This is a genomic window from Burkholderia sp. AU33545, from assembly GCF_020419685.1.
Lineage (GTDB): Bacteria > Pseudomonadota > Gammaproteobacteria > Burkholderiales > Burkholderiaceae > Burkholderia > Burkholderia diffusa.
Genome location: NZ_JAIZRQ010000005.1, coordinates 1 through 113,392 on the forward strand (window position 1 = coordinate 1; position 113,392 = coordinate 113,392).

Consider the following 113,392-nt stretch of genomic DNA (forward strand, 5'->3'; position numbering starts at 1 on the left):
TTGCCTGATGACCATAGCGAGTCGGTCCCACCCCTTCCCATCCCGAACAGGACCGTGAAACGACTCTACGCCGATGATAGTGCGGATTCCCGTGTGAAAGTAGGTAATCGTCAGGCTCCCTAAGCCAAAAACCCCCGCCCAAAAGGCGGGGGTTTTTGCATTTGGGCGGCGGAAATACGCGAGATGGCAGAGAGCCGTCTCCGTCTTGCAAGCTGCATGCTGTCTCGGACCGGCAGATCCCGCGGCAACCCACCCCAATAAACTTATCCGGATTGCAGTCGATTCCGTTGTCACGCTCGCGCCGGAACGAAATCTCGCGATTTGATACGATCGAAGTGTCGTCGACGGCTGCTTGCCTCGACGTTCATGTTCGAACCAGTGCTTGATGGAGAGAGGGCAGGGAATGAATATCGGCGACGCGTCGCGCGAATCCGGCGTCAGCGCAAAAATGATCCGGTACTACGAACAGGTCGGTCTTCTTGCGCCCAGCAAGCGGAGCGACGCCGGATACCGGATCTACGGTTCGGACGAAGTCCATATCCTGCGCTTCATCCGTCAGGCACGGCGGCTCGGTTTTCTCGTCGAGGATATCCGCAAGTTGCTGATGCTCTGGCAGGACCGCGCCCGCGCCAGCGTCGAAGTGAAGTCGATCGCCCTCGAACACGTGGCCGAACTCGACAAACGCATCGCTGAATTGAGCGACATGCGCAATACGCTAGCCGATCTCGCCGCGCACTGCCATGGTGACGAACGACCTGAATGCCCGATCTTGGCGCGCCTGGCCGAACCGGCTGGTGAACCAGATTAGTGCATGCCCTCGAGGTCGAAAAGAGTCCTCGATTCAATATTCATAAAAATCAGCGAGTTAAAGCGGATTCTTCACAAGCCATTCCAAAATGGAATGGCTTCCATGCAAGCATTTCACTGGCATCTTGGTGCGGCATCGCTATAATTCGGGATAACCCTATACGGGAAATCCCTGAATCTCGATTCGCCAGGGGTCCCCCTTCCTTGGAGAAGATCATGATCGCCTACATCGTTGAAAAGCTGAGCAACTGGTTCGAATCCGCAGAACGTGAGCGCCGTGAGGCATACCTCGCCACGTCGTCGGACATCGTCCAGCTCGAGAGCCGCATCCGCTCGCTCGAAACCAACGGCTACTCGCTGTAATCGAGTTACCGCCAGGTGCCGTGTGGCACCGAACGAAAAGCAAGCCCCGTGTTGACGGGGCTTTGTTTTTTGTGCGCTTGATCTGGCGAAATCGTCGGCGCGGCGCTATGGTATGGGCCTGTTTTTAACCGGAAGAGTACAACCATGCGCTTGCGTCTCGATATGCATCACGTTTCCCGCGCACGTCTCGTTCTGGGGGCTGTCGTGTTCGCTCACGGCGTGGCGGCCGGTGCGGCGACGTCGTCCAAGCCGCTGATTCTCGATACGCAACATGGGATCCAGGATGGCAAGGGCGGCCTAGTGTTGCAAACGGCTCCGTTATCGTCAGAGCCAATCGTCGAGCCCGCAGGCATGCGCGCGCCGGCCGGGCAGGGATCGACTTCCTCGATCCCGCTGTTTGTCGCGCCGTATATCAATGTGCCTGGCTGGGGCATGTCGCCGGCCAATCAGCCGAGACCCACGCCAAGACCGCAGCCATAACGGCAAGACGTCCGCTCAGTTCCCGCGGTGCTCGATCTGGCATCGGGCGCCGCTGTCCTGTCCCAGGCGTTCGACGAGATAGGGCAGCGCTTCGTTCATGCTCTGCGCGAGTGTGTACGGCGGATTCAGGATGAACATTCCGCTGCCGTAAAGGCCCAGGCCGCCTGTCGGCGGATTCGATACCGTCAGCGTCAGGTGCAGCCAGTTGTTCGGCTGCAGGCGCTTGAGCTGTTCCGGAAAACGCTGCGATTCCACCCGCGCAACCTGCGGATACCAGATCGCGTAACAGCCGGTCGCGAAACGCTTCAGGCATTCCGTTACGCAAGTCACCGTGCGCGCGTAGTCCTTCTTGTCCTCATAGGACGGATCGATCAGCACGAGCGCGCGTCGCGGCGGCGGCGGCAGCAGCGCCTTGATGCCCTCGAAGCCGTCACCGGCGTAAATCATCGCGCGGCGCCCCGCATCGCGGAAGTTGTGACGCAGCACGTCGATTTCCGTCGTGTGCATTTCGAACAGACGCATCCGGTCCTGCTCGCGCATCGACCGCCATGCGAGATACGGGGAGCCCGGATAGTAGCGCAGCTCGCCGTCGTCGTTCAGCGCGCGCACCTCGTCGACGTAATCACCGAGCACCTCGGGCAGGTTCTTTTCGTTCCATAGCGCCCCAATCCCGGTGTCGAATTCCCCCGTCTTGGCGGCATAACCGTCGCGCAGCGAATACACGCCGGCGCCGGCGTGCGTGTCGATGTACCAGTACGACTTGTCTTTCTTGTTCAGGTGGCGCAGCAGCTGGACGACGACGGCGTGCTTGAGCACGTCCGCGTGGTTGCCTGCATGAAAACCGTGACGATAACTGAGCATGGCTGGCTGCCTGAAACGAAGGATGAATCGATGAAAACGGACGATTGCGTGTGGCCGCTGGGCCTCGCACCAATGCGGCCGCGTATTGTACGCGAGTGAGCGTGAGCCGCCTTACTCGAATGCGTCGCCGGCCGCCTCTTCGATACGTTGCTTGACCTCCGGCGTCAGCTTCTCGACAACGTCGAGTGCGCGCATGTTGTCGCCGATCTGCTCGACTCGCGAGGCGCCCGTAATGACAGAACTCACGCGCGGATTCGCGAGTATCCATGCGATCGCGAGTTGGGCGGTGCTGCAGTCGAGTTCGGCCGCGATCGTGCCGAGTCGTTCGACCACGTCGTTGCTGGCCGGATCCGTCAGCCGCGCACGGAGCCAGTCGTAGCCCGGCAATTGCGCGCGGCTACCCGGCGGTACGCCGTTCCGGTACTTGCCGGTGAGCAGCCCCGATGCCAGCGGGCTCCAGGTCGTCAGGCCGAGGCCGTAGTCGTCATAAAGCCGCGCGTATTCCTGCTCGACCCGGGTACGGTGGAACAGGTTGTACTGCGGCTGCTCGACGACCGGCTTGTGCAGATGGTGCCGCTCGGCAATTTCGTACGCGGCGCGGATCTCGTCGGCGCTCCATTCGGACGTGCCCCAGTAGAGCGCCTTGCCGCGCACGATCATGTCGCTCATCGCCCAGACGGTCTCCTCGATCGGCGTGTTCGGATCGGGGCGATGGCAGTACACGAGGTCGACATAGTCGAGCTGCAGCCGGCGCAGCGAGTGGTCGATCGCGTTCAGCAGATATTTCCGGTTCAGCGTGTGATACTGGTTCGGCGCTTCCGCGAGTCCCCAGAAGAACTTGGTGGACACGAGGTAGCTGATGCGCGGCCAGCCGAGCGACTTGATCGCCTGGCCCATGATTTCCTCGGATTTGCCACCCGCATAAACCTCGGCGTTGTCGAAGAAATTGACGCCCGCATCGCGGGCCGCCGCAAGGCATTCGCGGGCAACCCGCTGATCGACCTGGTTGCCGTAGGTGACCCACGAGCCGAGCGAAAGCGCGCTGATCTGAAGGCCGGAGCGGCCTAGCCGTCGATAGTGCATGGGAGTCTCCCGCGACTCGAAACCGACCTTAAGCTTAGACGTTTTGCGCGCGAACGGCGGGGCCGATCGTGCACAATAGCGGCTGGCCCATCTGCAGGACCGCGCGACGAAAGCGGCTGCAGCGGGGCGCGCTTTTTCGATCCGATAACGGAAGGAGACGGACATGGCAGCAGATCTGACCGGCAAGACCGCAGTCGTCACGGGCGCCGCAAGCGGCATCGGCAAGGAAATCGCACTCGAGCTCGCGAAGGCGGGCGCAGCGGTCGCGATCGCCGACCTGAACCAGGACGGCGCAAATGCGGTCGCCGACGAGATCAACAAGGCAGGCGGCAAGGCGATCGGCGTCGCGATGGATGTGACCAGCGAGGAAGCGGTCAACAGCGGTATCGACAAGGTGGCCGAAACGTTCGGCTCGGTCGACATCCTCGTGTCGAACGCGGGCATCCAGATCGTCAACCCGATCGAAAACTATTCGTTCGCCGACTGGAAGAAGATGCAGGCGATCCACGTCGACGGCGCGTTCCTGACGACCAAGGCCGCGCTCAAGCACATGTACAAGGACGATCGCGGCGGCGTCGTGATCTACATGGGCTCGGTGCACTCGCACGAAGCGTCGCCGCTGAAGTCGGCGTACGTGACGGCCAAGCACGGGCTGCTCGGTCTCGCGCGCGTGCTGGCGAAGGAAGGCGCGAAGCACAACGTGCGCTCGCACGTCGTGTGTCCGGGCTTCGTGCGCACACCGCTGGTCGACAAGCAGATTCCGGAGCAGGCGAAGGAGCTCGGGATCAGCGAAGAGGAAGTGGTGAAGAAGGTGATGCTCGGCAACACGGTCGACGGCGTGTTCACGACGGTGCAGGACGTCGCGCAGACGGTGCTGTTCCTGTCGGCGTTCCCGAGCGCCGCGCTCACGGGCCAGTCGTTCGTCGTCAGCCACGGCTGGTTCATGCAGTAACGGGCTCCGGCACGGGCGGCCGCGCTGCGCGCCGCTTGTGCTGCAGGCAGCATTCGCCGGTAGTGGAACGGCAAGAAAAAACGCGCTCCGGGGAGCGCGTTTGTTGTGTCGGCAGGGCGGGCTGCTGCCCGCTGACACCGGCTTACTTCAGGACCGCTGCGACCGCATTGGCGACCGCATCGAGGTTGCGCGTGTTCAGCGCCGCAACGCAGATCCGGCCGGTGCCGACTGCGTAGATGCCGAACTCTTCGCGCAGGCGATCGACTTGCGCCGAGGTCAGGCCCGAATACGAGAACATCCCGCGCTGCGCGTTGATGAAGCTGAAGTCGCGATCGACACCGCTCGCCTTCAGTCGTTCGACGAGGCCGTTGCGCATCGCGCGGATGCGATCGCGCATTTCGCCGAGTTCCTGCACCCACGAAGCGTGCAGTTCAGGCGACGCGAGCACGGCCGCGACGACGGCGCCGCCATGGGTCGGCGGGTTCGAGTAGTTCGTGCGGATCACGCGCTTCAGTTGCGACAGCACGCGCGTCGCTTCTTCCTTGCTCGACGTGATGATCGACAGCGCGCCGACGCGCTCGCCGTACAGTGAGAAGGACTTCGAGAACGACGACGACACGAACGCATTCAGGTCGGCAGCGGCAAAGAGACGCACCGCGGCGGCATCGGCCTCGATGTTCTCGCCGAAGCCCTGGTAGGCCATGTCGAGGAACGGCACGAGGTTGCGCGCCTTGACGACGTCGACGACCTGCTGCCATTGCGCTTCGGTCAGGTCGACGCCGGTCGGGTTGTGGCAGCACGCGTGCAGCACGACGATCGTGCCCGCCGCATAGCCGTTCAACGCCGACAGCATGCCTTCGAAGTTCACGCCGTTGGTGGCGGCGTCGTAGTACGGGTATGCGACGACTTCGAAGCCGGCAGCTTCGAACAGTGCGCGGTGGTTTTCCCAGCTCGGATCACTGATCGCGACCTTCGCGTTCGGGTTCACGGTGCGAAGGAAATCGGCACCGATCTTCAGTGCGCCCGTGCCGCCCAGTGCCTGCGCCGTGACCACGCGGCCCGCAGCGATCAGCGGCGAATCGTTGCCGAGCAGCAGCTTCTGCACCGCTGCGTCGTACGCGGCAATCCCGTCGATCGGCAGGTAGCCGCGCGGCAGGCCGGCGTCGACACGCGCCTTTTCCGCTTCGCGAACGGCGCGCAGCAGCGGAATCTTGCCTTCTTCGTTCGTGTACACACCGACGCCGAGGTTGACCTTGGTCGGGCGCGTATCGGCGTTGAAGGCTTCGTTCAGGCCCAGGATCGGGTCGCGGGGAGCAAGCTGGACAGCGGAGAAGAGCGACATGATGATTCGGCAGTAGTGAAAAGAGGGTCAGGCTTTCAGCCGGCGGGGCAGGCGCAGCGGACCGCGCGCCAACAGGCACGGCGCCGGAAAGCGCAGCAGCCTGACATTGTAGCGAATTCACGCTGCCGGAGGCGGCGATCGCGCGGCGAATTGCGATTTCGGGCGGTTGCCGCGCGTCAGGAGCCGTCAGCGGTTCGCAACGCCGCGAAGCGCTAGAATAGTTTTTTTGCCCTCGCTCCGGCCGCACTCCATGTCCGAACATCACGCCGCAGTCGGCGACGCGCTCGACGAATCGAAATTCGTGACCTTCGAAGGGTCGCCGTTCCAGTTGTACCAACCGTATCCGCCCGCAGGCGACCAGCCGACCGCGATCGAAACGCTCGTCGAAGGTGTCGGCGACGGCCTCGCATTCCAGACGCTGCTCGGCGTGACCGGTTCGGGCAAGACCTTCACGATGGCCAACACGATCGCGCGGCTCGGCCGCCCGGCAATCGTGTTCGCGCCGAACAAGACGCTCGCGGCGCAGCTCTACGCGGAATTTCGCGAGTTCTTCCCGCGCAACGCGGTCGAGTACTTCGTGTCGTACTACGACTATTACCAGCCGGAAGCGTACGTGCCGCAGCGCGACCTGTTCATCGAGAAGGATTCGTCGATCAACGAGCACATCGAGCAGATGCGGCTGTCGGCGACGAAGAGCCTGATGGAGCGCCGCGACGTGGTGATCGTCGCGACGGTGTCGGCGATCTACGGTATCGGCAACCCGTCCGAATACCACCAGATGATCCTGACGCTGCGCACCGGCGACAAGCTCGGCCAGCGCGACGTGATCGCGCGGCTGATCGCGATGCAGTACTCGCGCAACGAACAGGACTTCCAGCGCGGTACGTTCCGCGTGCGCGGCGACACGATCGACATCTTCCCGGCCGAGCACGCGGAATTGGCCGTGCGCGTCGAGCTGTTCGACGACGAGGTCGAGACGCTGCAGCTGTTCGACCCGCTGACCGGGCGCGTGCGGCAGAAGATCCCGCGCTTCACCGTGTATCCGTCGTCGCACTACGTGACGCCGCGCGACACCGTGATGCGGGCGGTCGAGACGATCAAGGACGAATTGCGCGAGCGCCTCGAGTTCTTCCACAGCAACGGCAAGCTCGTCGAGGCGCAGCGCCTCGAGCAGCGCACGCGCTTCGACCTCGAGATGCTGCAGGAGCTCGGCTTCTGCAAGGGCATCGAGAACTACTCGCGGCACTTTTCGGGTGCCGCGCCCGGCGAGCCGCCGCCGACGCTCGTCGACTACCTGCCGCCCGACGCGCTGATGCTGCTCGACGAATCGCACGTGCTGATTGGCCAGCTGAACGGCATGTACAACGGCGACCGCGCGCGCAAGGAAAACCTCGTCAACTATGGCTTCCGGCTGCCGTCGGCGCTGGACAACCGGCCCCTCAAGTTCCCGGAGTTCGAACGCAAGATGCGCCAGGTGGTGTTCGTGTCGGCGACGCCGGCCGACTACGAGCAGCGCGTGACGGGGCAGGTCGCCGAGCAGGTGGTGCGGCCGACCGGGCTCGTCGACCCGGAAATCGAAGTGCGCCCGGCGAGTTCGCAGGTCGACGACGTGCTGACGGAGATCAATGCGCGCGTGAAGGCCGGCGAGCGGGTGTTGATCACCGTGCTGACGAAGCGAATGGCCGAGCAGCTCACCGAGTTCTTGGCCGACCACGGCGTCAAGGTGCGCTACCTGCATAGCGACATCGACACGGTGGAGCGGGTCGAGATCATCCGCGATCTGCGGCTCGGCACGTTCGACGTGCTGGTCGGGATCAACCTGCTGCGCGAGGGCCTCGACATTCCGGAGGTGTCGCTCGTCGCGATTCTCGATGCGGACAAGGAAGGCTTCCTGCGCGCCGAGCGCTCGCTGATCCAGACGATCGGCCGCGCGGCGCGCAACGTGAACGGCAAGGCGATCCTCTACGCCGACAGGATGACCGAATCGATGAAGCGCGCGATCGGCGAGACCGAGCGGCGCCGCGCGAAGCAGATCGCGCACAACGAGAAAATGGGCATTACGCCGCGCGGTGTCGTGAAGCGCATCAAGGACATCATCGACGGCGTGTACAACGCCGACGAGGCGCGCGCGGAGCTGAAGGAAGCGCAGCAGCGCGCGAAATTCGAGGACATGTCGGAGAAGCAGCTCGCGAAGGAAATCAAGCGTCTCGAGAAGCAGATGGCCGACTACGCGAAGAACCTCGAGTTCGAGAAGGCCGCCGCGACGCGCGACCAGCTTGCGCTGTTGCGCGAGCGCGTGTTCGGCGCGAACGTCGGCGACCACATCAACGGCGGCCGGTAAATCTTTCCAAGCGTCACCAAAATCTGTCAGTAACGGGTCTGTAAGCCTTGTCGGATCAGGGGTTTACACGGTGTCTCGTTTGTTCCGAAGCTGGTTCGGTGCTAAACTTCGCAAGTATTGAGAATAGTTCGCATTAACGTTCTTCATTGCGTTAGTGTTTTCAGCGTGCCGCCCGGGAGGCGGCGCGCATGTCGTCAAGATAGTCAGACAAATAACAAGGAGTGTCCATGTTGGGTTCTTCGTTCATCCGCACGTCGGTTGCGGTAGCGGCGGCGCTTGCCGCGATGTCGGCCTCGGCGGCCGAATATCCGATCGGCAAGCAGCAGATCCAGGGCGGCATGGAGATCGGCGCGGTGTACCTGCAGCCGATCACGATGGATCCGGAAGGGATGATGCGCAAGGCGTCGGATTCCGACATCCACCTCGAGGCGGACATCCACGCGGTCAAGAACAACCCGACGGGTTTCGCGGAAGGCGACTGGATGCCGTACCTGCAGGTCACGTACAAGCTGACGAAGCAGGGCGACACGAAGTGGAAGGCCGAAGGCGACCTGATGGGCATGGTCGCGAGCGACGGACCGCACTATGGCGACAACGTGAAGCTCGCCGGCCCGGGCAAGTATCACCTGACGATGACCGTCAAGCCGCCGATGCAGTCAGGCCACATGGCGTTCGGCCGTCACGTCGACAAGGAAACGGGCGTGGGCGCATGGTTCAAGCCCATCACCCTCGAATATGACTTCCCGTTCGCCGGCATCGGCAAGAAGGGCGGGTACTGATCGGTGGCATCACGGACGGCGTGCTTCGGCGCGCCGTCGGCGCAGAGAACCCAGAATGAAATTTCCCCAGAAAATCGTTGCCGCAGCCGCCGCGCTGTGGCTCGCCGGCGCGGCGCATGCCGCCGATCTGCCGACGTTCAAGCTCGAGATGACGGACGGCAAGCTGAATCCCGCCCGCATCGAAGTGCCGGCCGGCCAGCGCTTCAAGATCGAGATCAGGAATACCGGCAAGGGCGCCGCCGAATTCGAGAGCGTGCAGTTGCGCAAGGAGAAGGTGCTTGCGCCGGGCGCGGATTCGTTCGTGGTCGTCGCCCCGCTGTCGCCGGGCGAATACAAGTTTTTCGACGATTTCCACCAGCAGGCACAGGGCGTGATCGTCGCGAAGTAATGCGTTTTATCTGCGTGCGGGCGTACGAGTGTCTTGCGCCGCGCGTCAGGAGGATTCAATGGGTCAGATCTTGTTCATCGTCTGGCGGGAGAGCGTCGAAGCGCTGCTCGTCGTCGGCATCCTCTATGCATGGCTGAAGAACGGCGACGACGACGCGCGCCGCGGCCTGCCGTTTCTGTGGACGGGCGTGGCAGTCGGCCTGCTGATGGCGGTCGGTCTCGGCGCCGCGCTCGTCGGCTTTACCGAAGTGCTGTCCGGCGACGCGCAGGACTATTTCCAGACCGCGATGGTGCTCATCGCGTGCGTGCTGATCGTGCAGATGGTGCTGTGGATGCGCCGGCACGGCCGCACGCTGAAGCGTGACATGGAGCAGTCGCTGCAGCAGAGCACGCGCGATTCGAACTGGTGGGGCGTCGCCGTGCTGGTCGCGCTCGCGATCGCTCGCGAAGGCAGCGAGACGGTGATCTTCCTGTACGGCCTCGGTTTTGGTCAGTCGGGGCACGTGGACGGCAGCCAGATGCTCGCAGTCGTGATCGGCCTGGGCCTCGCGTTCCTCACGTTCTATCTGCTGCAGCTTGGCGGCAAGTACTTCTCGTGGCGCCATTTCTTCCGCGTCACCGAAGTGATGCTGCTGTTCCTCGGTGCGGGCCTGTTCCAGACCGGCGTCGACAAGCTGATCGACAAGGAAATCCTGCCGCTCGGCATTTCGCAGGTGTGGGATACGTCGTCGATTCTCGACGACTCCGGCACGTTCGGTTCGCTCGTCGCGACGCTGACGGGCTACCGGGCGCACCCGGCGCTGACCAACCTGATCGCCTATGCGGTGTACTGGGCGGTGGTCTGGCTGCTGATGAAGCGCGCGAGCCGTCGTCCGGTCGTCCCTGCGGGTCGCGCGGCATGAGTGTTGTTGCCGCAGCCAAGCCGGGCTGGCTCGCGCAGGCCGGTCAGTGGATGCAGCGCCACGGCGCGGTGATCCGCGGCATCCAGTGGGTCGTCGTCGCCGTCTACGCGTTCCTGATCATCGTGCCCGCAGTATTGCCGCTGCCCGACGATTCCGCGCATCTGTGGAGCAATCTCACGCTGATCGCGCAGTTCGTGTTCTGGGGCATCTGGTGGCCGTTCGTGCTGCTGTCGATGGTGATGCTCGGCCGCGTCTGGTGCGGCGTGCTGTGCCCGGAAGGCGCGCTGACCGAATATGCGAGCAAGTTCGGCCGCGGCGGCGCGATTCCGCGCTGGATGCGGTGGGGCGGTTGGCCGTTCGTCGCATTCGGGCTCACGACGATCTACGGGCAGATGGTGAGCGTGTACCAGTATCCGCTCGCGGTGCTGTTCGTGCTCGGCGGCTCGACCGTCGGCGCGATCGTGATAGGCGTGCTGTACGGCCGCGAGAAGCGCGTGTGGTGCAAGTACCTGTGCCCGGTCAACGGTGTGTTCGGGCTGCTCGCGCGGCTCGCGCCGATGCGCTACAAGGTCGATGAGGATGCTTGGCGTCGCTCGTACAAGAACGGCGAGCACGGGCATCGCGTGATTCCGATCAATTGCGCGCCGCTCGTGCCGTTGCGCAACATGAAGGGCGCGGCCTCGTGCCATATGTGCGGCCGATGCAGCGGGCACCGCGATGCAATCGCGCTGTCGTGGCGCTCGCCGTCCGACGAGGTCGTGAACCTTGGCGCGCAGCAGGCGAATCCGTGGGACACGGCGCTGATCCTGTACGGCCTGCTCGGCGTCGCGATCGGTGCGTTTCACTGGACCGTCAGCCCGTGGTTCGTGCAGATCAAGCAATGGCTCGCGGGCTGGCTCATTGATCGCGACATCACGTGGCCACTCGAGACGAATGCCCCGTGGTTCCTGCTCACGCACTATCCGGATCGAAACGATGTGTTCTCGTGGCTCGACGGCGGGCTGGTCGTCAGCTACATCGTCGGCACGGGGCTCGTGTATGGCACCGCGCTGCTCGTGCTGCTGGCCGGCGCGACGCTGATGCTCGGCCGTTTCGACCGCGTGCGTCTCCATCATCTCGCGCAGGCGTTGATCCCGATCGCGGGAGCCGGTGTGTTCCTCGGGCTGTCGGCGACGACGCTGTCGCTGCTGCGGGCCGAGCACGTGCCGCTCGGCTGGGCGACCGACGTTCGCATCGCGATTCTGGTCGGCGCCAACGCATGGAGCGCCTGGCTCGCATGGAAGGTGACGGGGCGCTATGCTGCCTGGTCGCGTCGACTGGCGGCATTCGCGTGGTTCGCGGCAGGCCTGGCCGTGGTCGACAGCGCATGGTGGTTGATGTTCTGGGGTTTCTGACGCGGTCTTGACGGCCGTGTGGCCGGGCTCCGGAGCAGCAGGCGAGCGTATTTCGCCGTCGGGCTCCGGAACGCGCTGAAGCTGAAGTGCCGACAGCCGCGATGCCTTTCTCTTTGCATCCGGACGCACCGACAAAAAAAAGCGACACGTCGAAGGACGTGTCGCTTTTTTTCTTCCTTGTGCGAGAACCAAAAAAGTGGCTTGGCTTGCTGCAACGGCTGCTTGAGTGTGTTTGCACGAAGGGGTCTAGATCTCGCGTGCAAGCCGTTACGCTGGCTACTGCCCAACACCTCTCAGGGAGGTGGTCCCCACAATACTCTGTCGTTACTTCGTCAGGATCAGCTTGCCGAGCCGCGTGGCACGCAACTGATACGTCTCTCCGTTGTGCGCGATGCTGATGTGGCTGCGGCCTTGCAGCAGCGCATCGCTGCTGAGGGTCCGGGTGCCGGCATCGTGACTACCGGCAGGTTTCGCCGGCGTCGTGACCGCTGCCGTCTTTTGACGGTTGGCGCTTGCGGTGCCGGTCGTGCGGCGCAACGTCAGCGTGGTCGGGCGCGTGGTGTCGGTCATTCGGTTGATCGGTGACTGTCGATACGATGGAATGAATTCTAAATGATAACTATTCCCATTTACAAAACTCTTTATCGATCGATATGACGAATTCGATAGCTTGAATCAAAGGGCGGCTCGCAGGCCGCCGCCGACGTCAGTGGAGCGGGTCAGGGTCCTTGCGTCCCTGTGCGTATTCGCGGATCAGGCGCACCGTGTCGATGTCCGACGTGCGATACGCTTCCTTGACGATGCCGTGCGTCTGGCGCGCTTCCTCGCTGTCGTCCGTGACGGTCAGCGTCGTGTGGTATTCGAAGCGCAGGAACAACTCGTGGTCGTCGCGTTCCTCGATCGTCATCGTCAACGAGCCGCCGATTTCGCCGCCGGCCGCATGGATGTCGTAGCGCACTTGCTGGTTCGGGGTGAACGTCACGCGGTCGCGCACGGTCGCATGGCCGTAGTGCAGCTCGCGTTCGAGCGTGGTATCCGTCCGTTCAAGGACGACACAGCTGTCGAGGCCGATCACGAACAGCTGCGGCTGTTCGGCGCGCAGCACGAGGCCTTCCCAGAGCTGGTCGCGGGTAAGGGACGGCACGGCCGGATCGTCGGAGTTGATCTGGATCAGATGTTCGAAGTTCAAGGGGACGGGTTCCTTCTGGTGGCGGGCGGCCACATGGATCAAAAAAACATTGTGACGCAAAACGCGCAGCTTCGCGGCACCTGTGGCCCCGATCGGACGTCATGCCTCGATGGAGCCCATGCGGCCGGTCTGGTAGTCGATGACGGCCTGCCGGATCTCTTCCTCGGTATTCATCACGAACGGGCCGTAGCGGACGATCGGCTCGTTGAGCGGCACGCCGCCGATCAGCAGCAGGTCGAGCGGCATATCGCCGGCCTCGAACGTCACCGCGTCGCCATCGTCACCGTAGACGACCATCTGTCGCGCGTCGATTTGCTGCCTGTCGGGCCCGTAGCGGCCGGCTCCCTCGAGCGGGTAGGCGAACACGCGATAACCTGCCGGCACCGGCTGCGTGACCGTTGCACCCGGTTGCAGCGTGAAATGCTGGTAGAGGATCGGCGTGCGCGTCTCGATCGCCGCGCGCACACCGAAGGCTTCGCCGGCGATCACGCGGACCCGCGCGCGGCCGTCGGGCGACGTCGCGGTCGGGATGCGGCCGACCGGGATCTCCTGGTAGCGCGGTGCGATCAGCTTGTCGCGCCGCGGCAGGTTGACCCACAGCTGAAAGCCGTGCGAGCGTCCGCCGGCCTGCGCGAACTCGGGATCCGGCATTTCGCTGTGCACGACGCCCGCGCCGGCCGTCATCCACTGCACGTCACCAGGCCCGAGCGTGCCGGCATGGCCGGCCGAGTCGCGATGACGAAAACGCCCGTCGAGCACGTAGGTGACCGTCTCGAAGCCGCGATGCGGATGGTCGGGCGCGCCCTTGGCTTCGCCAGGGGCATAGTCGACGGGGCCCATTTCGTCGAGCAGCAGGAACGGATCGAAATCCATCAGCAGGCGGGTCGGGAACGGGCGGTGAACCACGAAGCCGCCGCCTTCGGTCGTGCGAAGCGCGGGGTACGTGCGGTCAAGCGAGCGAGCGGTCGTCATGCAGAAGCCCTCGATATCATCGGAATAGCGTCATTTTTGAAACATAGCGCTATTATATTGGGCGTTTTACGGTCCGATTTGCGGCGGTTCGCAATGGATTGTTCTGAAATTGGAACGATGACATGAACATCGATGCACACAACCTGAACGACCTCATGTACTTTTCGCAGGTCGTCGAACACGGCGGTTTCTCGGCTGCGGAACGCGTGCTGGGTATCTCGAAATCGCGCCTGTCGCGGCGCCTGACCGAACTCGAGGCGGCGCTCGGCGTGCGCCTGCTGCAGCGCTCGACACGCAAGCTCGCGTTGACCGAGGCGGGGGAACTGTTCTACCAGCATTGCCAGGCGATGCTCGCCGAAGCCCAGGCCGCGATGAACGCCGTGCAGCAGTTGCGCGCGTCGCCGCGCGGCTCGGTGCGAGTGAGCGTCCCCGTGACGTTGTCGCAGACGATGCTGTCGCGCATCCTCCCCGAATTTCTGCACCGCTATCCCGAGGTGAAGGTGCACATCCGTGTGACGAATCGTGTGATCGACCTGTTCGAGGATTCGATCGACGTTGCGTTGCGCGTGCGCTCGGAGCCGCCGCAGAACGCGAACATCGTCGTGCGGCCGCTGTGGCGGACCGAGCAGATGCTGGTCGGCGCGCCGAGCCTGCTGAACCAGAATGCGCCGCCGCTCGTGCCGGACGATCTGGCGCGCTTCGAGACGCTCGATACGCCGAGCGTCGACGGGCGGCACGTGTTCAGCCTGATCGCGCCGGACGGCACGCGTCACTTGCACGAGCACGACCCGCGGCTCGTGACGGCCGACCTGATGACGATCCGCGAGGCCGTGCTCGACGGCCTCGGCATCGCGGCGCTGCCCGAGATGATGTACGGCAATGCGTTGCGTGCGGGGCAGTTGTCGCCGGTGATGCCGGGCTGGACGCTGCCGGTGCCGCAACTCTATGCAGTGTTCGTGTCGCGGCAGGGCATGCCGCCCGCCGTGCGCGCGTTCGTCGACTATCTGGTCGAGAAGCTCGACCATGGCGAATACAAGCAGCCGGGGTGCCCCGAGCGCGCGAAACAGGACGCGGCGGCGGCCGATGCTTCGGCCACCTGAATGCAAGATGCGCGTCGTGGCAAATTTGTTTTGTCATTGAAGCGCCGCCGGCAATCGCAAGTTTCAATCGCCGGGACCTTGAATGCATACGCGGGCAGGCCTATATTGAAATCCCATTTCGCGAAGGAAGTTCTGAGCGGAATCAGGTGGCCGCATATATTGCGAGCCAGATAGGGCAGAACGCGCAGTCCGTGCAGACCACGGTAGTCGCATTTGCGTTGCTCGAGGCGCAACCGATACCGCCGAAGAGCCCGCCGCCCGAAGGCGCCCGCGTGCGCATGAAAAAAGGCCTTCATCTGGCGATGAAGGCCTTTTACTTTGTGGGCGGCCGGCGAGGTGCGGCCGGCGAGGTCCTGCCACCCAGGCCACCGTCGCGTAGCGAATGCGCGTGCGCTACTTCGCCTTCGCAGTCGGCTCCGTCACGAAGCCGAGCTTCGTCAGGCCGCCGGCCTGCGCATCGGACATCACTTCGGCCACACGCTCATACGCAACCTTGCGGTCGGCGCGCAGGTGCAACTCCGGTTGCGGCTGATGCTGTGCCGCTTCCGCGATGTGCGCCTGCAACTGCTCGCGCGTGACCGTCTGGTCGTTCCACAGGATCGTGCCATTGCCCTGGATCGCGACGTCGACGGTCTGCGGCTTTTCGTCGACGGGCTGGCTGCTCGCGTGCGGGAGGTCGATCTTCACCGCGTGCTGCATCGCCGGAATCGTCACGAGGAAAATGATCAGGAGTACGAGCATGACGTCGACGAGCGGCGTCATGTTGATCTCGCTCATCACGCCATCGTCGTCGTCATCGCTGAAGCCTGTGTTCATTGCCATGGTTCACCTCGTCTCAGCTGGCGCGCGAAGCAAGGCGCAGGCCGTCGCGGGGCGACGACGACGCGAGGCGCGCACCCGTCACGAAGTATGCGTGCAGGCCGTGCGCGAAGCGGCGCAGCTTGCTGACGACGCCCTTGTTCGCACGGGTCAGTGCGTTGTAGCCGAGCACTGCGGGAATCGCGACGAACAGGCCGAAGGCCGTCATGATCAGCGACTCGCCCACCGGGCCCGCGACCTGGTCGATCGACGTCTGGCCGGTTGCACCGATTGCGAGCAGTGCGTGGTAGATGCCCCAGACCGTGCCGAACAGGCCGACGAACGGCGCCGTGCTGCCGATCGACGCGAGAATCGCGAGACCGGCCTGCATGCGCGAAATGCCCTCGTCCATCGTGTCCTTCAGGCAGCGCGTGACCCAGTCCGACACGTCCATGCGGTCGTGCAGATGCGGTTGCGTCTGATGGTGGTGATCGGCGGCTTCCTTGCCCGACAGCGCGAGCGCGAGGAACGGGTTGTCGCTCGGCGTCGATGCGGCGAGGCCGAGCTTCTTGATGCCGTCGTTGAAATCGTCCGAATGCCAGAATGCCTGCTCGGCATTCTTCGTGAGACGATTCAGGCGAACCACGTTCCAGCCCTTGACGATGATCACGATCCACGACAGGACCGACATCACGAGCAGCGTGATCGCGATGGCGCGCGTGACGAAATCACCTTGCGCCCAGACGTGCGCGATACCGTAGCTTTGCATTTTTGTTTCCTTTGAATCTTTCGAATGAGGCGGGTTAATCGTCGAGCGTGAAGTTGAAGGGCAGCGTATGGGCGGCGCGGATCGCTTGCCCGTTCTCGAGGTATGGAGGACAGGTGCTGGCGCGTGTCGCATCCAGCGCAGCCTCGTCGAGGCGCGGGTAGCCGCTGCTCTTTTGCAACTCGACACTTTCGATCTTGCCCGTCAAGCCGATGACGAAGTGAACATAGGCCGTGCCCGTTTCGCCGCGGCGACGCGACATCGACGGATAGGTGGGCTTCACGAAACTGCACTTGAGCGCCGATACGTTCTTCGGCGCGCTGACTTGCATCGTCTCACGGGCCGGACCGGGCGTGACCGCCGGCGCAGCGGGGGCGGCGGCGGGTGCGGTGGGCGCGGGTGTCGGATCGGCTGCCGGGGCGGGTGTCGGAGACGGTGATTGTGCGACCGGCTGGGGCGTTGGCTTGACGGCTTTCTGCGCCGGTTTCGGTTCGGCCTTCGGCTTGACGCGCGGCGTGGGCTTCGGTGGCGCGGGTTGCGCAACCGATTCGACCGCGACCGGCTGAGCGGCCGGCGCAGGCGGGATGAGCTGCGCCGTGATCGACTGGACTTCGACCGTCTTCGGCGGCGGCGCGTTGCGATGGAGCCACGCGGCCGTCAGCATGATCGCATGTGCGGCAAGCACACCGACCGCGACGGTGATGACCCGGGGATTCATACGTGAGGCAGCCGGCAAGACGCCGGCAGGAGCGGATTGCGAAGCCTGCATGTTAGCTTGAAAGAACGACGTCGCACCCGGGGCGCGGCGGGTGAATCGGTATTACTTGCGGAAGATCAGCAGCGAGATGCACACGGTGGTCACAAATCCGATCAGCAATTCCATGACAGGCTCCTTGGCAGGTAAGCCGCTGGCTCGCGCGAAAGATGGCTTGCTGACGGAAGGACATCAAATGCGGCTTCAGCCGCACGGGTACGCTCGGCGCCGCTCAGGCGGCCTTGCGGTCGTAGAACGTGACCGGGATCGGATGAGCATGATGCTCGACACCGCACCGGCTCGCGCAAACACCTTGCTCGGCCATGAGGTCGCGTACGGACTCCTCGCACTTGCCGCAGCACGTGGCCACGCCGAGCTCGAACTGGAGTTCATCGAAAGAGTTCACGCCCTCGGCGAGGGACGCGCGAATCTTGCGATCGGAAACAGACTTGCACACGCAGACGATCATGATGAGTTGCGATAGCTAACGGTAATGCGAATTATTATCATTAAATTTGCGGACGTTGACAAGCCTGGGTTCGGCTTTTTTTAAGGCCATCGGACCCTTGAAACGGGAGGCGGAGCGGGAAAGGGCGAACCGGCGGCGTGCCGGCCCGCGTCAGACGGTCGCGCAGGCGCGCGCGTTCGGCGAGGAAATGGTGACGGATTCAACCGGCACGTCGAGGCCGAGCAGCGACGATGCGAGTGCGCGCAGTTGCAGGCCGTCGCTCGTCGAGCAGAAGCGTGGCGGCGCGGCACGCGTGCCGGCCGGCGCGCGCAGGCCGCGTTCGTCGAGCACCCGCGTGAGCTGCCGGGCGATGGCATCGCTCGTATCGACGATCGCCAGCCGGTCGCCGACAAGATCACGGATCGTTTCCGTGAAGAACGGGTAGTGCGTGCAGCCGAGCACCAGCGTATCGGCGCCGTCGTCGAGCATCGGCTGCAGGTAACGCTCGAGCAACGCGCGCAATGCGGGCGAGTTCGTGTCGCCGCGTTCGATCGCTTCGACGAGCCCGTGGCCGGGCTGGCAGATGAAGCGACGGCCGGCGCCGTAGCGGTCGAGCAGCGCCTGGAAGCGCGGGCTGTTCAGCGTCGATTGCGTGGCGAGCACACCCGCGACACCGGTCGCGGACAGCGCGGCGGCCGGCTTGATGCCCGGCTCGACACCCACGAGCGGTATCGACAGGCGCTCGCGGATGGCTGCGATCGCTCGCGCCGTCGCGGTGTTGCACGCGATCACGAGCGCTTTCGCGCCTTCGCGGGCTAGCCACTCGCCGATGGCAAGCGTGCGCTCCGTAATGAATGCCTCGTCGCGCGGACCATACGGTGCGTGGTGCGAATCGGCGACATAGACGAACGACTCGCCGGGCAGGTGCGCGCGCGCGGCGCGCAGCACCGACAGGCCGCCGAGCCCCGAATCGAAGATGCCGACGGGGGCGGCGGGGCGGACCCCGGAAGCGGCTGGCTGGTTCGTCGTCGTCATGCGGAAGGCGAGGTGGCGATCGTGGCGGGTGTGGCGATTACTCGGGCGAACCCATCATCGTCTGCTGGTAGTTCTGCAGGCCGACCTTGCCGATCAGGTCGATCTGCGTTTCCAGCCAGTCGATGTGCTCTTCGGTGTCGTCGAGGATCTTTTCGAAGATCTCGCGCGACACGTAGTCACGCACCGATTCACAGTAAGCGATCGCTTCCTTGCACGTGGACTGCGAGACCTGCTCGAGCTTCAGGTCGCACTTCAGGATCTCTTCGGTTTCCTCGCCGACCAGCAGCTTGTGCAGGTCCTGCAGGTTCGGCAGGCCGTCAAGCATGAACACGCGCTCGATCAGCCAGTCGGCATGCTTCATTTCGCCGATCGATTCGTCGTATTCGTGCTTGCCGAGCTTGTCGAGGCCCCAGTGCTTGTACATGCGCGCATGCAGGAAGTACTGGTTGATCGCCGTGAGTTCGTTCTTCAGTTGGGCGTTCAGGTATTCAATGACTTTCTTGTCGCCTTGCATGGCTGTTCCTTGTTCAGTGGGGCTTCAGAAACCGAACGATAATCGCTCGAACGAGAAAAGCCAAGCCTCGAAGCCTTGTCGGGCCTGCCTTTTGCGGGTAATGAGAATCGGCCCGGGATAACGGTCCGCGCGCAATAACGAGAATGAGAAGTAAAAAGGCCGGACATCCGTCCGGCCTTTCGTGCGAGCGCGCTTAAGCGGTTGCGACCGGGATCTTGCCGATCTTCGCCTGCCACTCCTTCGGGCCGGTCTGGTGCACCGACGTGCCCGATGAATCGACGGCGACCGTCACCGGCATGTCCTGCACGTCGAACTCGTAGATCGCTTCCATGCCGAGGTCTTCGAATGCGAGCACCTTCGCGCCGCGGATCGCCTTCGACACGAGGTAAGCCGCACCGCCGACCGCCATCAGGTACGCCGCCTTGTGCTTCTTGATCGCGTCGATCGCGACCGGGCCGCGCTCGGCCTTGCCGATCATCGAGATCAGACCCGTCTGGGCCAGCATCGTTTCGGTGAACTTGTCCATCCGCGTGGCCGTCGTCGGGCCTGCCGGGCCGACCACTTCGTCACGCACCGGATCGACCGGGCCGACGTAGTAGATCACGCGGTTCGTGAAGTCGACCGGCAGCTTCTCGCCCTTCGCGAGCATGTCGGCGATGCGCTTGTGCGCGGCGTCGCGGCCCGTGAGCATCTTGCCCGACAGCAGCAGCGTCTGGCCCGGCGTCCAGCTCGCGACTTCTTCCGGGGTCAGCGTGTTCAGGTCGACTCGCTTGCTGGTTTCCGTGTTGGGTTCCCACTGGACCTTCGGCCAGGCGTCGAGCGACGGCGCCTCGAGCTTCGCGGGGCCCGAGCCGTCGAGCACGAAGTGCGCGTGGCGCGTGGCCGCGCAGTTCGGGATCAGTGCGACCGGCTTCGACGCCGCGTGCGTCGGCGCGGCCATGATCTTCACGTCGAGCACGGTCGCGAGGCCGCCGAGGCCCTGCGCGCCGATGCCGAGCGCGTTGACCTTCTCGTGCAGTTCGACGCGCAGTTCCTCGACCCAGTCCTTCGGGCCGCGCGCGATGATTTCCTGGATGTCGATCGGCTCCATCAGCGATTCCTTCGCCATCAGCATCGCCTTTTCGGCAGTGCCGCCGATGCCGATCCCGAGCATGCCCGGCGGGCACCAGCCCGCGCCCATCGTCGGGACCGTCTTCAGTACCCAGTCGACGATCGAGTCGGACGGGTTCAGCATCACGAACTTCGACTTGTTCTCCGAGCCGCCGCCCTTTGCAGCGACCTGCACGTCGACCTTGTCGCCCGGCACGATCTCGTAGTGGATCACGGCCGGCGTGTTGTCCTTCGTGTTCTTGCGGGCGCCTTCCGGCGGATTGACGATCGATGCGCGCAGCACGTTGTCCGGGTGCGTGTAACCGCGGCGCACGCCTTCGTTGATCATGTCGGTGAGACCCATCGTCGCGCCGTCCCAGCGCACGTCCATGCCGACCTTCACGAAGATCGTGACGATGCCGGTGTCCTGGCAGATCGGGCGACGGCCTTCCGCGCACATACGGCTGTTCGTGAGGATCTGCGCGATCGCATCCTTCGCGGCCGGGCTCTCTTCCAGCTCGTACGCGCGGCCGAGGGCCTGGATGTAGTCGAGCGGATGGTAGTAGCTGATGTACTGCAGCGAATCCGCGATGCTCTGGATCAGGTCTTCCTGTTTGATGACGGTCATGGCTGAGACTCTGTGAGGACTGAGGGGAATACGTTTATGCGTTGGCGGCGGCTTCGACCGATTTGCGGGGCTCGTTCGCTGCAGGCGCGTGCGCGTCGCGGGCGTGCGGCTCGTGGAAATGGGCCGGGTGCGTGTGGGTCGTCAGGCGGTCGACCCACGCCATCACGAGCGCCGACACGAGGAACGACACGTGGATGATCACCTGCCACATGATCGCGTGCGTCGTGTGCTGGTCGGGGTTGATGAAGGTCTTCAGCAGGTGGATCGACGAAATGCTGATCAGCGCCATCGACAGCTTGACCTTCAGCACGCCCGCGTTCACATGGTCGAGCCACTCGGGCTCGTCGGGGTGGCCCTCGATGCCGAGGCGCGACACGAACGTCTCGTAGCCGCCGACGATCACCATGATCAGCAGATTCGAGATCATCACGACGTCGATCAGGCCGAGCACCGCGAGCATCACGCTGATCTCGTCAAGGCTCGTCGCATGCGACAGCAGGTGCCAGACTTCCTTCAGGAACAGGAACACATAGACGGCCTGCGCGACGATCAGGCCCAGATAAAGCGGAACCTGGAGCCAGCGGCTCATGAAGATCAGCGCGGGCAGCGGGCGCAGGGGACGACGGATGGAGCCGGGCGAATGCGGGGCAGACATGGTGGAGGGTCGGGCGCTGGGCGCAGGTATCGGGGGTAATCTTGAAAAGGCGCGCTATTGTAACGCGTCGGCCGGTGCGACTGCAGCGTCGCGCCGGGGCTGCAGGGGACGGATCAGGACGCGGCGGCCGGCACGCGCTTCACGCGCAGGCTCGCGAGCACGATCCCGCTGACGACGCACGCGAGCGCGATGCCGTGCGCGAGCGTCGGACGTTCGCCAAGGAAAGCGATGCCGTATGCGGCGGCCGCGACCGGCAGCACCGCGCTGAATACGCCGGCGAGGCTGCCCGGCACGTGCCGGATCCCTTTCATCCACAGCCAGAACGAGAAGATGCTGGCCGACAGCCCGTACCAGACCACGAGCGCCCACGTACCGGCCGGCACGCTCGCGTAATCGAAATGCCACAACGCCGACGCGCCGAGCGGCAGCATCAGGCACAGGCCGAACAGGTGCGTATACGCGCAGATGTCGATCGGCGCGAGCGTCTGCGTGAGCCGGCGCGACAGGATCACGTAGATCGATTCGCAGCACACAGCGCCAAGGATGAGCAGGTTGCCGGTCAGCGAGCCGGCCGAGGCGCCCCCGGCGCCGTGCGCGGACGCGCTGCCTGCGCTGCCGTTGGCGAGGTTGATCGTCACGACGCCGGCGATCGCGAGCGCGATCGACACGAGCGCACGGCCGTTCGGTTTTTCACGCAGGATCAGCCACGCGAACAGCGCGACGATGGCCGGGATGGTGCTCGTGATCACGCCGGCCGCGACCGCACTCGTGCGCTGCACGCCGTTGAGCATCAGCAGCGTAAACATGAAGGTGCCGAAGAATGCCTGCAGGAACAGGTTCAGCCATTCCGCGCGCCGGACCGCACGCATCTTCACCGGGCTGAACAGCGGCCACAGCACGGCGATCGCGATCACGAAGCGCAGCGTGGCGAGGATGGCGACCGGGACGAAGACGACGATGGATTTGCCGATACCGACGTTGCTGCCGACAAACAGCATCGACAGGATGAGGAAGAGGGCGTAGCGATTCAAGCTGGAATCCGGGAGGCGAGTTCAGTTAGGATTGTAGGGTCGCGGTCGTAACAGCGTAAAGCAGACTGCAAGGCGCCGCTGCGCGGCGTGCGAAACGGCGATGTCGCGTAAGTGACGGGTAAGTTCGAGCGCTTATCGTGGATAGGGCCGGGCCGTACGTCCATCGTCTTGTGACGTGGTGCGGCGCAGCATCGCGCGCAGCCTTCGGGCGCGCGCGGGTGAGTGGGAGACAGCGGCGCGCAAGCGCCGGCCAAGACGCGGCGCGCACGATCGCGCCGCCATGCAGAGGATTCATGTTCACCAAGGGGTAGTCGATGTCTGCGATTGAATCGGTTCTTCACGAAACCCGTCAGTTTGCGCCGCCCGAGGCGCTCGAGAAGGCGGCGACCATTTCCGGCATGCCGGCCTACCAGGCGCTTGCCGCCGAGGCCGAGCAGGATTACGAGGGCTTCTGGGCGCGTCTCGCACGCGAGGGCCTCAGCTGGCACAAGCCGTTCACCAAGGTGCTCGACGAGAGCAATGCGCCGTTCTACAAGTGGTTCGACGACGGTGAGCTGAACGCGTCGTACAACTGCCTCGACCGTCACGTCGAAGCCGGCAACGGCGAGCGCGTCGCGGTGATCTTCGAGGCCGACGACGGCACCGTCACGCGCGTCACCTACGCCGATCTGCTGGCACGTGTATCGCGCTTCGCGAACGCGCTGAAGAAACGCGGAATCGGCAAGGGCGATCGCGTCGTCATCTATATTCCGATGTCGATCGAGGGCATCGTCGCGATGCAGGCCTGCGCGCGCATCGGGGCCACGCACTCGGTCGTGTTCGGCGGCTTCTCCGCGAAATCGCTGAACGAGCGGCTCGTCGACGTCGGCGCGGTCGCGCTCATCACCGCCGACGAGCAGGCGCGCGGCGGCAAGACGCTGCCGCTCAAGAGCATCGCCGACGAGGCGCTCGCGATGGGCGGCTGCGAAGCAGTCAAGAGCGTGATCGTCTATCGCCGCACCGGCGGCAAGATCGACTGGCACGCCGGGCGCGACCTGTGGATGCACGAGATCGCCGACGGCGAGCCCGACACGTGCGCACCGGAATGGGTCGGCGCCGAGCATCCGCTGTTCATCCTCTATACGTCGGGCTCGACCGGCAAGCCGAAGGGCGTGCAGCACAGCACCGGCGGCTATCTGCTGTGGGCCGCGCAGACGATGAAGTGGACCTTCGACTGGAAACCGACCGACGTGTTCTGGTGCACGGCCGACATCGGCTGGGTCACGGGCCACACGTACATCACCTACGGCCCGCTCGCGTGCGGCGGCACGCAGGTCGTGTTCGAAGGCGTGCCGACCTGGCCGGACGCCGGCCGCTTCTGGAAGATGATCAACGATCACAAGGTCACGGTGTTCTACACCGCGCCGACCGCGATCCGCTCGCTGATCAAGGCCGCCGAGGCCGACGACAAGGTTCATCCGAAGAGTTACGACCTGTCGAGCCTGCGCATCATCGGCACGGTCGGCGAACCGATCAATCCGGAAGCGTGGATGTGGTACCACAAGCACGTCGGCCAGGAGCGCTGCCCGATCGTCGACACGTGGTGGCAGACCGAAACCGGCGGCCACATGATCACGCCGCTGCCGGGCGCAACGCCGACGGTGCCGGGGTCTTGCACGCTGCCGCTGCCGGGCATCATGGCCGCGGTGGTCGACGAGACCGGCCAGGACGTGCCGAATGGGCAAGGCGGCATTCTCGTCGTTAAGCGTCCGTGGCCCTCGATGATCCGCACGATCTGGGGCGACCCGGAGCGCTTCAAGAAGAGCTATTACCCCGAGGAACTCGGCGGCACGCTCTATCTGGCCGGCGACGGCACGGTGCGCGACAAGGACACCGGCTACTTCACGATCATGGGCCGCATCGACGACGTGCTGAACGTGTCGGGCCACCGGCTCGGCACGATGGAGATCGAGTCGGCGCTGGTTTCGCACGAGCTGGTTGCGGAAGCGGCGGTGGTCGGCCGCCCGGACGACACGACGGGCGAGGCGGTAGTCGCGTTCGTGGTGCTGAAGCGTTCGCGTCCGGAAGGCGAGGAAGCGGCGGCGCTCGCGAAGACGCTGCGCGACTGGGTCGGCAAGCAGATCGGGCCGATCGCGAAGCCGAAGGACATCCGCTTCGGCGACAACCTGCCGAAGACGCGCTCGGGCAAGATCATGCGGCGCCTGCTGCGCTCGCTCGCGAAGGGCGAGGCGATCACGCAGGACACGTCCACCCTCGAGAACCCCGCGATCCTCGAGCAGCTCGCCGAAGTGCGCTGATCGCGCCTGTTGTGCACGTTGCGCACACGAGCCCCTGCGCGGCAATCCCGATTGCCCGCGCAGGGGCTTTTTGCTAAATAACGGCATGACCGATTCGTCCCGTCCGGCGCCTGCCGCGCCGCCACCCGTTCCCGAGCCGCTCGCGCGTGCCCATGCGCGCTATTGGCGTTTCAACGTCGTGTTGATCGTGGCACTGATGGCGATCGGCTTCACCGTTTCGTTCGTCGTGCCGTTCTTCGCGCCCGCGCTCGCAGGCATCCGCTTTGCCGGTTTCAGCCTGCCGTTCTATGTCGGCGCGCAGGGCGCGATTCTCGTGTATCTCGTGCTGATCGTCGTCTACATCGGCCTGATGCAGCGCGCGGACCGCCTGCTGCGGCGCGCGTACGACGAACATGCGGCGCACGCGGGCAATGCGCACCATGCCCGCTGATCCATGCTGACGCATCGACTGATTCGCGCGTACGCGCTTTACACCCTCGGCTTTCTCGGGTTCGTGCTGCTGCTGTGGCGGATCGAGCGCGCGACCGGTTCCGGCGTGTGGATCGGCTACGTGTTCCTGTTCGTGCCGATTGCCGTGTATGCGGTGATCGGGCTGCTGTCGCGCACGTCCGATCTCGTCGAATACTACGTGGCCGGGCGGCGCGTGCCGTCCGCGTTCAACGGGATGGCGACGGCGGCCGACTGGCTGTCGGCGGCGTCGTTCATCGGTCTGGCCGGCTCGCTCTACGCAACCGGCTACGATGCGCTCGCGTACGTGATGGGGTGGACCGGCGGGTTCTGCCTCGTCGCGTTCCTGCTCGCGCCATACGTGCGCAAGCTGGCGCGCTACACGATTCCCGATTTTCTCGGCACGCGCTTTTCCAGCACCGCCGTGCGCGCGCTCGCGGCCGGCGCCGCGATCCTGTGCTCGTTCGTCTATCTGGTCGCGCAGATCCAGGGGATCGGGCTGATCGCGACGCGCTTCATCGGCGTCGACTTCGCGATCGGGATCTTCTGCGGGCTCGCGGGCATTCTCGTGTGCTCGTTTCTCGGCGGGATGCGCGCGGTCACGTGGACGCAGGTCGCGCAGTACATCATCCTGATCAGCGCGATCCTGATTCCCGTGTCGCTGATCGCGATGAAGAACGGGCTCGGGCCGGTGCCGCAGTTCAATTACGGCAAGTTGATGGAACGCGTGGCGGCGCGCGAGGCGCAGGTGCGCGATGCCGCCCCGGAGCAGCAGGTGCGCGATGCGTATCGCCGGCAGGCCGCGGTCGTGCAGGCGCAGCTCGACCGCTTGCCTGCATCGTATGCGGACGCTCGCCAGCAACTCGTCGACCAGCTTGCGGATCTGCGGCGCCACAACGGGCCGCTGCGCGAGATCAACCAGCGCGAGCGCGAGCTGGCGGACTTTCCGCGCGACCCGACGGCGGCGCGCGTGACCTGGACCCAGACGCGCGACGATCTGCTGGCACGCGCCGAGCCACCCGTGCCGATGCACGAGCCGTTTCCCGCGGCGAACGACGACGACCGCAAGCCGCGCAAGCGGAATTTCCTCGCGTTGCTGTTGTGCCTGTCGCTCGGCACCGCGAGCCTGCCGCACATCCTCACGCGCTACAACACGACGACGTCGGTCGCATCGGCCCGGCGTTCGGTCGGCTGGACGTTGTTCTTCATCGCGCTGTTCTACCTGAGCGTGCCGGTGCTCGCGGTGATGATCAAGTACGAGATTCTCACCAGCCTCGTCGGGCGGCCGATCGCCGAACTGCCCGCGTGGGTCACGCAGTGGCATCACTTCGAACCGGACCTGATCAGCGTCGTCGAGGTGATTCGCGACGGCATCGTGCACTGGTCGGAGATCCAGATGCAGCCCGACATGGTCGTCCTGGCCGCGCCGGAGATCGCGGGGTTGCCGTATGTCGTGTCGGGGCTGATCGCGGCCGGTGCGCTGGCCGCGGCGCTGTCGACCGCGGACGGGTTGCTGCTGACGATCGCGAATGCGCTGTCGCACGACGTCTATTACTGCATGGTCGCGCCGGACGCGTCGAGGCAGCGGCGTGTGACGATCTCGAAGGTCTTGCTGCTTGGCGTCGCGTTGTTCGCGTCGTACGTCGCGTCGCTCAGTACGGGGAAGATTCTGTTTCTGGTCGGGGCGGCGTTTTCGCTCGCGGCGTCCAGTTTCTTTCCGGTGCTCGTGCTCGGAGTGTTCTGGAAACGCACGACGACGCGCGGCGCGATCGCCGGGATGCTGACGGGGCTCGCGGTGTGCGTGTACTACATCGTGTCGACGTATCCGTACTTCACGCAGCTGACGGGGTTCGCCGGGCGGACGTGGTTCGGGATCGAGCCGATCAGTTCGGGTGTGTTCGGCGTGCCGGCGGGGTTCGCGGTGGCGATCGTGATGAGTCTGCTCGATCGGCAGCCGGATGAATACACGAGGGCGCTGGTGGATTACATTCGGCATCCGTGATGCTGAGGCGCTGGACGCGGGACATCGCGGGGGGAAAAAGAAAAACCCGTTGATTCCTCGGGGGAATCAAGGGGCCTCATGTGCTTTTGCGGAGAGGGGACGTGTCAGGAATTTTGTGTGCTGAGGTCGGTTAAAGGATCTTAGCTGATGGCACTGTTTACTGGGGGCCGCTCAGACCAACGCTAGCACCAACGAAAAGAATTTGCTATCTGCGCATGTACGCACAGATAGTGAAATGTAGGCGGATAGCGAGGGGGCGACCGCACCGGACCAGTCCGATAGCCTGGCGAGCATGCAGAGTGGCGGTCGAACAATCCATGGTCGGGGAAGCGATGATGCTCAAACTGATGGCGGCAGGGATTACAACATGCGCAGCTGTGGCTGTGCTGGTAGCGAGTTCTTCTCAGGCTACACATGCCCAGCAAGGAACGTCAGACCCAATGCAAATGACTGGCAACCAGTTCGAGGCGCTATTCGCTGAGGCCCCATCGATGCGTGAGATAGCGCTTGCCACTATTGCGAAGCGCATCGGGGAAGAGGATCTGAAGAATCCCCGTCACTTCATTTGCTGGCCGCCAGGATCGACATATTTGCAGGCCGGGAAGGTGATCGGTTCCACCCTCACACAGTACCCGCAGGTTCTTAATATGCCTATTCACGACATCGCAGTCGCCGCTTTGCTGCACGCATTCGGCTGCCCGAGTTAGTAGAAGCGCGGGAGAGTGCTCGCGTAGCGCGTTGTTCACTGACAACACGCGCAGGACCTGATTTTAAACCGGGCGTTCCTGCCGTCTAACAGCGTGAAGATACCAGTTGGATAGAAACGAAAAACGGGCCGAGAGGCCCGTTTTTGCTAGTGTCCTGGCGGAGAGAGGGGGATTCGAACCCCCGATAGGCGATTAACCTATACACGCTTTCCAGGCGTGCGACTTAAACCACTCATCCATCTCTCCGGAAGACCGAGAGTATAGCAAACTCTGGCGGATGGTCGCCACCCCCTTGGGCGATCCGCCGAAATCGGCCGGAAAGCCGCCTTCCGCGGGTCGCGCGGCGGCCTGCTTCGTATCGAATCCGGCCGCGCAGAAGGGCCATGCTCCCAGTTACGCCCGTGCCCGGCCGCATGGCCGCGCGAGTCTGCTATCTTCCCGGGCATCTCATCGCTTTCCCGCCTCTCCATGACCGACCGCATCGTCGCCGCATTCGATTTCGACGGCACCATCACGACCACCGACAGCTTCCGTCATTTCGTCCGCTACGCGGTCGGCACGCCGCGATTCGCATGGGCCGGGCTGCGCGCGCTGCCGTGGATCGTCGCGATGAAGGCGGGACTGTTGTCGCGCGGCGATGCGAAGGCGAAGTTCGCGTGGTTTGCGCTCGGGCCGATCCGCGAGGACGCGCTCGACGTATTGGCGCGCAGCTTCGTCGACGGCTACCTGCCGAACCTCGTGCGTCCGGACATGCTGGAGCGGGTGCGCGAGCATCAGGCGCGCGGGCATGAAGTCGTGCTGGTGAGCGCATCGCCGTCGCTGTATCTGGAGAAGTGGGCGAAGACGGCCGGCATCGACACGGTGCTCGCGACGCGCCTCGCGTTCGAGCGCGGCACGTTCACCGGGCGGCTGAACGGAGAGAACTGCTGGGGCCCGCAGAAGGTCGTGCGCTTGCGCGGCTGGTGGGGCAATCGGCTGCCCGCGAAACTGTTCGCCTACGGCGACAGCCGCGGCGACAAGGAAATGGCCGAACTCGCGAACTGGGCGTGGATCCGCGGGCGGGGGCCGATGCCGCCGATCGGCGACTGACGGACTAACGGGACCAGCGCGGCGAGCAACGCCGCGAACTGCCCGCTGCCGTCAAGCGTCGGCCCGCCGCGTGCCGCGCACACCGCGAACCGGACGATACGCACCCCAGCGATTCGAGCGCTTGAACGTGCCGACGTCGTTGAACCGCACGCCGACTTCACGCAGTGCTTTGTGCGCGGTGCGTGCGGTCAGCTGCCGGATGTAGAACGGATCGCGCACCACGAAGTGATGGATCGCATGCGTGCTGCCGAAGTTGAAGCAGAACAGCTGGAACGGCAGCATCCACCACGGGTTGAGCACCTGAGTCTGCTGGATCACGTTGCGCGAATCGATGTCGCCGAAGTAATGCATGTTCGAGCTGACGAAGTTGATGCAGAAGCTGCGCACGAAGTTCGGCCCGAGCCACACGACCGCGAGGAAATCGACGACGTGCATCACGCGCTCGACGACGGTCGGCACGGTCACCGCATAGCCGAACGCATGCAGCGCGAACAGGCCGGCGTGATAGACGATGAACGCGTGCCACAGCGCGTAGTACGCGTGACCGATCGGCATGTAGGACGACACCTGCTCGATGCGCAATTGCGCGCGTTCGGCCGCATCCTGCACCGGTTGCGCGGCCACGTACTGCCTGACCTTGCGGCGCATCGCCGCCGGCCGCAGCACGACGGCGAGCATCCCGTCCGCGATCATCAGCAGCCGCTTCACGCCCCAGTGTTCGCCGTTGGTGATGCCGAATTCCTCGAGATCCGATTCGCCGCCCGACACCTTGTGGTGATGCAGGTGCATGCGCCGGCGCGTCCACGGGTTGATCGTGCCCGGCCGCGTGAGCCAGCACAGCGCCATCATCAGGTGATAGGCCCACGGTGTCTTCTTGAAGTACATCAGGTGGATCAGGTCGTGCTCGAGTTCGTGGATCAGCGATGTGACGAACGCGACGAGCGGCAGCGCGACGTACCACGCGATCGCGCCGCGCGCATACAGCCAGGCGATCGCGAGCATCGCGCTCACCGACACGGCCATCACGGTCGCGCCGACGAGGTTCTGGTTGTCGAGCAGCGGAAAGCGCGCGCGGATCGCGTCGCTCGCGGCGTTGACCTCGCGGCGGACGTACGCGACCTTGTCGGCGTCGTGACGAAAGACGGTTCGTGCAGATTGGCTCATCGACCGGAATCCGAGCAGAGAGAGTGGGGCGCAATGCCGATGTGACAAGCATAGGTGCGCCTCGTGGCGCACGCGAGGGCCGCCGGTGCCAATGATGGTGTCATTTCGGGCCACGTTGATCCGCGCGCCGGCCTGCGATGCAGCGTCATGCGGCTAGAGTGCCGACGTGGTGTCATTGCGGGCCAGCGACGCTACAATCCGCCGAAAACCGCTCCGGAGTCCGCCGTATGGCCCTGTCCGTCCCGGATGCCGCGCGCCAGCTGAACAAGGCGACGGTATCGTCCGCGTATGCGCTGTTCATGCTGATGCTCGCCGAGGAGCGCGGCATCGATGGCGGCCGAATTCTCGCCGGGTCGGGTGTCGAGCGCGACCGGCTCGCCCAGCCCGACGCGCGCATCACGCCGCTGCAGCAGGCGGCGATCGTGTTCAACCTGCTCGAGGCGACGGACGATCCGTCGATCGCGATCGAGATCGGCCTGCGCAGCAGTCTCACGAAATCCGGCCTGATCGGCTTCGGGCTGATGAGTTGCGCGACGCTCGGCGAGGCGATCGCGCTCGGTATCCGCTACCTGCCGACGCGCGTGCCGTTCTTTTCGGTGCGGCTCGCGCAGCTCGACGGGATTGTCGACATCGACGTGCTCGAGGCATTTCCGCTTGGCCGGCTGCGCCAGTTCGCGGTGGAGAACTTCCTGGTCGAGACGGCGATCCTGTTCAACTCGCTGCTCGATCCCGCGCCCGGCCGCACGCTGCGGTCGCGCGCGGAGCTGCATTTCGAATGGCCCGAACCGCCGTGGTTCGAGCGCTATCGCGAGCGGCTGCCGCGCTGTCATTTCGACGCGAGCGCGAACCGCATCCGCTGCGACGCGGCGCTGCTCGACGAGCCGATCGGCACCGCGAACGCGCAGACCGCGCAGATGATCGTCCAGCAATGCGAGGCCGAGCTCGCGCGGCTCGGCTATGCGGAAAGCATCGTCGAGCGCGTGCGCAACCTGCTGATCTGCGGCGACGGCGGTTATCCGTCGGTGGACGACGTCGCGCGCGAGCTGCACGTGTCGGCGCGCACGCTGAAACGCAAGCTCGCGGAATTCGGCGCGACCTACTCCGCGCTACTCGACGAGATCCGGCTGCGCGATGCGCTCAGGTTGCTCGAGGGCACACGCCTGCCGGTCGACGAGATCGCGGCGCGGGTTGGCTATACCGACCGCGCCAATTTCACGCGTGCATTCAAGCGCTGGACCGGCGTCGCGCCGAGCGAGCGGCGCTGACGGCGCGGCGGGCGGCGCGGCCGGTGTCGGTGGCGCGCCCTGGATCGATCAATCGACCATGCGATCCAGCGATCAATCGGCCCGTCAGACGATCGCAACCCAGTTCGCCCCGCGACCGCCCGGCACGCGTGCGTGCAACGACAGCGTGCCGTCGCTTGGCTCGACCGCATAGACCGACACGTATTCCGATTGCTCGCCGCATGCGACGAGCCAGCGTCCCGACGGATCGATCGCGAAGCCGCGCGGCTGCGTTTCGGTGGCCGTCGCATGAGCGGGTTCGAAGGTGCCGTCCGCATGCTGGCGATAGCAAAGCAATTGGCTCGACGTGCGTTCGCTGACATACACGAAGCGCTCGTCGGGCGTCAGGTGGAGATCGGCGGCCCACACGGCGGGTTCGGTCGGCGCGGGTGGGCGCGCATGGCCTTGCGCGAGGTCGATGACGGCCGGGTGACGCGCGCTGACTTGTGCGTTGCCGAGGCGGCCGCTGTCGACGTCGCGCGAGAAGGTCGCGAGCGTGGCCTGGAATTCGCTGACCGCGACGAGCGTGTGGCCGTCGCGCGCGAAGCGCAGGTGACGCGGCCCGAAGCCGCCCGGCACGCGCGTTTCGCCATGCTCGACCGCGCGCAGGCCGCCTGCATCCTCGACCAGCGCGAACGTGAAGATCCGGTCCGAGCCGAGCGAGCTCACGTACGCGAATCGATTGTCCGGCGACACGACGACGGCATGCGCGTTCGCGATGCCGTGCGCGACCTGCAGCGGCGCGCCGTCGCCGTCGCGCACGCGCGCGGCGTCGTAGAGGCTCAGCGAGTTGCCGCCGTACGACGCGCCGAGCAGCCAGCGGCCGCTGCGATCGAGCGACAGGTACGCGTGGCTCGCGTCGATCGCGGTTGCGCCGATGCGGGCGAGCGCGCCGGTGCCGGCTGCGATGCGGAATGCGACGATCGTCGGCTCTGCGCCGCGCGTCGCGACGTACAGCCGCCCGCGATCGGGCTGCACGGCGACCGGCATCGCGACGTCGCCGGCCGGGTAGCGGGCGAGCGGGGCGAGCGCGCCGTCGGAGGTGAGCGAGAACGTGGCGAGGTCGCCGTCGACGGCATTCGAGACGACGACGGTCAGGCGGTCAGTGTTCGGCATGGCGGAGCAGTGCGGTGTTCGTGAAGGACTCGTCGGCCGGCAGGCCCTTCGGCGGATCGCTGCGCCGGTGCGTGCGGGCGAACAGCGCGGCGACCGCGGCGACGAGGGATGCGATCGCGAGCGCATACAGGCCGCCCGTGATCGAACCCGTATGTTGCTTCAGATAGCCGAAGGCCGTCGGCGCGACGAAGCCGCCGAGGTTGCCGATCGAGTTGATCAGCGCGATCACGGCCGCGGCCACGCGCGTGTCGAGGTAGCCCTGCGGGATCGGCCAGAACAGCGACGACGCGGCCTTGAAGCCGAGTGCGGCGAAGCAGATCGACGCGAACGACCAGACGGGATCGTGCGACGTCGACGCGAACAGCCCGCACGCGGCGAGCACGAGCGCGAACGACAGCCAGCGCTGCGGATGTTTCCACTTCGCGGACAGCACCGCAAAGGCGTACATCGCGCCGATCGCGATCATCCACGGAATCGTGTTGTAGAGGCCGACCTGGAAGTCGGTGAGGCCGCCCATCTTGCGGATGATGGTCGGCAGCCAGAAGGTGGCCGCGTAGATCGTGAGCTGGATCGCGAAATACAGGAAGCAGAACAGCATGATCTGCGGGTCGCGCAGCAGCGTGGCGGCCGATACGTGCACCTTCGAGCGCACGTCGCGGGTCGCGCGTTCTTCATCGAGCGCGTTCTGGAGCGCCGCGCGTTCGTCGGCGGTGAGCCACGTCGCGTCGCGGATGTGCGACTTCAGAAGCAGCCAGCTCGCGCCGCACAGCGCGACCGAGAACATCCCTTCGATCAGGAACATCCACTGCCAGCCTTGCAGGCCGAAGCCGTGGATCGACAGCAGCGCGCCGGTCACGGGCCCGGACAGCACCGACGCGAACGCGGAGCCGCCGAGGAAGATCGCCATCGCCTTGCCGCGCTCCTGCGGCGGCAGCCATTGCGACAGGTACAGCACGACGCCGGGGAAGAAGCCGGCCTCGGCTGCGCCGAGCAGGAAGCGCAGCACGTAGAACGACGTGTCGTTCCAGACAAACGCCATCGCGGCGGCGACGATGCCCCACGTCGCCATGATTCGCGCGAGCCAGATGCGTGCGCCGTAGCGCTGCATCAGCAGGTTGGACGGCACTTCGAACAGCGCGTAGCCGACGAAGAACAGGCCGGCACCGAGTCCGTACGCCGCCGCGCCGATACCGATCGACGCTTCGAGGTGGCGATCGACGAAGCCGACGTTGACGCGGTCGATGTAGTTCGCGATGAACATGATCAGCACGAGCGGCAGCACGTGCCATTTCACTTTCGAGACGGCGGACGCGAGCGGGTCGCGGCCGGGCAGGGCAGGCGTGGTCAATGGAGTCTCCGGTCGGGCGGCGGACGGGGCGGCGGCCCGCGTCGGCGTCGGGTGGTGAGCTAAGTAGTATGTTGTCGTACAACATGGTACGCCTCAGATTCCGGCATGACGTCGCGGGTTTACCCGAAATTCGGCCAAATAATGAGGCATCGCAGCGGGAGATCACTAGGCGCTATCACGTCTGATGACGTATGACGTGATTCGACCTGACAGCAACCGTATCCTCGGCGGCCCGCTCTGCGCTGCGATGGGCGTCGCCCCCGGGTGGGCGCCGCCCGCTACGCCATCGACACGACGCTGTTCAGCAGCATCTTCACGAGCACGGCCTGGCGCGTTGCGCCCGTCTTCGCGAAGATGCCGCGCAGGTGTGCGCGGGCGGTGTTCTTCGTGATGCCGGTGGCGGCGGCCGCTTCGTCGAGCGTCAGGCCGTCGACGAGCAGCAGTGCGATCTCGGTTTCCATCGGCGTGAGGCGAAACAGCCGGTGCAGCATGTCGCGCGAGGTCTGCGGCGACGACGCCGGATCGCGGACGAACACCGCGACGGCCGGCCGGTGCTGGCGGTCCTCCGCGCCGTGATAGGGCGCGAGCGGGCGCAGCAGCACGTTCAACGGCATCGCGCCGCCGGGGCGCGACAGCGTGGTGGCCTCGATGCGCCCCAGCGCGCCCGCGCGGAAATGCTCGAGCGTGGCCTGCAACGCCTTCTGCAGCCGGCGCTCGTCGAGCGGGCACGACGCATGGAGCCGCTCCTGGCGCAGGCACAGGCCGTCCTGCTGCGCGAGCAGCCGTTCGGCGATGCGGTTGTGCTTGATCACGCGGCCATCCTCGTCGAGGATCGCGGTGCCGACGTCGAGCCGGTCGACGGTGCCCGCGTACAGTGCGCGCTCGGCGTCGAGCACGTCGAGCGCCGCATGCAGCTCGACCGCGCGCTGCAGGTGGGGCAACAGCGTCGCGACCTGCGCGCGTTCGGCCGCGTCGAAGTCGCGGGCATGATGCGCGCGGCTCACGAAGAACGCGCACTCGACGCCGCGCTCGCCGCGCAGGTTCGCGCCGAGGATGAAGCGCAGGTCGAGGGGCTGCAGGTACTGCCGGTAGAAATCGTGCGCGCACCAGCGGGCGGCGCCGAACAGTCCGTCTGCCGTGAACACCTGGCCGGGTGGCTGGTCGAGAAACGGGCACAGCGCATAGAACTGCTCGCTGTACGACGGCTCGCCGGGCAGCAGCGGGCCGTCGGCCGACGCGTTGATGATGAGCCCGCGCCGCGAGCCGCCGGGGTTGCGCAGCACGAGCGTCGTGAAGCGCGCGTCGAGCCGCACGCGGATCGCTTCGAGAAAGCGCGCCCACGGCGTCGTTTCGGACAGGCCCTGATAGACGAGCCCGAGCCACGCGCTGAGTTCGCGGGCCGTCCACGCGGCGTCGTCGAAACCGTCGTGCGCGGCCGTGTCGTCGGGCGCCAGCGCGATCCGCATGCTCGTGTTCTCCTGGGGCGGGGTGAATGCGTCCGAACGAGCATACCGGCCGGCCGGCGGCCCGCGTCATCCGAACGGAGTAGACGACGCGGGCAGTGCCCGTGCGACGCGGCCGGCGAGGGTCAGGCGACGCGCTCGCGCAGCAGGTACGCGACGATGCGATCGGCCGCCGCTTCCGGCGACTCGGCCACCGTGTCGATGCGCAGTTCCGGCTGCGCGGGCGGCTCGTACGGCGAGTCGATGCCCGTGAAGTGCTTCAGTTCGCCCTTGCGCGCCTTCTTGTACAACCCCTTAGGATCGCGTTCCTCGGCCACCGCGAGCGGCGTGTCGACGAACACTTCGACGAACTCGTCGGGGCCGGCCAGCGCACGCGCCATGTCGCGTTCCGCGCGGAACGGCGAGATGAACGATACGAGCGTGATGAGCCCGGCATCGAGCATCAGTCGCGCGACTTCGGCCACGCGCCGGATGTTCTCCACGCGATCGGCCTCGGTGAAGCCGAGATCGCGGTTGAGCCCGTGCCGCACGTTGTCGCCGTCGAGCAGGTACGTATGCTTGCCGAGCGCATGCAGCCGCTGCTCGACGAGGTTCGCGATCGTCGACTTGCCCGCGCCGGACAACCCGGTCAGCCACACGATGCGCGGCGTCTGCGCCTTCTGCGCCGCGCGCGCGTCACGGTCGACGTCGACGGCCTGCCAGTGCACGTTGTGCGCGCGGCGCAACGCGAAGTGCAGCATCCCGGCGCCGACCGTGTCGTTGGTGAAGCGGTCGATCACGATGAAGCCGCCGGTATGACGATTCTGGTCGTACGGATCGAACGCGACGGGCCGGTCGAAGCTCAGGTTGCACACGCCGATCTCGTTCAGCGCGAGCGTGCGCGCGGCGAGATGCTCGCGCGTGTTCACGTCGATCTTGTACTTCGGCGTCGCGCAGGTCGCGCCGACCGTCTGCGTGCCCAGCTTCACGAGATACGGCCGGCCCGGCAGCAGCGGTTCGTCGTGCATCCACACGAGCGTCGCCTCGAACTGATCGGCCACCTCCGGCGGCGCGTCGGCGTGCGCGATCATGTCGCCGCGGCTGATGTCGATTTCGTCGGCGAGCGTGAGCGTCACCGCTTCGCCGGCGCGCGCGACTTGGGCTTCGCCTGCCGGCGTGATCATCGACGCGATGCGGCTTTCCTTGCCGGACGGCAGCACGCGCACGCGTTCGCCGACGCGCACTTCGCCGGACGCGATGCTGCCGGCATAGCCGCGGAAGTTCAGATGCGGGCGGTTGACCCATTGCACGGGCAGGCGGAACGGTTCGTCGCGCGTCACGCGCGCGACGAGCGGCAGCGTGTCGAGATGCTGCATCAGCGGCGGGCCCGCGTACCACGGCATGCGCGGGCTCGACGCGATCACGTTGTCGCCGCGCAGTGCGGACATCGGAATGCTGACGATCTCCTGGAGGCCGAGCTCGACCGCGAACGCGCGATAGTCGGCGTCGATGCGCTCGAACACCGCTCGGTCGTAGTCGACCAGATCCATCTTGTTGATCGCGAGCACGACGCGCCTGATGCCGATCAGCGCGACGAGATGGCTGTGGCGGCGTGTCTGCGTGAGCACGCCCTTGCGCGCGTCGATCAGGATCACCGCGAGATCGGCAGTCGATGCGCCGGTGATCATGTTGCGCGTGAACTGCTCGTGGCCGGGCGTATCGGCGACGATGAACTTGCGTCGCGCGGTCGCGAAGAAGCGGTACGCGACGTCGATCGTGATCCCCTGTTCGCGTTCGGCCGACAGGCCGTCGACGAGCAGCGCGAAATCGAGGTCGCCGCCTTGCGTGCCGACCTTCTTCGAATCGGCTTCGAGCTGGGTCAGCTGATCGTCGAACAGCATGTTCGATTCGTAGAGCATGCGGCCGATCAGCGTGCTCTTGCCGTCGTCGACGCTGCCGCACGTGATGAAGCGCAGCAGGTCCTTCGTCTGCCCATCGTCGGCGTGCATACCGGGTGCCTCGGGTGCGGTGAGAACGTGTGCCATCAGAAATATCCCTCCTGTTTCTTCTTTTCCATCGAGCCGGCCGAATCGCTGTCGATCAGCCGTCCCTGGCGCTCGGACGTGCGCGTGTCGCGCATCTCCTGCAGGATGTCGTCGAGCGAGCTCGCGTCGCTGTCGATCGCGCCCGTCAGCGGATAGCAGCCGAGCGTGCGAAAGCGCACCTTGCGCATCTGCGGCACTTCGCCGTCGCGCAGCGGCAGCCGTTCGTCGTCGACCATGATCAGCGCGCCGTCGCGCTCGACCACGGGCCGCTCCTTCGCGTAGTAGAGCGGAACGATCGGAATGTCGTGCAGCCGGATGTATTGCCAGATATCGAGCTCGGTCCAGTTGGAGATCGGAAATACGCGCAGGCTTTCACCCTTGCGCTTGCGCGCGTTGTACAGCGACCAGAGTTCGGGCCGCTGGCGCTTCGGATCCCAGCGGTGCTGCGTCGAACGCAGCGACACGATGCGCTCCTTCGCGCGCGATTTCTCCTCGTCGCGGCGCGCGCCGCCGAACGCGGCGTCGAAGCCGTAGTGGTCGAGCGCCTGCTTGAGCCCTTGCGTCTTCCACACGTCGGTGTGAACGGCCGAGCCGTGCGTGAACGGATTGATGTCGTTCGCCACGCCGTCGGGGTTCACGTGGACGCGCAGGTCGAGGCCGAGGCGCTCGGCCGTCTCGTCGCGAAACGCGATCATCTCGCGGAACTTCCACGTCGTATCGACGTGCAGCAGCGGAAAGGGCGGCTTCGCCGGGTAGAACGCCTTCATTGCGAGATGCAGCATGACCGAGCTGTCCTTGCCGATCGAATAGAGCATCACCGGGTTTTCGCTTTCCGCGACCACCTCGCGCATGATGTGGATGCTCTCGGCCTCCAGTCGCTCCAAGTGGGTCAACATCGTTCGTCTCCTTGTTGCATGCCGGCGCCGCGCGACATGTGCGGCGTTTCGTGCATGACGCCAACGGTATCGAGCGAGGGCGGTGCCGTTCTTCGTCCGGGTGGACTAGGGCCTGTTCCGGCCAACAACGGGCTTGCGCCAGCCCCACGAATTTTCTTGTTCGGGGGAGCGTGCGTTATCGGCCGGAACAGGCCAGCCCCGGCACGGCGGCGCAGCGGATCTTTCCTTAGTCCACCCGGACGAAGTGGCGCGTGGAGCGCTCGCTTAAGGTGAGCGCTCGACCACCGGCGGAGATGACACATGACGGACGACACACGTGCCACGCAATTGCTTTCGGGCCAGACCTGGGCCGATTTCTGCGACACCCTGAAGCGCAGCGGACAGCAGATCCTGCGCGCCGACGCGCCGGACGATCCGCTCACGCGCGCGGAAGGGTTCCGCTACCTGAGCCGGCTGATGCGCATCGCGCTCGAAATGCACGTCGAGTTCGCGGACGGCGCGTGGCCTGGCTTCTTCTCGCCGTCGCACGAGACCGCGAAGATCGGCGCCGACAATCCCGACAACCTGTACCAGTACGCGCGCCTCGACGGCCGCTGCGAATATCGCGTGACGGGGCGGCGCGGCACGGTCGCGTACTTGAGCTTCGGCACGCAGAAGGGCGGCTACGAAACGGACGGCAAGATGCTGCAGACTGGGTTTCTCGATGCGAAGCAACTCGAGATCGCGCCGGACGGCAGCTTCGAGATCGTGCTGAGCGCGACGCCGCGCGCGGGCAACTGGGTACGCATGGAGCCGGGCACGAACGCGCTGCTGGTGCGCCAGACCTTCCTCGACCGGCGCGCGGAGACGCCCGCGCAACTGAAGATCGAGCGCATCGGCGCGCACGACCGCCCGGCGCCGCTCGACCCGCTCGTACTGCAGGGCGGCCTCATGCGCGCCGCGCAGTTCGTCGAGCGGACGTCGAAGCTGTTCGCCGACTGGGCCGCGAGCTATGGGGCGCACGTGAACGCGCTGCCGCCCGCGGACCAGGCGCTGTGCCAGTCGGTCGGCGGCGATCCGAACATCTACTACTACCACTCGTGCTGGTCGCTGGCCGATGACGAGGCGCTCGTGATCGACGTCGACACGGTGCCCGACTGCGATTTCTGGAACGTGCAGCTCAACAACCACTGGATGGAGTCGCTCGACTACCGGCACTTCGACATCTGCGTGAACAAGCACAGCGCGCGCCTGAATGCCGACGGCGGCGTGACGGTGGTGGTCGCCGCGTCGCGGCCGGGCGACGCGAACTGGCTCGATACGGCCGGGCATCGCAGCGGCACGATCTGCTGGCGCTGGGTCGGCGCCGCGCGGCCGGTGCATCCGCGCACGCGCGTCGTCAAGCTCGCCGCGCTGAAGGAGGCCGCATGAACGTACCGCTCGACCGGATCCGCACGCTGCTCGATGCCGACGGGCTGATCGCCGAAGCCGTGTCGCGCACGGGCGGCCTTGCTGCGTTCGGCGACGGCCCGTATCGCGAGGCGCTCGACGTGATGTGCGCATCGCTGATCGATGAAGCGAAGCTGTCCGCGCGCGGCGCGGAGATGATGCGCGAGAAGCTCGTCGGCCAGCTCGTGAATCGGCTCGTCGTGGAGGATTACTGCCGGCGTTATCCGGAGATCGTCGACATCGAGATCGACGATCCGCTCGTGATCGTCGGGCTGCCGCGCACCGGCACGACGCTGCTGCAGCGGCTGCTCGCGGTCGACCCGCGCTTTCATTCGGCCGCATGGTGGGAAACGCGCTATCCGGCGCCGCTTTCCGGCGAGACGCTCGACGCGCCGACCGTGCGCATCGCGCGCGCGCAGGCAGAGGTCGCGACCATGATCGACTGCATTCCGCAGATCCTCGCGATTCATCCGCTCGACGCGATGCTCGTCGACGAGGAGTTCATGCTGATGGAGCACTCGTTCGTGTGCGCGATGGATTCGTACGCGAACGTGCCGGGCTATACGGCGTGGCTCGAGCAGCAGGACCTGACGCCCGTCTATACGTACCTGAAGCGCATGCTGCAGTTCCTGCAGTGGCAGAAGATGCAGCGCGGCGTCGCGCCGGCCGAGCGCTGGCTGCTGAAGACGCCGCAGCACCTGCATGCGCTCGACGTGCTGTGCCGCGTGTTTCCGCACGCGCAGGTGGTGCTCACGCACCGCGATCCGGCGCAGACGATTCCGTCGATGGCGAGCATGGCGCACACGCTGTGGCAGATGTACGCAGACGACCCGGATCCGCGCACGGTCGGCGCGCAGTGGCACGCGGGAATGGCCCGCGCGATCCGCGCGGCGATGACGGCGCGCGACGCGTTGCCGGCCGAGCGGTTTCTCGACGTGCGTTTCGAGGACACCGTGTCGAATCCGCTCGGGGTCGCCGAAGCCGTGTACCGCTTCGCCGGCATGCCGCTCGATGCACGGCAGCGCGCGGCGATGAAGGACTGGATGACGCGCAACGGCCGCGACAAGCGCGCCGCGCACGATTACTCGATCGCCCGCTTCGGCTTCACCCATGCGCAACTGGCGCACGACTTTGCCGCGTATCGCGCGCGGCACCTGCGGGCGGCCGACTGACGGCGCGCCCGCGAAACCAACGACAACCAGGAGACAACCCATGTTGCTGAAGGACAAGATCGTCGTGATTTCCGGAATCGGGCCGGGGCTCGGCGTGAAGCTCGCCGTCGAGGCGGCACGCGAGGGGGCGCGCGGCGTGGTCGTCGCGGCACGCACGATGGAAAAACTCGACGACGCGCAGGCGCGGATCGGCGCACTCGGCGTCGCGTGCGACGTGCTGAAGGTGCAAACCGACATCGCCGAGCGCGCGCAGTGCCGGCAACTCGCGATTCAGGCGGTCGAGCGCTTCGGCCGGATCGACGCGCTCGTGAACAGCGCGTTCGTGCACGGCACGTTTCCGGAGGCGGTCGAGGAAGCCGATCTCGACGGCTGGCGCGCGGTGTTCGACACCAACGTGTTCGGCACGATGACGCTCACGCAGGAAATCGTCCCGCACATGAAGCGGCAGAAGCGCGGCGCGATCGTGATGATCAACACGCAGGCCACCCGCAAGCCGTTTGCAGGGGAATCGGGCTACGCTATATCGAAGGGCGCGCTCGCGGTCGCGGCAAAATACCTCGCACGCGAGCTCGGCGTGCACGGGATCCGCGCGAACAGCATCCACATGGGCTGGATGTGGGGCGTGCCGACGCAGACGTATTTCCGGCAGGCGGCGGCCGAGTACGGAATGACCGAGGAGGAGATCATCGCGCCGATCGCGTCGAACATCGCGCTCGCGAAGCTGCCGACCGACGACGACTGCGCGCGCGCGGCGCTGTTCCTCGCGTCGGATTATGCGAACGCGGTGACCGGCGCGACGCTGGACGCGAACGGCGGCGACTTCATGCCCTGAGGACGGAGCGACGGATGATGCAGGAACGGCAACCCCACCGGGGACGACACTTCTTCGCGTTCAACGGTGACGCGGACGGCCTGTGCGCGCTGCAGCAACTGCGGCTCGCGGAGGGCGAACGCGGCACGCTCGTGACCGGCGTGAAGCGCGACATCAGGCTGCTCGAGCGAATCGACGCGCGGGCCGGCGACCGCGTGACCGTGCTCGACGTGTCGCACGACCAGAACCGCGACGCCTGCGCGCGGCTGTTGCGCGCAGGCGCGGCGATCCGCTACTTCGACCATCACTTCGCGGGCGAGCTGCCGGGCGATCCGCGTTTCGACGCGTATATCGACACGGCCGCCGACGTCTGCACGAGCGCGCTCGTGAACCGCCATCTCGGCGGCCGCCACGTGCGCTGGGCGATCGTCGCGGCGTTCGGCGACGAACTGCCGGCGCTCGGCGACGCGCTCGCGCGCGAATACGGGCTCGACGAGGCTGAACGCGGCACGCTCGCCGAGCTCGGGCTCTACCTGAACTACAACGCCTACGGCGACTGCGTCGACGATCTGCATTTCGATCCGGCGGTGCTCGCCGATGCGATGCTGCCGTGCGCGGATCCGCTCGACTTCGTGCGCGACACGCCGGTGTTCGCCGCGCTGCGCGACGGCTATCGCGACGACATGGCGCGGGCATGCGCGCTCGCGCCGCTGCGCGACGTGCCGGGCGCGACGCTGATCAGGATGCCGGATCATCCGTGGGCGCGGCGCGCGACGGGGATGCTCGCGAACGAGCGGATGCGCAATGCGCCGCATGCGGCGCTCGCGGTGCTGTCGCCGCGTGCGCAGGGCGGGCTCGTCGTCAGCGTGCGCGTGCCCGACGGCCGGCCGCTCGGCGCCGACGAATTCTGCCGCGATTTCCCGACCGGCGGCGGGCGCAAGCGCGCGGGCGGCATCAACCATCTGCCGGAAACCGAGTTCGACGCGTTCGCCGAACGTTTCGAGGCGGCCTTCCGTCTCGACTGAAACCGGGGGCCCGCGACGCGCGCGCCGTGCAACGATGCCACGGCGCGCGCCGTACCGCATCAGCCGGTCGCGTGCGCGAGCACGGCCGGCACGTTGTGGCCGTAGCAGCGCTCCTCGACGCGCTCCGCGATGCGCCAACCCTGCGCGGTGCGCATGAACCGGTCGACGTACCACAGCCCGAGGAACATCACCTGCGTGCCGCCGTCCGGCAGCGCGACTTCCATCGGATTGAAGCAGATCGTGCGGCCGCGCGCGGTGTCGCCGTCGAGCGTGATCGACAGGTTGCCGACCATGTGCTGGTATTGCGGGAACCTCGGCAGCACGGTGCGCAGCCACGCCTTGACGTCCGGATAGATGCCGGCGATGCCGCCCATCGCGCGATAGTCGATCGTCGCGTCGCGCGTGAACACCGCATCGAGCGCGTCGAAGTCGCGCGCATCGATCGCGCTCGAGTACGCGACGATCAGCTCGCGGATGTCGTGATGATCGGAGAGGGCCTGCAGATCGGGCATCGGCCGTTCTCCGTCACGCGCTTTTGCGCCGGCGGGACGCGTGCAGCGCTTCCGCGCGCCGCTTCACGTCGCGCGCGCACTGGTCGAATCCCTGTTTCACCCAGCCGCCGTGCTCGCGCATGATCGTTTCCGCGTTGATGCCGAGAAACTGGTCGGTCGTGAAGTAACGGCATCGTTCGGCGCCGTCGGCTTCGACGTACTGGTCGCGGCGCGCGGCGTCCTTGTTGTCGTCGATCGGGCGCTGCTCCCACGACAGCAGACGCTCGGGCTCGCACGCGACGAGGATTTCGTTGACGGGAATGACCGTCTCCGTGCCCGGAATGCGCACCTGCATGTACACGAAGTCGCCGATTCGGCCGGTCGTTTCGAGGCCGACGCAGAACGTGTTCCATTCGCCGTAGCGCGGGAAGTCGGTCAGCACTTCCCAGACGACGGAAGCGGGGGCGTCGATCGCGACGGTGATCGAGGTGACGAGATTGGCTGGTTTGGTCATGGCGCGTATCGGGTGAGATTGACGATGAGGGCGAGACCGCGGGCGCGCCCGGGCGGGTGCGCGCCGCGACGGCCGGAACGGTCCGCGCGCGCGGCGGCGGACCTGACGGATGCGTCGCGCGATGCGCGTGGCCGACCGGCGGCCGGTGCGTGCCGCGCATCGCGTTGAACCCGACATCGAGCGTAGGCCGGTGCGTCCGGTGAAGAATCGTCGGAATGGACTAAGGCGTTTCACCGGGCTCGCGATCCGGCCGGGCGTCGTCGTCGGGCCGCGACGCGTTGGCGGGCGCCGCACGTGTGCCGGACATCGACATCGCGCGTCCGTGCCGCGACAATACCGGTCACTTTTCCGTTTCCCGATCGAGGTGCCCGTGCCAGCGAAGTCGTCCGTTGCTCCTGCCGTCGTGTGGTTCCGCGACGATCTGCGCGTGACCGACCAGCCCGCGCTGACGCGCGCGGTCGCGTCGGGCCGGCCGCTCGTGTGCGTGTACGTCGACGACACGGGCGAAGGCGCAGGGCGCGCGCTCGGCGGCGCGGCGCGCTGGTGGCTGCACGGGGCGCTCGCCGGACTCGACGCGGCGCTCGTGCGTCATGGCGGCCGCCTGCTGCTGCTGCGCGGCGATGCGCCGCGCGAGATCGAACGCGTCGTGCACGACACGGGCGCTGCGGCCGTGTACTGGAACCGCCGCTATGCGCTGCCGCAGCGCGATGCCGATGCGGCGTTGAAGGCGTCGCTGAAGGCGCGCGGCATCGAGGTCGAGAGCAGCAACGGCAGCCTGCTGAACGAACCGTGGGAGGTGCTGACAGGCGCCGGCACGCCGTTCCAGGTGTTCACCGCATACTGGCGCGCGGTGCGGCGAGATCGCACGGTGGCGGCGCCGCTGCCGGAACCCGAACGGATCGCGTTTCACCCGTGGCCGGCCGGCGTGCGCGAACGTGCGCTGGCGCTCGACGCGCTCGCATTGCGTCCGAGTGCGCCGGACTGGGCAGGCGGCCTGCGCGACGCGTGGCCGACACCCGACGAGGCCGGCGCGCATGCGCGGCTCGACGCGTTTTCAGTCGAGTCGCTGGCCGGCTATGCCGATACGCGCGACCGGCCCGACCGGTCGGCGACGAGCCGGCTGTCGCCGTTCCTGCGCTTCGGCAACGTGTCGCCGCGCCAGGTGTGGCATGCGGTGCAGGGTGCCGCACAGGCGGGCGGCACGGCCTGCTCGGCCGGCGCCGAGAAATTCCTGAGCGAGCTCGGCTGGCGCGAATTCAGCCACGTGCTGCTGTATCACTTCCCGGCGCTCGCGACCGACAACTTCCGCGCGCAGTTCGACGCGATGCCGTGGCGCGACGATCCCGCCGCGCTGCGCGCCTGGCAGTGCGGGCTGACCGGCTATCCGCTCGTCGATGCGGGGATGCGCGAGCTGTGGGCGACCGGCTGGATGCACAACCGTGTGCGAATGGTCGTCGCGTCGTTTCTCGTCAAGCATCTGCTGATCGACTGGCGGGCCGGCGAGCGCTGGTTTTACGACACGCTCGTCGACGCGGACGTCGCGAACAACCCGGCGAACTGGCAATGGGTCGCTGGCTGCGGCGCCGACGCCGCGCCGTATTTCCGCATCTTCAATCCGGTGACGCAGGGCCGGAAGTTCGATCCGCAGGGCGCATACGTGCGCCGCTGGGTGCCGGAACTCGCGGGCCTCGACGCCGCGACGATCCATGCGCCGTGGGAGGCGTCGCCGGTGGAACTCGCGGTGGCCGGCGTGCGGCTCGGCAACGACTATCCGGCGCCGATCGTCGATCACAACGGCGCGCGGCAGCGTGCGCTCGATGCGCTGGCCACGTTGCCGAAGCGGCACTAGGCGTCGCGGGGCGCAGCCGACGCTCCGTGCGCGCGGTGCGGCTTGCCATGTCAGTTGCAGAATGCCGCGTGCTCGAGCAGCGCAAGCGCGACGCCCGAATTGAAGTACGCCGCGCCGCACCACGCGACGAACGCGAGCACGCCGACGGCCAGCGCCGCGCGCATCATGCCCACGCGGCCTTGCCCGGCACCGTGCGCGCGATGCGTGCGTCGTCGATCGGCAGGTGCAGCAGCGCGGCCAGCACGCCGAGCGCGATCGAGCCGATCCACAGCGGCAGATACGAATGCGTCGCGTCGTATACGAGCGCGCCGAGCCATACACCGAAGAAGCTGCCGAGCTGGTGCCCGAAGAAGACGAAGCCGAACAGCGTCGCGATGTAGCGCACGCCGAACACCTGCGAGATCACGCCGTTGGTCAGCGGCACGGTGCCGAGCCACGTGAAGCCCATCACGGCCGCGAACACGTAGACGCTCGCGGGCGACAACGGCGCCGCGACGAACGCGGCCATCGCCAGCGCGCGGACGAGATACAGCACGGACAGCACATACTTGCGCCGCAGCAGGCCGCCGAGATGGCCGCATGCGTAGGTGCCGGCCACGTTGGTCAACGCGATCAGCGCGAGCGCGACGCTGGCATGGCGCGCCGGCAGGCCGTGATCGAGGAGGTAGGCGGGCAGGTGGGTCGCGATGAACGCGAGCTGGAACCCGCACGCGAAGAACCCCGCGTTCAGCAGCCAGAAGCCGCGATGCGCGAACGCTTCGCGCACCGCCGCGCCGATGGACTGGTCGGGGCCGTCCGCGCGACGCGCGGCTTGCGCGTGCCGGTCGCGCACCAGCACGGCGAGCGGTGCGAGCAGCCCGGCGACGAGCGCGAGCGCGACGAACGCATGTTGCCAGCCGATGTCGCCGATCAGCACCTGCGCGACCGGCACCATGCAGAACTGGCCGAGCCCGCCGATCGCGCCGGCGACACCGAGCGCCCAGCCGCGCCGGTCCGGCGGAAACAGCCGGCTCAGCGCGCCGTAGATCGACGCGAAGGCCGACCCCGACAGCGCGATGCCGATCACGAGCCCGGTGCCGACCGTGAACACGCCGGCCGACGCGGCAAACGCCATCGTGACGAGCCCGGCCGCATACAGCAGCATGCCGGCGACGATCACGCGCACCGACCCGAAGCGGTCGGCGATCATGCCGGTGAACGGCTGCGCGATGCCCCAGATCAGATTCTGCAGCGCGAGCGCGAGGCCGAACGCTTCGCGCGACCAGCCGTGGTCGAGCGTGACGGGGGCGAGGAACAGCCCCTGCACGTGGCGGATGCCGAGCGCGGCGCCCATGATCAGGCCGCCCGCGAGCACCGGCAGCCAGCGGCGCCGGGTGTCTTGTTCGATCGGGGTCATGCGGGTCTTCGGATGAATGCGTGCGGCGCGACGCCGCGTTCGATTCGATTAGACGATCCGGTCGCCGCGCGCTCAAGCGATCATTCGGTTGCGTTCGCATGCGCGTGGGGAATGTGATGCGGGGTTCGGACGCGATGCCGGGGGGCGGATGCGTGGCGCCGCTGCGACGCATGCAGCCAGCGTGATGCGTGGCCGATGCAGCGTAGTCGGGGCGTCAGTGCATCGCCCGCGGCTGCGCGCATTCCGTGCGCAACGCCGCGCCGGCATCGGCTCGATGAGGTAACTCGCTCGCGGCTTACCGTTGCGCCACGTCGTACGCGCGCATCGCCGCGTCGCATTCGGCCGCTTCCGCGAGAATCCAGTCGCGCACGTCGGCGACTTCGCGGCGCGGTGCGGGATCGTGCCGGAACAGCCAGTAGCCGTACCTATCCGACAACGCCTGCGAGTGCGGGCCAAGCACCGCGAGCCGGCCGTCCGCGAGCATCGGCGCGACGAGCGCGAGCCGCCCGAGCGCGACGCCCTGGCCGGCGATCGCGGCGTGGATCACCTGGTCGTACTGGTTGAAGCGCAGCACGCCCTTCGGGCGCGCGTCGCCGAGCCCGGCCGCGTGCAGGTGCGCACGCCACTGCAGTTGCGTTTGCGGCGGCCCGTCGAATTCGAGCAGCACGTGGTCGGCGATCGCGGCCGCGTCGGTGACGGGCCGCGTGGCCAGCGTCGGGTGCGCGACCGGCACGACGACCTCGTCGAACAGGTGCAGCGCGCCGGCCGGCGCGCGCTCGCGCGGGCAGTAGCGGATGCCGAGGTCGATGCCTTCCGCGCGCAAATCGAGTACCTTGTCGTTCGCGGCCACGCGCAAGTCGACGTCGGGCAGGCGCGCCTGCAGGCGCCCGAGCCGCGGCAGCAGCCACAGCGCGGTGACGCCGATGCTCGCGGTGATCGTGACGGGCTGGCGCTCGCGCGCGGCGGCGAGCGACGCGACGGTGTCCTGCAGGCTGAGCAGCGCCGCGTCGGCGGCGCGAAACAGCCGCTCGCCTTCCGGCGTGAACGCGATCTTGCGATAGCCGCGCTGCAGCAGCGCGACGCCGAGATGCGCCTCGAGCGCGTGCACCTGGCGGCTGACCGCCGACTGCGTGACGCACAGGTCCTGCGCGGCGAGCGTGATGCTCATGCGGCGGCCGACGGCGACGAAGCCGCGCACGAGGTCGAGCGACGGGAGACGGACGAGCGGCGTTGACATGCGTAGGGCTCATGCGAACGGAGCAGCAAGATTGGTTGAGAACGCCGGGCGCGTCAAGTTCAATGGAGGCTGGCCGATCGGGCGAGCGCGGCGTGATGCGGTGCCGCACAGGAGACAGGATGACGATTTCGAACGAAGCAGCCGGGGCGGATCAGGCGGCCGGGCGCGCGGCGGGCGCGTTGCCGCCGCAGGCCGTGACGCTGACCGCGGCCGACGGTTACGTGCTGCGCGGCTACGTGTGGCGGCATCGCGGCGGCGGCGCCGCGCGGCCCGTGACGGTCGTCAATTGCGCGACGTCGGTGCGCTGCGACTATTACTTCCGCTTCGCGGCCTGGCTGTTCGCGCAGGGGCGTGACGTACTCGTCTACGACTATCGCGGGATCGGCGGATCGCGCCCCGCGCGGCTCGCGAAGCTGCGCGCGAACTGGCTCGACTGGGGGCGGCTCGATTGCGAGGCCGCGCTGCAGTACGCGCGCGACGCGTTTCCCGGCCAGCCGCTCGACGTTGTCGCGCACAGCATCGGCGGCTGCGTGCTCGGGCTCGCGGCGTCGAACGCGTACGTGCGTCATGCGGTGACCGTCGGCGCGCAGTATGCGTACTGGCGTGACTATCGGCCGGCAGAGCGGCGGCGCATGTGGTGGAAGTGGCACGTCGCGATGCCGGCGCTCGCGGCCGTGTTCGGCTACGTGCCCGCGAAACGGCTTGGCTGGATGGAGGATACGCCGCGCGGCGTCGCGCTGTCGTGGGTGCGTTCGCAGCCGCGTTTCGAGGATGCCTATACGCACGGCCTGCTCGCCGAAACCGCGGCGAGCCGCGCCGCGCTGCCGGCCCGCTTCGCGCGGCTGCCGGCGCCGATGCTCGCGATCGGCCTCGACGACGACGGGTTCGGCACGGTCGACGCGATCGAGCGACTGGTCGGCTACTACACGGGCAGCGACGTCACGCATCTGCGGATCGCGCCGCGCGACATCGGTGTCGACGCGATCGGCCACTTCGCGTTCTTCCACAGCCGCTTCACCGACACGTTGTGGCCCGTGGCGCTGTACTGGCTGCAACACGGCGTGCTGCCGGCCGACGCACCGGGCCGCGTCCACGCGCGCCATCCGGCGCAGCGTGCGCGGCTGGCGGGAAGCGGCATGCCGGGTGCCGTCGCGCACGGGTGACCGCGGGGTGCCCGCGCACGCGAGGGTGGCCAGGCCGTCGCGTCGATGCGGCGGCAGCGCCTGCCGCCACTGTCGACGATCGCGGCCGCGCCGCGCGATCGATTAACATCGGACGTTTCATTCGACTGGCTGCCCCGTGCCGACGTACATTCCATCCGATTCCGGGATTCCCGCCGACCCGTCCCGCGCGTGGCGCATGCACCTGCTCGACGTGCCGCCGGCCGCGTCGCGGGCCGGCGTGCAGGTCGCGCGCATCGATTTCGACTGGCATGTGCCGCTCGCGTCGCCGGCCTATGCGGCACTGAGTGACGCCGAGCGCGCGCGTGCCGGGCGCTACCTGCGGCGCGAGGATGCGGTGCGCAGTGCCGCGACGCGCGCCGCGCTGCGCGACGTGCTCGGCGCGGCGCTCGACGTGGCGGCAAAGGACATCGTGATCGTCGTCGACGCATCGGGACGGCCGTCGCTCGACCCCGCGCATCGCGCATCGCTCGATTTCAACGTGTCGCATGCGGGCGATCACGCGCTGATCGCATGGACAGGGACGGGACGTGTCGGCGTCGATATCGAAAGCTGCAACCGTTCGACCGACTGGCGTGCGCTGACGCGCGAAGTGTGCGCGACCGCCGAGGCCGCGTATCTCGACGGCCTGCCGCTGGCCGCGCGTGCCGACGCGTTCATGCGCGTGTGGTCCGCGAAGGAGGCGTTGCTGAAGGCGCTCGGCACCGGCATCGTCGGCGGGCTGCGCGCGTTCGCGGTCGTGCCGCCGCGCGATGCGGCGACGCCCGCGACGACGATCGTCGAGCCGGCCGCGCCCGCCGCCGGCGTGGCCGCGTTCGATGCGGGCTGGCTCGACGCGGCGCCCGGCTACGCGGCGTGCGTCGCGTGGACGCGTTGAACCCGTTTCGGCACGCGACGCTCACCCGAGCGGCACGTCGTTCGGCGTCGCGTAGCGCGCCCTGATCACGTCGCTCATCGGGCAGTCGAACGCGCGCGCTTTCGGCGGCACCGGCTTCATGAACCACGTGTCATCTTCTTCTCCTCGTTCATCGTTCGCAGCAGGCGTTCGGACGTCGTGCCCTGATTCGTCACGACCGTCTCGCCGGCGCGATCGCGGAAGTCGCGGATGCCCGGGTTCGTGCGCGTAAGCAGGCGCGTCGTCGCGACGAAGAAGGTGGTCGGTCACCCGGGGCCGGATGGTCTTGGCAGGTCGCCGTGGGCGGATCGCGAGGAAGCGTCAATTCGGACGTTGCCAACGAAAAATAAACTGCAACGGATGTTAATTGCCGGGGCTGTCGGGCCACTCCGGCGGGCCGCCCCGGATATCAGGGAAACTCCCGAGTCGAAATCGTGAAAAACGGGGTTGTCTAGACAAGTTGCGATGGCTACACTGCAATCCATCACGAACTTGTCTAGACAGGATTGATCACATGATTACGTTGACCCCCGGCCACCTGACCCTCCCGCAACTGCGCAAGATCGCTCGCGAATCCGTGCAGCTCACGCTCGACCCGGCGAGCTTCGCGAAGATCGACGCAGGCGCGAAGGCCGTCGCCGACATCGCGGCAAAGGGCGAGCCGGCATACGGCATCAACACGGGCTTCGGCCGCCTGGCCAGCACGCACATCCCGCACGACCAGCTCGAGCTGCTGCAGAAGAACCTGGTGCTGTCGCACGCGGTCGGCGTGGGCGAGCCGATGGCACGCTCGTCGGTGCGTCTGCTGATGGCGCTGAAGCTGTCGAGCCTCGGCCGCGGCCACTCGGGCATCCGCCGCGAGGTGATGGACGCGCTGATCACGCTGTTCAACGCCGACGTGCTGCCGCTGATCCCGGTGAAGGGCTCGGTCGGCGCATCGGGCGACCTCGCGCCGCTCGCGCACATGTCGGCCGTGCTGCTCGGCGTCGGTGAAGTGTTCATCCGCGGCGAGCGCGCCAGCGCGCTCGACGGTCTGCGCGTCGCGGGCCTCGCGCCGCTCACGCTGCAGGCGAAGGAAGGCCTCGCGCTGCTGAACGGCACGCAAGCCTCGACGGCGCTGGCGCTCGACAACATGTTCGCGATCGAAGACCTGTACCGCACCGCGCTCGTCGCGGGTGCGCTGTCGGTCGACGCGGCGGCCGGCTCGGTGAAGCCGTTCGATGCCCGCATCCACGAACTGCGCGGCCATCAAGGCCAGATCGACGCGGCCGCGTCGTACCGCGACCTGCTCGAAGGTTCGCCGATCAACCAGTCGCACCGCGACTGCGACAAGGTGCAGGATCCGTACAGCCTGCGCTGCCAGCCGCAGGTGATGGGCGCGTGCCTGGACCAGATGCGCCACGCGGCCGACGTGCTGCTGGTCGAAGCGAACGCCGTGTCGGACAACCCGCTGATCTTCCCGGATACCGGCGAAGTGCTGTCGGGCGGCAACTTCCACGCCGAACCCGTCGCATTCGCGGCCGACAACCTGGCGCTCGCCGCATCGGAAATCGGCGCGCTGGCCGAGCGCCGCATCGCACTGCTGATCGACGCGACGCTGTCGGGCCTGCCCCCGTTCCTCGTGAAGGACGGCGGCGTGAACTCGGGCTTCATGATCGCCCACGTGACGGCAGCCGCCCTGGCATCGGAAAACAAGACGCTCGCGCACCCGGCGTCGGTCGACTCGCTGCCGACCTCGGCGAACCAGGAAGACCACGTGTCGATGGCGACGTTCGCCGCGCGCAAGCTCGCCGACATCGCGGAAAACACGAAGCACATCCTCGCGATCGAACTGCTGGCCGCCGCTCAAGGCGTCGACCTGCGCGCGCCGTACCACACGAGCCCGAAGCTCGCGCCCGTGATGGAAACGATCCGCAGCAAGGTTGCGCATTACGAGCTCGACCACTACTTCGCACCGGACATCGCAGCAGTCGCGAAGCTCGTCGACGAGCGCGCATTCGCGAAGATCGCGCCGTTCTCGTTCGCATCGGAACAGTAAGCCCATGAGCGCGCCGGTCTACCAGGAGATCAAGGATTTCATCCTGGGCCGCATTCACGCCGGCGAGTGGGCGGAGGGCGACCAGGTGCCCTCCGAGAACGAACTGGCCCGCGAGTTCAAGGTCGCGCGCATGACCGTCAACCGCGCGTTGCGCGAGTTGACGGCCGAGCAGGTGCTCACGCGCATGAAGGGCGCCGGCACCTACGTCGCGCGGCCGAAGTACGAGTCGACGCTCGTCGCGATTCGCAGCATCTCGGAAGAGGTCGACGCGCGCGGGCATGCGTACCGCGCCAGCGTGCTCGGCCTCGAGACGATCCGCGCCGACGAGGCGCTCGCCGACGAGATGCAGATGACCGTGCGCGCGAAGCTGTTTTATTCGCAGGTGTTGCACTTCGAGAATGACGAACCCGTCCAGCTCGAAGAACGGTGGGTGAATCCGGCGGTCGCGCCGGATTATGCCGAGCAGGATTTCACGAACACGACGCCGAACCTGTACCTGATGCGCGCAGCCCCGCTGCAGCGCGTCGAGTACCGGATCGAAGCGGCGGCCCCGGCGCCCGAGCGGCGCGAGCAGCTGCGAATGGACGACGTCGAGCCGTGTCTCGTTTTACATAGGCGCACCTGGTCGCAGGGCGTCGTCGCCTCGGTGGCGAATCTGTGGCACCCCGGCAGCCGTTATCGCTTCACCGGGCATTTCTGATTCCTATTTGATATTCACTTTCCCTCGGGAGCAGTCGTCATGAACCATCCGAAACACATCGATCCCCGTCTCGATCCGACGCGTACGATCCGCGCGCCGCGCGGCAGCGAGAAGGTCTGCAAGACCTGGCTGGCCGAAGCTGCCTACCGGATGATCCAGAACAACCTGGATCCGGAAGTCGCCGAGCATCCGCACGCGCTCGTCGTGTACGGCGGCATCGGCCGCGCGGCGCGCAACTGGGAATGCTTCGACCAGATCCTCGCGTCGCTGAAGGATCTCGGCGAGGACGAGACGCTGCTCGTGCAATCGGGCAAGCCGGTCGGCGTGTTCCGCACGCACAAGGATGCGCCGCGCGTGCTGCTCGCGAACTCGAACCTGGTGCCGCACTGGGCGACCTGGGAGCACTTCAACGAGCTCGACCGCAAGGGCCTGATGATGTACGGCCAGATGACGGCCGGCAGCTGGATCTATATCGGCAGCCAGGGCATCGTGCAGGGCACCTATGAAACGTTCTTCTCGGTCGCGAACCAGCATTTCAACGGCGACCCGTCGGGCCGCTGGATCCTGACGGGCGGTCTCGGCGGCATGGGCGGCGCGCAGCCGCTGGCGGCGACGATGGCCGGCTTCTCGATGATCGCGGTCGAGTGCGACGAGACGCGCATCGACTTCCGCCTGAAGACGCGCTACGTCGACAAGAAGGCGACGACGCTCGACGAGGCGCTCGGCATGATCGAGGAAGCGAAGCGCACCGGCAAGCCGGTGTCGATCGGCCTGCTCGGCAACGCGGCCGACGTGTTCACGGAGTGCGTCGAACGCGGCATCACGCCGGACTGCGTGACCGACCAGACGAGCGCGCACGACCCGATCAACGGCTACCTGCCGCAAGGCTGGAGCGTCGCGCAATGGCGCGAGACGCAGAAGGTCGATCCGGAAGGCATCGTGCATCCGGCGAAGCAGTCGATGGCAGTGCAGGTGCGCGCGATGCTGACGCTGCAGGAGCGCGGCGCGGCCACGCTCGACTACGGCAACAACATCCGCCAGATGGCGCTGGAAATGGGTGTCGAGAACGCGTTCGACTTCCCGGGCTTCGTGCCGGCCTATATCCGCCCGCTGTTCTGCGAAGGCAAGGGCCCGTTCCGCTGGGTCGCGCTGTCGGGCGATCCGGAAGACATCTACAAGACCGACCAGAAGGTGAAGGAGCTGATCCCCGACGATCCGCACCTGCACAACTGGCTCGACATGGCACGCGAGCGCATCGCGTTCCAGGGCCTGCCCGCACGGATCTGCTGGGTTGGCGTGAAGGATCGCTATCGCCTCGGCCAGGCGTTCAACGAGATGGTGAAGAACGGTGAACTGAAGGCCCCGATCGTGATCGGCCGCGACCACCTCGACACCGGTTCGGTCGCGAGCCCGAACCGCGAGACGGAATCGATGAAGGACGGCTCGGACGCCGTGAGCGACTGGCCGCTGCTGAACGCACTGCTGAACACCGCGGGCGGCGCATCGTGGGTGTCGCTGCATCACGGCGGTGGCGTCGGGATGGGCTTCTCGCAGCACTCGGGCGTCGTGATCGTCGCCGACGGTACGGCTGACGCGCACGAGCGTCTCGGTCGCGTGCTGCTGAACGATCCGGCGACGGGCGTGATGCGTCATGCGGATGCCGGCTACGAACTCGCGCAGCAGACGGCCCGCGAAGCCGGCCTGAAGCTGCCAATGCTCGGCCGCTGAGCATGACGGCGCTCGACCAGGCGCCGGTGCACGCAACGATGATCCGCGCGGCGGATCTCGTTGCGTCGCCGTGGAAGAACGGCGGCGGCGTGACGCGCGAAATCGGCGCGTTCCCGCCGGGCGCCGCGCTCGACGCGTTCGCCTGGCGCGTGAGCGTCGCGGACGTCGGCGCGGCCGGGCCGTTCTCGCGTTTCGACGGCATCGACCGCACGCTCGTGTTGCTGTCCGGGGCGGGCATGACGCTCGCGGAAGCGGGTGGCGCACGTCACGTGCTCGACGCGCCGCTCGCCCGCGCGGATTTTGCCGGCGAAACGGCGATCGACGCGACGCTGCACGACGGCGCAACGCGCGATTTCAACCTGATGACGCGCCGTTCGGCCGCGCGCGGGACGGTCGACGTGTGGCCCGAAGGCACGCACCGCGTCGAGCGCGCCGATACCGTGCTGCTGTTCTGCGCGACCGGCGCGGTCGACATCGAGATCGACGGCGCGCACTACGCACTGCAGGAAATGGACACGCTGCGGCTCGACGGGCCGCAGCGTGCGTTTGACGTCGTCGTGAGCGGAGGCGGCGCGCTGCTCGCCGTGTCGCTCGCCGTCGGCGAACGAGACTGAACGCATGAAACCGATTGTCTGGCATCACCTGAGGCTGTGTCCGCACGGCCATCCCGACGAAACGATCGACGACGCAGCGATCGCCGTCGACGAAACCGGCACGATCGTGTGGCTCGGCGCCTTTTCCGCGCTGCCCCACGGTTATGCGCACTGGCAGCGGGAAGACCTGCACGGCGCGTGGGTGACGCCGGGCCTCGTCGACTGCCATACGCACCTCGTGTACGGCGGCACGCGCGCCGACGAGTTCGCGCAGCGCCTCGCCGGCGTCAGCTACGAGGAGATCGCGCGGCAGGGTGGCGGGATCGTGTCGACGGTGCGCGCGACGCGCGCGGCCGACGAGACGACGCTGTTCGTGCAGGCGGCCGCACGCCTGCAGCCGCTGCTCGCCGAAGGCGTGACCGCGATCGAGATCAAGTCGGGCTACGGGCTCGACCTCGCGAGCGAGCGCAAGATGCTGCGCGTCGCGCGCCAGCTCGGCGAGCGCTTTCCGGTCACGGTCTACACCACGTTCCTCGGCGCGCACGCGCTGCCGCCGGAATACGCGGGCCGCCCGGATGAATACATCGACGAAGTGTGTGGACGGATGCTGCCGGCACTCGCCGACGAAGGCCTCGTCGACGCGGTCGACGTGTTCTGCGAGCGCATCGGCTTCTCGCTCGCGCAGACCGAGCGCGTGTTCGAGGCCGCGGCGCGGCGCGGCCTGCCGGTGAAGCTGCACGCGGAGCAGTTGTCGAACGCGGGTGGTACCGCGCTCGCCGCGCGTTATCGCGCGCTGTCCGCCGATCACCTCGAATTTCTCGACGAAGCCGGCATCGAGGCGATGAAGGCGGCCGGCACGGTCGCCGTGCTGTTGCCCGGCGCGTATTACTTCATTCGCGAAACGCAATTGCCGCCGATCGCGCTGCTGCGCAAGCACGGCGTGCCGATCGCGCTCGCGACCGATCACAACCCCGGCACGTCGCCGCTCGAATCGTTGCTGCTGACGATGAACATGGGCTGCACGCTGTTCCGCATGACGGTGCCCGAGGTGCTGCAGGGCGTCACGCGCCATGCGGCCGCGGCACTCGGCCGCGCGGATCGTCACGGCGCGCTCGAGATTGGTCGCCAGGCCGATTTCGCGGCCTGGTCGGTCGGCTCGCTGTCGGAGCTCGCTTACTGGATCGGCCGGCCGCTGTGCGAGCAGGTCGTGCGCGGCGGTACGACCGTGTTTCGCCGGATGAACGGCTAGCCTTGCAACAGACGAGACTCACGATGACCGAAATGACGCTGTTCGCGGACCATGCCTGGCTGCCCGATGGCTGGCGCCGCAACGTGCTGCTGCGCTGGGACGCGGCCGGCACGCTGACCGACGTGACGCCCGATGCCGACGCGCCGGCCGGCGTCGCCCGCGCGGCAGGGCCCGTGCTGCCCGGCATGCCGAACCTGCATTCGCATGCGTTCCAGCGCGCGATGGCGGGTCTCACCGAATACCGCGCGAATCCCGCCGATAGCTTCTGGAGCTGGCGCGACCTGATGTACCGCTTCGCGCTGAAGATCACGCCCGACGCGCTCGCGGCGATCGCGCGCTGGCTGTACGTCGAGATGCTGAAATGCGGCTATACGTCGGTGTGCGAATTCCACTACGTGCATCACGCGCAGGACGGCTCGCGCTATCCGCAGATCGCGGAACTCGGCACGCGCGTGATCGACGCGGCCCGCTCGGCCGGCATCGGCATCACGATGCTGCCCGTGTCGTACCAGTTCGCCGGGTTCGGCAACAAGCCGGCGCGCGACGACCAGCGCCGCTTCATCAACACGCCGGACGGGCTGCTCGAACTGCTCGACGCGATGCGCCGCGTCGCGCCCGAGCACGGCGGACTGCGCTACGGCGTCGCGCCGCACTCGCTGCGCGCGGTGTCCGAGAGCGGATTGCGCGTGCTGCTCGACGGCCTGCCCGACGATGCGCCCGTGCATATCCATATCGCCGAACAGACGGCCGAAGTCGACGATTGCGTGCGCGCTTACGGCGCGCGTCCCGTGCAATGGCTGCTCGATCGCTTCGATGTCGATGCGCGCTGGTGCCTCGTGCACGCGACGCACGTCGATGCGGCCGAAACGGCCGCGCTCGCGAAGCATCGCGCGGTGGCCGGCCTGTGCCTGACCACCGAGGCGAACCTTGGCGACGGCGTGTTCCCGGCCGTCGACTATCTCGCGCAGGGCGGCGTGATCGGCGTCGGCTCGGACAGCCATGCGTCGGTCGACTGGCGCTCGGAACTGCGCCTGCTCGAATACGGGCAGCGGCTCGTGCATCGCGCGCGCAACGTGCTCGCGAGCGACACGCAGGCGCATGTCGCCGACCGGCTGTTCGACGCGTCGCTCGCAGGCGGCGCGCAGGCCAGCGGGCGGCGCATCGGCGCGCTGCGTGAAGGTTGCCGCGCCGACTGGCTCGTGCTCGATCCCGATCATCCGGCGATCGCCGAACACGGCAGCGCGTCGTGGCTGTCGGGCGCGGTGTTCGCCGAGCACGGCGAGACGCCCGTGCTCGACGTCTACACCGGCGGTGAACGCGTCGTAAGTGGCCGCCGCCATCGCGACGAAGCCGTCGCGTATGCCGACTACCGCGCCGCGCTGGCGCAACTGCTGCGCTGAACGCGCGGCACCCGGCGCGCGCCGCGAGCGTGCGCCGGCAGACTCTTACGGTGATGCGACATGACTGAACAACCGGCTGTTATCACGCTGAAGCAGGGCACGCTGCCGCTGCTGATCTCGATTCCGCACGCAGGCACCCACATTCCCGACGACATCGCCGCGACGATGACGCCCGACGCGCGCTTCGTCGACGATTGCGACTGGCACCTCGAGCGGCTGTACGGGTTCGCGGCGACGCTCGGCGCGTCGATCCTCGTGCCGTCGCACGCGCGTTACGTCGTCGACCTGAACCGTCCGCCCGACAACGAGAACCTGTACCCGGGGCAGGACACGACCGGGCTCGTGCCGGTCGACACGTTCGACAAGGCGCCGCTGTATCCGGCGAACGCGCTGCCCGGCAACGACGAGATCATGCGCCGTCGCGACCGCTACTGGCGCCCGTATCACGACGCACTGCAAGGCGAGATCGCGCGCCTGAAGCGCGAGCACGGCCGCGTGCTCGTGTGGGAAGCGCATTCGATCCGCTCGCATGTGCCGCGCTTCTTCGAAGGCCGCTTGCCTGACTTCAACTTCGGCACGTCGAGCGGCGCGAGCGCCGCGCCCGGCCTCGCCGAGGCGCTGGCGGCATGCGTGAGCGCACACGGCGGCTATACGGCCGTCGCGAACGGGCGTTTCAAGGGCGGCTACATCACGCGTCACTACGGCGTGCCCGCCACCGGCGTCGAAGCCGTGCAGCTCGAGCTGTCGCAGATCACCTACATGGAGGAGACGCGTCCGTATGCGTACGACGAAGCGCGCGCCGCGCGGATCGTGCCGCTGCTGCAGACGCTCGTCGAAACCGCGCTCGCGCATCGCTGAGCCGCCGGCCCGCGTTGCGTGCGGCGGCGCGGCGCTACCGCGCGCCGCGGCCTGCCAGCGAACCCCGCATGTGCCGACGCAGCGCACAAAACGGCATCGACCGGCCGGGTCGATGCCGTTTTTTTTCGTCTGATCGATGTCGGGATCGATACCTGAAAATTTGACGCAATTTTTAGGTGATATAAGCTGAATGTCAGGAAGTCGTCACGCGCGCCGGCCGCGACGGCGTCGATCAGCGCCGCACCGCGCCGGAATCCGCTGCGAAACACTTGCCGACGTGTCGCCGCGCGGCATTGCCGCCTCCGCTTCATCGCGACACGTGTCCTGTCTTCATCAGTCAGTCGAGTACGATCGTGAAAGCCGCCAGCCCTTCGATATGCCGGACCCGAAGTCCGTCGGCGGGCGCGTCGCCTCAGGCCGGGCCGATCCGGCATGCTGATCGCGGCACGCGCGCCGCCCTCATACGCGAGCCTCGTCTCTTCGCTGTGTCCCATTGCAGCCTGCGCCGCTTCAATCTCGTGACCGCGCACGTCTTCAGTGCGGTGCAGTGCGACGGCAGCGCTTCATTGTTGCCCTAGCGTCCGTTTCCGCCTTCGCATCGGGTCGCACCGTCCGTTGCCGCGCCGTTCGCGCGGCCGGATCGCGCATGGGCGCGTGCGGCGCGACCGCGCGTTGCCATCGTCTCGCGCCAATGCACGCGTCGCACCTTCATCGTGGAGGCGATCATGCGACCGCGCCCGCTCGTAGCCGTCACCGCCGACCGCGTGATGCGCGGCGCCCATCCGAACCATACGGCCGGCGAGAAGTATCTCGTCGCGCTGGTCGACGGTGCCGGCGCGCTCGCCTTCGTGCTGCCCGCGCTCGGCACGCGCCAGCCGGTCGACGCGATCGTCGCGTCCATCGACGGGCTGCTGCTGACCGGCAGCTATTCGAACGTCGAGCCGCATCACTACGGTGGCCCGGCGAGCACGCCGGACACGCTGCACGATCCCTCGCGCGATGCGACCGCGCTGCCGCTGATCCGCGCGGCGATCGACGCGGGCGTGCCCGTGCTCGCGATCTGCCGCGGCATGCAGGAGCTGAACGTCGCGTATGGCGGCACGCTGCATCAGCGGCTGCATGCGAGCGCGGGCTTCCACGATCATCGCGAGCGCGACGGCGATCCGCTCGAACGGCAGTACGGCCCCGCGCACCGCGTGCAGCTCGCGCCGGGCGGCCTGTTGCAACGGGTCGCGCGCGGCGCACACGACGCGATGGTGAATTCGCTGCACGACCAGGGCATCGCGCGGCTCGGTGCGGGGCTCGCGGTTGAAGCGAGCGCGCCCGACGGGCTGATCGAGGCCGTCAGTGTGCGCGGCGCGCGCGCGTTCGCGCTCGGCGTACAGTGGCATCCCGAATGGCGCTTCGCGGAACAGCCGCTGTCGCGCGACATCTTCGCGGCATTCGGCGCGGCGTGCCGCGCGCGCATGACACACCGCATGCACGCGGCCGGCGGCACCATGCCGTCGCCGGCCGCATCCGACATCGACTGAACGAGGCCGATCATGCAACCCGAACTGAGCGAATTCCTGCGTCAGCACCGCATCACCGAAGTCGAGGCGATCATTCCCGACATGGCCGGCATCGCGCGCGGCAAGATCATTCCGCGCAACAAGTTCGAGTCCGGCGAATCGATGCGCCTGCCGCAGGCGGTGATGGTGCAGACCGTCACGGGCGATTATCCGGAAGACGGGTCGCTGACCGGCGTGACCGATCCCGACATGGTGTGCGTACCCGATCCGTCGACCATCTGCCTGATTCCGTGGGCCGTCGATCCGACCGCGCAGGTGATTCACGACTGCGTGCATTTCGACGGCTCGCCCGTCGAGATCTCGCCGCGCTACGTGCTGCGCCGCGTGCTCGACCTGTACAAGGCAAAGGGCTGGAAGCCCGTCGTCGCGCCCGAACTGGAGTTCTATCTGGTCGACATGAACGCCGACCCGGACCTGCCGTTGCGGCCGCCGGTCGGGCGAACGGGCCGCGCGGAGACGGGCCGTCAGTCGTATTCGATCGAGGCGGTCAACGAGTTCGATCCGCTGTTCGAGGACATCTACGAATACTGCGAGATGCAGGGCCTCGACATCGAGACGCTGATCCACGAGGTCGGCGCCGCGCAGATGGAGATCAACTTCGTGCACGGCGACGCGCTGTCGCTCGCCGACCAGGTGTTCCTGTTCAAGCGCACGGTGCGCGAGGCGGCGTTGCGCCACAACATGTACGCGACGTTCATGGCCAAGCCGATGGAGGGCGAGCCGGGCTCCGCGATGCATATCCACCAGAGCCTTGCCGATGCGCGCACCGGCCACAACCTGTTCGCCGACGAGGGCGGCGTCGTATCGCCGATGTTCCACAGCTATCTCGCGGGGCTGCAGAAATACACGCCCGCGCTGATGCCGATCTTCGCGCCGTACATCAACTCGTACCGGCGGCTGTCGCGCTTCATGGCCGCGCCGATCAACGTGCAGTGGGGCTACGACAACCGCACGGTCGGCTTTCGCATCCCGCAGTCGACGCCAGTCGCGCGGCGCATCGAAAACCGGATTCCGGGCGTCGACTGCAACCCGTACCTCGCATTCGCGGCGACGCTCGCGGCCGGGTATCTCGGTCTCACGCAGCAGCTCGCGCCGACCGAACCGATCGCGTCCGACGGCTACGACCTGCCGTACCAGCTGCCCCGCAATCTCGAGGAGGGCATCTCGCTGATGGCCGCGTGCACGCCGCTTGCCGACATTCTCGGCAACAAGTTCGTGAAGGCGTACCTGGCGCTGAAGGAAACCGAATACGAAGCGTTCTTCCGCGTGATCAGCTCGTGGGAACGCCGTCATCTCCTGCTGCACGTGTGAGCGTGCGGCATCGACCAGCGGAGGCAACATGACAGAACGCAGCGAAGCCGTCGCCGCACGCTCGACCGCCGAATACCGCGCGCTCGACGCCGCGCACCACATCCACCCGTTCTCGGACATGGGTGCGCTCAACCGCGCGGGCAGTCGCGTGATCGTGAAGGCCGACGGCGTCTATCTGTGGGACTCGGACGGCAACAAGGTCATCGACGGGATGGCCGGCCTCTGGTGCGTCAACGTCGGCTACGGCCGCAAGGAACTCGCCGACGCAGCGTATCGCCAGCTCCAGGAACTGCCGTTCTACAACACGTTCTTCAAGACGACGCACCCGCCGGTGATCGAGCTTTCCGCGATGCTCGCGGAAGTGACGCCCGCTGGTTTCAACCACTTCTTCTATTGCAACAGCGGCTCGGAAGGCAACGACACCGTGCTGCGCCTCGTGCATCAGTACTGGCGCGTGCAGGGCAAGCCGCAGAAGAAATACGTGATCTCGCGCAAGAACGGCTACCACGGCTCGACGATCGCGGGCGGCACGCTCGGCGGGATGGGCTACATGCACGAGCAGATGCCGTCGAAGGTTGAGCACATCGTGCACATCGATCAACCGTATTTCTTCGGCGAAGCGCAGGCCGGCGAGACGCCCGAGGCATTCGGCCTCGCACGCGCGCAGCAGCTCGAGGCGAAGATCCTCGAACTCGGCGCGGAGAACGTCGCGGCATTCATCGGCGAGCCGTTCCAGGGCGCGGGCGGCGTGATCTTCCCGCCGTCGACGTACTGGCCGGAAATCCAGCGGATCTGCCGCAAGTACGACATCCTGCTCGTCGCCGACGAAGTGATCGGCGGCTTCGGCCGCACCGGCGAATGGTTCGCGCACCAGCACTTCGGCTTCGAGCCGGACCTGATCACGATGGCCAAGGGCCTGACGTCGGGTTACGTGCCGATGGGCGCGGTGGGCATCCATGAACGCATCGCGCGCCCGATCATCGACAACGGCGAATTCAATCACGGCCTCACGTACTCGGGCCATCCGGTCGCGGCGGCGGTGGCGGTCGCGAACCTGAAGCTGCTGCGCGACGAAGGGATCGTCGAGCGCGTCAAGCGTGACATCGGGCCGTATTTCCAGCGTCGGCTGCGGGAAGCGCTCGGCGATCATCCGATCGTCGGCGAGATCGCGGGGGCGGGGCTGGTCGCGGGAGTCCAGCTCGCGCGCGATCGCGCGCGGCGTGAGCGGTTCGACGCCGGCGTCGACGTCGGCACGATCTGCCGGGACTTCTGCTTCAACGGCAATCTGATCATGCGTGCGACCGGCGACCGGATGCTGCTGTCGCCGCCGCTCGTGATCCGGGAGGCGGAGGTCGAGGAAATCGTCGACAAGGCGAAGCGCGCGTTCGATGCGACGGCGCAGCGGGTGAGGCGGGCAGGGTAGTCAGTCGTCGCGACGCTTCGGTTGCATGTGGTCGAAGCGTCGCTGCCCGTCGAACTTGTTCGCGAGCGCAAGGAAGCGTGCAGGGGAGGCGCGCCGCAGCAGAAAGGCGGCCGCAAAACGAAAAGGGCCTGCGTCGTGAGACGCAGGCCCTTGAATTCTTTGGTGGGCGGTACTGGGATCGAACCAGTGACCCCTGCCGTGTGAAGGCAAGAATTTCAGTCCGGAGTGGTTTTTTGTTGATCTGCTTTGTACTTAATCGATTGATTTTTAAGAAAAATAAATCCGGCATTGTTCGATATGTTCCGGCATAATGTTTCCGTACAAATTCCGTATGGATGACGACGGCAGTGGACATAACGAAGGTATCGGTTAGAAACGCCTTGGCGGCTCGAAGGGAGCCGTACTGGAACCGCCTCGAAACCGGGCTGTACATCGGGTTCAGGAAATTGCCAACCGGCGCCGGGACATGGATCGCTCGCAGGCGCAATGAGGACGGGAAGCAGGAATACCGCGCCTTGGGAACCATTTCGACGTACGACGATGCCGTGAAGCAGGCGCGCACGTGGTTCACCGCTCGGGACGCTGGCGTATCGCGCCAGGGCGTTACAGTCCGGGAGGCCGCTGAGCACTACGTGAAGCACCTGCGTCTGGACAAGGGGGCGGCCAGCGCGAACGATGCCGCGGGTCGGTTTCGCCGGCTTGTTGATGAAGCGCCGATCGGCAGGATCGATCTTTCCCGGTTGCGCACCTCGGATCTGAAGTCATGGCTCGCCGGCCTGATCGAAGTCGACGAGGACGAAGACGACGAGGATGATCTCCGGCGGGCGAAAGATTCCGCGAACCGAAATCTTGCATCGTTGAAAGCAGCGTTAAATCTGGCGTTACGTGACCGGCTAGTGGCGACGGATGCTGGGTGGCGAACCGTCGTCCCGTTTAAAGGCGTGGGTCGTCGTAGGCAAGGGTTCATTCCTCACGAACAGCGCGGCCGGCTGCTTGAACATTGCCCGGAGGATCTGGCATTACTTGTGCGCGCCCTGCTTCTCACCGCCGCTCGGCCTGGCGAAATGGCGAAAGTCGTCGCGAACAACTTCGATCGGGCTCAGGGCACGCTCGCGCTCGCCGGCAAGACGGGCTTTCGCGTCGTGACCCTCTCGACCGCGGCGCGCAAGTTTTTCGAGACTTTGTCGACCGACAAGATTGCCAGCGCACCCTTACTCACGACGGCGGCCGGCGCAACGTGGACGAAAGACGCGTGGAAGAAAATGTTTCGGTCCGCAGTTGCCGCGGCGCAGTTGCCAGACGACATTGTCATGTACTCGCTTCGTCACACGGCGATCAGCGAAATGATTGCGAATGGGATGGATTCGTTCGTCGTTGCCCGTCTGGCGGGCACGTCGACCGCGATGATCGACAAGCATTACGGGCACCTAAGGCACGACGTGACGCGCGCGCGGCTCGACTCGGTGCAGATAGTGTAAGGCTGTGTATAACAGGGGTTTGTGCGGGTATTGTCCTTGCCTCGTTTGGCGGTGCTATTGTCCGAGGTAGTTCTACAACGTGCGGAGCACATCGTGATTGATCGAATTGTCAGGGAGAAAGAGTTGCTCGCAATCTGCGGCTTCTCGCGTTCGACCCTCTACGAAAAGCGGAAGCGCGGTGAGTTTCCGAGTCCAGTAAAGCTCGGCCGGAAGGCAACGGGCTGGAAGCTGTCCGCCGTCAAGGCGTGGATCGATAGCCTCGAACCGCGCGAGGTAGTGCAATGACAGCAAGACAATTCGATCAAGCCCACTGAAGGCCCGCTAAACGCGGGCCTTCGTGTTTTTGGGCCGCGTAAGGCACAACTTAACACTCGAATAGAAAAGCATGAATTCCATCGACAACGCGCGCTATCTCAGCCCCGCCGCGAAACAGGCCGCCGCCGAGCACCTGCTCAGGGTACGCGCACTTCACGGAGACGATCCGTGTTCGCGCGAGCAGACCGCCGCGCACGAGGCCGGGCACACGATCATCGCCGTGGCCTTCGGCTGGCGCTTTCTCGGCGCTCACGTTCGTTCAAAGAATCTGGCTTGGACAGGTTCGACGCACTACGAGCACCGGCTGACCGGGCGCCATTACTCCCTCGACGAAGCGGCGGACGTCTTCTTTGCCGAAGCTGTGATGGACCTGGGTGGCGTCGCGGGCGAGCAGGCCGCCGGCTTGTACCACCCCGCATCCAGCCATTTTGAGATCAAGAACGCCGGGACTGCGTGCGCTGCACTCGATGCGTTCTCGGGTGACGCGCCCGGGAGTCATTTCGCACGCGCGCTCGCGCTCGCGATGACGGAGATCCAGGCCAACGCCGCGACATTCGAGGTCCTGCGCGCACACTTCCGACGATCGAAGCGGCTGACGCCGGCCGAGGGGCGACGGATGCTGAAGAACGTGGCGCCGCGGCTCGCCGACGTGCAGTTCGTGAAAAGAAAAAGCCCGCAATAAATGCGGGCCAAAAAATTTCAAAGCTCGGTAAACACGATGAATAGTACACCTACAGAAAATACTGTCAAGCCACGCTGTACACATTCGGATCTCGTCGCGGCGCTCGCACCGATCGTCTCGCGCGTGCGCACGTCGACCTGTTGCGTCAAGCGCCCGGGTAAACCGCCGCAGCACATCGGCCAACCGCTGACTGCCGATCGACTCGCGCATCACGTGAATGGCGGGCCGGCCTACGGCGTGTACCCGATGCAGCCGGGCAGCGACGTGACGCTGGTGGGGCTGCTCGATCTCGACTCGCACAAGGGCGAAACGCCGTGGCACGAAATGCAGGACACCGCAGTGCGCATCGTCATTGCCGCGTCCGCGGTCGGGCTGCAGGGCATTCCGTTTCGCTCGTCGGGCGGCGCTGGAATCCACGTCTATTTCCTGTGGGATGCGCCGCAGGACGCGTACAGCGTGCGCCAAGCGCTGCGGCACGTGCTCGCTGCGTGCGACCTGCAGGATGGGACGAAGGGTGTGGCCGCCGGGCAGGTCGAGGCCTTCCCGAAGCAGAGCAGTGTTCCGCACGATGGGTACGGGAACATGTTCGTGCTGCCGCTGGCTGGCAAATCGGTGCCGCTCGACTCGTTCGAGCTGGACGACATGCCGAGGTCGTACATCACCGAAATGGACTGGCCGACGAGCGCGCCGGTGCCGCGCGCCGAGCGAGAGATTGTCGTGCCGCCGGCGGCCGCCGCGCCTGCCGAGCTCGGTGTGCTGAAGTCTGCACTCGACGCGATCCCGAACAGCGGCGAGAACGAACTCGATTACGACAGCTGGCGCAATGTGCTGTTCGGCGTCAACCATGCGTCGCAGGGCTCGGACGAGGGGCTGGCGCTCGTGCACGAGTTTTCGGCGCGGTCGAGCAAGTACGATCCGGCGAAGACGGATCGCGACTGGGGCTACGCCGGCAAGAACCAGGGCACGCCGATCACGATCGGCACGATCAAAGCGATGGCCGCGGCCCACGGCTGGCAGGATCCGGCGCGCGCTCCAAGCGAGGACGACTTCGACGTGGTGCCGGCCGGCGAACAGGAACCGCCACGCCCGGGCTATCGCCGTAACGGGAAGGGCGAGATTCTCGCGCTCGCCGAGAACATCGTGACGGCCGTTCGCGCACCGCATGAGTGCGGGTGGCACATCCGATACGACGATTTCCGTGCCGAGATCATGCTCGCCGACGTGGCGGACCCGCGCGGCCTGCGCGCGTTCACCGATCCGGACTACACGCGCCTACAGATCCAGCTCGAGCGCCGAGGGTTCCTCAAGCTCAGCAAGGAGGCGCTGCGTGACGGTGTGGGCCTCGTGGCCGACGACAACCGTATCGATTCGGCCGTCGAGTGGTTGACCGGGCTGCAGCACGACGGCGTGCCGCGCATCGAGACGTTTCTGCGCGACTACATGGCCGTCGAGGACACGCCGTATACGCGCGCGGTGTCGCGGTATCTCTGGACGGCGCTGGCCGGCCGCGTGCTGTCGCCCGGGTGCGAAGCGCCGATGGTGCCGGTGCTGATAGGTGAGCAGGGCGCCGGCAAGACGCGGGCCGTGAAGGCGCTCGTGCCGGCGCAGGAGTTCTACTGCGAGCTGAAGCTCGACGAGCGCGACGACAACGCGTCCCGCATGATGCGCGGCCGCCTGGTGGTCGAGCTCGGTGAGCTGCGCGGCCTGCACACGCGCGACGCCGAGTCGATCAAGGCGTTCATCAGCCGCACGCACGAGAACTTCGTGCCGAAGTACAAAGAGTTCAGCGTGACGTTCGCGCGCCGGTTCCTGTTCATCGGCACGACCAATCAGGACGAGTTTCTCGCCGACGAGACGGGGGAGCGCCGCTGGCTGCCCGTGCGCGTCGGCCGGTGCGACGTCGATCGGATCGCGTCCGATTGCCTGCAGTTGTGGGCCGAGGCGCGCGCAGCTTACGAACGCGCCGGGAGTGTCGACTGGCAGGAGGCCGAGACGTTGGCGCGTGAAGTGCATGCGCAGCACAAGCTGTCCGATCCGTGGGCGCCGATCATTCACGACTGGCTTATGGGGCGAGGCGATTACGCGTTCGATCTCGGTGAGGCACCGCATACGCGTGATTTTTTGCAGATTCACGATATCGCGGACGGAGCGCTTGGCATTGCCAAATCGAGGCTAGGGCGCAACGACATGATGCGAATTAGCAAAATTTTGCAAGGAATGGGGTACTCCAAGCGGTTGAAGCGAGTCGGGGGGCACCCGACCAAGGTTTGGATGCGATCGGACGTAACCTCCGTAACCACCTGATGCGCGCTGGTGGTTACGCGCAGAGCCTTACGCAGCAAGGCGCGTAACCACCGTAACCACCGTAACCACCTTTCTCTATATACGTGTGCGCGATAAATAAGGGGGATACAGGGGTTTATAGGAAACAGGGGTTTCGGTGGTTACAGGTGGTTACGCCCCGGTGAGGCCGAAAAATGCAGGAAATTACAAGTTCGCAGTACGAATTTTAAGAGGTAAGGCAATGAAGAAACTGACAGCCAAGCAGCAGCGATTTGTCGACGAATATTTGTGCGATTTGAATGCGAGTGCGGCCGCGCGACGCGCCGGCTACAGTGAGAGGACCGCGAACGAGCAGGGCGCGCGCCTGTTAGCAAAAGTTAATGTGCAAGAAGCGGTCCGCGCGGCGATGAGCGACCGCCGCAAGCGCACGCACATCACGCAGGATCGCGTGCTGCGCGAGCTCGCGCGCATTGCGTTCTTCGACATCCGCCGGCTGTATAACGTTGACGGCACGCTGAAGCGCCCGGACCAGCTCGACGACGAGGCCGCGGCGGGCCTGGCCGGTGTCGACGTGGTCGAGCAGATGACGTACAGCGCGGACGGCGACGGCGAACTGACGGCCACGCCGACGCTCACGAAGAAGGCCAAGGTCTTCGACAAGACGACGGCGCTCACGCTGGCGATGCGCCACCTCGGCATGCTGAACGACAAGCTCGAGATCTCGAAGCGGCCGCGCGTGCGCGTAGTCGACCAGACGGGCCGCAAACCACGCGTGAAAGGCGATTGAGATCCCCATCGGCGATTTCAACCCTGGGCATAACGCCTTACCTGATAGGCGTTCCACGCTGCGCATCGCGCCGAAACGGCGCGCAGCTACCCGACTGGCTACCCGTTTCCCCTTTATGCCCAAGGGTTTGTGGCCATAAACTTAGGGCCATAAACGCACGATTCTGCGCGGCGTCGATGGGATGCTGGCAGCGTGACCACTTTGGGGAAGGACATGGCAGCGACTCACATTCACATGACACCGCGCACGCGGATGGCGTTGCAGACCTGCGCGCTGTTGCGCGGGGCCTCGATGTCGCGCGTCGTCGCGGATGCCCTAGCCGAATTCATCGAGCGCCACGGACTGCTGAAGGGCGGTGAATGGCGGATCCGGCCGAACGCGGATCACGCGTGGGGCCGCGCGACGGCTAAGCAGGCAGAAGCGGCACGCGTCCTCGAGTGGAACGTCGAGCTCGTGGAGGGCTGATCGATGGCCGATATTCAACTGATCGAAGTGCAGCTCGCTGAGGCCCGCCGAACCGCGTCACTCGCGCAATGTGAGCTCGACGTAACGCTACTCGAGACCAACGGCGTAGAGAATGAGGAAACGGCGTCGCTGCGTGCCGTCGCGGATCTGCACCGGTCGCGCGAAGCGTCGCTCGTCCGCGTGCGCGAGGCCGCGCTGCGTGCCAACAGCGCGGCCGCAATCGAGGCGCGTCACCAAGAGTCGCGGAACGGTGTGCGCGCGGCTCGCGGTCTGGAACGGCGCTACGTCAACGCGGCGAAGGCGCTGGAAACGGCACTCGAAGCTGTTGCTGTGGCGCGTAGCGAGTTTCTGCAGGTCAACTCCGAACTGCATACGGCGATTCGCGCCGTATGCGTCAATCCCGAGCTGACCGATTCGCAGACGGGACCATTGTTGTATGCGAACAATGGCGGCTCGTGGATATCGGATGATGCCGTTCGGACGTATGTCCGGTCGATGTTCGATGAAGCGCACCAGCCCGACAGCCTCGCGGGCTTTGCCGCGAAGCACATGCAGCAAACGATCGTGCGACTCGAAGCCGCAGCCGCGTATCGGAAGCCGACCCATCAACCGCCGTACATCATCGACAGCGAGTCTGCGCTGCGTTCGATGACCGAAGCCGGCGAGGACGCGTGATGGACAACACCGAACAACAATCCGCACCCGTCGAGAAGACGTTCGAGGAACGCGCCGCAGCGTTCTACTCGAACACGAAGCAGCCCGGCGTACCCGAGATGCCGCGTGCGCCGGCCGAGCAGCCGAAGGCATGGAACGCCGCGGAGAACCTGCGCCTCAATAACGGACAGGGCGCGCCGCAGCGCGCCGCAGACCCGGACGCGTTGGCGCTCGTACGCGACGATCGAGCGCGCAAGTTCTATGGCGACGAGGGGGCGCACGGCGCGCTGTACGACGAGCTGACCGGTTCCGGGCAGTGGGGGCAGGAAATCGTCGCTTCGATCGACGACGGCCTGGGCGACACGATCGATCGCAAGGAGTTCGCCGCGATCGTCGCCGACCACGGCGGCAACCAGACCGACGTGCGGGAATTCATCGCCGACGCCCGACTGTTCGCGCAGGGCTGGCCGACACTGTCCGAGGCCGACAAGCAAGCCCACCTTGCCGACGCCGTGCAGGGCATGAAAGAGACGTTCGGCGATGGGTGGGAGCAAGCCTGGGATGCAGCGAACGCGCTCGCGAAGCGCGATCCGCGCGTCGCGAAGGTGCTTGTCGAGACGGGCCTCGGTGCCGATCGCAAGACGGTCATCAAGTTCGCGCGGGAAGCGCTCCGGCAGCGTGTTGCCGGGAAACTGAAGTAACTCGCCTGGCGATGCGGATCGCGGCGATCGACTGGCGCGAGGTGCAGCGCGCACCGAACCTTGCGGCCGTGGTCGGCAGCCAATAACGCACGATTCTGCGGGTGGTAGGCGGCAGCATGGCGCAGTCTCGACAAGGACTGTGCCATGACCGTCGCTTCGGATATTCAGGACGTCACCTACAACACCGACGGTTCGACCGTCGATTTCCCGATCCCGTTTTACTTTCTGCGTGACGGTGACGTACGCGCGGACATGATTCTCGCGTCCGGCATTGCGCAACCGCTTGTGCTAGGGACGGATTTCACCCTCACTGGCGCTGGTAATCCGGCTGGCGGAATGCTGTCGACGTTGTCGGTCATCACGACCGGTAACAGGCTGCACATCTATCGCGACGTGCCGGCGACGCAGGAAACGCAATACCAACAGAACGACCCGTTTCCGGCGAAGACGACCGAGCGCGCGCTAGACAAGCTGACGATGCTGGTGCAGCGGTTGTTCTCGCGCACCGGGCTTGCAATCCAGTATCCAGCACACGAACTAGGTAAGAACGCAGTTCTGCCCGTTGCGAGCGTTCGCGCAAAGAAGCCGATCGTGTTCGACCAGAACGGCAACGTCGGTGTTGGCGCTGAGCCGTACCAGGAGCCGAGCGCGATTCTCAGTCAGGCGTACGCGTTTTCGACGAACCTGTACAACCAGACGGTCGCAATGATCAACGCGACGCGAGCCTACGCCGAACAGCTCGTGGCGGGTGTCGTCGGCGGGTATGGGTTCTATCAGCGCGTGAACGGGCGCCAACGCACGTTCCAGGACAAGATGAACGATGCGCTTGCCGCCGCCGACTACGCTGTCGGCGGCACGGCGAACGATACAGCGGCGTTCGCGCGGCTGGCGAGTCAGTATCCGAACGCAGTCGTCAATCTCGGCGGTCAAATCTATCGCGTCGACGCGGTTCCGACGGGAAACATTTACCGCAACGGTGGCTTTCTCGTTGGCGGAAAGATCCGATGGACGCACGAGCCGACGACGTTTTTCGGCCGAGCTGGCGCGTGCTCATACTACGGCGGGCAGTTGCGCGCGCTTAAAACCGCGATCGCCGATCCGCTTTACCAGCTCGTAAGCGTCACCTTTGTAGGTGACTCGATCACGTGGGGTAGCGGACAGACAGGTATCGAAAACACCGAGCCGCGTAACGGCACGCTTGGCGACCCGCGCGACAACGCGGCGACCGGCAGCTATGTGAACAACTTGAAGCGTTGGTTCGCTGAACGGCTTGGACCGGCCTATGCCGTGACGACGACGCATGCAGACTGGCCGTACGCGACACCAGGCGCCGGTAACGGGCAGGCAATCACGACGCATACGCGTCTCGTGGAGCTCGGCTTCCTCGATGTCGGCCCGTTCACGTACGCGGTGACCGGCGGTGCTAGCCATAGCTCGTTCGATAGCCCCACCACGATTACGGGTGTGCAGCGGCGATTCACGGTACCACAAGGCGGCACCGGTTCGATTTCGTTTGCTATGACGGGTGAGCAGTTCACGTTCGTATTCGATGGGACGAATTTCAGCGATCGCTACAACGTGTACGTGAATGGTGCGATGCTCGCAGGTTCTCCCTTCGACATGAATGCTGCACGGATTGGACAAGCATCGCCGTACTACAACTTCAAGCGAAACCACGCGTTTCCGTTCGTGCGCGGTGCGACGGTCAAAATTCAATTCATCCCATCGGCCGATGGAACATCGTCGTCGGCTGTCTACGCCGGCGCAATCGAAGTGCCGAAGCAGATTCGTGTCAAGAATCAAGGCATTAATGGCGCTACGTCGCACTCGTACTGGATGTACAACTTTCCGACGTCGAAGGTCAACTTCCCGCCCGAAAAGAAGGTCGAATCGCAGTTCGGTGCGACGATTGTCGGTAGCGGCAACGTCGTGAAGACGACCGTGGCGGCGCCGTCGAGCGCGACGGGCGAGCAGGTGCAACTCGACATGTACCAGGGCGGCACGTTCAATGTGACCTGTCCGATCCCCGCCGGATGCGACGCGTTGATTGTTGGCTACAGCCAGATCGGGAATGGGACGACGGTCAATGTCATGAACGGTGGCACGCAGATCGATTCGTTCAGCACCGCCGGCGCACCACCTACCTATGGCCTAACGCGACTCGTGCGTTTCGCGGCCGGCACGTCGAGCATCGTGTTGCAGACGGTTGCTGATCCGAACAACCATATCGGCGTCTACCTCGAAGGGCTTGTCGCGTTCGATTACTCATCGGCGGTAAATTACCCGACGAACAACTCGTTTGGCAAAGGCGTCGCGCTCGACAATAAAGACTCGTTCTGCTTCTTCCAACTCGGCACGAACGACCGCATCCAAAGCACGGGCCCGAACTACCCGACGCAGTCTTCGACCGCAAACAAGCTGCCGCGCATGCTCGACCTGCTGCCGGACGGTTGCAAGGCGATTGTGATGTGCGCGAACCCGGCGCTCAATGACGGACCGCCGACATACTGGGGCTCGATGTTTGATATTCGGAATCAACTCGACAATATTGCGATGACGAAGGGGTGCGACTTCATCGACCACACCGAAATGCTGCGCGGCGTGCCGCCGATGGCGTTCACATCCGACGGGCTGCACCCGTTTGAGCTCGGCTCCCGTCTGATGTCGAGCAACGTCGAGGAAGCGATCAACCGGGCGTGACCGTGGCGGTTCTCGGGTAGGGCGGGGCCGGGAGCGGCACTTGGGTTTGCGTGTTCGTATACCGCTGCTAGTTCGGCTCGGCTCGGGAGAGCGCAAGCCGCGGTTAGCGAACCGGGCCGAAATTCACGGCCACGTCGTACATGCTGACGAGGCTCGCGTTTCCACCGCTGCCGCACACCTGCACGTGCACGAAGTAGCGCTTGCCGACACGGATGAAGCTGTTCGCGTGCTGGCGATCGACATTCGACAGCCGTCCGATGTTCGTCGGCACGGACCATTGGGTTCCGTTCTTGTCGGTGAACCGGAAGGTTTCGAGCGTACCGCCGCTCGGTGTGAACTGGATGCCTTCGACCGTGACCGGCCCAATGAACTGCGTGCAGTTGTCGCCTGGTCGATCGTGCACGTCGTCCATTTCCTCCAGTGCAACCAGGCGTTCCGCGGCCGTCGAGTTGCCGGTGAGATCCTTCGCTTGCCACGTCGTGACAAGGCGCGCACGTGCGTTGAATGACTGCGCGTTGGCCGCCGCCGAGAAGATGAGAGCCGCGCTCACGCACGCGGCGAATGCAAAGCGTCCAGTTGAATTCACAGCGCCCCCGTTTCGTTGTTGTGGGTGGGCGCATTCTAGCGCGCTGACCGCGAGGCGCAGGCAGCCGACACGATCCTCGCCAGCGTCGCGCTAAGCACCGCCCAGCAGAAACTGCTGTTGCTGTTGCTGCTGCAGTTCGACAACGAGCATGCCATGAACACGCAGGACGCCGGCCTGTTCGAAGTCGCCGCGAATTGCTTCATCAGCCTGGGAGGCTAAATGCACCAGAAGTGCGTAAACGCGGTCGAGGCGGCCGCCGGCCGCCGGCCGGAAGCTCACGCAGGCCGAGATCGACGGGATCGAGAACCGCGTGCGCGCAGGCATGCGCGCAACCGCGCGGCAGGATCCGGCCGGGTGGACGTCGATGTCGCAGGTCGATCGTGTCGCGGTGCTATCGTGCGTGCCGGGCTGTGTCTGGCTGACGTAGAACGCCCCCAATCTCACCAGGCTGAGGATCGCGCCGCTTGATATAGTGCGGCGCGGACTTTTGAATCTACTTGACGGGCTAAGGTTACTGCTTCTGCGCGGGCTGCTGTTCGTTGGCTGTCTTGGATGGCTGCTGCGGCGCTTTCTCAGTCTGCTCTGGTGGGGTATGGAAGGAAACGTAGCTACCGAATTTCCCGATCACAACTCCTACCACGGTGAACACGACCGCGATCACTGCTGCACCACCGAGAATCCGATGCTTCCAATTGACCAAATCGTCGACCTTACCTTTCATAGACGAGATCGACGTATTGAGGTTCTCCAGACTGGCTTCCAACTTCCCAAATGACCCCTTCAGGTCCATGACCGCCTGCAGAGTGAAACTGTGGTCATGAGTGCCGTAACCGAGCATGGGGGTTGTTTGAGGGGGTTGCGGCGGAGCGACCTCGTCAGCGGCGGGCGACGAAGTCTGCGCGGCTCCTCTTGTGCGTCTAGGGGGAGAGCTGCTCACGATTCCATCCGAGTTTTTAACCACTCCCACATTTCAGTGGGGCCGCGGCCAAAGTACCCGCCGATCGGCACCACCAAGGCAGATCCAATAGGCGACTTCTCCCCTTTGGGTTGACCGGTGATGGTCAGCAGGTTTGAAAGCTCTACAGTCGTACCAGCAAACTTGATTAGCCATCCCCGGTCTTCTTGGAGGTGATGGCGGTCGGCTTCAGGAATATGGGTCACCACCGCATTGTTTATCGGTGTCGCGTCCCTACGAAGTTGCGTAACGAGATATACGGGCATGATGGCGCGCAGTCTAACATTAAGCCGCAAACGTCATCGGCTGAAATAAACGTGTTTCGATAGCCAATTTCGTAAGCGAACGATGACATAGGACCAGATGGGGGTCAATGGACCAAAATAAAGGTGCCGGATGACCCTGGCAAAACGTCGCATCGTTGACGCAACCTTCGGTCCCACGTAACGTCCATGAAACAGGATTCCAAGTCGAGAGGCTGTCGAAACAAAGGCAGCTCGGGCGTGGAGACCCGGTGGACCATGACGCACCGCAGTCGGCAGTGTTGAGGACGCGCTCAGTGCCGTGGGCGCGGCCGGCACTGCGTAAGAGTATCCGGCGGTCACCAGGCTCGTCTCGATGAGTGGCATGTGGCGCTACGTCACTGGTGCGCCAGCCGGGCAGTTCATGCAGAGCTCGGCGACGTACTTCGAAGCACAGTACGTCGGCCCGTAACCGGGAGAGACGCGGCCGGGTGTCAGTCGTCGGCGCCCACGGACTTCCGATACCGATCCAGGGCTTTGATGCACTAGCTGCAACCACCGCTGTTGCCGGAATACTGATAGCCCTGAATAAAGCCGCCAGGCCCGATCGCGAGGTCAATGTCGCAGTTGAAATTCATCGGCACATATTGCGTCGGCGTTGATGTGCCGGTGTAGCTGAACGGCGTCGAGCCGACCGTGCCGAACCCACTGTTTCGCCAGAATGACGTAAGCGGCATCAGCCCGGATTGCTGGCGGCCCCAATGCACGATCTTCATGCCCGCCGCTTCCCGTTCGCCGGCCGGGTAGCCAAGCACCTGGACAGCGGTCGACACTGGCTGATTGCGTAAAGCCCTTTTTCCATCTGGCCGAAAGAAGCGCATCCCGACAACTCGCACGTAAGCGCGCAGAGGCCTGCAATTCGTTTCATCGGCTTACCCGTTTCGTTGTTGTGGGCGGGCGCATTCTAGGGTGCGACGCTGCCGCCGACGAGCCGCGCTCTAGTTGTGTCAAGGACGGCTGTACTCATCGTACAGAATTGCTTGACAAAACCAATTTGTTGCATTTTATTTCCATGCTGGCCTATACTGAGCCCGTCGACGCACACAACGTTGACCGGGTTTAGCAGCCCGAATGCATGCGGCGGTCAACCGCTCGCGATAGCGGTTTTTCTTCGTCTGTACTTCGCGCCTTCTATGGGCGGCGATGGTGGGGAGGCTTCGGCCTGCCGGGTTCCGTATGCCCCGGTCTGCTAACCCTGTCATCGTCGCCCACCCCTGTTTAGCAGCGGGGTGGCGCACGCGCATACGGAGCTCACCATGAACGCCAACGTTCAATCTCTTGCTTTCCCTATTGGTAGTATTCCTGATCAAGTGACGGTGTCGTCGCATGACCTTGCGGCTATCTACGCGCTGCAGGGCGAACTCCGTACGTGCATCTTTGCGCTTCGTGGCGCGTTCGCTCAGCACGTCGACCTCGACACGATACCTAGCGCTTCATGGTTTTGGCAGCGGGCCGAAGCAGCGACCGGCGAGCTCGATGCAGCGATTACCAAGGCTATCGGCCTGGACTGAAAACCGGCGCGCCCCGTCGAACGAAGCGGGGCGCTGTCTGTGGCGATCGACATCGAAGGAGGTGCATGTGCCGTACGTACCGAAGACCACCAAGGCCGGCGCTGTCACGCTGACTGGCCGCGATGTGGTGCTGAGCGAGAATCTGCTTGACCTGCTCGCGGATCGAATTGCGAGCCGCGTTGCCGCGCAGCTGCGCGAGCGAGCTCCAACTCCGCCGGCAACGTGTCGTCAGTGCCCGCCGGATGTCATTGCGCCGTCGACGCCTACGCTTCGTCCTGACAGGCTGTACCGCATCGCTGAGGCATCGAAGACGCTCGGCGTCTGCAAGGCGACCGTCTACAACTTGGCGCGCGACGGCCGGCTTGAACTCGTGAAGATTGGCGCGCGGGCCAGTGGGGTGACGGGCGCGAGCCTTATCGCGTTGATCGAGCAGAAGCGGATGCCGTGATGGAAGCCGCTGCCCTGCTCGACGCGGGTAAAGCCAAATCGCGCGGGTAGGGGCAAAATCGCGATACTGTACGGGCGCACATTCATGGAGGGGGCTATGCCTAGCGTGACCGACTATATCGGAGCCGTGACAGGTGCCGTGGGCATGGTTGCCGGCATCTATAGCCTGATACGAACGCACAAAATCAAGTCGCTCGACCTGCGGCTCGAGCTGCGAACGATCGTCGCTGACGTTCACCTCGCGCTCGCTACCGCACGCGGTCTGCTCACGTTGGGTGATCGTTCGCGGCAACGCGTGTTGGCCGCACGAGGGTTGGGAGGCTCCGGAGCGATGGTGGCCTGGCGCCAGGCGGTCGAAGGCGATCGGGCCGAACTGGACCGGCTGGCCGCTGCGGCGCGCAGCGAGAATGCGGACTTTACCGCGCTGTCTCAGGAGCAGCTCGAATCCGAGGTCGTCGCCGCGCGAAAGGCGCGGGGCCGACTGACCGAACTCGTCGAGAAGTACCGAGCGGCCTACGCGGAGGATGACGAGATGCGGCGGGAGATCCGGCAGGATGCCCGTGACGCGGTCAACCGACTGCGCGGGCACGGCTAGCCCGACCAAATTCGGTTGCGCCGACGCGCCGCCGGCTAGTTAGAAGGATATCTCGGGCGGTTCCGGCCGGCGTAACGCAAATTGATCGCGATTCTCAAAGAGCCACGTCCATCCTTTGTCCGTGAACGTGTATGCGTCGTACTGCTCGTGAACTTGCTCGTCATAGAGCGACACTGTCTGGATGAGTTCTTTCTCCCTAAGGGCACGCATTCCGAGCGTCGCAGCGAGTTTCGTGTATCCGGCGTTTTCCATATCGTTGCGAATGCGATACGGGGATACGCCGTCGTTATCATCAGATAGGTTCTCACCGATCGTCACGAGCACCATAATTTCGTAAGGCTCGAGCCCCTCGACGCCCTTCAGGCGGGTGCCACCGCTAGCGCTGAGCACGACGTTCTCTTTCGCAAGATATGCCTCCAGCTTTTCCTTAATCGCCCCTTCCAACTGGTCGAAGTCTCGCCTTGATCCGGTCGCGTACTTGATGATGGACCGGTGCTGGACGTCGAACGGAAACTTTGTGGTGCGCTCGTTCGAGCACACCATGACGACCTGCTTGAACGATGCGAACGCGAACCCGAGCTCGAACCAGACGTTTGGATTGTCGAGACTGATGTCGGCTAGGCAGATCGCAGACTCGCGAATACCGTCTTCAATGTTTTGGATTGGGACGGCCGCGCTGGGGTCGCGGTCAACCCGATAGGGTTCCAAGCCGGCGGCTTGGATGGCAGGCGCGAAGGTGTCTTCGAAGCGGCGGTCGAACACGCCATTGTCGAACGGTTGAATCACAAAGCAGCGGGACATCTGGTCTCCATTTTACGCTGATGTAATTCCGTACATTTTACGTACGAAAAGAAAAAGGGCCTAGGTCTGAAAACCTAAGCCCTTGATCTTTAAGGAATTCTTTGGTGGGCGGTACTGGGATCGAACCAGTGACCCCTGCCGTGTGAAGGCAGTGCTCTACCGCTGAGCTAACCGCCCAAAGAAGCTGAAATTATGTCAGAGCTTTTCGGGTTCGTAAAGCACTTTCTTCAAATATTTTTCAGGCCGGTGCAAACAGTTCGTCAGCCGGCCGTCGACGGCTCGACGAGATCGAGGATCGAGCCGTCGCGCTTGAGCGTCGCGAGCACGATGCTCGAATTGATCGACATCACACCTGTCGCGCGGTGCAGGCGGTTGATCACGAAGTCGGAATAGTGGTCGAGGTCGCGCGCCCGAACCGTCAGCACGTAGTTCGAGCCGCCCGTCACGATCTGCGCGGCGATGACTTCCGGCCACTGCTGGATCGCCTCCACGAACCGGTCGTGCCATTCGGGTACGTCCGGCCGCATCGACACATGCACGAGCGCCTCGAATGCGACGCCGACCTTCTTCGGCTCGATCGTGCAGCGGTAGCCCGAAATGACGCCGCGTTCCTCGAGCAACTTCACGCGCCGCAGGCACGCCGACGGCGACAGCGCGACCGCGTTCGCGAGGTCCTGATTGCTGATGCGTCCGTCCCGCTCGAGATGCCGGAGGATTCGCATGTCGGTTCGATCCAGATTCATTTCGCAGAATCCCGTAATTTTTGAGATGACAAGCGCAGACTCTACTGCAATGGCGGCGATTCGTCATCGAAAAGTGAAGCTCATTCTATTTCGTCCTCGATAACATGCGCCCCATGCCTCGACCGCACGGCCTGACGCGCTGTCACGCCGCCGGCCGTATCGCCGCCTTCAACTCTTACCGTCATTGCGTCATGTACGAACACATTCCCGCCTATCCGGGCGACCCGATCCTGTCGCTGTTCCAGGCGTTCCAGCAGGATGCCCATCCGCACAAGGTCAACCTCAGCATCGGTCTCTACTACGACGACGCGGGCCGCATCCCCGTGCTGGAGAGCACGCGTCTCGCGGCCGAGCGCGTGCGCGAAGCCGGTGCGCCGCATACCTACCTGCCGATGGAAGGGCTTGCCGCGTATCGGCAGGGCGTGCAGCGCCTCGTGTTCGGCGCCGACTGCGCGGCGCTCGCGCAAGGGCGCGTCGCGACGCTGCAGACGCTCGGCGGCTCGGGCGCGCTGCGGCTCGGCGCGGAGTTCGTGAAGCGCTATTTCCCCGACAGCGCGATCTGGGTCAGCGATCCGACGTGGGACAACCATCGCGTGATCTTCGCGGCGGCCGGCCTCGACGTGCACACGTATCCGTATTACGACGCAGCGCGCAACGACCTGCGCGTCGACGCGATGCTCGCGGCGCTCGACGCGCTGCCCGCGCGCAGCATCGTGCTGCTGCAGCCGTGCTGCCACAACCCGACGGGCCTCGATCTCGGCCGCAACGCGTGGAACGCGGTGATCGATGTGCTCGCGCGCCGCGGACTGATTCCGTTCCTCGACATGGCGTACCAGGGCTTCGGCGACGGGCTCGACGACGACGCATGGGCCGTGCGCGCGATCGTCGAGGCGGGACTGCCGGCGATCGTCAGCAACTCGTTCTCGAAGAACTTCTCGCTGTACGGCGAGCGCGTCGGGGGCCTGTCGATCGTCTGCGCGAGCGCGGACGAAGCGGCGACGGTGCTGAGCCAGTTGCAGGCCGGCGTGCGCCGCACCTATTCGAGCCCGCCGCTGTTCGGCGCGCAGCTCGTGTCGGCCGTGCTGAACGACGACGTCCTGCGTGCGTGCTGGGAAGACGAGGTGGCCCAGGTGCGCACGCGCATCAAGCGGATGCGCGGCGCGCTGAAGGCGCGGCTCGACGCGCGCCTGCCGGCGCCCGCGTTCGATGCGCTCGTCACGCAGCGCGGCATGTTCAGCTACACGGGCATCGCCGCGGGCGACGTGGACCGGCTGCGCGCGTCACACGGCGTCTACCTGCTGCGCTCGGGCCGCATGTGCATCGCGGGCCTGAACGACGCGAACGTCGACCACGTCGCGAACGCGATCGCCGACGTGCTCGGCGGCACGTCGCGTCAGGCCGCTTGAGCGGCCGATCCCGAACCGAAGGAGGACACGATGGCAGACACCATCCCCGTCGACTTGCCCCAGCTCGCGCAGCCGTTCTCGTGGGCGACCCGCGCAGGCGGGCTGATGTTTACCGGCCATGGGCCGGTCGATGCGTCCGGCGCGATCGCCGGCGACACGATGGCCGAGCAGGCGCGCATCACGCTCGGCAATCTCGCGAAGGCCGTCGCGGCGGCGGGCGCGACGATGGACGACGTCGCGCAGGTGCTCGTCTACCTGTCCGACGTGAAGGCGATGCCCGAATTCGATGCCGAATACCGGCGCCACTTCCACGAACCGTACCCGAACCGCACGTGCGTGGGCGTGCAGGGCTTCGCGCACCCGGACATGCGCGTCGAACTCGTCGCGTACGTCGCGCTGCCGGCGGCACGCGGCTAGCCGGCACGCGACTTCGCGACGATTGCAGCACCCACGATTACCGACAAGCACCAACCCCCCCGACGAACATCAAATATTCAGACAAGGATGGAGACGAAGAAGATGAGTATCAATCGATTCGCACTACCGACGATAGCGGGCCTGCTCGCCGCAAGCGGCGCGATGGCGCAGAGCAGCGTGACGCTGTACGGCATCGTCGATCAGAGCATTCGCTATACGACGCATGCGAACGCGTCGAACGACGCGAGTGTGCAGATGACCAACGGCGCGATCACCAACAGCCGCTGGGGCCTGAAGGGCAGCGAAGCGCTCGGCGGCGGGCTGAAGGCGATCTTCCAGCTCGAGAGCGGCTTCGAGCCGCAGAACGGGCAACTCGACGGCGCGCTGTTCGGCCGCTATGCGTATGTCGGCCTGGCGAGCGACTGGGGCACCGTGAGGCTCGGCCGGCAGGCGACCGAGGCGTTCAACCTGTTCGGCGATCTCGATCCGCTGACGGTCGGCAACTACACGGCCAACATGTGGCCGTACTTCCTCACGCAGGGCCGCGCGAGCAACGTGGTCAGCTACGACGGCACGTTCGGCGGGCTGAACGTCGGCGCGAGTTACGGCTTCGGCGGCGTCGCGGGCAGCCTCGGCGCGAATGCGTACTGGGGTACGCACGTGTCGTACACGCTCGGCGGGCTCATGGTCGGCGCGACCTACCAGCAGGTGCGCGACCTGAACAGCCGTGCGCAGCAGGCATGGGGCGCGGGCGCGCGCTACGCGTTCGGCGCGGCGACGCTGTACGCGGGCTATCTCGGCGGCATCGATCGCACGGGCATGCTCGACCGGCAACTGCTGAACGCGCCGGGCCGCGACGTGACCTACGGTTCGTTCGCCGACAATCCGCGCCGCGACGCGATCTTCTATACCGGTGCGAGCGTGAAGGTCACGCCAGCGGTGTCGGTGACCGGCGTCGCGTACTACGACGACATCCGCAACGTCAACGGCATCGCAGGTAACGGCGGCAAGCGCTATACGGGCGTGCTGGAGGCCGAGTACGCTCTGTCGAAGGCCACGCAGGTCTACGCGACGGTCGACTACAACCGCGTGACCGGCGGCGCGTTCACCGAAATGCCCGGACGCGGCAACCAGACGGGTATCGCGGCCGGCTTGCGCCACATGTTCTGAGCACGCGGCGCGCGGTGGCCGGTGCGGTCCGGCACCGGTCCGTGCGCCGTCGACGTTTCGACCGGACACACGCTTTCGAACGAGGTCATTCGATGCAACCAGAAGGGCAATTCCAGCACATCGCGGCGCGCGAGCAGGGTCTGCGCCGCACGCTTTCCGCACGGCAGATGGCGATGATCGCGATCGGCGGTGCGATCGGCACGGGTCTCTTTCTCGGCAGCGGGTTCGCGATCGGCTTTGCCGGCCCGAGCGTGCTCGTCAGCTACGCGATCGGCGCGTTCATCTCGCTGTTGCTGATGGGCTGTCTCGCGGAGATGACGGTCGCGCACCCGACCTCCGGGTCGTTCGGCGCGTACGCCGAACATTACGTGAGCCCGTGGGCCGGGTTCCTCGTGCGCTATGCGTACTGGGCGTGCATCGTGCTCGCGGTCGGCACCGAAGTCACCGCGATCGCGCTGTACATGAAGTACTGGTTCCCGGGCGTGCCGGGCTGGCTGTGGATCGTCGGCTTCTCGGCGCTGCTCGTGTTCGTCAACGCGCGCAGCGTCGACGTGTTCGGCGCGGTCGAATACGGCTTCTCGGTCGTGAAGATCGCGGCGATCGTCGGCTTCATCGTGCTGGGCGCATACGTCGTGTTCGGTAATCCGGCGCTGGTCGGCGACGGCGCGGCCGGCGCGGGCTTCCACCATTACACCGAGCATGGCGGCTTCTTCCCGAAGGGGATGTGGGGGATGTGGGTCGCGGTGATCGTGTCGATCTTCAGCTACCTGAGCATCGAGATGATCGCGGTCGCGGCGGGCGAGGCGGAAGATCCCGAGCGCGCGGTGACGCGCGCGTTCCGCTCGACGATCGTGCGGCTCGTGCTGTTCTACCTGGTCACGCTCGCGCTGATGCTCGCGATCGTGCCGTGGACGGCGGCGGGTCGCGACGAGAGCCCGTTCGTGAAGGTGATGGAGGCGATCCACCTGCCGGGAGCGGCCGGGCTGATCAACTTCGTCGTACTGATCGCCGCGCTGTCCGCGATGAACAGCCAGCTCTACATCACGACGCGGATGATGTTCAGCCTGTCGCGCGCGGGTCACGCGCCGAAGGCGCTCGGCGAGGTGAACGCGCGCGGCGTGCCGTTCGGCGCGCTGATGCTCTCGACGCTTGGCATCGCGCTCGCGACGGTCCTGAGCGTGCTGTATCCGGACGCGTCGTTCACGATCATGATGTCGGTGTCGATGTTCGGCGCGCTGTTCACGTGGATGATGATCTTCGTCACGCATTACTGCTTCCGGCGGCGTCGCGCGGCGCTCGGCCTGCCGGCGCCCGCGTTCCGGATGCGCGGCTTTCCGCTGCTGACGCTGCTCGGCGCCGCGCTGATGCTCGCGGTGATGGTGACGACCTACTTCACGGCCGAATTCCACATGACGCTGATCTTCGGCATTCCGTTCCTTTTCGCGCTGTCCGTCGTGTACGCGGTGTGGTATCGGCGCGCACAGCCGGTGCTGCAGCCGGAAGCTAAGTAGCGCAGGAGTGCCGGCGCCTGCTCAGCCCGCGAGCGCGGGCAGCGCGTCGATCGACGCGCGCACGTAGTCGGCGAAGCGCAGCGCGACCGGTTCGGCGGTGCCGCTGCGCTTCAACTCCAGCGTGCGCGATTCGAGCGACGCATCCTTCAGCGGCCGGAACACGAGCCGGTCGCTCTTCACCTGCTGCAGCACGCGCGGCACGAGCGCGATGCCCATCCCGAATTCGATCATCGACAGGATCGTCTGCCACAGCCGCGCCTCATGACGGATCAGCGGGCTGAATCCCGCGTTCACGCATTGCGCGATGATCAGGTCGTGATAGTGCGGCGCCGCGTCGCGCGGAAACAGGATGAACGGTTCCGCGGCCAGCGCGGCGAGTGTGACCTGCCGGCGCCGCGCGAGCGGATGCGCGGCCGGCAGGCAGCACACGAACGGTTCGGCGTAGACGGGCGCCGATTCGACCTCGGGCGGGCAGTGGCCCCAGTGCGCGTAGCCGAGATCGATCTGGCCGCGCTGGATCGCCTGCACCTGCGCCTGCGTGTTCATCTCGCTCAGCACGATCTCGACGCTCGGATAGTCGGCCTCGAAGCGCCGCACGGCATCGGGCAGCCCGCGATACAGCATCGAATGGACGAAGCCGATCCGCAGCCGGCCGGCGAGACCGGACGCCGAGCGCACCGTGAGACGCTCGGCCTCGGCCGCCTGCAGCAGCAGCCGGCGCGCTTCGCCGAGCAGCACGGCGCCCGCGTTGGTCAGTGCGACCGTCTTGTTGGTGCGGGAAAAAAGCTGCACGCCGAGCGCATCCTCGAACTTGCGGATGTCGAAGCTCAGCGCCGGCTGCGAGATGAACAGGCGCTTCGCCGCGCGCCCGAAATGCAGTTCCTCGGCGACCGCCACGAAGTAGCGCAACTGCCTCAGTTCCATGGTGTCTCCTCCCCGCGTCGGCATCGATAAGCGTCGTCTATCGTACCGGATAAATCCTGTATTGGACGCTTATCGATCGCGCGCCTACGCTCTGCTGAACGTCTGGCACCCGCCGGCCGCGCCGCCACGGCGCGGGCACCGGCCGGCAGCCGGGCCACCATGGAGACGCATGCATGAACGACACCGCTCGCACGCCGGACACCGGCGCGGCCAACAACATCCCCGATAGCCGGGGCATCAATTTCTTCACGGCCGATCCCGACCTCGGCGCGTTGCTGAAGCTGCATCTCGGCGCGACCCGATACGCGGAACTCGAACCGCAACTGCACGCGCTCGGCGCGCGCGTGTCGGGCGAACTCGACGCGTGGGCGTCGCGCGCGGACAAGCATCCGCCCCTGCTCGAGCATCGCAACCGGCGCGGCGAAGCCGTGCAGCGGATCGACAAGGATCCCGCGTATGTCGCGCTCGAACGGGTCGCCTATTCGGAACTCGGGCTCGCGGCGCTGAGCCACCAGCCCGAGGCGGTGGCGCCGCTCGTCAAGTACGCGCTGACGTTCCTGTTCGTGCAGGCGGAATTCGGGCTGTGCTGCCCGGTCAGCATGACCGATTCGCTGACGCGCACGCTGCGCCGTTTCGGGGATCGGGCGCTCGTCGAGCAGTATCTGCCGATGCTCGCGTCGCGCGATTTCGACACGCTGTTCCAGGGCGCGATGTTCATGACCGAGCAGGCAGCCGGTTCCGACGTCGGCCGCATCGCGACGCGCGCGGTGCGCGAAACCGACGCGCAGGGCGGGGCGGTGTGGCGCCTGTACGGCGACAAGTGGTTCTGCTCGAACGCGGACGCCGACCTGGCGATGGTGCTCGCGCGGCCCGACGGCGCGCCGGACGGCATCAAGGGCCTCGCGTTGTTCCTGTTGCCGAAGACGCTGCCGGACGGCTCGCGCAACCGCTATCGGATCGTACGACTGAAGGACAAGCTCGGCAGCCGTTCGATGGCGAGCGGCGAGATCGCGCTCGAAGGCGCGCAGGCTTACCTGATCGGCGAGATCGGCCGCGGTTTCCACCAGATGGCCGACATGATCAACATGTCGCGGCTGTCGAACGGCGTGCGCGCGGCCGGACTGATGCGGCGCGCGCTGAACGAGGCGCTGCACGTCGCCGCGCATCGCGAGGCGTTCGGCCGCAAGCTGATCGAGATGCCGCTGATGCAGCGTCAGCTGATGAAGATGCTGCTGCCCGCCGAGGCCGCGCGCGCGATGTTCATGCAGATCGCGATGCTGCTGCCGCAGGCCGACGCGGGCGACGAGCAGGCTGCACGCTGCGTGCGCATCCTGACGCCGCTGATCAAGTTCCGCGCGTGCCGCGATGCGCGTCGCGTGACGGGCGACGCAATGGAGGTGCGCGGCGGCACCGGCTACATCGAGGAATGGAGCGATGCGCGTCTCGTGCGCGACGCGCATCTCGGCTCGATCTGGGAAGGCACCAGCAACATCGTGGCGCTCGACGTCGCGCGCGCCGCGCAGCGCGAGCAGGCGCTCGACGCGCTGCGCACGTTCCTCGGCGACCGGCTCGGCGCGGCGCCGCTGCCCGACGCGAGCCGCGCGGCGCTGCGGCGCATTCTCGTGCGCGCGTGCGATGCGCTCGCACGGGTTGCGGCTGAAGGCGACGACGCTCGCGTGCGGCAGGCTGCGTCGGCGCTTTACTACGCGAGCGCGGCCGTGCTGATGGCGTGCGAGGGCGCACAGCTCGCACCCGATTACCGGCGCCTCGCGCTCGCACACTTGATCGTGCGTCACAAGCTGCTGCCGGTCGACCCGCTCGCACCGGCGTCGCGCGACGACGAAGCGGCGGCGTTCGACGCGCTGCTGCGCGGCACGACGGTGCCGCTCGACATGGCGCTCGACCTGCTGCCGGAGGTCGAACGATGAGCGCGACGGAAGCGATGAACGCGCCGCGCGGCGCACTTGACGGCCTGAAGATAGTCGACTTGAGCCGCGTGCTCGGCGGTCCGTACTGCACGCAGGCGCTCGCCGATCACGGCGCGACGGTGATCAAGATCGAGCCGCCGGGCGGCGACGAGACGCGCGGCTGGGGGCCGCCGTTCCTCGGCGACACCGCGTGGTACTTCATGGGCGTGAACCGCAACAAGGAAGGGCTCGCGCTCGACCTGTCCCGCGACGAAGGGCGCGCGATCCTGTGGCGCCTGCTGGAGGACGCCGACGTGCTCGTCGAGAACTTCAAGCCAGGCACGCTCGCGCGCTGGGGGATGGACTATGCGCGCGACCTGCAGCCGCGTTTCCCGCGCCTGATCCACTGCGCGGTGACGGGCTTCGGCGAGGATGGGCCGCTCGGCGGGTTGCCCGGCTACGACGCGGTGATCCAGGCGATGGCCGGGCTGATGAGCGTCAATGGCGAGCGCGACGGCGACGCGATGCGCATCGGGTTGCCGATCGTCGACATGGTCACGGGGCTCAACGCGCTTGCCGGCATCCTGCTGGCGCTCGCGGAGCGCGAGAAGAGCGGGCTGGGGCAGTCGATCGACATCGCGCTGTACGACTGCGGCGTGTCGCTGCTGCATCCGCACCTGCCGAACTTCTTCGGATCGGGACGCGTGCCCGAGCGCAGCGGCAACGCGCATCCGAACATCGCGCCGTACGACAGCTACCGCACGGCGACGGTGCCGATCTTTCTCGCGGTCGGCAACGACCGGCAGTTCGCGCGCCTCGTCGCGTATCTCGGCGCGCCGGCGCTCGCGGGCGATCCGCGCTTCGCCGACAACCGCAGCCGCTGCGCGCACCGGCTCGAGCTGAAGGTCGAGCTCGAGGCACGGCTCGCCGCCCATCCGTGCGAGCCGCTGGCGCGCGACCTGATGGCGGCGGGCGTACCGTGCGGGCCGGTGCGCACGGTCGCCGATGTCGCGCGCGACCCGCATGCGCTGCACCGCGCGTTGTTCGTCGAGATCGGCGCATATCGCGGCACCGCCTCGCCGGTGAAGCTGTCGCGCACGCCGGCGACCTATCGTTCGCCGCCACCCGCGCTCGGCCGCGACACGCGCGCGGTGCTCGACCGCCTCGGCGTCGATCCCGCGCTCCAGCAGCAACTGCTCGACGCCGGCGTGCTGAAGGTCGCGCCGGACCCGGCGTGACCGGCCGGGTGGTGCTCGCACGCGAGCATCCTCGGCCGACGCATCGCAGGGAAAAGCAGCGCAACGCAAGGCAACTCAAAGCGCAGTAAAGCACCACCGCCAGCCGGCGGCGCAAGGCCGGCCATCCGGCAAGGCGCGCGACAGTCGCGCCGCCGATCACGAACATGGAGACATCGATGAGCCGTCCGCAATCCCCATCCGCCGCGCAGCCGCGGCCTGGCCGTGCCGCCCTCGCGGCGTTCGTCGGCACCACGATCGAGTGGTACGACTTCTACATCTACGGCACGGCCGCGGCGCTCGTGTTCGGCAAGGTGTTCTTTTCCCGCACGATGGATCCGGGCGTCGCGACGCTGCTCGCGTTCGTCACCTTCTGGGCCGGCTTCGCGGCGCGGCCGCTCGGCGGCATCGTGTTCGGGCATCTCGGCGACCGCGTCGGCCGCAAGACGGCGCTCGTGATCACGCTGGTGATGATGGGGCTCGCGACGACGGGCATCGGCCTGTTGCCCGGCTATGCGTCGATCGGCGTGTGGGCGCCCGCGGGCCTCGTCGTGCTGCGCGTGCTGCAGGGCATCGCGGTCGGCGGCGAGTGGGGCGGCGCGGTGCTGATCGCGAGCGAGAATGCGCCGAAGCATCGCAGCATCCTCTATGCGGCGTTCGCGCAGCAGGGCTCGCCCACCGGCAACCTGCTCGCCACCGCCGCGTTCTTCGCGCTGAGCGCGCTGCCGACGCCGTCGTTCCTGATGTGGGGCTGGCGCATTCCGTTCCTTCTGTCGGCCGTGCTCGTGATCATCGGCATGGTGATCCGGCTGCGGCTCGAGGAGTCGATCGACATGCAGCGCGTGCTCGCGCGCAAGCGCACGGTGAAGCTGCCGCTGCGCGACGTCGTGCGCGACCACTGGCCCGTCGTGCTGCTCGCGGCCGGCACGCTGCCGGTGATCAACGTCACGTATTTCCGCAGCACGTTCGCGCTGTCGTGGGCGACGAAGGAGCTCGGCTACGCGCAGGGCACGTTCCTCGGCATCCTGTCGATCTCGCTCGTCGTGCAGTTCCTGATGCAGCCGGTCGGCGCGTGGTTCGTGTCGAAGGTCGACATGCGGCGCGCGATGTGCTGGATCCTGATCCCCGAGATCGTGCTGATGCCCGTGATGTTCCATGCGCTCGCGACGCGTTCGTACTGGGTCGCCGTCGCGGGCATGTGCATCTCGACGATTCCGTCGGCGATGTTCTACGGCGCGGTCGGCGGCGTGCTCGCGCGCGTGTTTCCGGCCAATATCCGCTATACGGGCCTGTCTCTCGCGTATCAGTTGAGCGCGCTCGTCGTCGGCGGCGGCACGCCGGTGCTCGCGCAGGCGATCCTCAATGCGACGGGCAGCATCGTCGGCGTCGCGATCGCATCGGGGCTGTACGCGCTCGTGTCGCTCGCGTGCATGCTGGCGCTGCTGAATCGCACCGGGTATCGCGCGGACGAGCTGTCGAGCGCCGAGCGCAGCGATGCGGCGGAATGGGGCACCGAAGGCGCGAGCGCTGAAAGTCCGGCCGGCGAGACCGCGCAGGCGGGCGACCGCGGTGCGTTGAAACCGGCGGGTTGAATCCGCCGGGCCGGCGTGACGTGCCGATTCGGCGGCAGCGAACGCGCCGGCCGGATCGCATCGACCCGATTCCGCCCTCCCAAAAGCAAACGGCACCGTGCGATACACGGTGCCGTTTGCTTTGCTTCTCGTCGCTGCCGGTGCGACCGGCCTGCGCGATTCGCGGTGCTTCAGCCTTCCGTCGGCGGCACGTAGCCGGACGCCTGGTCCGCGCCGTCGCCGAAGAAGTACTTCTCGGTCTGCTTCATCAGGTACTGGCGCGCGCGCGGGTCGGCCATGTTCAGGCGGTTTTCGTTGATCAGCATCGTCTGCTGCTTCAGCCAGCCTTGCCACGCTTCCTTCGAGACGCTCTCGTAAATGCGCTTGCCGAGTTCGCCCGGCAGCGGCGGGAAATCGAGGCCTTCGGCTTCCTTGCCGAGCTTCGCGCATTGGATCATTCGAGCCATCGTGTACTTCTCCTGTAATCGGTGTCTGGGGGGAAGGGCAGTCGTGCCTGCGCTCAGAGCTGCTTCATCAGCACGAGCGACTTGCGCTGCCAGTTATAGAGTTTGCGACGGTCTTCCGGCAGGTCGTCGACGCTGACCTTCACGAAGCCGCGCTTGAGGAACCAGTGCTCGGTGCGCGTCGTGAGCACGAAGATGTGCGTGAGGCCGCGCGCGCGGGCGCGCTGCTCGATGCGCTTGAGCAGGCGTTCGCCGTCGCCCGAGCCCTGTGCTTCCGGCGCGACCGTCAGGCACGCCATCTCGCCGATCTTCTCCTGCTGGTACGGGTACAGCGCCGCGCAGCCGAACAGCACGCCATCGTGCTCGATCACCGAGAAGTGGTCGATGTCGCGTTCGATCTGGTGGCGGCCGCGCCGCACCAGCGTGCCGTCCGACTCGAGCGGCTCGATCAGCGACAGGATGCCGCCGACGTCGTCCGGCGTCGCTTCGCGCAGGCTCTCGAGGTTCTCGTACGAGATCATCGTGCCGACGCCGTCGTGCAGGAACAGTTCGAGCAGCATGCTGCCGTCGAGCGACTGCGGAATCAGGTGGGCGCGGGTCACGCCGCCGCGGCATGCGCGGATCGAGTGCTTCAGGAAGAACGCATCGTCGCCCTGGATGTTGCCGGAATCGAGCAGCTCGGCGGCCGCGTCGAGCGACATTTCGCGGATCAGCCCGCCTTCGTCGTCGACGATGCCGGGCGCTTCGGTCAGGAAGATGATCTTGTCGGCGCGCAGCGCGATCGCGGCGGCCGACGCGACGTCTTCCATCGACAGGTTGAACGCCTCGCCGGTCGGCGAGAAGCCGAGCGGCGACAGCAGCACGAGCTTGCGGCTCGCGAGCGAATGACGGATCGATTCGGCGTCGATCTTGCGCACGATGCCCGTGTGCGCGAAATCGACCCCGTCGAGAATCCCCACTGGCCGTGCGGTCACGAAGTTGCCGGACACGACGCTGATGTGCGCGTGCGCCATCGGCGAGTTCGGCAGCCCCTGGCTGATCGCGGCCTCGATGTCGAGACGCACTTCGCCGGCCGCTTCCTTCGCGGATTCGAGCGCGCGCGCATCGGTGATGCGCAGCCCGTGCGAAAACTCGGATTCGACACCGTGCAGGCTCAGCTGCTCCTCGACCTGCGGCCGCGAGCCGTGCACGAGCACGATCTGGATGCCCATCGCCTGCAAGAGCGCGATGTCGGACACGAGCGCGTTCAGCAGCCCCTGCTGCACCACCTCGCCGCCGAACCCCACGACGAACGTGCTGTTGCGGAACTTGTGGATATAGGGCGCGACGGAGCGCATCCAGTCGACGAACTGCGCGTGGCTGGCGGCCGAATCGTCGGCGGCCGGCGGCGTCGCGGCGCCGGTCTGGGCGGGTGGGAGGTCGGTTTGGGAATTCATGGGCGGGATTATAATGCGCCCCCATGTCGAATGTACCTAAAAGTCCCGCGCCGACGCGGGCCAAAGCGCCGTCGGCCCGGCACCCGGAGGGTGCGGCCGATGCGCGTCAGCAGCAGGGCCAGCCGGCGCGCCAGCAGCAACAGCGGGCGGGTCAGCCGCCGCGTGGCGACGAGCGGCGCCGCGAACCGGGCCAGCCGGCCGCGCAGGGCGCACCACAGGCCGCCGGCGAGCGCGCGCCGCGCCGCGAACGTCCGCCGCGCGCAGCCGTCGCGCCCAATCCCGTTCCGCCGATCACCTACCCCGAAAGCCTGCCCGTGTCGGGCAAGCGCGACGAAATCGCGCGCGCGATCGCCGGTCATCAGGTCGTCATCGTTTGCGGTGAAACGGGTTCGGGCAAGACCACCCAGCTGCCGAAGATCTGTCTCGATCTCGGCCGCGGCCTCGGCGCCGGCGGCACCGGCCTGATCGGCCATACGCAGCCGCGGCGCCTGGCCGCGTCGTCGACCGGCCGGCGGATCGCAGAGGAGCTCGGCACGCCGTTCGGCGAGGTGGTCGGCTACAAGGTGCGCTTCACCGACAATCTCGCGCCGGGCGCGTCCGTCAAGCTGATGACGGACGGCATCCTGCTCGCCGAGACGCAGACCGATCCGCTGCTGAAGGCGTACGACACGCTGATCATCGACGAGGCGCACGAGCGCAGCCTGAACATCGACTTCCTGCTCGGCTACCTGAAGGAAATCCTGCCGAGGCGGCCGGACCTGAAGCTGATCGTCACGTCCGCGACGATCGACGCCGACCGCTTCGCGCGTCATTTCGGCACCGACGAGCGTCCGGCGCCCGTGATCGAGGTGAGCGGGCGGCTGTATCCGGTCGAGATGCGCTACCGGCCGGTGGCCGAGGATCGCCCGGCCGTGAAGAACGCCGAAGGCACGGGCGGCCGCGATCGCGTGAAGACCGCGCGCGAGGCCGAACGCGACCTGATGGACGCGATCGTCGACGCGGTCGACGAACTGTGCCGCGAAGGCCCCGGCGACGTGCTGGTGTTCCTGCCCGGCGAGCGCGAGATCCGCGAGGCGGCCGAGGCGCTGCGCAAGCATCATCCGCCGCATACCGAGATCCTGCCGCTGTTCGCGCGGCTGTCGGCGGCCGACCAGGACAAGGTGTTCAAGGCGTCGAACGCACGCCGCATCGTGCTCGCGACCAACGTGGCCGAAACGTCGCTGACGGTGCCGGGCATCCGCTACGTCGTCGACACCGGTCTCGCGCGGGTGAAGCGCTATTCGTACCGGAACAAGGTCGAGCAGCTGCAGGTGGAGTCGATCTCGCAGGCCGCCGCGAACCAGCGCGCGGGCCGCTGCGGCCGGGTGGCCGACGGCGTCTGCATCCGCTTGTACGAGGAAAGCGACTACCAGGCGCGCGCGCGTTTCACCGATCCGGAAATCCTGCGCTCGTCGCTCGCGTCGGTGATCCTGCGGATGAAGTCGCTGCACCTGACGGCGATCGAATCGTTCCCGTTCCTCGAGCCGCCGCCCGGCCGCGCGATCGCAGACGGCTACCAGCTGCTCAACGAACTCGGCGCGGTCGACGACGACAACGCGCTGACGCCGCTCGGCCGCGAACTCGCGCGGCTGCCGCTCGATCCGCGCGTCGGCCGGATGATTCTCGCCGCGCGCGACCAGCAGTCGCTGCGCGAGGTGCTGATCATCGCGAGCGCGCTGTCCGTGCAGGACCCGCGCGACCGTCCGATCGAGGCGCAGGAGCAGGCCGACCAGGCGCACCGCCGGTTCGCCGACGAGCGCTCCGAATTCCTGCAGTGGCTGAAGATCTGGGCGTGGTTCGAAGAAGCCGTCGCGCACAAGAAGTCGAACCGCCAGCTGGTCGACGCGTGCCGGCAGAACTTCCTGTCGCACCTGCGGCTGCGCGAATGGCGCGACGTCCATTCGCAGCTGCTGACGGTCGTGCGTGAGCACGGGTGGCGGCTCAACGAGGTCGAAGCGACCTATGAACAGGTCCATCTGGCCCTGTTGACGGGCCTGCTCGGCAACCTCGGCATGAAGGCCGACGACGATCCGCACTACCTCGGTGCGCGCGGGATCAAGTTCTACCTGTGGCCGGGTTCGGCGCTCGCGAAGAAGGCCGGCCGCTGGGTGATGGCGGCCGAACTCGTCGAGACGAGCCGGCTGTATGCGCGCTGTCTCGCGAAGATCGAGCCGGAGTGGGTCGAGAAGATCGGCGCGCACCTCTTGAAGAAATCGCTGTCGGAGCCGCACTGGGAAAAGCGTCCCGCGCAGGTCAGCGCGTTCGAGCGCGCGACGCTGTACGGGCTGCCGATCTACCACCGCCGCCGCGTCGCGTTCGGCAAGCAGGATCCGGCGCGGGCGCGAGAGCTGTTCATCCGCGGCGCGCTGGTCGAGGGCGAGTTCGACACGAAGCTGCCGTTCTTCGCACACAACCGCAAGCTGCTCGCCGACATCGAGCAGCTCGAGCACAAGTCGCGCCGCCAGGACGTGCTGGTCGACGACGAGCTGATCTACGCGTACTACGACCAGGCGATTCCGGAGGGAATCCACACGGGGGCCGCGTTCGAGCGCTGGTATCGCGACGAGGCGAAGAAGGGCGGTCAGGCAGAGGAGAAGCAGCGCCTGCTGTACCTGTCGCGCGACGACCTGATGCGCCACGAGGCGGCCGGCGTGACGACCGAGCTGTTCCCGAAGCGCGCGACGATGGCCGGTGTCGAGATGGCGCTCACGTACCATTTCGAGCCAGGCACGCCGCGCGACGGCGTGACGCTCGCGGTGCCGCTGTACGCACTGAACCAGGTCGACGCGCGCCGCTGCGAATGGCTTGTGCCGGGGATGCTGAAGGAAAAGGTGCAGTTGCTCCTGAAGTCGCTGCCGCAGAAGCTGCGCCGGCACTGCGTGCCGCTGCCCGAATACGCGGCCGGCTTCGTCGAGCGGACGGGCCGCGAGCGCTTCGGCGCGGGCGCCCTCGTCGAGGCGCTGATCGCCGACGTGCGCGGCGAGACCCAGGTCGCGATGAAGACGGCCGACTTCAAGCTCGAGACGTTGCCCGCGCACCTGTTCATGAACTTCAAGGTGATCGACGAGCACGGCCGCCAGCTCGCGATGGGGCGCAATCTCGCGCAACTGCGCCAGGAGCTCGGCGCGCAGGCGCAGCAGCAGTTCCAGAAGATCGCGGCGGCATCGACGATCGCGCCTGGCGGCGAAGCGGGCGAGGGCGATGCGGGTGACGCGCCCGCGCTCGCCGCGGTGCCGGGTTCGGCGGCGAAGGGCGGCAAGCCGGGCAAGGGCGCGGCGCCGCACACGGCCGCCCCGGCGGAAGCCGGCGCGACCGCGCTGTACGAGAACCTGACGACGTGGAACTTCGGCAAGCTCCCCGAGCTGCTGGAGATCCGCCGCCGTGGCCAGACACTGTACGGCTATCCCGCGCTCGTCGATCGCGGCACGCATTGCGACGTCGAGGTGTTCGACTCGCCGGAGGAGGCCGCGCGGATCCACCGGGCCGGTTTGCGGCGACTGTTCGCGCTGCAGCTGAAGGAGCCGATCAAGTTCCTCGAGAAGAACCTGCCGGGGCTGCGCGAGATGGCGATGCAGTACATGTCGCTCGGCACGCAGGACGAGCTGCGCGACCAGCTGATCGACACGGCGCTCGACCGCGCGTGCCTTCAGGATCCGCTGCCCGACGACGACGCGAGCTTCCACGCGCGCCGCGACGAGGGCCGGAGCCGCCTGAACCTGCTCGCGCAGGAGATCGCGCGGCTCGTCGGGCAGATCCTCGCCGAGTATGCGGGGCTCGCGAAGAAGCTCGCGCAGGCGAAGCCGTTCGCGCAGGCCCACGCCGATCTGCAGCAGCAGCTCGCTGCGCTGGTCGGCAAGCGCTTCGTGATCGACACGCCTTACGTGCAGCTTGCACACTTCCCGCGCTACCTGAAGGGCATCGCGCTGCGGATCGACAAGCTGAAGGCCGACCCGGCGCGCGACGCGAAGCAGTCCGGCGAGCTGCTGCCGCTCGTCCAGCAGTATCAGCGCGCGGTGTCGCAGCGCGGCGGCGTCGCCGATCCGCGCCTCGCGGAATTCCGCTGGCTGCTGGAGGAGCTGCGAATTTCGCTGTTCGCGCAGGAACTGCGCACGCCGATGCCTGTCTCTGTCAAGCGTCTGCACAAGGTGTGGGAGTCGATGCAGCGCTAGCGCAACGGCGATCGGCCGGGCCCGCACCGGTTGCAGGTCCCGGCCGCTCCAAGGCGCCGGCCGCATGGCAGCCGCGACCTGCGTCGAAGTGGCGCAATGCCGCCTCAGGTCAACCGGTGGGGCCGGCCGAGCGTTCTACAATGACTGCTGTTCCACGACGTGAGTCTTCATGCGCACTTTCCTTTCCTTCGGCCGCACGCTTGCGCTGGCCGCCGCCGTGCTGGCGCCCGCCGCACACGCGAATAACGTGATCATCCTCAATTCGGCCGAGGCGACGCTTTCCCTGATCGACCAGCAGACCCGCGAAGTCGTTTCCACGCTGCCGACCGGCAAGGAACCGCACCATCTGATGGCGACGCCGGACAATTCGTCGCTGATCGTCGCGAATTCGGTCTCGAACAGCCTGATGTTCCTCGATCCGAAGACGGGCAAGCTGCAGCGCACCGTCGAGGGGATCGACGATCCGTACCAGCTCGGTTTCTCGCCCGACCGCAAGTGGTTCGCGGCGGCGGGGTTGCGGCTCGACCGCGTCGACATCTACAGCTACGACGGCCACGACGTGCATCTCGCGAAGCGCGTGCCGCTCGCGGTGATGCCGAGCCACCTCGCATTCACGAAGGACAGCAAGACGCTGCTCGTGTCGCTGCAGGTGTCCGGCGAGATCGCGGCGATCGATCTGCCGACGCAGACGGTCAAGTGGAAGATGAAGGTCGGCAAGGTGCCGGCGGGCCTGTGGCTCACGCCGGACGACAAGTTCCTGCTGGTCGGAATGACCGGCGCGGATTACGTCGCGGTGGTCGACTGGCGCAACCAGAAGGTCGTCAAGCAGATCCATACGGGCAACGGCGCGCACAACTTCCGCTCGCTTGCCGACGGCACGCACGTCGCGGTCACGAACCGGGTCGCGAACACGATCAGCATCATCGACGAGAACACGCTCACCAACGTCGGCGACATCACCGGCCTGCTGCCGGGGCCGGACGACATGGAATTGTCCGCCGACAAGAAGACGCTGTGGGTGACGTTCCGTTTCGCGAAGAAGGTCGGTATCATCGATCTCGCATCGCGCAAGCTGGTGCAGACGATCGCCGTCGGCCGTTCGCCGCACGGGATCTACTTCTACGACCGCGCGCCGTGGAAGGCTGCGAACGGCGCGTGACGGGCGGAGGCGAGCGATGCTGCACCTGATCGATGCGTTCGTGTCGGACATCCAGACTTGGCTGTACGTCGATGTCGTGCAGCCGCTCCTCTTCAAGTTCAACCTGATGGGCTATGACGAGGACACCTACGACGCGCTGTACTGGGTGATCATCGGCGCGCTGCAGATGGTGCTGATGTTCGCGCTGCTGCGCCCGCTCGAGGCGCTGCTGCCGGTCGAGCGCTGGCAGAACCGCCGCGCGGTGCGGGTCGACGTGATCTATACGGCGATCTCGAAGCTCGGCATCTATACGCTGTTCTTCTTCTTCGCGCTGCAGCCGGTGTTCGACAGCTTCCAGGCATGGCTGCGCCTGCACGGCGTCGCGAACGTCAACCTCGACTATCTGTGGCCGGGCGTGACGTCGCGGCCGATCGTCGCGTTCGCGATCTACCTCGTCGTGCTCGACTTCGCCGGCTACTGGTATCACCGCTGGCAGCACAAGTTCGGCATCTGGTGGGAACTGCACGCGGTACATCACAGCCAGCGGCAGATGTCGCTGTGGTGCGACGACCGCAACCACCTGCTCGACAACGTGATCCAGTCGTGCTTCTTCGCGGCGATCGCGCTCGTGATCGGCGTGACGCCGTCGCAGTTCGTCGTGTTGACCGCCGTCACGAACTTCATGCAGAGCATCCAGCATACGAATGCGCGGCTGTCGTTCGGCTGGCTCGGCGAGCGCCTGCTCGTGAGCCCGACCTTCCACCGGCGCCACCACGCGGTCGGCTACGGCCACGAAGGCACCAAGTACGGGTGCAACTTCGGCGTGCTGTTCCCGTGGTGGGACATGATGTTCGGCACCGCGTCGTGGAACCGCACGGTCGAGCCGACCGGCATCCGCGAGCAGGTCGAAGGCGTGTCCTACGGCGACGGCTTCTGGGCGCAGCACGGCCTCGCGTTCGTGCGCATCTTCCGGCGCCTCGTTCCCGCGAAGCGTGGCGCGGCGTCGGCCTGACCTCGTCGCTTTCCCGTTGAACGGCTCTCCTGCACGGCCCGCATGCGCTTTGGCGCATGCGGGCCGTGTGGTTTATCCTTTCCCCGTTTTTCATCGTCGATACAGGTTCGCATGAACGACTTGCTGCGCTCCTTCGTCCGGGCCTTCGTCAGCGCGCTGCACCCGCGCATGCTGTGGCTCACCCTGATGCCGTTCGTCGTCTCGGCGCTGCTGTGGGGCGTCGTGCTGTGGTTCTCGTGGCAGACGCTGATCGATGCCGCGCGCGGCGCGCTCGACGGCTTCGTGCTCACGGCCGTGCTGTACCGCATGTTCGACGCGATCGGGATGTCGCAGCTGCATGCGGTCGTCGCGCCGTTCGTCGTCGTCTCGCTCGCGATTCCGCTGATCGTGCTGACCGTGCTGCTGCTGATCGCGACGATCTCGATGCCGGTCGTGATCAAGCACCTGTCGAACCGGCAGTTCGCGACGCTCGAGGCGAAGCGGGGCGGCACGTTCTTCGGCAGCGTGTTCAATTCGCTCGGCGCGGCCGTCGTCGGCGTCGTGCTGCTGGTCGTCACGATCCCGCTGTGGCTGATTCCGCCGTTCTTCGCGCTGCTGCCGCCGGTGATCTGGGGCTGGCTGACCTACCGCGTGATGACCTACGACGCGCTCGCGCAGCACGCGAGCCGCGACGAGCGCCGTGCGCTGGTGCGGCAGCATCGTTGGCCGCTGATCGGCATCGGCGTCGCGACGGGGCTGCTCGGTACCGTGCCCACCTTCGTGTGGGTGTCGTCGGTCTGGATGATGGTGCTGTTTCCGTTCGTGGCGGCGGCCATGATCTGGGTTTACGCTTTCATCCTCGTCTTCTCGGCGCTGTGGTTCGGGCACTATTGCCTGCGCGCGCTGGACGACCTGCGCGCGAGTTCGCGCGCCACTGCAATCGACATGGGGCAGGCATGAGCATCGGCATCATCATCATCGGCGACGAAATCCTTTCGGGCCGCCGGCAGGACAAGCACCTGACCAAGGTCATCGAGCTGCTCGGCGCGCGCGGCCTCGCGCTCGACTGGGCTGAATACGTCGGCGACGATCCGGCGCGGATCACCGCCACGCTCGCTCGCGCGATCGCGTCCGGCGACATCGTGTTCTCCACGGGCGGGATCGGCGCGACACCGGACGACCACACGCGCCAGTGCGCGGCCGCCGCGCTCGGCGTGCCGCTCGAGCTGCACCCGGAAGCAAAGGCGCTGATCTCGGAGCGTATCCGCGAGACGCACACCGATCCGGCCACGCCGGTCGATTTCGAATCGCCGGAAAACCAGCATCGCTTCAACATGGGCGTGTTCCCGGCGGGCGCGACGATCATCCCGAACGGCTACAACCGGATTCCCGGGTTCTCGGTCGGCGATCTCCATTTCGTGCCGGGCTTCCCGGTGATGGCGTGGCCGATGATCGAATGGGTGCTCGACACGAAGTACGGGCATCTCCATCACGCGACGCCGCACGCGGAGCGCTCGCTGTACGTGTTCGAGCTGCCGGAATCGACGCTCACGCCGCTGATGGAGAGGATCGAGCGCGATTTTCCGGGCGTGCGCGTGTTCAGCCTGCCAAGCGTGGGCGACGCCGAGCGCGGCGGGATCTACGCGCGCCGGCATATCGATCTCGGCGTGAAGGGCGAGCCGGAGGCGGTCGCGGCCGCGTTCGTGAAGCTGCGCGAAGGCGTGCACCTGCTCGGTGGCGACGTGGTCGAGCCGGACGTGCCGCGCGCCTGAGGGCCGCGCACCGGTTACCGATGCGGGCCGCGGAGAGGCCGCGCAAAAACCACGGGCCGCGCAACGCGGCCCGTCATCGGGATGTCATCGCCCGCCTCGACGATGTCGCAATCGGGCGTGCTTCGGCGGATGCGCCGTCAGGCGCCGATCCACGGCAGTTTCCGGAAGCACCAGCCGTCGACCGTCTTGCGGTGGCCTTCCGCATCCTTGCCGCCCTCGAAGCCTTCGAGCAGGTCGAAGGCCTTCGTGAAGCCGGCCTGCGTCGACGCGACCGCGGCGAGCTTCGAGCGCGCGGCGCTGCGGCACAGGAACAGGATGGGCGTATCGGCCGGGAGGGCCGCTTTCAGCTGATCGACGAATTCGGCGTTCGGCACGCCGCCCGGGTAGCGCGTCCATTCGAGGTGCAGGTACTGGCTGTCGCCGACGAGCGGGCGGCCGATCCAGTCGAGCTCGGCGCGGGTGCGCACGTCGACGAGGCGTGCCGACGGGTCGAGCTGCAGCAGTTCGAAAGCCTCGACCGGCAGCAGTGCGCCGGCATAGGGGAGCGCGCCCTGGGCGCGGCGTTCTTCGGCCTTCGCGTAAAGCTGGTCGAGCGTACTCATGGCAGGAGGTCTCCGTATCGGTCAAACGATCATTCTAGCGCGGTGCAGCCGCGCGGATGTCCGCTTGCCCGGCAGGGTATGCACCGCCCACGTGTTCACCAAAAAAGTGCAGAATGGCACGCATGCACCAGAATGATTCCATGGCATCGGCGTGCTTCGCCATTTGCACCATGGAGGTGCGGTCAGGCGATCGCCGATGCGGCGCCCGGCCCCGGAATCGCGCAGCCGGGCCCTGCCGTGGCGCGGGCTGGCGCGATTCATGTCGCTTCTGTGCATGGCTGGCACGGTTGCTGCTATATAGAATTCGGTCGACCCGGGGCGCGCTGCGCCAAAGCCAGACTCCGGGCAGCTCGATAAACGAGGCGGTTCCCAGTCCGCCGGAATTGTTCAATCAGGAGAAGAGGTTATGAGTAAAACCGTCGCCGACGTCATGCAGCTCGTGAAGGACGAGGACGTCAAGTTCGTCGATTTCCGCTTCACGGATACGCGCGGCAAGGAACAGCACGTGTCGGTGCCGGTTTCGGCGTTTGACGAAGACAAGTTCGAAAGCGGTCATGCATTCGACGGCTCGTCGATCGCCGGCTGGAAGGGCATCGAGGCGTCGGACATGCTGCTCATGCCGGACCCGAGCGCTGCGTTCATCGACCCGTTCTACGAAGAGTCGACCCTCGTGCTGACCTGCGACGTGGTCGAGCCGGCCGACGGCAAGGGCTACGAGCGCGATCCGCGTTCGCTCGCGAAGCGCGGCGAAGCGTACCTGAAGAGCACGGGCATCGGCGACACGGCCTACTTCGGTCCGGAACCGGAATTCTTCATTTTCGACTCGGTCCAGTGGAACACGGACATGTCGGGCTGCTTCGTGAAGATCAACTCGGAAGAAGCACCGTGGTCGGCAGGCAAGGAATTCGAAGGCGGCAACACGGGCCACCGTCCGGGCACGAAGGGCGGCTACTTCCCGGTCGCGCCGGTCGACACGTTCCAGGACATGCGTTCGGAAATGTGCCTGCTGCTCGAACAGCTCGGCATCCCGGTCGAAGTGCACCACCACGAAGTGGCGGGCCAGGGCCAGAACGAAATCGGCACGAAGTTCTCGACGCTGGTGCAGCGCGCGGACTGGACGCAATGGTCGAAGTACATCATCCATAACGTCGCGCACTCGTACGGCAAGACGGCGACGTTCATGCCGAAGCCGGTCGTCGGCGACAACGGTTCGGGCATGCACGTTCACCAGTCGATCTGGAAGGACGGTCAGAACCTGTTCGCAGGCAACGGCTATGCCGGCCTGTCGGAACTGGCGCTGTTCTACATCGGCGGCATCATCAAGCACGCCCGTGCACTGAACGCGATCACGAACCCGACGACGAACTCGTACAAGCGTCTGGTCCCGCACTTCGAAGCACCGGTCAAGCTCGCTTACTCGGCGCGTAACCGTTCGGCATCGATCCGCATTCCGCACGTGTCGAACCCGAAGGGCCGCCGTATCGAAACGCGCTTCCCGGATCCGATGGCGAACCCGTACCTGTGCTTCACGGCACTGATGATGGCCGGCCTCGACGGGATCCAGAACAAGATCCACCCGGGCGAAGCCGCGGACAAGAACCTGTACGACCTGCCGCCGGAAGAGGATGCAAAGATCCCGACCGTCTGCGCAGGCCTCGACCAGGCACTGGAAGCGCTCGACAAGGATCGCGAGTTCCTGACGCGCGGTGGCGTGTTCACCGACGGCATGATCGATGCATACCTCGCGCTGAAGGAGCAGGAGCTGGCGAAGTTCCGCATGACGACGCATCCGATCGAGTTCGAGATGTACTACTCGCTGTAATCGGCGATGGCGCTTCGATTCAGCGCCGTCATGCCGGTTCGTTCCCGTCGCGCGGCTTGCGGCGGGAACCGCGGAGTCTGAAAGGGGACGGCGTCCAGCCGTCCCTTTTTTGTTCCGAGCATTTCCATTTTTCGACCCGGTGAGGCGCGACGACACGCACGATGGCTCTGAAGAATCTGATCAAGGCGAAGACGGGGCAGCCCGAGCGACTGACGGAAGACGAGCGGCTCACGCGCTCGGGCCTGCTTGCGGGGCTGGAAGCGCTGCCGACGGTCGTGATCGTGCTCGACCGCAAGACGCTGCGGGTCGCGTACGCGAACCCATCCGCGGAGGCGATGCTCGACATCTCGCGCCGGCAGCTCGCGCAGCGGCCGTGGGGCGAGATTTTCCCGAACGCGAACGAGCTCGCGTCGACGATCACCGCGATCGGCGAGGAGCGCTTTCACGCGACGCATCTTGATACCGTGCTGGATCGGCCCGGCCGCGAACCGCTGCACGTGCATGCGATCGTCGGCTTCCTCGAGACCGCGCCCGATTTCGTGCTCGTCGAGCTGTTCGAGAACGAACGGCAGTCGCGCACCGATCGCGAGGAACGCATCCACGACCTGACCGCGGTCAACAAGCAACTGATCCGCAACCTCGCGCATGAAATCAAGAACCCGCTCGGCGGCATTCGCGGCGCAGCCCAGCTGCTCGAATTCGAACTGAGCGAGCGCGAGCGCGGCGAGTTGCGCGAATACACGCAGGTGATCATCAAGGAGTCCGACCGCCTGCAGACGCTCGTCGACCGGTTGCTGGAGCCGCATCGGCATCCGCACATCGTCGGCGACGTCAACATTCATGAAGTGTGCGAACGCGTGCGCGCGGTGATGCTCGCGGAATTTCCGCGCGGGCTCTCCATCGAGCGCGATTACGACGTGAGCGTGCCGGACCTGCGCGGCGACAAGGAGCAGTTGATCCAGGCGCTGCTGAACATCGTGCGCAACGCCGCGCAGGCGCTGCGCGAACGGATCGCGCAGGGCGACGCGAAGATCGAGCTGCGCACGCGCGTCGCGCGCAAGGTGACGATCGCGAAGCGCCTGTACAAGCTGGCACTGGACTTGCACGTGGTCGACAACGGGCCCGGCATTCCGGAGGAGATCCGCGACCGGATCTTCTACCCGCTCGTGTCCGGGCGCGACGACGGCAGCGGCCTCGGTCTCACGCTCGCGCAGACCTTCGTGCAGCAGCACGACGGGATGATCGAGGTCGAGAGCCGGCCCGGCCGTACCGAATTTCAGATCCTGCTGCCGCTCGATCACTGAGCGACGGCATGGCGATTCACCGGATTCACCCATACCTGACCGACCTATGAAGCCGATCTGGATAGTAGACGACGACCAATCGATCCGCTGGGTGCTCGAAAAGGCACTCGCCCGCGATAGCTTCGCGACGAAGAGCTTCGCGAACGTGCGCGACGCGCTGGCCGCGCTCGACCACGAGACGCCGCAGGTGCTCGTGTCCGACATCCGGATGCCGGGCGGCTCCGGCCTCGAGTTGTTGCAGGCGATGCACGAGCGCTTGCCGGGCCTGCCCGTCATCATCATGACGGCGTTCTCCGATCTCGACAGCGCCGTCGCGGCGTTCCAGGGCGGCGCGTTCGAATATCTCGCGAAGCCGTTCGACGTCGACAAGGCCGTCGAGCTGATTCGCCGCGCGGTCGAGGAGAGCCTGCGCGGCGGTGCGCCGCAGGACGAGCGCATCGCCGAGGCGCCCGAGATGCTCGGCCAGGCACCCGCGATGCAGGACATGTTTCGCGCGATCGGCCGCCTGTCGCATTCGGCCGCGACCGTGCTGATCACCGGCGAATCGGGCACCGGCAAGGAACTCGTCGCGCGGGCGCTGCACCGTCACAGCCCACGGGCGAACGGCCCGTTCATCGCGCTGAACACCGCGGCGATTCCGAAGGACCTGCTGGAGTCCGAACTGTTCGGCCACGAGCGCGGCGCGTTCACCGGCGCGCAGACGACGCGCCAGGGCCGCTTCGAGCAGGCCGAGAACGGCACGCTGTTCCTCGACGAAATCGGCGACATGCCGTTCGATCTGCAGACTCGCCTGTTGCGCGTGCTGTCGGACGGCCAGTTCTATCGGGTCGGCGGCCACAACCCGCTGCGCGCGAACGTGCGCGTGATCGCCGCGACGCATCAGAATCTGGAGGCGCGCGTGCGGCAGGGGCTGTTCCGCGAGGACCTCTACCACCGGCTCAACGTGATTCGGCTGCGGCTGCCGCCGCTGCGCGAACGCAGCGAGGACATCGCGCTCCTCACGCGCCACTTCCTGCAGAAGAGCGCGCGCGATCTCGGCGTCGAGCCGAAGCGCGTGTCGGACGAAGCGCTCGCGTATCTGACGTCGTTGCCGTTTCCCGGCAATGTGCGGCAGCTCGAGAACCTCGCGAACTGGCTGACCGTCATGGCGCCGGCGCAGACGGTCGAGATCAAGGACTTGCCGCCCGACCTCGTGCCGGCAGGCGCAACGGTGACCGCGATGGCCGATGGCGCGGATGCGCCCGGCGGTGTGAGCGGCGGCGTTGCGGGCGACGCGGCGCGCGCGCAGCTGGCGGCGGGTGGCGTGCCGTTGACGGCGGCGCCCGTCGCGGCCGCGCCGAACGGTGCGCCGGCCGGCTATCCGATGTGGGAAAGCGGGCTGCGCACCGAAGTCGCGCGGCTGCTGCGCGAGAATTCGTCCGACGTGATGGACGAGCTCGCGCGCCGCTTCGAGGCGGCCGTGATTCGCGAGGCGCTCGACTTCACGCGCGGCCGCAAGGTCGAGGCGGCGGAGCGGCTCGGCATCGGCCGCAACACCATCACGCGCAAGATCCAGGAACTGCATCTGGAGCCGTAAGCCTCTATCGCGGCATGCGCGGGTGTCGCGCATGCCGCGATCGGACATAATCGCGGTTTGCCGTCAGGTGCGTTCCGTCATGTCCGATTCCTTCCGCTGGCCCGCCGGGGCCGATCCCTTCCGTTTTCTCGAAGCGCTCGACAGCAAGCGCGCCCGCGCGTGGGTCGACGAGCAGAACGCGCGCACGCGTATCGCGCTGCGCGACGACGATGCGTATCGCGCGCTCACCGCGCGGCTCGCGCAAGCGTATCTGCCGCGCGAACGCCCGGTGATTCCGACCCGCTGGCGCGACTGGGCGTACGATCTGTGGCAGGACGATCTCCATCCGAAGGGACTGTGGCGCCGCGCGCGCTGGGACGACTGGCGCGCCGGCCGGCCCGAGTGGGAAACGCTCCTCGACGTCGACGCGCTCGGCGCGCAAGAAGGCGAGTCGTGGGTGTTCGAGCAGGACGCAATCCTGTATCCCGACGGTGACCGCGCGCTGCTGTCGCTGTCGCCGGGCGGTGCCGACGCCGTCGTCGTGCGCGAGTTCGATCTCGTGCAGCGTCGTTTCGTCGACGGCGGTTTCACGATCGACGAGCCGGGGCATCACACGGTCGGCTGGATCGACCGCGATACCGTCTACGTGAGCTGGGACCGCGGCGAAGCGCATGCGACCGCGGCCGGCTATCCGTACGAAGCGCGCCGCTGGGTACGCGGCACGCCGCTCGCCGATGCGCCGGTCGTGTTTCGCGGCGAACCCGACGACATCAGCGCCGGCGCGTGGTTCGACCCGATCGATGGCCGTCACGTCGCGTGGCGCAGCGTGGATTTCTTCGACGCACACGCGTACTGGCTGACCGACGCGGGCGAGTGGGCACGCTACGACGTGCCGACGCATGTCGAGGTCGGCTTCTGGGAAGGCTGGCTCGTGCTGGAGCCGCGGCTCGACTGGGACTGCGGCGGCGTGCATCACGCGGGCGGCTCGCTGCTCGCGATCCGCGAGCAGGCGTTCCTGGCAGGGTCGCGCGAGCTCACGACGCTGTTCGCGCCGCGGCCGTCGACGTCCGCCTGCACGTGGACGCACACGCGCACGATGCTGATCGCGAGCTGGCTCGACGACGTGCACAACCGCACGATGCTGTGGCAGCCGCGCCAGGGCGAGGACGGCGCATGGACGTGGGACGCGCGGCCGTTCGACTGGCCGGGCGATGCGCAGATCGACGTCGAGCCGGTCGAGTCGACGCTGAACGACGACGTGTACGTGGACGTCGATACCTATCTCGATCCGCCCGAATGCTGGCTCGCTGACCTGGCCGATCGCGCGGCCGATGCGCCGTCGCGCCGCGTGCTGCTCGATCGGCCGCCGGTGCGGTTCGATGCGGCCGGGCTCGTCGTGCGTCGCGCGAATGCCCGTTCGCGCGACGGCACGATGGTGCCGTACACGCTGATCGGGCCGCGTGACGCGCTCGATGCGCGCGATGCGACGGATTGCGCCGACGGCAGCGCCCGCGTCGCGCGCCCGTGCCTGCTGTCAGGCTATGGCGGCTTCGCGATTCCGAACCTGCCCGGCTACAGCGATGCACTCGGCATTGGGTGGCTCGAACGCGGCGGTGTCGCGGCGTTCGCGCACATCCGTGGTGGCGGCGAATTCGGGCCGGGCTGGCACGTCGATGCGCAGCGCGAACATCGGCAGCGCTCGTTCGACGACTTCATCGCGGTGGCCGAGGACCTGATCCGCACCGGCGTGACGACGGCCGCGCAACTCGGCATCGAGGGCGGCAGCAACGGCGGGCTGCTGGTGGGCGCCTGCATGGTGCAGCGTCCGGAACTGTTCGGCGCGGTGCTGTGCCGCGTGCCGCTGCTCGACATGCGGCGCTATCCGAAACTGCACGCGGGCGCCGCGTGGCTCGACGAGTATGGCGATCCGGACGATTCGCGCGAGGGCGCGGCGCTCGCCGCGTACTCGCCGTATCACCGCGTGCGCGAAGGTGTCGTGTATCCGCCGCTGCTGCTGACGACGTCGACGCGCGACGACCGCGTGCATCCGGCGCATGCGCGCAAGATGGCCGCGCGCATGCATGCGCTCGGCCACGAACGGGTGTGGTACTGGGAGAACACCGACGGCGGCCACGGCAGTGCCGACGATCTGGAGCGCGCCGAATCGGATGCGGCGGAGTTCGGTTTCCTATGGGCCCATCTCGGGCCCGCGCCCGCGCGCGGTTGAGCGCGCGCGTGAGAGTGGGCAGGGGCTCAGCCGACGATCGCGACGACGGGCGTGTGGTCGGACGGCTGGTCCCACGTGCGCGGCACGCGGTCGACTTCGCACGACGTGCAGGTGGCGGCGAGCGCCGGCGACAGCAGGACGTGGTCGATGCGCAGCCCCGCGTTGCGGCGGAACGCGAACATCCGGTAGTCCCACCACGTGAAAGTCTTTTCCGGCTGTTCGAAACGGCGGAACGCATCGACGAAGCCGAGCTCGATCAGCTTCGCGAAGTGCGCGCGCTCCTGCGGCGACACGAGGTTCTGGCCTTCCCATTTCGCCGGGTCGTGCACGTCGCGGTCTTCGGGCGCGATGTTGTAGTCGCCGAGCAGCGCGAGCTTCGGGTAGCGCTGCATCTCGGTGGCCAGCCACGCATGCAGCGCGTCGAGCCACTGCATCTTGTAGACGAACTTGTCGGAGTCGGGCGCCTGGCCGTTCGGGAAATAGGCGGACACGATGCGCACACCGTCGACCGTCACGGCGATCACGCGCTGCTGCGGATCGTCGAAGCCGGGGATGTTGCGCACGACGTCCGATTCGTCGACGGCGAGCGTGTCGCGCACGAGGATCGCGACGCCGTTGTAGGTCTTCTGGCCCGCGAACCAGCTGCGGTAGCCGGCAGCCTCGAGATCGGCGCGCGGATACTTCTCGTCGGGCAGCTTCAGTTCCTGCAGGCACAGCACGTCGGTTCCGCTTTGCGCGAGCCAGTCGAGCACATGCTGCTTGCGGACGTTGAGCGAGTTGACGTTCCAGGTGGCGATTTTCATGAACGGGAATGCGTGCGGGGTGAATGCGAAGGCCGCCATCTTACCGCGAGCAAGGGGCGCGAACGCGCGCGACACGCGACGCGAAGCAGGGGCGATGCATTGCGTGATCGAAGACCTGCAAAGAAATTGTGACAAAAGTGTTGACGTGAGTACTTCATCACCCTATAATTTATTTCTCTGACGCGGGGTGGAGCAGTCTGGCAGCTCGTCGGGCTCATAACCCGAAGGTCGTAGGTTCAAATCCTACCCCCGCAACCAAGCACACCAGACGATGTGCAGCGCAAGTGACCGATGCGCGCTTCGTCGACAGGAACCCGGCCTCGTGCCGGGTTTTTTGTTTTCAGCCCGCCGCCCACTCGACCGCCGCCTTCGCATGCAGCGCGGTCGTATCAAATACCGGCAGCGGCGAATCGTCTGCGCCGATCAGCAGCGTGATTTCCGTACAGCCGAGTATCACCGCCTGCGCGCCGCGTTTCTCCAGTTCGTCGATGATCGCTACGTAGGTCGCGCGCGACTCGGCATCGATGACGCCATGACACAGCTCGTCGTAGATGATCCGGTGCACGTCGCTACGCGCGGATTCGTCCGGCACCAGCACGTCGAGGCCGAATTTGTCGCGCAGACGCTCCGTATAGAACGGCAGTTCCATCGTGTAGCGCGTGCCGAGCAGCGCGACGCGCTCGACGCCCGCTGCTCGCAGTGCGGTGCCGGTCGGATCGGCGATGTGCAGGAATGGCAGCGCCACCGCAGCCTCGATCGCGTCGTGCACGCGGTGCATCGTGTTCGTCGTCAGCACGACGAGATCGGCGCCGGCCGCTTCGAGCTGGCGCGCGGCATCGGCCATCCGTTCACCGAGCGCGGCCCAGTCCTGCGCGCGCTGCAATGCTTCGATCTCCGCGAAATCCACCGTGACCAGCACGCTCTTCGCATTGTGATGGCCGCCGTGCAGCGCCTTCGAATGGCGATTGATCATCCGGTAGTACTCCGCCGACGATTCCCAGCTCATCCCGCCGATCAGTCCGATCGTCTTCATCCGTCACCCGTGCGTTTCTTGAACTGTGGCAGACGAGTATAGGGGGCGGTCCTTGCGCGCGGCGGTACGATCCGCGCGAAGCGGACCGGTACGGTGCCGCCGGAACGTGCCGGAACTGCGCGGAGGCGACCGAACGCGACATCACGCGGCAGTTGAAACGGGCACTGTGTTTTTGTACAGTATTGGCACCGTGAATCCGACCATCATCCCGCCTGCCGATCCGCGCGTGCCGCCACCCGGCGACGCACCGTCACGCGTGCGCAAGATCATCCATTGCGACTGCGACTGCTTTTACGCGTCGGTCGAGATGCGCGACGACCCGTCGCTGCGCAACCGGCCGCTCGCGGTCGGCGGCCGGCCGGACCAGCGCGGCGTGATCGCGACCTGCAACTACGAGGCGCGGCGCTATGGCGTGCATTCGGCGATGTCGTCGGCGCTGGCGATGCGCAAGTGCCCGGACCTGCTGATCCTGCCGTCCGCGATGGACAAGTACCGCGCGGCGTCGCGACAGATCATGGCGATCTATCGCGACTACACGCGTGACGTCGAGCCGCTGTCGCTCGACGAGGCGTACCTCGACGTCAGTGGTTCCGAACGGTGCCAGGGCAGCGCGACGCTGATTGCACGGGAGATTCGCCGGCGCGTGTACGACACGGTCGGCGTGACGGTGTCGGCGGGCGTCGCGCCGAACAAGTTCATCGCGAAGATCGCGTCCGACTGGAACAAGCCCGACGGCCTGTTCGTCGTGCGCCCGCATGAGGTCGATGCATTCGTCGCGGCGTTGCCGGTGCGCAAGCTGCACGGCGTCGGGCAGGTGACGGCCACGCGGCTCGACCGGCTCGGCATCCAGACCTGCGCTCAGCTGCGCGACTGGTCGCTGATCGATCTGCATCGCGAGTTTGGCGCATTCGGCCGGCGGCTGTATCAGCTCGCGCGCGGAATCGACGAGCGGCCCGTGCAGGCCGACCAGGAGCGCAAGTCGGTCAGCGTCGAGACGACCTACGTGACCGACCTGACGACGCTCGAGCAATGCGCGGACGAGATTCGTCGCCTGGTCGTGCAGCTCGACGCGCGGATCGCGCGCGCGGGCGCGGCCCGCACGATCCGCAAGCTGTACGTGAAGATCCGCTTCGCGGATTTCCAGCGCACGACGGTCGAGTGCGTGGCCGACGCGACGAATGCGCAGACGGCCGTCACGCTGCTCGCGAAGGGACTGCAGCGGCGCGCGCAGGCGGTGCGGCTGCTCGGCGTCGGCGTGCGCATCGACGAGGACACGGCCGAGCGTCACGGGCAGTTTTCGCTGTTCGACGACGAGGCCGACCGCAACACCGACAACACGGACGAAGCAGGCGGCGAAACGCCGGCACCATGATGAAAAAAGGCACCGCCGAAGCGGTGCCTTTCGATGCAGGCGGACGAGCCGGGCAGGGCATGCTCAGTGCGCGGGGGAAGCCATCCCGTTGTGGCGCAGCAGCGCGTCGATTTCCGGCTCGCGGCCGCGGAACGCCTTGAACGAATCCATCGCCGGCCGGCTGCCGCCGACTTCGAGGATCTCGCGGCGATAGCGCGTTCCGGTCGCCGCGTCGAGCACGCTGCCGCTCGCGGCAGCCGCTTCCTCGAACGCCGCGTACGCGTCGGCCGACAGCACCTCGGCCCACTTGTAGCTGTAATAGCCGGCCGCATAGCCGCCCGCGAAGATGTGGCTGAACGTATTCGGCCAGCGCGAGAACGCCGCCTGCGGAATCACGTGGTAACGCTCGTTGATCTCGCGCGCGAACGCGTTCACGCCGGTCGTGCCGGCCGGGTCGAAGTCGACGTGCAGCAGCATGTCAAACATCGAGAACACGATCTGGCGCAGCGTGCCGAGGCCGCTCTGGAAGTTCTTCGCGGCGATCATCTTGTCGAACAGCTCGCGCGGCAGCGCGACGCCCGTATCGATGTGCGACGACATCGACGACAGCACGTCCCATTCCCAGCAGAAGTTTTCCATGAATTGCGACGGCAGCTCGACCGCATCCCATTCGACGCCGTTGATGCCCGACACGCCGAGTTCGTCGACGCGCGTAAGCATGTGATGCAGCCCGTGGCCGAATTCATGGAACAGCGTGATGACTTCGTCGTGCGTGAAGCATGCCGGCTTGCCGCCGACCGGCGCCGAGAAGTTGCAGGTCAGGTACGCGACCGGCGTCTGCACGGCGTTGCCGCGCTTCGCGCGCGCACGCGCATCGTCCATCCACGCGCCGCCGCGCTTGCCTTCGCGTGCATAAAGGTCGAGATAGAACTGCGCGACGAGCGAGCCGTCGCGGTTCTCCACGCGGAAGAAGCGCACGTCCTTGTGCCACACCGGTGCGTCGTCCGGCTTGATCCGCACGCCGAACAGCGTTTCGGTGACGGTGAACAGGCCCTTCAGCACGGCCGGTTCCGGGAAGTACTGCTTGACCTCGTTTTCCGAGAACGCGTAGCGCTGCTGGCGCAGCCGCTCGGCCGAGAACGCGACGTCCCACGGCGCGAGCTCGGCCAGACCGAGTTCCTTCGCGGCGAACGCGCGCAGTTCGTCCCAGTCCTTGTCAGCGTGCGGTCGCGCGCGCGTCGCGAGATCCTCGAGGAACGCGATCACCTGCTGTGGCGATTCGGCCATCTTCGGCGCGAGCGACACTTCGGCGAAGTTGCGGTAGCCGAGCATCTGCGCTTCTTCGCGGCGCAGCTTCAGTTCGTCGGCGACGATCGCCGTGTTGTCCCACTCGGCCTTGCCGCCGCCGTACTGCGGGCCGAGTTCCGATGCGCGGGTTGCATACGCGCGGTACAGCGTCTCGCGCATCGCGCGGTTCTCGGCGTACTGCAGTACCGGGAAGTAGGACGGGAAGTGCAGCGTGAACTTCCAGCCTTCCTTGCCTTCCTTCTGCGCGGCTTCGCAGGCCGCTTCGATCGCGTCGCCCGGCAGGCCGGCCAGCTCGGCTTCGTCGTGCGCGAAATACGCATACGCGTTGGTTGCGTCGAGCACGTGGTCGGAGAACGCCTTCGACAGCGCGGCCTGCTGCTCCTGCAGTTCCGCGAAGCGCGGCTTCTGGTCCTCGGGCAACTCGGCGCCCGACAGGCGGAAATCGCGCAGCGCGTTGTCGAGGATCTTCTTGCGCTCGGCGGACAGCGTCGCGTATTCGGCGCTCGCGGCGATCGCCTTGTACTTCTCGTACAGCGCGAGGTTCTGGCCGACGCTCGACCAGAACTCGGTCACGCGCGGCAGGTTTTCGCCGTAGGCGGCGCGCAGCTCCGGCGTATCGGCGACCGCGTTCAGGTGGCCGACGACGCCCCATGCACGCCCGAGCGGCTCCGTCGCCTGCTCGACCGTCTCGACGATCGCGGCCCATGTCGCCGGCGTCGCTGGCGCGCTCGCGGTGTCGACCGCGCGGTTGGCGGCATCGAGCAGCGTGTCGAGCGCGGGCGTCACGTGTTCCGGACGAATCTCGCCGAAGCGGGGCAGGCCGGAGAAATCGAGGAGCGGATTGGTGTTGGCGCTGGCGGACATTAAGACTCCCTGTCTGTTGCCGGATGAACCGGGGTGAAAAGGGTGAGGCGCGATGCGGCGGCGCCCGATACCGACATTATTGGGGCGCATCGCGCGCTTTCCAATCGTTAGTTTCTAACGACGCGATTGGATGCGCTCGGTACGGGGTCGGATACGGGGGAATTCAGTGCGACGGCGCGGCCACGGCGGGCGACCGGCGAGACGCCGGCGCGCGAATGCGCGCCGGCTGGGCGGGCAGAGCAATCGGGCGGCCCTCAGGCGGCCGCGGCAGCGCGCTCGGCGGCTTCGATCGTGTTGATCAGCAGCATCGTGATGGTCATCGGGCCGACACCGCCCGGCACCGGCGTGATGTGACCGGCAACTTCCTTCACGCCGGCGAAGTCGACGTCGCCACACAGCTTGCCCGCATCGTCGCGGTTCATGCCGACGTCGATCACGGTCGCGCCGGGCTTGACCATGTCGGCTGTCAGGATGTTGCGCTTGCCGACCGCGGCGACCACGACGTCGGCCTGGCGCGTGTGCGCGGCGAGGTCGCGCGTCTTGCTGTGGCAGATCGTCACGGTCGCGCCGGCTTCGAGCAGCAGCATCGCCATCGGCTTGCCGACGATGTTCGAGCGGCCGATCACGACCGCGTTCGCGCCCTGCAGCGGGATGTCGTGCGCCTCGAACATCTTCATCACGCCGTAGGGCGTGCACGGGCGGAACAGCGGCTTGCCCGTCATCAGCGCGCCGGCGTTCGCGACGTGGAAGCCGTCGACGTCCTTCTCCGGCGCGATCGCCTCGATCACCTTGTGGCTGTCGATGTGTTTCGGTAGCGGCAGCTGGACCAGGATGCCGTGGATCTTCGGGTCGCGGTTCAGTTCGTCGATGCGCGCGAGCAGGTCGGCTTCCGACAGGGTGTCCGGGTACGCATCCTTCTGCGAGAAGAAACCGTTGTCCTCGCACGCCTTGATCTTGTTGCGCACGTAGACTTCGCTCGCGGGGTTCGCGCC

General features: G+C 66.4%; 103 protein-coding genes, 3 tRNA genes, 1 rRNA gene and 1 pseudogene (1 of these 108 cut by a window edge). 64 read left to right on the forward strand and 44 right to left on the reverse strand.

What is annotated here, in order from left to right; all coding sequences use genetic code 11:
• The first annotated feature begins 3 nt into the window (after nt 1-3).
• The 4 genes from rrf to LGM71_RS17450 all read left to right on the forward strand — a co-directional run bounded on the left by rrf (nt 4) and on the right by LGM71_RS17450 (nt 1,650).
• A 5S ribosomal RNA gene (gene rrf / locus LGM71_RS17435) occupies nt 4-116 on the forward strand.
• Between the two features lie 287 nt (nt 117-403).
• The gene (cueR, locus tag LGM71_RS17440) at nt 404-808 is read left to right on the forward strand and encodes a Cu(I)-responsive transcriptional regulator (protein WP_059603025.1); all 405 of its coding nucleotides are present in this window, start codon (nt 404-406) and stop codon (nt 806-808) included.
• 215 nt (nt 809-1,023) lie between these two features.
• Nucleotides 1,024-1,170, forward strand: coding sequence for a DUF3563 family protein (locus LGM71_RS17445; protein WP_006478295.1), 147 nt, complete (start codon nt 1,024-1,026; stop codon nt 1,168-1,170).
• Nucleotides 1,171-1,314: 144 nt separating this feature from the next.
• A complete protein-coding gene (locus LGM71_RS17450) occupies nt 1,315-1,650 on the forward strand; it encodes a hypothetical protein (RefSeq protein ID WP_226115558.1) in 336 nt (111 codons plus the stop codon).
• A 15-nt stretch (nt 1,651-1,665) separates the two neighbouring features.
• Here LGM71_RS17450 and LGM71_RS17455 read toward each other — a convergent pair whose 3' ends face one another.
• Complete coding sequence (locus tag LGM71_RS17455; RefSeq protein ID WP_124629837.1) at nt 1,666-2,511, reverse strand: 23S rRNA (adenine(2030)-N(6))-methyltransferase RlmJ; 846 nt, start codon at nt 2,509-2,511, stop codon at nt 1,666-1,668.
• A gap of 111 nt (nt 2,512-2,622) precedes the next feature.
• The gene (locus tag LGM71_RS17460; protein WP_226115559.1) at nt 2,623-3,594 is read right to left on the reverse strand and encodes a potassium channel beta subunit family protein; all 972 of its coding nucleotides are present in this window, start codon (nt 3,592-3,594) and stop codon (nt 2,623-2,625) included.
• 163 nt (nt 3,595-3,757) lie between these two features.
• On the opposite strand from LGM71_RS17460, the gene LGM71_RS17465 reads away from it, so the two are divergent.
• Nucleotides 3,758-4,546, forward strand: a complete 789-nt coding sequence (locus LGM71_RS17465; RefSeq protein WP_108064695.1) for a 3-hydroxybutyrate dehydrogenase — start codon at nt 3,758-3,760, stop codon at nt 4,544-4,546.
• A 142-nt stretch (nt 4,547-4,688) separates the two neighbouring features.
• Here LGM71_RS17465 and LGM71_RS17470 read toward each other — a convergent pair whose 3' ends face one another.
• Complete coding sequence (locus LGM71_RS17470) at nt 4,689-5,888, reverse strand: amino acid aminotransferase (RefSeq protein ID WP_059685426.1); 1,200 nt, start codon at nt 5,886-5,888, stop codon at nt 4,689-4,691.
• Between the two features lie 250 nt (nt 5,889-6,138).
• Here LGM71_RS17470 and uvrB point away from each other — a divergent pair, with 250 nt between their 5' ends.
• From uvrB to LGM71_RS17495, 5 genes are all read left to right on the forward strand, one after another.
• Entirely contained in the window at nt 6,139-8,229 is a 2,091-nt protein-coding gene (gene uvrB / locus LGM71_RS17475; protein ID WP_226115560.1) for an excinuclease ABC subunit UvrB, read from the forward strand.
• 227 nt (nt 8,230-8,456) lie between these two features.
• Nucleotides 8,457-9,008: an iron transporter gene (locus LGM71_RS17480; RefSeq protein ID WP_057929472.1), complete on the forward strand. Its 552-nt coding sequence runs from the start codon at nt 8,457-8,459 to the stop codon at nt 9,006-9,008.
• 55 nt (nt 9,009-9,063) lie between these two features.
• Nucleotides 9,064-9,396: a cupredoxin domain-containing protein gene (locus LGM71_RS17485; RefSeq protein ID WP_006760846.1), complete on the forward strand. Its 333-nt coding sequence runs from the start codon at nt 9,064-9,066 to the stop codon at nt 9,394-9,396.
• Between the two features lie 58 nt (nt 9,397-9,454).
• A complete protein-coding gene (locus LGM71_RS17490; protein WP_059605551.1) occupies nt 9,455-10,297 on the forward strand; it encodes an FTR1 family iron permease in 843 nt (280 codons plus the stop codon).
• Nucleotides 10,294-11,691, forward strand: a complete 1,398-nt coding sequence (locus tag LGM71_RS17495) for a 4Fe-4S binding protein (RefSeq protein WP_124629791.1) — start codon at nt 10,294-10,296, stop codon at nt 11,689-11,691. The genes LGM71_RS17490 and LGM71_RS17495 overlap by 4 nt, the downstream gene beginning before the upstream one ends.
• A 324-nt stretch (nt 11,692-12,015) precedes the next feature.
• Here the strand turns inward: LGM71_RS17495 and hemP are convergent, their stop codons facing one another.
• From hemP to LGM71_RS17510, 3 genes are all read right to left on the reverse strand, one after another.
• On the reverse strand, nt 12,016-12,261 hold the full coding sequence (gene hemP, locus LGM71_RS17500; RefSeq protein WP_059605544.1) for a hemin uptake protein HemP: 246 nt from the start codon (nt 12,259-12,261) through the stop codon (nt 12,016-12,018).
• Between the two features lie 136 nt (nt 12,262-12,397).
• Complete coding sequence (locus LGM71_RS17505) at nt 12,398-12,880, reverse strand: SRPBCC family protein (RefSeq protein ID WP_059605541.1); 483 nt, start codon at nt 12,878-12,880, stop codon at nt 12,398-12,400.
• Between the two features lie 99 nt (nt 12,881-12,979).
• On the reverse strand, nt 12,980-13,852 hold the full coding sequence (locus LGM71_RS17510; protein WP_226115561.1) for a pirin family protein: 873 nt from the start codon (nt 13,850-13,852) through the stop codon (nt 12,980-12,982).
• A gap of 122 nt (nt 13,853-13,974) precedes the next feature.
• Here LGM71_RS17510 and LGM71_RS17515 point away from each other — a divergent pair, with 122 nt between their 5' ends.
• Entirely contained in the window at nt 13,975-14,952 is a 978-nt protein-coding gene (locus tag LGM71_RS17515) for a LysR family transcriptional regulator (protein ID WP_059605534.1), read from the forward strand.
• 393 nt (nt 14,953-15,345) lie between these two features.
• Here LGM71_RS17515 and LGM71_RS17520 read toward each other — a convergent pair whose 3' ends face one another.
• The 9 genes from LGM71_RS17520 to LGM71_RS17560 all read right to left on the reverse strand — a co-directional run bounded on the left by LGM71_RS17520 (nt 15,346) and on the right by LGM71_RS17560 (nt 22,670).
• Complete coding sequence (locus LGM71_RS17520) at nt 15,346-15,774, reverse strand: ExbD/TolR family protein (RefSeq protein WP_006754473.1); 429 nt, start codon at nt 15,772-15,774, stop codon at nt 15,346-15,348.
• 13 nt (nt 15,775-15,787) lie between these two features.
• A complete protein-coding gene (locus LGM71_RS17525; RefSeq protein WP_059600977.1) occupies nt 15,788-16,519 on the reverse strand; it encodes a MotA/TolQ/ExbB proton channel family protein in 732 nt (243 codons plus the stop codon).
• Nucleotides 16,520-16,553: 34 nt separating this feature from the next.
• Entirely contained in the window at nt 16,554-17,285 is a 732-nt protein-coding gene (locus tag LGM71_RS17530) for an energy transducer TonB (protein WP_226115563.1), read from the reverse strand.
• Nucleotides 17,286-17,502: 217 nt separating this feature from the next.
• Nucleotides 17,503-17,739: a bacterioferritin-associated ferredoxin gene (locus LGM71_RS17535; protein ID WP_006482749.1), complete on the reverse strand. Its 237-nt coding sequence runs from the start codon at nt 17,737-17,739 to the stop codon at nt 17,503-17,505.
• 150 nt (nt 17,740-17,889) lie between these two features.
• On the reverse strand, nt 17,890-18,753 hold the full coding sequence (gene murI, locus LGM71_RS17540; protein ID WP_226115565.1) for a glutamate racemase: 864 nt from the start codon (nt 18,751-18,753) through the stop codon (nt 17,890-17,892).
• Nucleotides 18,754-18,790: 37 nt separating this feature from the next.
• Nucleotides 18,791-19,267, reverse strand: coding sequence for a bacterioferritin (gene bfr, locus LGM71_RS17545; protein WP_059600984.1), 477 nt, complete (start codon nt 19,265-19,267; stop codon nt 18,791-18,793).
• A gap of 193 nt (nt 19,268-19,460) precedes the next feature.
• Complete coding sequence (locus LGM71_RS17550; RefSeq protein WP_059600985.1) at nt 19,461-20,984, reverse strand: fumarate hydratase; 1,524 nt, start codon at nt 20,982-20,984, stop codon at nt 19,461-19,463.
• Nucleotides 20,985-21,018: 34 nt separating this feature from the next.
• Nucleotides 21,019-21,639 carry a TIGR00645 family protein gene (locus LGM71_RS17555; protein ID WP_124629799.1) on the reverse strand — a complete coding sequence of 207 codons (621 nt, stop codon included), beginning with the start codon at nt 21,637-21,639 and terminating at the stop codon, nt 21,019-21,021.
• Between the two features lie 113 nt (nt 21,640-21,752).
• Complete coding sequence (locus LGM71_RS17560; protein ID WP_226115567.1) at nt 21,753-22,670, reverse strand: DMT family transporter; 918 nt, start codon at nt 22,668-22,670, stop codon at nt 21,753-21,755.
• 314 nt (nt 22,671-22,984) lie between these two features.
• Here LGM71_RS17560 and acs point away from each other — a divergent pair, with 314 nt between their 5' ends.
• From acs to LGM71_RS17580, 4 genes are all read left to right on the forward strand, one after another.
• Nucleotides 22,985-24,967, forward strand: a complete 1,983-nt coding sequence (gene acs, locus LGM71_RS17565; RefSeq protein ID WP_226115569.1) for an acetate--CoA ligase — start codon at nt 22,985-22,987, stop codon at nt 24,965-24,967.
• An 85-nt stretch (nt 24,968-25,052) separates the two neighbouring features.
• Nucleotides 25,053-25,397, forward strand: coding sequence for a DUF4212 domain-containing protein (locus LGM71_RS17570; protein ID WP_226115571.1), 345 nt, complete (start codon nt 25,053-25,055; stop codon nt 25,395-25,397).
• 3 nt (nt 25,398-25,400) lie between these two features.
• On the forward strand, nt 25,401-27,416 hold the full coding sequence (locus LGM71_RS17575) for a sodium:solute symporter family protein (RefSeq protein ID WP_226115573.1): 2,016 nt from the start codon (nt 25,401-25,403) through the stop codon (nt 27,414-27,416).
• A 332-nt stretch (nt 27,417-27,748) separates the two neighbouring features.
• Complete coding sequence (locus LGM71_RS17580) at nt 27,749-28,123, forward strand: hypothetical protein (RefSeq protein ID WP_226115575.1); 375 nt, start codon at nt 27,749-27,751, stop codon at nt 28,121-28,123.
• A 155-nt stretch (nt 28,124-28,278) separates the two neighbouring features.
• Here the strand turns inward: LGM71_RS17580 and LGM71_RS17585 are convergent.
• A tRNA-Ser gene (locus LGM71_RS17585) sits at nt 28,279-28,369 on the reverse strand.
• 222 nt (nt 28,370-28,591) lie between these two features.
• On the opposite strand from LGM71_RS17585, the gene LGM71_RS17590 reads away from it, so the two are divergent.
• On the forward strand, nt 28,592-29,212 hold the full coding sequence (locus tag LGM71_RS17590) for an HAD family hydrolase (RefSeq protein ID WP_124629712.1): 621 nt from the start codon (nt 28,592-28,594) through the stop codon (nt 29,210-29,212).
• Nucleotides 29,213-29,263: 51 nt separating this feature from the next.
• Here the strand turns inward: LGM71_RS17590 and LGM71_RS17595 are convergent, their stop codons facing one another.
• Nucleotides 29,264-30,376 carry a fatty acid desaturase gene (locus tag LGM71_RS17595; RefSeq protein WP_226115576.1) on the reverse strand — a complete coding sequence of 371 codons (1,113 nt, stop codon included), beginning with the start codon at nt 30,374-30,376 and terminating at the stop codon, nt 29,264-29,266.
• Between the two features lie 227 nt (nt 30,377-30,603).
• Here LGM71_RS17595 and LGM71_RS17600 point away from each other — a divergent pair, with 227 nt between their 5' ends.
• Complete coding sequence (locus LGM71_RS17600; protein WP_226115577.1) at nt 30,604-31,641, forward strand: AraC family transcriptional regulator; 1,038 nt, start codon at nt 30,604-30,606, stop codon at nt 31,639-31,641.
• A gap of 84 nt (nt 31,642-31,725) precedes the next feature.
• On the opposite strand, the gene LGM71_RS17605 is transcribed toward LGM71_RS17600, so the two are convergent.
• The 5 genes from LGM71_RS17605 to cysD all read right to left on the reverse strand — a co-directional run bounded on the left by LGM71_RS17605 (nt 31,726) and on the right by cysD (nt 38,506).
• A complete protein-coding gene (locus tag LGM71_RS17605) occupies nt 31,726-32,775 on the reverse strand; it encodes a lactonase family protein (RefSeq protein ID WP_226115578.1) in 1,050 nt (349 codons plus the stop codon).
• Complete coding sequence (locus LGM71_RS17610; protein ID WP_151050699.1) at nt 32,762-34,123, reverse strand: MFS transporter; 1,362 nt, start codon at nt 34,121-34,123, stop codon at nt 32,762-32,764. Before LGM71_RS17610 ends, LGM71_RS17605 begins: the two co-directional genes overlap by 14 nt.
• A 278-nt stretch (nt 34,124-34,401) precedes the next feature.
• Entirely contained in the window at nt 34,402-35,589 is a 1,188-nt protein-coding gene (locus LGM71_RS17615) for a helix-turn-helix transcriptional regulator (protein WP_059599047.1), read from the reverse strand.
• Nucleotides 35,590-35,711: 122 nt separating this feature from the next.
• Nucleotides 35,712-37,610: a sulfate adenylyltransferase subunit CysN gene (cysN, locus tag LGM71_RS17620; RefSeq protein ID WP_226115579.1), complete on the reverse strand. Its 1,899-nt coding sequence runs from the start codon at nt 37,608-37,610 to the stop codon at nt 35,712-35,714.
• Nucleotides 37,610-38,506: a sulfate adenylyltransferase subunit CysD gene (gene cysD, locus LGM71_RS17625; protein ID WP_059599049.1), complete on the reverse strand. Its 897-nt coding sequence runs from the start codon at nt 38,504-38,506 to the stop codon at nt 37,610-37,612. Before cysD ends, cysN begins: the two co-directional genes overlap by 1 nt.
• Before the next feature lie 300 nt (nt 38,507-38,806).
• On the opposite strand from cysD, the gene LGM71_RS17630 reads away from it, so the two are divergent.
• Genes LGM71_RS17630 through LGM71_RS17645 form a run of 4 tightly spaced genes read left to right on the forward strand, consistent with a single transcriptional unit; the run spans nt 38,807 to nt 42,942 of the window.
• Nucleotides 38,807-39,916 carry a DUF1214 domain-containing protein gene (locus LGM71_RS17630; RefSeq protein ID WP_226115580.1) on the forward strand — a complete coding sequence of 370 codons (1,110 nt, stop codon included), beginning with the start codon at nt 38,807-38,809 and terminating at the stop codon, nt 39,914-39,916.
• Entirely contained in the window at nt 39,913-41,106 is a 1,194-nt protein-coding gene (locus LGM71_RS17635; RefSeq protein WP_226115581.1) for a sulfotransferase family protein, read from the forward strand. Before LGM71_RS17630 ends, LGM71_RS17635 begins: the two co-directional genes overlap by 4 nt.
• A gap of 40 nt (nt 41,107-41,146) precedes the next feature.
• Nucleotides 41,147-41,938, forward strand: coding sequence for an SDR family oxidoreductase (locus LGM71_RS17640; protein WP_226115582.1), 792 nt, complete (start codon nt 41,147-41,149; stop codon nt 41,936-41,938).
• 14 nt (nt 41,939-41,952) lie between these two features.
• Nucleotides 41,953-42,942, forward strand: a complete 990-nt coding sequence (locus LGM71_RS17645; RefSeq protein WP_413226886.1) for an acetyltransferase — start codon at nt 41,953-41,955, stop codon at nt 42,940-42,942.
• Nucleotides 42,943-43,001: 59 nt separating this feature from the next.
• Here the strand turns inward: LGM71_RS17645 and LGM71_RS17650 are convergent, their stop codons facing one another.
• Complete coding sequence (locus LGM71_RS17650; protein WP_226115584.1) at nt 43,002-43,454, reverse strand: nuclear transport factor 2 family protein; 453 nt, start codon at nt 43,452-43,454, stop codon at nt 43,002-43,004.
• Between the two features lie 13 nt (nt 43,455-43,467).
• Nucleotides 43,468-43,947, reverse strand: coding sequence for an SRPBCC domain-containing protein (locus tag LGM71_RS17655; RefSeq protein ID WP_174913133.1), 480 nt, complete (start codon nt 43,945-43,947; stop codon nt 43,468-43,470).
• 370 nt (nt 43,948-44,317) lie between these two features.
• Between LGM71_RS17655 and LGM71_RS17660 the strand changes: the two genes are divergently transcribed.
• Entirely contained in the window at nt 44,318-45,796 is a 1,479-nt protein-coding gene (locus LGM71_RS17660) for a cryptochrome/photolyase family protein (RefSeq protein WP_226115592.1), read from the forward strand.
• 50 nt (nt 45,797-45,846) lie between these two features.
• On the opposite strand, the gene LGM71_RS33180 is transcribed toward LGM71_RS17660, so the two are convergent.
• The 3 genes from LGM71_RS33180 to LGM71_RS17670 form a co-directional block, all read right to left on the reverse strand.
• Nucleotides 45,847-45,969, reverse strand: a complete 123-nt coding sequence (locus LGM71_RS33180) for a hypothetical protein (RefSeq protein ID WP_264160566.1) — start codon at nt 45,967-45,969, stop codon at nt 45,847-45,849.
• Entirely contained in the window at nt 45,960-47,192 is a 1,233-nt protein-coding gene (locus LGM71_RS17665; protein ID WP_226115594.1) for an MFS transporter, read from the reverse strand. The genes LGM71_RS33180 and LGM71_RS17665 overlap by 10 nt, the downstream gene beginning before the upstream one ends.
• A 295-nt stretch (nt 47,193-47,487) precedes the next feature.
• Entirely contained in the window at nt 47,488-48,429 is a 942-nt protein-coding gene (locus tag LGM71_RS17670; RefSeq protein WP_226115597.1) for a LysR substrate-binding domain-containing protein, read from the reverse strand.
• A 119-nt stretch (nt 48,430-48,548) separates the two neighbouring features.
• Here LGM71_RS17670 and LGM71_RS17675 point away from each other — a divergent pair, with 119 nt between their 5' ends.
• The gene (locus LGM71_RS17675; RefSeq protein ID WP_226115599.1) at nt 48,549-49,592 is read left to right on the forward strand and encodes an alpha/beta fold hydrolase; all 1,044 of its coding nucleotides are present in this window, start codon (nt 48,549-48,551) and stop codon (nt 49,590-49,592) included.
• 196 nt (nt 49,593-49,788) lie between these two features.
• Nucleotides 49,789-50,487, forward strand: coding sequence for a 4'-phosphopantetheinyl transferase family protein (locus LGM71_RS17680; RefSeq protein ID WP_226116104.1), 699 nt, complete (start codon nt 49,789-49,791; stop codon nt 50,485-50,487).
• Nucleotides 50,488-50,508: 21 nt separating this feature from the next.
• On the opposite strand, the pseudogene LGM71_RS17685 reads toward LGM71_RS17680, so the two are convergent.
• Nucleotides 50,509-50,768: pseudogene (locus LGM71_RS17685) on the reverse strand (hypothetical protein); the annotation flags it as partial.
• Nucleotides 50,769-51,019: 251 nt separating this feature from the next.
• On the opposite strand from LGM71_RS17685, the gene hutH reads away from it, so the two are divergent.
• The 19 genes from hutH (at nt 51,020) to LGM71_RS17780 (ending at nt 73,441) form a co-directional block, all read left to right on the forward strand.
• The gene (gene hutH / locus LGM71_RS17690; RefSeq protein WP_226115601.1) at nt 51,020-52,543 is read left to right on the forward strand and encodes a histidine ammonia-lyase; all 1,524 of its coding nucleotides are present in this window, start codon (nt 51,020-51,022) and stop codon (nt 52,541-52,543) included.
• A gap of 4 nt (nt 52,544-52,547) precedes the next feature.
• Nucleotides 52,548-53,243: a histidine utilization repressor gene (gene hutC, locus LGM71_RS17695; protein ID WP_059599060.1), complete on the forward strand. Its 696-nt coding sequence runs from the start codon at nt 52,548-52,550 to the stop codon at nt 53,241-53,243.
• Nucleotides 53,244-53,282: 39 nt separating this feature from the next.
• Nucleotides 53,283-54,971 (forward strand): urocanate hydratase, encoded by a 1,689-nt coding sequence (gene hutU / locus LGM71_RS17700; protein ID WP_059599061.1) that lies wholly within the window; start codon nt 53,283-53,285, stop codon nt 54,969-54,971.
• A gap of 2 nt (nt 54,972-54,973) precedes the next feature.
• Nucleotides 54,974-55,585, forward strand: coding sequence for a HutD family protein (locus LGM71_RS17705; protein ID WP_124905596.1), 612 nt, complete (start codon nt 54,974-54,976; stop codon nt 55,583-55,585).
• Nucleotides 55,586-55,589: 4 nt separating this feature from the next.
• A complete protein-coding gene (hutI, locus tag LGM71_RS17710; protein WP_226115603.1) occupies nt 55,590-56,813 on the forward strand; it encodes an imidazolonepropionase in 1,224 nt (407 codons plus the stop codon).
• 23 nt (nt 56,814-56,836) lie between these two features.
• The gene (locus tag LGM71_RS17715) at nt 56,837-58,213 is read left to right on the forward strand and encodes a formimidoylglutamate deiminase (protein ID WP_226115605.1); all 1,377 of its coding nucleotides are present in this window, start codon (nt 56,837-56,839) and stop codon (nt 58,211-58,213) included.
• 60 nt (nt 58,214-58,273) lie between these two features.
• On the forward strand, nt 58,274-59,071 hold the full coding sequence (gene hutG, locus LGM71_RS17720) for an N-formylglutamate deformylase (protein ID WP_124629729.1): 798 nt from the start codon (nt 58,274-58,276) through the stop codon (nt 59,069-59,071).
• Between the two features lie 725 nt (nt 59,072-59,796).
• Nucleotides 59,797-60,603, forward strand: coding sequence for a gamma-glutamyl-gamma-aminobutyrate hydrolase family protein (locus LGM71_RS17725; protein ID WP_226115606.1), 807 nt, complete (start codon nt 59,797-59,799; stop codon nt 60,601-60,603).
• A 12-nt stretch (nt 60,604-60,615) separates the two neighbouring features.
• Nucleotides 60,616-61,953: a glutamine synthetase family protein gene (locus LGM71_RS17730; protein WP_059599064.1), complete on the forward strand. Its 1,338-nt coding sequence runs from the start codon at nt 60,616-60,618 to the stop codon at nt 61,951-61,953.
• A gap of 28 nt (nt 61,954-61,981) precedes the next feature.
• Nucleotides 61,982-63,376: an aspartate aminotransferase family protein gene (locus tag LGM71_RS17735; protein WP_226115608.1), complete on the forward strand. Its 1,395-nt coding sequence runs from the start codon at nt 61,982-61,984 to the stop codon at nt 63,374-63,376.
• A gap of 335 nt (nt 63,377-63,711) precedes the next feature.
• Complete coding sequence (locus tag LGM71_RS17740) at nt 63,712-64,854, forward strand: tyrosine-type recombinase/integrase (protein WP_226115617.1); 1,143 nt, start codon at nt 63,712-63,714, stop codon at nt 64,852-64,854.
• Between the two features lie 93 nt (nt 64,855-64,947).
• Nucleotides 64,948-65,139 (forward strand): helix-turn-helix transcriptional regulator, encoded by a 192-nt coding sequence (locus LGM71_RS17745; RefSeq protein WP_226115619.1) that lies wholly within the window; start codon nt 64,948-64,950, stop codon nt 65,137-65,139.
• Nucleotides 65,140-65,239: 100 nt separating this feature from the next.
• Nucleotides 65,240-65,851 carry a hypothetical protein gene (locus LGM71_RS17750; protein WP_226115621.1) on the forward strand — a complete coding sequence of 204 codons (612 nt, stop codon included), beginning with the start codon at nt 65,240-65,242 and terminating at the stop codon, nt 65,849-65,851.
• A gap of 36 nt (nt 65,852-65,887) precedes the next feature.
• Nucleotides 65,888-68,155, forward strand: a complete 2,268-nt coding sequence (locus tag LGM71_RS17755) for a VapE domain-containing protein (RefSeq protein ID WP_226115622.1) — start codon at nt 65,888-65,890, stop codon at nt 68,153-68,155.
• Between the two features lie 220 nt (nt 68,156-68,375).
• A complete protein-coding gene (locus LGM71_RS17760; protein WP_226115624.1) occupies nt 68,376-68,921 on the forward strand; it encodes a terminase small subunit in 546 nt (181 codons plus the stop codon).
• Between the two features lie 213 nt (nt 68,922-69,134).
• Nucleotides 69,135-69,386 carry a hypothetical protein gene (locus LGM71_RS17765; RefSeq protein ID WP_226115626.1) on the forward strand — a complete coding sequence of 84 codons (252 nt, stop codon included), beginning with the start codon at nt 69,135-69,137 and terminating at the stop codon, nt 69,384-69,386.
• A 3-nt stretch (nt 69,387-69,389) separates the two neighbouring features.
• Nucleotides 69,390-70,061, forward strand: a complete 672-nt coding sequence (locus tag LGM71_RS17770; RefSeq protein WP_226115628.1) for a hypothetical protein — start codon at nt 69,390-69,392, stop codon at nt 70,059-70,061.
• Entirely contained in the window at nt 70,061-70,741 is a 681-nt protein-coding gene (locus LGM71_RS17775; RefSeq protein ID WP_226115630.1) for a hypothetical protein, read from the forward strand. Before LGM71_RS17770 ends, LGM71_RS17775 begins: the two co-directional genes overlap by 1 nt.
• 144 nt (nt 70,742-70,885) lie before the next feature.
• The gene (locus LGM71_RS17780; RefSeq protein ID WP_226115632.1) at nt 70,886-73,441 is read left to right on the forward strand and encodes an SGNH/GDSL hydrolase family protein; all 2,556 of its coding nucleotides are present in this window, start codon (nt 70,886-70,888) and stop codon (nt 73,439-73,441) included.
• Nucleotides 73,442-73,544: 103 nt separating this feature from the next.
• Here the strand turns inward: LGM71_RS17780 and LGM71_RS17785 are convergent, their stop codons facing one another.
• The 5 genes from LGM71_RS17785 to LGM71_RS17805 form a co-directional block, all read right to left on the reverse strand.
• Entirely contained in the window at nt 73,545-73,991 is a 447-nt protein-coding gene (locus LGM71_RS17785) for a hypothetical protein (RefSeq protein ID WP_226115634.1), read from the reverse strand.
• A 126-nt stretch (nt 73,992-74,117) separates the two neighbouring features.
• Nucleotides 74,118-74,351, reverse strand: coding sequence for a hypothetical protein (locus LGM71_RS17790; protein ID WP_226115636.1), 234 nt, complete (start codon nt 74,349-74,351; stop codon nt 74,118-74,120).
• Nucleotides 74,352-74,538: 187 nt separating this feature from the next.
• On the reverse strand, nt 74,539-74,817 hold the full coding sequence (locus LGM71_RS17795) for a hypothetical protein (protein WP_226115638.1): 279 nt from the start codon (nt 74,815-74,817) through the stop codon (nt 74,539-74,541).
• Nucleotides 74,818-74,960: 143 nt separating this feature from the next.
• Nucleotides 74,961-75,248 (reverse strand): hypothetical protein, encoded by a 288-nt coding sequence (locus LGM71_RS17800; protein WP_226115641.1) that lies wholly within the window; start codon nt 75,246-75,248, stop codon nt 74,961-74,963.
• A 521-nt stretch (nt 75,249-75,769) separates the two neighbouring features.
• On the reverse strand, nt 75,770-76,057 hold the full coding sequence (locus LGM71_RS17805) for a hypothetical protein (RefSeq protein ID WP_226115643.1): 288 nt from the start codon (nt 76,055-76,057) through the stop codon (nt 75,770-75,772).
• A 483-nt stretch (nt 76,058-76,540) separates the two neighbouring features.
• On the opposite strand from LGM71_RS17805, the gene LGM71_RS17810 reads away from it, so the two are divergent.
• From LGM71_RS17810 to LGM71_RS17820, 3 genes are all read left to right on the forward strand, one after another.
• The gene (locus tag LGM71_RS17810) at nt 76,541-76,795 is read left to right on the forward strand and encodes a hypothetical protein (RefSeq protein ID WP_155644525.1); all 255 of its coding nucleotides are present in this window, start codon (nt 76,541-76,543) and stop codon (nt 76,793-76,795) included.
• A complete protein-coding gene (locus LGM71_RS17815) occupies nt 76,761-77,243 on the forward strand; it encodes a helix-turn-helix transcriptional regulator (protein ID WP_226115645.1) in 483 nt (160 codons plus the stop codon). Before LGM71_RS17810 ends, LGM71_RS17815 begins: the two co-directional genes overlap by 35 nt.
• A gap of 105 nt (nt 77,244-77,348) precedes the next feature.
• Nucleotides 77,349-77,837 carry a hypothetical protein gene (locus tag LGM71_RS17820; protein WP_226115651.1) on the forward strand — a complete coding sequence of 163 codons (489 nt, stop codon included), beginning with the start codon at nt 77,349-77,351 and terminating at the stop codon, nt 77,835-77,837.
• 39 nt (nt 77,838-77,876) lie between these two features.
• Here LGM71_RS17820 and LGM71_RS17825 read toward each other — a convergent pair whose 3' ends face one another.
• The 3 genes from LGM71_RS17825 to LGM71_RS17835 all read right to left on the reverse strand — a co-directional run bounded on the left by LGM71_RS17825 (nt 77,877) and on the right by LGM71_RS17835 (nt 79,381).
• Nucleotides 77,877-78,638 carry a nucleoside 2-deoxyribosyltransferase gene (locus LGM71_RS17825; RefSeq protein ID WP_226115652.1) on the reverse strand — a complete coding sequence of 254 codons (762 nt, stop codon included), beginning with the start codon at nt 78,636-78,638 and terminating at the stop codon, nt 77,877-77,879.
• A gap of 102 nt (nt 78,639-78,740) precedes the next feature.
• Nucleotides 78,741-78,815 (reverse strand) — tRNA-Val (locus LGM71_RS17830).
• An 83-nt stretch (nt 78,816-78,898) separates the two neighbouring features.
• Nucleotides 78,899-79,381 (reverse strand): Lrp/AsnC family transcriptional regulator, encoded by a 483-nt coding sequence (locus tag LGM71_RS17835; protein ID WP_124622276.1) that lies wholly within the window; start codon nt 79,379-79,381, stop codon nt 78,899-78,901.
• Nucleotides 79,382-79,572: 191 nt separating this feature from the next.
• On the opposite strand from LGM71_RS17835, the gene LGM71_RS17840 reads away from it, so the two are divergent.
• The 4 genes from LGM71_RS17840 (at nt 79,573) to LGM71_RS17855 (ending at nt 83,885) form a co-directional block, all read left to right on the forward strand.
• Entirely contained in the window at nt 79,573-80,787 is a 1,215-nt protein-coding gene (locus tag LGM71_RS17840) for an amino acid aminotransferase (protein ID WP_226115655.1), read from the forward strand.
• Nucleotides 80,788-80,817: 30 nt separating this feature from the next.
• Entirely contained in the window at nt 80,818-81,204 is a 387-nt protein-coding gene (locus LGM71_RS17845; RefSeq protein WP_124622277.1) for a RidA family protein, read from the forward strand.
• 102 nt (nt 81,205-81,306) lie between these two features.
• Nucleotides 81,307-82,374: a porin gene (locus LGM71_RS17850; protein WP_226115657.1), complete on the forward strand. Its 1,068-nt coding sequence runs from the start codon at nt 81,307-81,309 to the stop codon at nt 82,372-82,374.
• A 92-nt stretch (nt 82,375-82,466) separates the two neighbouring features.
• Entirely contained in the window at nt 82,467-83,885 is a 1,419-nt protein-coding gene (locus tag LGM71_RS17855) for an amino acid permease (RefSeq protein ID WP_059608434.1), read from the forward strand.
• A gap of 21 nt (nt 83,886-83,906) precedes the next feature.
• On the opposite strand, the gene LGM71_RS17860 is transcribed toward LGM71_RS17855, so the two are convergent.
• A complete protein-coding gene (locus LGM71_RS17860; protein WP_059608433.1) occupies nt 83,907-84,809 on the reverse strand; it encodes a LysR family transcriptional regulator in 903 nt (300 codons plus the stop codon).
• Nucleotides 84,810-84,982: 173 nt separating this feature from the next.
• Here LGM71_RS17860 and LGM71_RS17865 point away from each other — a divergent pair, with 173 nt between their 5' ends.
• From LGM71_RS17865 to LGM71_RS17875, 3 genes are all read left to right on the forward strand, one after another.
• Nucleotides 84,983-86,737 carry an acyl-CoA dehydrogenase family protein gene (locus LGM71_RS17865; RefSeq protein WP_226115662.1) on the forward strand — a complete coding sequence of 585 codons (1,755 nt, stop codon included), beginning with the start codon at nt 84,983-84,985 and terminating at the stop codon, nt 86,735-86,737.
• Between the two features lie 14 nt (nt 86,738-86,751).
• Nucleotides 86,752-87,954 carry a CaiB/BaiF CoA transferase family protein gene (locus LGM71_RS17870; RefSeq protein ID WP_124622679.1) on the forward strand — a complete coding sequence of 401 codons (1,203 nt, stop codon included), beginning with the start codon at nt 86,752-86,754 and terminating at the stop codon, nt 87,952-87,954.
• 176 nt (nt 87,955-88,130) lie between these two features.
• Nucleotides 88,131-89,543, forward strand: coding sequence for an MFS transporter (locus LGM71_RS17875; RefSeq protein WP_174909925.1), 1,413 nt, complete (start codon nt 88,131-88,133; stop codon nt 89,541-89,543).
• 170 nt (nt 89,544-89,713) lie between these two features.
• Here LGM71_RS17875 and LGM71_RS17880 read toward each other — a convergent pair whose 3' ends face one another.
• Complete coding sequence (locus tag LGM71_RS17880) at nt 89,714-89,989, reverse strand: oxidative damage protection protein (RefSeq protein WP_006478357.1); 276 nt, start codon at nt 89,987-89,989, stop codon at nt 89,714-89,716.
• 53 nt (nt 89,990-90,042) lie between these two features.
• Nucleotides 90,043-91,422, reverse strand: coding sequence for an amino-acid N-acetyltransferase (argA, locus tag LGM71_RS17885; protein WP_044847668.1), 1,380 nt, complete (start codon nt 91,420-91,422; stop codon nt 90,043-90,045).
• Between the two features lie 23 nt (nt 91,423-91,445).
• On the opposite strand from argA, the gene hrpA reads away from it, so the two are divergent.
• The 5 genes from hrpA (at nt 91,446) to LGM71_RS17910 (ending at nt 99,531) form a co-directional block, all read left to right on the forward strand.
• The gene (gene hrpA, locus LGM71_RS17890) at nt 91,446-95,630 is read left to right on the forward strand and encodes an ATP-dependent RNA helicase HrpA (protein WP_226115667.1); all 4,185 of its coding nucleotides are present in this window, start codon (nt 91,446-91,448) and stop codon (nt 95,628-95,630) included.
• Nucleotides 95,631-95,799: 169 nt separating this feature from the next.
• Nucleotides 95,800-96,789 (forward strand): beta-propeller fold lactonase family protein, encoded by a 990-nt coding sequence (locus LGM71_RS17895; RefSeq protein WP_059608430.1) that lies wholly within the window; start codon nt 95,800-95,802, stop codon nt 96,787-96,789.
• Nucleotides 96,790-96,805: 16 nt separating this feature from the next.
• A complete protein-coding gene (locus LGM71_RS17900) occupies nt 96,806-97,780 on the forward strand; it encodes a sterol desaturase family protein (protein WP_124622287.1) in 975 nt (324 codons plus the stop codon).
• A gap of 111 nt (nt 97,781-97,891) precedes the next feature.
• Complete coding sequence (locus LGM71_RS17905) at nt 97,892-98,719, forward strand: EI24 domain-containing protein (RefSeq protein ID WP_059608428.1); 828 nt, start codon at nt 97,892-97,894, stop codon at nt 98,717-98,719.
• Nucleotides 98,716-99,531, forward strand: a complete 816-nt coding sequence (locus tag LGM71_RS17910; RefSeq protein WP_226115668.1) for a competence/damage-inducible protein A — start codon at nt 98,716-98,718, stop codon at nt 99,529-99,531. The genes LGM71_RS17905 and LGM71_RS17910 overlap by 4 nt, the downstream gene beginning before the upstream one ends.
• Before the next feature lie 137 nt (nt 99,532-99,668).
• On the opposite strand, the gene LGM71_RS17915 is transcribed toward LGM71_RS17910, so the two are convergent.
• Nucleotides 99,669-100,133 (reverse strand): rhodanese-like domain-containing protein, encoded by a 465-nt coding sequence (locus LGM71_RS17915; RefSeq protein WP_151051748.1) that lies wholly within the window; start codon nt 100,131-100,133, stop codon nt 99,669-99,671.
• A 406-nt stretch (nt 100,134-100,539) separates the two neighbouring features.
• On the opposite strand from LGM71_RS17915, the gene glnA reads away from it, so the two are divergent.
• The 4 genes from glnA to LGM71_RS17935 all read left to right on the forward strand — a co-directional run bounded on the left by glnA (nt 100,540) and on the right by LGM71_RS17935 (nt 107,041).
• On the forward strand, nt 100,540-101,955 hold the full coding sequence (glnA, locus tag LGM71_RS17920; RefSeq protein ID WP_059678739.1) for a type I glutamate--ammonia ligase: 1,416 nt from the start codon (nt 100,540-100,542) through the stop codon (nt 101,953-101,955).
• Nucleotides 101,956-102,116: 161 nt separating this feature from the next.
• Nucleotides 102,117-103,259: a nitrogen regulation protein NR(II) gene (gene glnL / locus LGM71_RS17925; protein WP_059608424.1), complete on the forward strand. Its 1,143-nt coding sequence runs from the start codon at nt 102,117-102,119 to the stop codon at nt 103,257-103,259.
• 46 nt (nt 103,260-103,305) lie between these two features.
• On the forward strand, nt 103,306-104,835 hold the full coding sequence (gene ntrC, locus LGM71_RS17930; RefSeq protein ID WP_226115670.1) for a nitrogen regulation protein NR(I): 1,530 nt from the start codon (nt 103,306-103,308) through the stop codon (nt 104,833-104,835).
• Between the two features lie 79 nt (nt 104,836-104,914).
• Complete coding sequence (locus LGM71_RS17935; RefSeq protein ID WP_226115672.1) at nt 104,915-107,041, forward strand: prolyl oligopeptidase family serine peptidase; 2,127 nt, start codon at nt 104,915-104,917, stop codon at nt 107,039-107,041.
• A gap of 26 nt (nt 107,042-107,067) precedes the next feature.
• Here the strand turns inward: LGM71_RS17935 and xth are convergent, their stop codons facing one another.
• Complete coding sequence (gene xth / locus LGM71_RS17940; protein ID WP_203249536.1) at nt 107,068-107,844, reverse strand: exodeoxyribonuclease III; 777 nt, start codon at nt 107,842-107,844, stop codon at nt 107,068-107,070.
• Between the two features lie 181 nt (nt 107,845-108,025).
• Here xth and LGM71_RS17945 point away from each other — a divergent pair.
• Nucleotides 108,026-108,102 (forward strand) — tRNA-Met (locus LGM71_RS17945).
• An 82-nt stretch (nt 108,103-108,184) separates the two neighbouring features.
• Here the strand turns inward: LGM71_RS17945 and LGM71_RS17950 are convergent.
• Nucleotides 108,185-108,877, reverse strand: a complete 693-nt coding sequence (locus tag LGM71_RS17950; protein ID WP_226115674.1) for an aspartate/glutamate racemase family protein — start codon at nt 108,875-108,877, stop codon at nt 108,185-108,187.
• Between the two features lie 166 nt (nt 108,878-109,043).
• Between LGM71_RS17950 and dinB the strand changes: the two genes are divergently transcribed.
• Nucleotides 109,044-110,249, forward strand: coding sequence for a DNA polymerase IV (dinB, locus tag LGM71_RS17955; RefSeq protein WP_226115676.1), 1,206 nt, complete (start codon nt 109,044-109,046; stop codon nt 110,247-110,249).
• A 63-nt stretch (nt 110,250-110,312) separates the two neighbouring features.
• Here dinB and LGM71_RS17960 read toward each other — a convergent pair whose 3' ends face one another.
• Nucleotides 110,313-112,400 carry a M3 family metallopeptidase gene (locus tag LGM71_RS17960; protein ID WP_226115678.1) on the reverse strand — a complete coding sequence of 696 codons (2,088 nt, stop codon included), beginning with the start codon at nt 112,398-112,400 and terminating at the stop codon, nt 110,313-110,315.
• 254 nt (nt 112,401-112,654) lie between these two features.
• On the reverse strand, nt 112,655-113,392 hold the 3' portion of the coding sequence (gene folD, locus LGM71_RS17965) for a bifunctional methylenetetrahydrofolate dehydrogenase/methenyltetrahydrofolate cyclohydrolase FolD (protein WP_124903509.1). Its footprint extends 120 nt past the window's final position; only the last 738 of its 858 coding nucleotides appear in the window; its start codon lies off the right edge, out of view; its stop codon occupies nt 112,655-112,657.

What these genes read in the sequence shown, in the direction of transcription:
- LGM71_RS17460 (WP_226115559.1), bottom strand. Translation starts at nt 3,594, where the DNA reads ATGCACTATCGACGGCTAGGCCGCTCCGGCCTTCAGATCAGCGCGCTT.
- LGM71_RS17650 (WP_226115584.1), bottom strand. Translation starts at nt 43,454, where the DNA reads ATGCCCGATCTGCAGGCCCTCTCCGATCATCACGACATCCGCGAGCTG.
- LGM71_RS17680 (WP_226116104.1), top strand. Translation starts at nt 49,789, where the DNA reads ATGCACCTGCTCGACGTGCCGCCGGCCGCGTCGCGGGCCGGCGTGCAG.
- LGM71_RS17705 (WP_124905596.1), top strand. Translation starts at nt 54,974, where the DNA reads ATGACGGCGCTCGACCAGGCGCCGGTGCACGCAACGATGATCCGCGCG.
- LGM71_RS17780 (WP_226115632.1), top strand. Translation starts at nt 70,886, where the DNA reads ATGACCGTCGCTTCGGATATTCAGGACGTCACCTACAACACCGACGGT.
- hutC (WP_059599060.1), top strand. Translation starts at nt 52,548, where the DNA reads ATGAGCGCGCCGGTCTACCAGGAGATCAAGGATTTCATCCTGGGCCGC.
- ntrC (WP_226115670.1), top strand. Translation starts at nt 103,306, where the DNA reads ATGAAGCCGATCTGGATAGTAGACGACGACCAATCGATCCGCTGGGTG.
- bfr (WP_059600984.1), bottom strand. Translation starts at nt 19,267, where the DNA reads ATGCAAGGCGACAAGAAAGTCATTGAATACCTGAACGCCCAACTGAAG.
- cysN (WP_226115579.1), bottom strand. Translation starts at nt 37,610, where the DNA reads ATGGCACACGTTCTCACCGCACCCGAGGCACCCGGTATGCACGCCGAC.
- LGM71_RS17795 (WP_226115638.1), bottom strand. Translation starts at nt 74,817, where the DNA reads ATGGACCTGAAGGGGTCATTTGGGAAGTTGGAAGCCAGTCTGGAGAAC.
- LGM71_RS17790 (WP_226115636.1), bottom strand. Translation starts at nt 74,351, where the DNA reads ATGCCTGCGCGCACGCGGTTCTCGATCCCGTCGATCTCGGCCTGCGTG.
- LGM71_RS17580 (WP_226115575.1), top strand. Translation starts at nt 27,749, where the DNA reads ATGATGCTCAAACTGATGGCGGCAGGGATTACAACATGCGCAGCTGTG.
- glnA (WP_059678739.1), top strand. Translation starts at nt 100,540, where the DNA reads ATGAGTAAAACCGTCGCCGACGTCATGCAGCTCGTGAAGGACGAGGAC.
- LGM71_RS17485 (WP_006760846.1), top strand. Translation starts at nt 9,064, where the DNA reads ATGAAATTTCCCCAGAAAATCGTTGCCGCAGCCGCCGCGCTGTGGCTC.
- LGM71_RS17875 (WP_174909925.1), top strand. Translation starts at nt 88,131, where the DNA reads ATGAGCCGTCCGCAATCCCCATCCGCCGCGCAGCCGCGGCCTGGCCGT.
- LGM71_RS17825 (WP_226115652.1), bottom strand. Translation starts at nt 78,638, where the DNA reads ATGTCCCGCTGCTTTGTGATTCAACCGTTCGACAATGGCGTGTTCGAC.
- LGM71_RS17815 (WP_226115645.1), top strand. Translation starts at nt 76,761, where the DNA reads ATGCAGCGATTACCAAGGCTATCGGCCTGGACTGAAAACCGGCGCGCC.
- LGM71_RS17470 (WP_059685426.1), bottom strand. Translation starts at nt 5,888, where the DNA reads ATGTCGCTCTTCTCCGCTGTCCAGCTTGCTCCCCGCGACCCGATCCTG.
- LGM71_RS17810 (WP_155644525.1), top strand. Translation starts at nt 76,541, where the DNA reads ATGAACGCCAACGTTCAATCTCTTGCTTTCCCTATTGGTAGTATTCCT.
- acs (WP_226115569.1), top strand. Translation starts at nt 22,985, where the DNA reads ATGTCTGCGATTGAATCGGTTCTTCACGAAACCCGTCAGTTTGCGCCG.
- LGM71_RS17515 (WP_059605534.1), top strand. Translation starts at nt 13,975, where the DNA reads ATGAACATCGATGCACACAACCTGAACGACCTCATGTACTTTTCGCAG.
- LGM71_RS17550 (WP_059600985.1), bottom strand. Translation starts at nt 20,984, where the DNA reads ATGACCGTCATCAAACAGGAAGACCTGATCCAGAGCATCGCGGATTCG.
- LGM71_RS17570 (WP_226115571.1), top strand. Translation starts at nt 25,053, where the DNA reads ATGACCGATTCGTCCCGTCCGGCGCCTGCCGCGCCGCCACCCGTTCCC.
- LGM71_RS17760 (WP_226115624.1), top strand. Translation starts at nt 68,376, where the DNA reads ATGAAGAAACTGACAGCCAAGCAGCAGCGATTTGTCGACGAATATTTG.
- LGM71_RS17840 (WP_226115655.1), top strand. Translation starts at nt 79,573, where the DNA reads ATGTACGAACACATTCCCGCCTATCCGGGCGACCCGATCCTGTCGCTG.
- LGM71_RS17670 (WP_226115597.1), bottom strand. Translation starts at nt 48,429, where the DNA reads ATGTCAACGCCGCTCGTCCGTCTCCCGTCGCTCGACCTCGTGCGCGGC.
- LGM71_RS17520 (WP_006754473.1), bottom strand. Translation starts at nt 15,774, where the DNA reads ATGGCAATGAACACAGGCTTCAGCGATGACGACGACGATGGCGTGATG.
- murI (WP_226115565.1), bottom strand. Translation starts at nt 18,753, where the DNA reads ATGACGACGACGAACCAGCCAGCCGCTTCCGGGGTCCGCCCCGCCGCC.
- LGM71_RS17900 (WP_124622287.1), top strand. Translation starts at nt 96,806, where the DNA reads ATGCTGCACCTGATCGATGCGTTCGTGTCGGACATCCAGACTTGGCTG.
- LGM71_RS17465 (WP_108064695.1), top strand. Translation starts at nt 3,758, where the DNA reads ATGGCAGCAGATCTGACCGGCAAGACCGCAGTCGTCACGGGCGCCGCA.
- LGM71_RS17510 (WP_226115561.1), bottom strand. Translation starts at nt 13,852, where the DNA reads ATGACGACCGCTCGCTCGCTTGACCGCACGTACCCCGCGCTTCGCACG.
- cysD (WP_059599049.1), bottom strand. Translation starts at nt 38,506, where the DNA reads ATGTTGACCCACTTGGAGCGACTGGAGGCCGAGAGCATCCACATCATG.
- hrpA (WP_226115667.1), top strand. Translation starts at nt 91,446, where the DNA reads ATGTCGAATGTACCTAAAAGTCCCGCGCCGACGCGGGCCAAAGCGCCG.
- hutH (WP_226115601.1), top strand. Translation starts at nt 51,020, where the DNA reads ATGATTACGTTGACCCCCGGCCACCTGACCCTCCCGCAACTGCGCAAG.
- LGM71_RS17645 (WP_413226886.1), top strand. Translation starts at nt 41,953, where the DNA reads ATGATGCAGGAACGGCAACCCCACCGGGGACGACACTTCTTCGCGTTC.
- LGM71_RS17525 (WP_059600977.1), bottom strand. Translation starts at nt 16,519, where the DNA reads ATGCAAAGCTACGGTATCGCGCACGTCTGGGCGCAAGGTGATTTCGTC.
- LGM71_RS17600 (WP_226115577.1), top strand. Translation starts at nt 30,604, where the DNA reads ATGGCCCTGTCCGTCCCGGATGCCGCGCGCCAGCTGAACAAGGCGACG.
- LGM71_RS17725 (WP_226115606.1), top strand. Translation starts at nt 59,797, where the DNA reads ATGCGACCGCGCCCGCTCGTAGCCGTCACCGCCGACCGCGTGATGCGC.
- LGM71_RS17595 (WP_226115576.1), bottom strand. Translation starts at nt 30,376, where the DNA reads ATGAGCCAATCTGCACGAACCGTCTTTCGTCACGACGCCGACAAGGTC.
- LGM71_RS17835 (WP_124622276.1), bottom strand. Translation starts at nt 79,381, where the DNA reads ATGAATCTGGATCGAACCGACATGCGAATCCTCCGGCATCTCGAGCGG.
- LGM71_RS17480 (WP_057929472.1), top strand. Translation starts at nt 8,457, where the DNA reads ATGTTGGGTTCTTCGTTCATCCGCACGTCGGTTGCGGTAGCGGCGGCG.
- LGM71_RS17755 (WP_226115622.1), top strand. Translation starts at nt 65,888, where the DNA reads ATGAATAGTACACCTACAGAAAATACTGTCAAGCCACGCTGTACACAT.
- LGM71_RS17910 (WP_226115668.1), top strand. Translation starts at nt 98,716, where the DNA reads ATGAGCATCGGCATCATCATCATCGGCGACGAAATCCTTTCGGGCCGC.
- LGM71_RS17715 (WP_226115605.1), top strand. Translation starts at nt 56,837, where the DNA reads ATGACCGAAATGACGCTGTTCGCGGACCATGCCTGGCTGCCCGATGGC.
- uvrB (WP_226115560.1), top strand. Translation starts at nt 6,139, where the DNA reads ATGTCCGAACATCACGCCGCAGTCGGCGACGCGCTCGACGAATCGAAA.
- LGM71_RS17555 (WP_124629799.1), bottom strand. Translation starts at nt 21,639, where the DNA reads ATGTCTGCCCCGCATTCGCCCGGCTCCATCCGTCGTCCCCTGCGCCCG.
- LGM71_RS17880 (WP_006478357.1), bottom strand. Translation starts at nt 89,989, where the DNA reads ATGGCTCGAATGATCCAATGCGCGAAGCTCGGCAAGGAAGCCGAAGGC.
- LGM71_RS17775 (WP_226115630.1), top strand. Translation starts at nt 70,061, where the DNA reads ATGGACAACACCGAACAACAATCCGCACCCGTCGAGAAGACGTTCGAG.
- LGM71_RS17765 (WP_226115626.1), top strand. Translation starts at nt 69,135, where the DNA reads ATGGCAGCGACTCACATTCACATGACACCGCGCACGCGGATGGCGTTG.
- LGM71_RS17915 (WP_151051748.1), bottom strand. Translation starts at nt 100,133, where the DNA reads ATGAGTACGCTCGACCAGCTTTACGCGAAGGCCGAAGAACGCCGCGCC.
- LGM71_RS17455 (WP_124629837.1), bottom strand. Translation starts at nt 2,511, where the DNA reads ATGCTCAGTTATCGTCACGGTTTTCATGCAGGCAACCACGCGGACGTG.
- LGM71_RS17655 (WP_174913133.1), bottom strand. Translation starts at nt 43,947, where the DNA reads ATGACCAAACCAGCCAATCTCGTCACCTCGATCACCGTCGCGATCGAC.
- LGM71_RS17905 (WP_059608428.1), top strand. Translation starts at nt 97,892, where the DNA reads ATGAACGACTTGCTGCGCTCCTTCGTCCGGGCCTTCGTCAGCGCGCTG.
- hutG (WP_124629729.1), top strand. Translation starts at nt 58,274, where the DNA reads ATGACTGAACAACCGGCTGTTATCACGCTGAAGCAGGGCACGCTGCCG.
- LGM71_RS17750 (WP_226115621.1), top strand. Translation starts at nt 65,240, where the DNA reads ATGAATTCCATCGACAACGCGCGCTATCTCAGCCCCGCCGCGAAACAG.
- LGM71_RS17615 (WP_059599047.1), bottom strand. Translation starts at nt 35,589, where the DNA reads ATGCGGATCGCGCTGGCGCCCGACGACACGGCCGCGCACGACGGTTTC.
- LGM71_RS17445 (WP_006478295.1), top strand. Translation starts at nt 1,024, where the DNA reads ATGATCGCCTACATCGTTGAAAAGCTGAGCAACTGGTTCGAATCCGCA.
- LGM71_RS17495 (WP_124629791.1), top strand. Translation starts at nt 10,294, where the DNA reads ATGAGTGTTGTTGCCGCAGCCAAGCCGGGCTGGCTCGCGCAGGCCGGT.
- hemP (WP_059605544.1), bottom strand. Translation starts at nt 12,261, where the DNA reads ATGACCGACACCACGCGCCCGACCACGCTGACGTTGCGCCGCACGACC.
- LGM71_RS17490 (WP_059605551.1), top strand. Translation starts at nt 9,455, where the DNA reads ATGGGTCAGATCTTGTTCATCGTCTGGCGGGAGAGCGTCGAAGCGCTG.
- LGM71_RS17895 (WP_059608430.1), top strand. Translation starts at nt 95,800, where the DNA reads ATGCGCACTTTCCTTTCCTTCGGCCGCACGCTTGCGCTGGCCGCCGCC.
- LGM71_RS17735 (WP_226115608.1), top strand. Translation starts at nt 61,982, where the DNA reads ATGACAGAACGCAGCGAAGCCGTCGCCGCACGCTCGACCGCCGAATAC.
- LGM71_RS17450 (WP_226115558.1), top strand. Translation starts at nt 1,315, where the DNA reads ATGCGCTTGCGTCTCGATATGCATCACGTTTCCCGCGCACGTCTCGTT.
- LGM71_RS17860 (WP_059608433.1), bottom strand. Translation starts at nt 84,809, where the DNA reads ATGGAACTGAGGCAGTTGCGCTACTTCGTGGCGGTCGCCGAGGAACTG.
- LGM71_RS17635 (WP_226115581.1), top strand. Translation starts at nt 39,913, where the DNA reads ATGAACGTACCGCTCGACCGGATCCGCACGCTGCTCGATGCCGACGGG.
- LGM71_RS17605 (WP_226115578.1), bottom strand. Translation starts at nt 32,775, where the DNA reads ATGCCGAACACTGACCGCCTGACCGTCGTCGTCTCGAATGCCGTCGAC.
- LGM71_RS17640 (WP_226115582.1), top strand. Translation starts at nt 41,147, where the DNA reads ATGTTGCTGAAGGACAAGATCGTCGTGATTTCCGGAATCGGGCCGGGG.
- argA (WP_044847668.1), bottom strand. Translation starts at nt 91,422, where the DNA reads ATGAATTCCCAAACCGACCTCCCACCCGCCCAGACCGGCGCCGCGACG.
- xth (WP_203249536.1), bottom strand. Translation starts at nt 107,844, where the DNA reads ATGAAAATCGCCACCTGGAACGTCAACTCGCTCAACGTCCGCAAGCAG.
- LGM71_RS17740 (WP_226115617.1), top strand. Translation starts at nt 63,712, where the DNA reads ATGACGACGGCAGTGGACATAACGAAGGTATCGGTTAGAAACGCCTTG.
- LGM71_RS17630 (WP_226115580.1), top strand. Translation starts at nt 38,807, where the DNA reads ATGACGGACGACACACGTGCCACGCAATTGCTTTCGGGCCAGACCTGG.
- LGM71_RS17675 (WP_226115599.1), top strand. Translation starts at nt 48,549, where the DNA reads ATGACGATTTCGAACGAAGCAGCCGGGGCGGATCAGGCGGCCGGGCGC.
- LGM71_RS17770 (WP_226115628.1), top strand. Translation starts at nt 69,390, where the DNA reads ATGGCCGATATTCAACTGATCGAAGTGCAGCTCGCTGAGGCCCGCCGA.
- LGM71_RS17730 (WP_059599064.1), top strand. Translation starts at nt 60,616, where the DNA reads ATGCAACCCGAACTGAGCGAATTCCTGCGTCAGCACCGCATCACCGAA.
- LGM71_RS17665 (WP_226115594.1), bottom strand. Translation starts at nt 47,192, where the DNA reads ATGACCCCGATCGAACAAGACACCCGGCGCCGCTGGCTGCCGGTGCTC.
- LGM71_RS17960 (WP_226115678.1), bottom strand. Translation starts at nt 112,400, where the DNA reads ATGTCCGCCAGCGCCAACACCAATCCGCTCCTCGATTTCTCCGGCCTG.
- hutI (WP_226115603.1), top strand. Translation starts at nt 55,590, where the DNA reads ATGAAACCGATTGTCTGGCATCACCTGAGGCTGTGTCCGCACGGCCAT.
- LGM71_RS17845 (WP_124622277.1), top strand. Translation starts at nt 80,818, where the DNA reads ATGGCAGACACCATCCCCGTCGACTTGCCCCAGCTCGCGCAGCCGTTC.
- LGM71_RS17865 (WP_226115662.1), top strand. Translation starts at nt 84,983, where the DNA reads ATGAACGACACCGCTCGCACGCCGGACACCGGCGCGGCCAACAACATC.
- glnL (WP_059608424.1), top strand. Translation starts at nt 102,117, where the DNA reads ATGGCTCTGAAGAATCTGATCAAGGCGAAGACGGGGCAGCCCGAGCGA.
- LGM71_RS17590 (WP_124629712.1), top strand. Translation starts at nt 28,592, where the DNA reads ATGACCGACCGCATCGTCGCCGCATTCGATTTCGACGGCACCATCACG.
- cueR (WP_059603025.1), top strand. Translation starts at nt 404, where the DNA reads ATGAATATCGGCGACGCGTCGCGCGAATCCGGCGTCAGCGCAAAAATG.
- LGM71_RS17870 (WP_124622679.1), top strand. Translation starts at nt 86,752, where the DNA reads ATGAACGCGCCGCGCGGCGCACTTGACGGCCTGAAGATAGTCGACTTG.
- LGM71_RS17855 (WP_059608434.1), top strand. Translation starts at nt 82,467, where the DNA reads ATGCAACCAGAAGGGCAATTCCAGCACATCGCGGCGCGCGAGCAGGGT.
- LGM71_RS17850 (WP_226115657.1), top strand. Translation starts at nt 81,307, where the DNA reads ATGAGTATCAATCGATTCGCACTACCGACGATAGCGGGCCTGCTCGCC.
- LGM71_RS17950 (WP_226115674.1), bottom strand. Translation starts at nt 108,877, where the DNA reads ATGAAGACGATCGGACTGATCGGCGGGATGAGCTGGGAATCGTCGGCG.
- LGM71_RS17800 (WP_226115641.1), bottom strand. Translation starts at nt 75,248, where the DNA reads ATGCCCGTATATCTCGTTACGCAACTTCGTAGGGACGCGACACCGATA.
- LGM71_RS17935 (WP_226115672.1), top strand. Translation starts at nt 104,915, where the DNA reads ATGTCCGATTCCTTCCGCTGGCCCGCCGGGGCCGATCCCTTCCGTTTT.
- LGM71_RS17530 (WP_226115563.1), bottom strand. Translation starts at nt 17,285, where the DNA reads ATGCAGGCTTCGCAATCCGCTCCTGCCGGCGTCTTGCCGGCTGCCTCA.
- hutU (WP_059599061.1), top strand. Translation starts at nt 53,283, where the DNA reads ATGAACCATCCGAAACACATCGATCCCCGTCTCGATCCGACGCGTACG.
- LGM71_RS17575 (WP_226115573.1), top strand. Translation starts at nt 25,401, where the DNA reads ATGCTGACGCATCGACTGATTCGCGCGTACGCGCTTTACACCCTCGGC.
- LGM71_RS17535 (WP_006482749.1), bottom strand. Translation starts at nt 17,739, where the DNA reads ATGATCGTCTGCGTGTGCAAGTCTGTTTCCGATCGCAAGATTCGCGCG.